General features: G+C 63.7%; 96 protein-coding genes, 3 tRNA genes and 1 pseudogene (2 of these 100 running past the window's edge). 23 read left to right on the top strand and 77 right to left on the bottom strand.

Annotated elements, in window-relative coordinates:
* Positions 1-1014 carry the 3' portion of a prolyl oligopeptidase family serine peptidase gene (locus AC07P1_RS01360; RefSeq protein WP_494694150.1) on the top strand. The gene continues 1137 nt to the left of window position 1, outside the view, so 1014 of the gene's 2151 nt are visible here — the last part of the coding sequence; its start codon lies off the left edge, out of view; the stop codon is at positions 1012-1014.
* Between the two features lie 154 nt (positions 1015-1168).
* Entirely contained in the window at positions 1169-2200 is a 1032-nt protein-coding gene (locus AC07P1_RS01365; protein WP_494694151.1) for a PEP-CTERM sorting domain-containing protein, read from the top strand.
* 7 nt (positions 2201-2207) lie between these two features.
* Here the strand turns inward: AC07P1_RS01365 and AC07P1_RS01370 are convergent, their stop codons facing one another.
* The 12 genes from AC07P1_RS01370 to AC07P1_RS01425 form a co-directional block, all read right to left on the bottom strand.
* Positions 2208-2951, bottom strand: coding sequence for a S4 domain-containing protein (locus tag AC07P1_RS01370; RefSeq protein WP_315214485.1), 744 nt, complete (start codon positions 2949-2951; stop codon positions 2208-2210).
* Positions 2948-3970: a low-specificity L-threonine aldolase gene (ltaE, locus tag AC07P1_RS01375; protein WP_494694152.1), complete on the bottom strand. Its 1023-nt coding sequence runs from the start codon at positions 3968-3970 to the stop codon at positions 2948-2950. The genes AC07P1_RS01370 and ltaE overlap by 4 nt, the downstream gene beginning before the upstream one ends.
* A 23-nt stretch (positions 3971-3993) precedes the next feature.
* Positions 3994-4905, bottom strand: coding sequence for a class I SAM-dependent methyltransferase (locus AC07P1_RS01380; protein ID WP_494694153.1), 912 nt, complete (start codon positions 4903-4905; stop codon positions 3994-3996).
* A complete protein-coding gene (gene iscX, locus AC07P1_RS01385; protein WP_008450499.1) occupies positions 4892-5086 on the bottom strand; it encodes a Fe-S cluster assembly protein IscX in 195 nt (64 codons plus the stop codon). Before iscX ends, AC07P1_RS01380 begins: the two co-directional genes overlap by 14 nt.
* Before the next feature lies 1 nt (position 5087).
* The gene (gene fdx / locus AC07P1_RS01390) at positions 5088-5429 is read right to left on the bottom strand and encodes an ISC system 2Fe-2S type ferredoxin (RefSeq protein ID WP_090314518.1); all 342 of its coding nucleotides are present in this window, start codon (positions 5427-5429) and stop codon (positions 5088-5090) included.
* A gap of 24 nt (positions 5430-5453) precedes the next feature.
* Positions 5454-7334: a Fe-S protein assembly chaperone HscA gene (gene hscA / locus AC07P1_RS01395; RefSeq protein ID WP_494694154.1), complete on the bottom strand. Its 1881-nt coding sequence runs from the start codon at positions 7332-7334 to the stop codon at positions 5454-5456.
* Between the two features lie 113 nt (positions 7335-7447).
* Positions 7448-7966: a Fe-S protein assembly co-chaperone HscB gene (gene hscB, locus AC07P1_RS01400; protein WP_494694155.1), complete on the bottom strand. Its 519-nt coding sequence runs from the start codon at positions 7964-7966 to the stop codon at positions 7448-7450.
* 6 nt (positions 7967-7972) lie between these two features.
* A complete protein-coding gene (gene iscA, locus AC07P1_RS01405) occupies positions 7973-8296 on the bottom strand; it encodes an iron-sulfur cluster assembly protein IscA (RefSeq protein WP_019920390.1) in 324 nt (107 codons plus the stop codon).
* A 54-nt stretch (positions 8297-8350) separates the two neighbouring features.
* Positions 8351-8740 (bottom strand): Fe-S cluster assembly scaffold IscU, encoded by a 390-nt coding sequence (gene iscU, locus AC07P1_RS01410; RefSeq protein ID WP_020702063.1) that lies wholly within the window; start codon positions 8738-8740, stop codon positions 8351-8353.
* A 24-nt stretch (positions 8741-8764) separates the two neighbouring features.
* A complete protein-coding gene (locus AC07P1_RS01415) occupies positions 8765-10021 on the bottom strand; it encodes an IscS subfamily cysteine desulfurase (RefSeq protein WP_494694156.1) in 1257 nt (418 codons plus the stop codon).
* A gap of 49 nt (positions 10022-10070) precedes the next feature.
* A complete protein-coding gene (gene iscR, locus AC07P1_RS01420) occupies positions 10071-10547 on the bottom strand; it encodes a Fe-S cluster assembly transcriptional regulator IscR (RefSeq protein WP_090314522.1) in 477 nt (158 codons plus the stop codon).
* A 141-nt stretch (positions 10548-10688) separates the two neighbouring features.
* On the bottom strand, positions 10689-11468 hold the full coding sequence (locus AC07P1_RS01425; RefSeq protein ID WP_494694157.1) for a uracil-DNA glycosylase family protein: 780 nt from the start codon (positions 11466-11468) through the stop codon (positions 10689-10691).
* A 125-nt stretch (positions 11469-11593) separates the two neighbouring features.
* Between AC07P1_RS01425 and AC07P1_RS01430 the strand changes: the two genes are divergently transcribed.
* Entirely contained in the window at positions 11594-12316 is a 723-nt protein-coding gene (locus AC07P1_RS01430) for a hypothetical protein (RefSeq protein WP_494694158.1), read from the top strand.
* A 1-nt stretch (position 12317) separates the two neighbouring features.
* Here AC07P1_RS01430 and AC07P1_RS01435 read toward each other — a convergent pair whose 3' ends face one another.
* The gene (locus tag AC07P1_RS01435; RefSeq protein ID WP_494694159.1) at positions 12318-13655 is read right to left on the bottom strand and encodes a glucoamylase family protein; all 1338 of its coding nucleotides are present in this window, start codon (positions 13653-13655) and stop codon (positions 12318-12320) included.
* 141 nt (positions 13656-13796) lie between these two features.
* Between AC07P1_RS01435 and AC07P1_RS01440 the strand changes: the two genes are divergently transcribed.
* Genes AC07P1_RS01440 through AC07P1_RS01455 form a run of 4 tightly spaced genes read left to right on the top strand, consistent with a single transcriptional unit; the run spans position 13797 to position 18123 of the window.
* Positions 13797-15071 carry an efflux RND transporter periplasmic adaptor subunit gene (locus tag AC07P1_RS01440; protein ID WP_494694160.1) on the top strand — a complete coding sequence of 425 codons (1275 nt, stop codon included), beginning with the start codon at positions 13797-13799 and terminating at the stop codon, positions 15069-15071.
* Positions 15068-15763, top strand: coding sequence for an ABC transporter ATP-binding protein (locus AC07P1_RS01445; RefSeq protein ID WP_494694161.1), 696 nt, complete (start codon positions 15068-15070; stop codon positions 15761-15763). Before AC07P1_RS01440 ends, AC07P1_RS01445 begins: the two co-directional genes overlap by 4 nt.
* Before the next feature lie 28 nt (positions 15764-15791).
* Complete coding sequence (locus tag AC07P1_RS01450) at positions 15792-16949, top strand: ABC transporter permease (RefSeq protein ID WP_494694162.1); 1158 nt, start codon at positions 15792-15794, stop codon at positions 16947-16949.
* A 7-nt stretch (positions 16950-16956) separates the two neighbouring features.
* Positions 16957-18123 (top strand): ABC transporter permease, encoded by a 1167-nt coding sequence (locus AC07P1_RS01455; RefSeq protein WP_494694163.1) that lies wholly within the window; start codon positions 16957-16959, stop codon positions 18121-18123.
* A gap of 265 nt (positions 18124-18388) precedes the next feature.
* Here the strand turns inward: AC07P1_RS01455 and maiA are convergent, their stop codons facing one another.
* The 3 genes from maiA to AC07P1_RS01470 are packed head-to-tail and all read right to left on the bottom strand — an operon-like array spanning position 18389 to position 20606.
* Complete coding sequence (gene maiA / locus AC07P1_RS01460) at positions 18389-19036, bottom strand: maleylacetoacetate isomerase (protein WP_494694164.1); 648 nt, start codon at positions 19034-19036, stop codon at positions 18389-18391.
* A complete protein-coding gene (locus tag AC07P1_RS01465; RefSeq protein WP_494694165.1) occupies positions 19033-20058 on the bottom strand; it encodes a fumarylacetoacetate hydrolase family protein in 1026 nt (341 codons plus the stop codon). Before AC07P1_RS01465 ends, maiA begins: the two co-directional genes overlap by 4 nt.
* The gene (locus AC07P1_RS01470) at positions 20055-20606 is read right to left on the bottom strand and encodes a VOC family protein (RefSeq protein ID WP_494694166.1); all 552 of its coding nucleotides are present in this window, start codon (positions 20604-20606) and stop codon (positions 20055-20057) included. The genes AC07P1_RS01465 and AC07P1_RS01470 overlap by 4 nt, the downstream gene beginning before the upstream one ends.
* Before the next feature lie 90 nt (positions 20607-20696).
* On the opposite strand from AC07P1_RS01470, the gene AC07P1_RS01475 reads away from it, so the two are divergent.
* The 3 genes from AC07P1_RS01475 to AC07P1_RS01485 are packed head-to-tail and all read left to right on the top strand — an operon-like array spanning position 20697 to position 22853.
* Positions 20697-21611, top strand: coding sequence for a LysR family transcriptional regulator (locus AC07P1_RS01475; RefSeq protein ID WP_494694167.1), 915 nt, complete (start codon positions 20697-20699; stop codon positions 21609-21611).
* A gap of 57 nt (positions 21612-21668) precedes the next feature.
* A complete protein-coding gene (locus AC07P1_RS01480) occupies positions 21669-22196 on the top strand; it encodes an NAD(P)H-dependent oxidoreductase (RefSeq protein WP_494694168.1) in 528 nt (175 codons plus the stop codon).
* Between the two features lie 45 nt (positions 22197-22241).
* Positions 22242-22853: a gamma-glutamylcyclotransferase gene (locus AC07P1_RS01485; protein WP_494694169.1), complete on the top strand. Its 612-nt coding sequence runs from the start codon at positions 22242-22244 to the stop codon at positions 22851-22853.
* Here the strand turns inward: AC07P1_RS01485 and AC07P1_RS01490 are convergent.
* Positions 22845-23999 carry a PA0069 family radical SAM protein gene (locus AC07P1_RS01490; RefSeq protein ID WP_494694170.1) on the bottom strand — a complete coding sequence of 385 codons (1155 nt, stop codon included), beginning with the start codon at positions 23997-23999 and terminating at the stop codon, positions 22845-22847. The two genes, AC07P1_RS01485 and AC07P1_RS01490, sit on opposite strands and share 9 nt — an antisense overlap.
* A 275-nt stretch (positions 24000-24274) precedes the next feature.
* On the opposite strand from AC07P1_RS01490, the gene AC07P1_RS01495 reads away from it, so the two are divergent.
* The 3 genes from AC07P1_RS01495 to AC07P1_RS01505 are packed head-to-tail and all read left to right on the top strand — an operon-like array spanning position 24275 to position 29627.
* Positions 24275-24871, top strand: coding sequence for a DUF2760 domain-containing protein (locus AC07P1_RS01495; RefSeq protein WP_363504425.1), 597 nt, complete (start codon positions 24275-24277; stop codon positions 24869-24871).
* On the top strand, positions 24868-26733 hold the full coding sequence (locus AC07P1_RS01500; RefSeq protein WP_494694171.1) for an Hsp70 family protein: 1866 nt from the start codon (positions 24868-24870) through the stop codon (positions 26731-26733). The genes AC07P1_RS01495 and AC07P1_RS01500 overlap by 4 nt, the downstream gene beginning before the upstream one ends.
* Positions 26734-26735: 2 nt before the next feature.
* Positions 26736-29627: an Hsp70 family protein gene (locus tag AC07P1_RS01505; protein WP_494694172.1), complete on the top strand. Its 2892-nt coding sequence runs from the start codon at positions 26736-26738 to the stop codon at positions 29625-29627.
* On the opposite strand, the gene AC07P1_RS01510 is transcribed toward AC07P1_RS01505, so the two are convergent.
* The 9 genes from AC07P1_RS01510 to AC07P1_RS01550 form a co-directional block, all read right to left on the bottom strand.
* The gene (locus AC07P1_RS01510; RefSeq protein ID WP_494694173.1) at positions 29628-30266 is read right to left on the bottom strand and encodes a tRNA-uridine aminocarboxypropyltransferase; all 639 of its coding nucleotides are present in this window, start codon (positions 30264-30266) and stop codon (positions 29628-29630) included. It lies immediately after the preceding gene.
* A gap of 31 nt (positions 30267-30297) precedes the next feature.
* Positions 30298-32031: a methyl-accepting chemotaxis protein gene (locus AC07P1_RS01515; RefSeq protein ID WP_494694174.1), complete on the bottom strand. Its 1734-nt coding sequence runs from the start codon at positions 32029-32031 to the stop codon at positions 30298-30300.
* 128 nt (positions 32032-32159) lie between these two features.
* Entirely contained in the window at positions 32160-33038 is an 879-nt protein-coding gene (tssA, locus tag AC07P1_RS01520; RefSeq protein ID WP_494694175.1) for a type VI secretion system protein TssA, read from the bottom strand.
* Positions 33039-33050: 12 nt separating this feature from the next.
* Positions 33051-35678 (bottom strand): type VI secretion system ATPase TssH, encoded by a 2628-nt coding sequence (gene tssH / locus AC07P1_RS01525; RefSeq protein WP_494694176.1) that lies wholly within the window; start codon positions 35676-35678, stop codon positions 33051-33053.
* A 2-nt stretch (positions 35679-35680) separates the two neighbouring features.
* Positions 35681-36154, bottom strand: coding sequence for a type VI secretion system baseplate subunit TssE (tssE, locus tag AC07P1_RS01530; RefSeq protein WP_494694177.1), 474 nt, complete (start codon positions 36152-36154; stop codon positions 35681-35683).
* A 92-nt stretch (positions 36155-36246) separates the two neighbouring features.
* Positions 36247-36738, bottom strand: a complete 492-nt coding sequence (locus AC07P1_RS01535; protein WP_494694178.1) for an Hcp family type VI secretion system effector — start codon at positions 36736-36738, stop codon at positions 36247-36249.
* 35 nt (positions 36739-36773) lie between these two features.
* On the bottom strand, positions 36774-38261 hold the full coding sequence (tssC, locus tag AC07P1_RS01540) for a type VI secretion system contractile sheath large subunit (RefSeq protein ID WP_494694179.1): 1488 nt from the start codon (positions 38259-38261) through the stop codon (positions 36774-36776).
* A 1-nt stretch (position 38262) separates the two neighbouring features.
* Positions 38263-38772, bottom strand: a complete 510-nt coding sequence (gene tssB / locus AC07P1_RS01545) for a type VI secretion system contractile sheath small subunit (protein ID WP_494694180.1) — start codon at positions 38770-38772, stop codon at positions 38263-38265.
* Between the two features lie 37 nt (positions 38773-38809).
* Positions 38810-39394, bottom strand: a complete 585-nt coding sequence (locus tag AC07P1_RS01550; protein WP_494694181.1) for a tetratricopeptide repeat protein — start codon at positions 39392-39394, stop codon at positions 38810-38812.
* 167 nt (positions 39395-39561) lie between these two features.
* On the opposite strand from AC07P1_RS01550, the gene tssJ reads away from it, so the two are divergent.
* Genes tssJ through AC07P1_RS01565 form a run of 3 tightly spaced genes read left to right on the top strand, consistent with a single transcriptional unit; the run spans position 39562 to position 42299 of the window.
* Positions 39562-40146 carry a type VI secretion system lipoprotein TssJ gene (gene tssJ / locus AC07P1_RS01555; RefSeq protein WP_494694182.1) on the top strand — a complete coding sequence of 195 codons (585 nt, stop codon included), beginning with the start codon at positions 39562-39564 and terminating at the stop codon, positions 40144-40146.
* Positions 40147-40161: 15 nt separating this feature from the next.
* The gene (tssK, locus tag AC07P1_RS01560; protein ID WP_494694183.1) at positions 40162-41520 is read left to right on the top strand and encodes a type VI secretion system baseplate subunit TssK; all 1359 of its coding nucleotides are present in this window, start codon (positions 40162-40164) and stop codon (positions 41518-41520) included.
* Complete coding sequence (locus AC07P1_RS01565; protein WP_494694184.1) at positions 41517-42299, top strand: DotU family type IV/VI secretion system protein; 783 nt, start codon at positions 41517-41519, stop codon at positions 42297-42299. Before tssK ends, AC07P1_RS01565 begins: the two co-directional genes overlap by 4 nt.
* A 14-nt stretch (positions 42300-42313) precedes the next feature.
* Here the strand turns inward: AC07P1_RS01565 and AC07P1_RS01570 are convergent, their stop codons facing one another.
* The 4 genes from AC07P1_RS01570 to AC07P1_RS01585 form a co-directional block, all read right to left on the bottom strand.
* Positions 42314-43102, bottom strand: a complete 789-nt coding sequence (locus AC07P1_RS01570; RefSeq protein WP_494694185.1) for an OmpA family protein — start codon at positions 43100-43102, stop codon at positions 42314-42316.
* A gap of 39 nt (positions 43103-43141) precedes the next feature.
* Positions 43142-44110, bottom strand: coding sequence for a type VI secretion system-associated protein TagF (tagF, locus tag AC07P1_RS01575; protein WP_494694186.1), 969 nt, complete (start codon positions 44108-44110; stop codon positions 43142-43144).
* Positions 44107-47874, bottom strand: coding sequence for a type VI secretion system membrane subunit TssM (tssM, locus tag AC07P1_RS01580; RefSeq protein WP_494694187.1), 3768 nt, complete (start codon positions 47872-47874; stop codon positions 44107-44109). The genes tagF and tssM overlap by 4 nt, the downstream gene beginning before the upstream one ends.
* A 111-nt stretch (positions 47875-47985) precedes the next feature.
* Complete coding sequence (locus AC07P1_RS01585) at positions 47986-48825, bottom strand: M15 family metallopeptidase (protein ID WP_494694188.1); 840 nt, start codon at positions 48823-48825, stop codon at positions 47986-47988.
* Between the two features lie 128 nt (positions 48826-48953).
* Between AC07P1_RS01585 and AC07P1_RS01590 the strand changes: the two genes are divergently transcribed.
* Complete coding sequence (locus AC07P1_RS01590; RefSeq protein ID WP_494694189.1) at positions 48954-49844, top strand: hypothetical protein; 891 nt, start codon at positions 48954-48956, stop codon at positions 49842-49844.
* A 56-nt stretch (positions 49845-49900) separates the two neighbouring features.
* On the opposite strand, the gene AC07P1_RS01595 is transcribed toward AC07P1_RS01590, so the two are convergent.
* On the bottom strand, positions 49901-51130 hold the full coding sequence (locus tag AC07P1_RS01595) for a hypothetical protein (RefSeq protein ID WP_494694190.1): 1230 nt from the start codon (positions 51128-51130) through the stop codon (positions 49901-49903).
* Positions 51131-51431: 301 nt separating this feature from the next.
* On the opposite strand from AC07P1_RS01595, the pseudogene AC07P1_RS01600 reads away from it, so the two are divergent.
* A pseudogene (locus AC07P1_RS01600) lies at positions 51432-51551 on the top strand (sterol desaturase family protein); the annotation flags it as partial.
* Positions 51552-51619: 68 nt separating this feature from the next.
* Here AC07P1_RS01600 and AC07P1_RS01605 read toward each other — a convergent pair.
* The 9 genes from AC07P1_RS01605 to AC07P1_RS01645 form a co-directional block, all read right to left on the bottom strand.
* A tRNA-Asn gene (locus AC07P1_RS01605) sits at positions 51620-51695 on the bottom strand.
* A gap of 143 nt (positions 51696-51838) precedes the next feature.
* On the bottom strand, positions 51839-54028 hold the full coding sequence (locus AC07P1_RS01610) for a TonB-dependent receptor (RefSeq protein ID WP_494694191.1): 2190 nt from the start codon (positions 54026-54028) through the stop codon (positions 51839-51841).
* A 461-nt stretch (positions 54029-54489) separates the two neighbouring features.
* The gene (locus tag AC07P1_RS01615) at positions 54490-55173 is read right to left on the bottom strand and encodes a DUF3334 family protein (protein WP_494694192.1); all 684 of its coding nucleotides are present in this window, start codon (positions 55171-55173) and stop codon (positions 54490-54492) included.
* 10 nt (positions 55174-55183) lie between these two features.
* Positions 55184-55453: a hypothetical protein gene (locus tag AC07P1_RS01620; RefSeq protein ID WP_494694193.1), complete on the bottom strand. Its 270-nt coding sequence runs from the start codon at positions 55451-55453 to the stop codon at positions 55184-55186.
* A 163-nt stretch (positions 55454-55616) separates the two neighbouring features.
* On the bottom strand, positions 55617-55820 hold the full coding sequence (locus AC07P1_RS01625) for a hypothetical protein (RefSeq protein ID WP_494694194.1): 204 nt from the start codon (positions 55818-55820) through the stop codon (positions 55617-55619).
* A 479-nt stretch (positions 55821-56299) separates the two neighbouring features.
* Positions 56300-56375: transfer RNA gene (locus AC07P1_RS01630), tRNA-Asn, on the bottom strand.
* Positions 56376-56439: 64 nt separating this feature from the next.
* The gene (locus AC07P1_RS01635) at positions 56440-57048 is read right to left on the bottom strand and encodes a choice-of-anchor C family protein (protein WP_494694195.1); all 609 of its coding nucleotides are present in this window, start codon (positions 57046-57048) and stop codon (positions 56440-56442) included.
* A 204-nt stretch (positions 57049-57252) separates the two neighbouring features.
* A tRNA-Asn gene (locus tag AC07P1_RS01640) sits at positions 57253-57328 on the bottom strand.
* A 125-nt stretch (positions 57329-57453) separates the two neighbouring features.
* Entirely contained in the window at positions 57454-58656 is a 1203-nt protein-coding gene (locus AC07P1_RS01645; protein ID WP_494694196.1) for an amino acid aminotransferase, read from the bottom strand.
* Positions 58657-58771: 115 nt separating this feature from the next.
* Between AC07P1_RS01645 and uvrB the strand changes: the two genes are divergently transcribed.
* Together uvrB and AC07P1_RS01655 are read left to right on the top strand one after the other, a co-directional pair.
* On the top strand, positions 58772-60853 hold the full coding sequence (uvrB, locus tag AC07P1_RS01650; protein ID WP_494694197.1) for an excinuclease ABC subunit UvrB: 2082 nt from the start codon (positions 58772-58774) through the stop codon (positions 60851-60853).
* 8 nt (positions 60854-60861) lie between these two features.
* Positions 60862-61887, top strand: a complete 1026-nt coding sequence (locus AC07P1_RS01655) for a pirin family protein (RefSeq protein ID WP_494694198.1) — start codon at positions 60862-60864, stop codon at positions 61885-61887.
* A gap of 6 nt (positions 61888-61893) precedes the next feature.
* On the opposite strand, the gene AC07P1_RS01660 is transcribed toward AC07P1_RS01655, so the two are convergent.
* The 14 genes from AC07P1_RS01660 to AC07P1_RS01725 form a co-directional block, all read right to left on the bottom strand.
* Complete coding sequence (locus AC07P1_RS01660; protein WP_494694199.1) at positions 61894-62841, bottom strand: alpha/beta hydrolase; 948 nt, start codon at positions 62839-62841, stop codon at positions 61894-61896.
* Positions 62842-62855: 14 nt separating this feature from the next.
* The gene (locus tag AC07P1_RS01665) at positions 62856-63512 is read right to left on the bottom strand and encodes an SdpI family protein (protein WP_494694200.1); all 657 of its coding nucleotides are present in this window, start codon (positions 63510-63512) and stop codon (positions 62856-62858) included.
* Entirely contained in the window at positions 63509-63820 is a 312-nt protein-coding gene (locus tag AC07P1_RS01670; protein WP_494694201.1) for an autorepressor SdpR family transcription factor, read from the bottom strand. The genes AC07P1_RS01665 and AC07P1_RS01670 overlap by 4 nt, the downstream gene beginning before the upstream one ends.
* 122 nt (positions 63821-63942) lie before the next feature.
* Complete coding sequence (locus AC07P1_RS01675; RefSeq protein ID WP_494694202.1) at positions 63943-65040, bottom strand: ABC transporter ATP-binding protein; 1098 nt, start codon at positions 65038-65040, stop codon at positions 63943-63945.
* A gap of 9 nt (positions 65041-65049) precedes the next feature.
* Positions 65050-68847, bottom strand: coding sequence for a GH36-type glycosyl hydrolase domain-containing protein (locus tag AC07P1_RS01680; protein WP_494694203.1), 3798 nt, complete (start codon positions 68845-68847; stop codon positions 65050-65052).
* A 5-nt stretch (positions 68848-68852) separates the two neighbouring features.
* Positions 68853-70214, bottom strand: coding sequence for a GH1 family beta-glucosidase (locus tag AC07P1_RS01685; protein ID WP_494694204.1), 1362 nt, complete (start codon positions 70212-70214; stop codon positions 68853-68855).
* 24 nt (positions 70215-70238) lie between these two features.
* Positions 70239-73403 carry a discoidin domain-containing protein gene (locus AC07P1_RS01690; RefSeq protein ID WP_494694205.1) on the bottom strand — a complete coding sequence of 1055 codons (3165 nt, stop codon included), beginning with the start codon at positions 73401-73403 and terminating at the stop codon, positions 70239-70241.
* Positions 73400-74230, bottom strand: a complete 831-nt coding sequence (locus AC07P1_RS01695) for a carbohydrate ABC transporter permease (protein ID WP_494694206.1) — start codon at positions 74228-74230, stop codon at positions 73400-73402. Before AC07P1_RS01695 ends, AC07P1_RS01690 begins: the two co-directional genes overlap by 4 nt.
* Positions 74227-75102: a carbohydrate ABC transporter permease gene (locus tag AC07P1_RS01700; RefSeq protein WP_494694207.1), complete on the bottom strand. Its 876-nt coding sequence runs from the start codon at positions 75100-75102 to the stop codon at positions 74227-74229. Before AC07P1_RS01700 ends, AC07P1_RS01695 begins: the two co-directional genes overlap by 4 nt.
* Positions 75099-76373, bottom strand: a complete 1275-nt coding sequence (locus AC07P1_RS01705) for a sugar ABC transporter substrate-binding protein (RefSeq protein ID WP_494694208.1) — start codon at positions 76371-76373, stop codon at positions 75099-75101. Before AC07P1_RS01705 ends, AC07P1_RS01700 begins: the two co-directional genes overlap by 4 nt.
* A gap of 8 nt (positions 76374-76381) precedes the next feature.
* On the bottom strand, positions 76382-77854 hold the full coding sequence (locus AC07P1_RS01710; RefSeq protein ID WP_494694209.1) for a glucoamylase family protein: 1473 nt from the start codon (positions 77852-77854) through the stop codon (positions 76382-76384).
* Between the two features lie 14 nt (positions 77855-77868).
* Complete coding sequence (locus AC07P1_RS01715; RefSeq protein ID WP_494694210.1) at positions 77869-80721, bottom strand: TonB-dependent receptor; 2853 nt, start codon at positions 80719-80721, stop codon at positions 77869-77871.
* A gap of 123 nt (positions 80722-80844) precedes the next feature.
* Entirely contained in the window at positions 80845-81843 is a 999-nt protein-coding gene (locus AC07P1_RS01720; protein ID WP_494694211.1) for a LacI family DNA-binding transcriptional regulator, read from the bottom strand.
* Positions 81844-82024: 181 nt separating this feature from the next.
* Positions 82025-82864: a DUF2306 domain-containing protein gene (locus tag AC07P1_RS01725; RefSeq protein ID WP_494694212.1), complete on the bottom strand. Its 840-nt coding sequence runs from the start codon at positions 82862-82864 to the stop codon at positions 82025-82027.
* A 175-nt stretch (positions 82865-83039) separates the two neighbouring features.
* Here AC07P1_RS01725 and AC07P1_RS01730 point away from each other — a divergent pair, with 175 nt between their 5' ends.
* Together AC07P1_RS01730 and AC07P1_RS01735 are read left to right on the top strand one after the other, a co-directional pair.
* Positions 83040-84068, top strand: coding sequence for a sensor histidine kinase (locus AC07P1_RS01730; RefSeq protein ID WP_494694213.1), 1029 nt, complete (start codon positions 83040-83042; stop codon positions 84066-84068).
* The gene (locus AC07P1_RS01735) at positions 84065-84835 is read left to right on the top strand and encodes a LytR/AlgR family response regulator transcription factor (RefSeq protein WP_494694214.1); all 771 of its coding nucleotides are present in this window, start codon (positions 84065-84067) and stop codon (positions 84833-84835) included. The genes AC07P1_RS01730 and AC07P1_RS01735 overlap by 4 nt, the downstream gene beginning before the upstream one ends.
* A gap of 305 nt (positions 84836-85140) precedes the next feature.
* On the opposite strand, the gene AC07P1_RS01740 is transcribed toward AC07P1_RS01735, so the two are convergent.
* From AC07P1_RS01740 to ndk, 17 genes are all read right to left on the bottom strand, one after another.
* The gene (locus AC07P1_RS01740) at positions 85141-85737 is read right to left on the bottom strand and encodes a MarC family protein (RefSeq protein ID WP_090314578.1); all 597 of its coding nucleotides are present in this window, start codon (positions 85735-85737) and stop codon (positions 85141-85143) included.
* Positions 85738-85790: 53 nt separating this feature from the next.
* The gene (locus AC07P1_RS01745; protein WP_494694215.1) at positions 85791-86336 is read right to left on the bottom strand and encodes a phosphoribosyltransferase; all 546 of its coding nucleotides are present in this window, start codon (positions 86334-86336) and stop codon (positions 85791-85793) included.
* A 12-nt stretch (positions 86337-86348) separates the two neighbouring features.
* On the bottom strand, positions 86349-87659 hold the full coding sequence (locus AC07P1_RS01750; RefSeq protein ID WP_315391650.1) for an adenylosuccinate synthase: 1311 nt from the start codon (positions 87657-87659) through the stop codon (positions 86349-86351).
* A 4-nt stretch (positions 87660-87663) separates the two neighbouring features.
* The gene (locus AC07P1_RS01755) at positions 87664-88824 is read right to left on the bottom strand and encodes an ATP phosphoribosyltransferase regulatory subunit (RefSeq protein ID WP_494694216.1); all 1161 of its coding nucleotides are present in this window, start codon (positions 88822-88824) and stop codon (positions 87664-87666) included.
* A gap of 194 nt (positions 88825-89018) precedes the next feature.
* Complete coding sequence (gene hflC, locus AC07P1_RS01760) at positions 89019-89936, bottom strand: protease modulator HflC (protein ID WP_315222105.1); 918 nt, start codon at positions 89934-89936, stop codon at positions 89019-89021.
* On the bottom strand, positions 89936-91231 hold the full coding sequence (hflK, locus tag AC07P1_RS01765) for an FtsH protease activity modulator HflK (protein ID WP_494694217.1): 1296 nt from the start codon (positions 91229-91231) through the stop codon (positions 89936-89938). The genes hflC and hflK overlap by 1 nt, the downstream gene beginning before the upstream one ends.
* 17 nt (positions 91232-91248) lie before the next feature.
* Complete coding sequence (hflX, locus tag AC07P1_RS01770) at positions 91249-92478, bottom strand: GTPase HflX (RefSeq protein WP_494694218.1); 1230 nt, start codon at positions 92476-92478, stop codon at positions 91249-91251.
* Between the two features lie 42 nt (positions 92479-92520).
* Positions 92521-92757: an RNA chaperone Hfq gene (gene hfq, locus AC07P1_RS01775; protein ID WP_008450615.1), complete on the bottom strand. Its 237-nt coding sequence runs from the start codon at positions 92755-92757 to the stop codon at positions 92521-92523.
* Positions 92758-92959: 202 nt separating this feature from the next.
* Positions 92960-94306, bottom strand: coding sequence for a ribosome biogenesis GTPase Der (der, locus tag AC07P1_RS01780; protein WP_315222098.1), 1347 nt, complete (start codon positions 94304-94306; stop codon positions 92960-92962).
* Positions 94307-94310: 4 nt separating this feature from the next.
* On the bottom strand, positions 94311-95447 hold the full coding sequence (gene bamB, locus AC07P1_RS01785) for an outer membrane protein assembly factor BamB (protein WP_494694219.1): 1137 nt from the start codon (positions 95445-95447) through the stop codon (positions 94311-94313).
* A gap of 61 nt (positions 95448-95508) precedes the next feature.
* Positions 95509-96174, bottom strand: coding sequence for a YfgM family protein (locus AC07P1_RS01790; RefSeq protein ID WP_494694220.1), 666 nt, complete (start codon positions 96172-96174; stop codon positions 95509-95511).
* A 61-nt stretch (positions 96175-96235) separates the two neighbouring features.
* Complete coding sequence (gene hisS / locus AC07P1_RS01795; RefSeq protein ID WP_363504617.1) at positions 96236-97588, bottom strand: histidine--tRNA ligase; 1353 nt, start codon at positions 97586-97588, stop codon at positions 96236-96238.
* Positions 97589-97600: 12 nt separating this feature from the next.
* Positions 97601-98872, bottom strand: a complete 1272-nt coding sequence (gene ispG / locus AC07P1_RS01800) for a flavodoxin-dependent (E)-4-hydroxy-3-methylbut-2-enyl-diphosphate synthase (RefSeq protein WP_494694221.1) — start codon at positions 98870-98872, stop codon at positions 97601-97603.
* A gap of 44 nt (positions 98873-98916) precedes the next feature.
* Entirely contained in the window at positions 98917-99918 is a 1002-nt protein-coding gene (locus AC07P1_RS01805) for a RodZ domain-containing protein (RefSeq protein WP_494694222.1), read from the bottom strand.
* 13 nt (positions 99919-99931) lie between these two features.
* Complete coding sequence (pilW, locus tag AC07P1_RS01810; RefSeq protein ID WP_494694223.1) at positions 99932-100759, bottom strand: type IV pilus biogenesis/stability protein PilW; 828 nt, start codon at positions 100757-100759, stop codon at positions 99932-99934.
* Entirely contained in the window at positions 100759-101931 is a 1173-nt protein-coding gene (rlmN, locus tag AC07P1_RS01815; protein ID WP_494694224.1) for a dual-specificity RNA methyltransferase RlmN, read from the bottom strand. Before rlmN ends, pilW begins: the two co-directional genes overlap by 1 nt.
* A 69-nt stretch (positions 101932-102000) precedes the next feature.
* Positions 102001-102408 carry a nucleoside-diphosphate kinase gene (gene ndk / locus AC07P1_RS01820; RefSeq protein WP_090314593.1) on the bottom strand — a complete coding sequence of 136 codons (408 nt, stop codon included), beginning with the start codon at positions 102406-102408 and terminating at the stop codon, positions 102001-102003.
* 280 nt (positions 102409-102688) lie between these two features.
* On the opposite strand from ndk, the gene AC07P1_RS01825 reads away from it, so the two are divergent.
* Complete coding sequence (locus AC07P1_RS01825; protein WP_315217568.1) at positions 102689-103372, top strand: Bax inhibitor-1 family protein; 684 nt, start codon at positions 102689-102691, stop codon at positions 103370-103372.
* A 179-nt stretch (positions 103373-103551) separates the two neighbouring features.
* Here AC07P1_RS01825 and pbpC read toward each other — a convergent pair whose 3' ends face one another.
* The 6 genes from pbpC to AC07P1_RS01855 form a co-directional block, all read right to left on the bottom strand.
* The gene (gene pbpC / locus AC07P1_RS01830) at positions 103552-105696 is read right to left on the bottom strand and encodes a penicillin-binding protein 1C (RefSeq protein WP_494694225.1); all 2145 of its coding nucleotides are present in this window, start codon (positions 105694-105696) and stop codon (positions 103552-103554) included.
* On the bottom strand, positions 105693-111452 hold the full coding sequence (locus AC07P1_RS01835) for an alpha-2-macroglobulin family protein (RefSeq protein WP_494694226.1): 5760 nt from the start codon (positions 111450-111452) through the stop codon (positions 105693-105695). Before AC07P1_RS01835 ends, pbpC begins: the two co-directional genes overlap by 4 nt.
* A 289-nt stretch (positions 111453-111741) precedes the next feature.
* A complete protein-coding gene (rlmD, locus tag AC07P1_RS01840) occupies positions 111742-113079 on the bottom strand; it encodes a 23S rRNA (uracil(1939)-C(5))-methyltransferase RlmD (RefSeq protein WP_494694227.1) in 1338 nt (445 codons plus the stop codon).
* A 95-nt stretch (positions 113080-113174) separates the two neighbouring features.
* Positions 113175-114197, bottom strand: coding sequence for an RNA polymerase sigma factor RpoS (gene rpoS / locus AC07P1_RS01845; protein WP_494694228.1), 1023 nt, complete (start codon positions 114195-114197; stop codon positions 113175-113177).
* A 7-nt stretch (positions 114198-114204) separates the two neighbouring features.
* The gene (locus tag AC07P1_RS01850; protein ID WP_494694229.1) at positions 114205-115167 is read right to left on the bottom strand and encodes a peptidoglycan DD-metalloendopeptidase family protein; all 963 of its coding nucleotides are present in this window, start codon (positions 115165-115167) and stop codon (positions 114205-114207) included.
* Positions 115168-115222: 55 nt separating this feature from the next.
* Positions 115223-115343, bottom strand: the 3' end of a protein-coding gene (locus AC07P1_RS01855) for a protein-L-isoaspartate(D-aspartate) O-methyltransferase (protein WP_494694230.1). It continues 755 nt past the right edge of the window; the window shows 121 of its 876 coding nt (coding positions 756-876); the start codon falls outside the window, past its right edge; it ends in the stop codon at positions 115223-115225.

Here is a 115343-nt window from a genome sequence, read left to right on the forward strand (position 1 = left end):
CAACGCTTGGGCGAAGACGGCAAGCTGGTCAACATCGCCCTGCCCTTCGACGGCACGTTGCGCTCGATCGAAGCCGATGCGGACGCGCCCGGTGCGCTGGCCTTGTTATCCGGCTGGCTCGAACCGGCCGCCATCTGGAGCGTTGACGCCGACGGCAAGGTGGCCGACACCGGCATCACGCCCAAGCCGGCCATCGACACCAGCGGCTACACGACCGAACGCCGCTTCGCCAAGGCCAAGGACGGCACGCAGATTCCGTACAGCCTGATCTACAAGAAGGGCCTGAAGATGGACGGCAAAAACCCGGCCTTCATCTCCGCCTACGGCAGCTACGGCGCGGCCGCCTACACGCCATCGTTCGTCAGCCGCGCGCTGGCGCTGGCCGACCAGGGCGCCGTCATCGGCTATGCCAACGTGCGCGGCGGCGGTGAATTCGGCCGCGAGTGGCATCGCGCCGGCAAGCTGGAAAACAAACCGAACACCTGGCGCGACCTGATCGCCGTCAGCGAGGACCTGGTGGCCAACAAGTACACGGCGCCGGCGCACCTGGCCATCGGCGGCCGCTCGGCCGGCGGCATCCCGATGGGACGGGCGATGGAGGAGCGTCCGGACCTGTTCGCGGCGGTGGTGTCGGGCGTGGGCTGGCACAACCCGCTGCGCTACGTGGCCGAGCAGAACGGGTACGCCGAGGAACCTGAATGGGGCGCGATCTCCGACCCGGCCGGCTTCAAGGCGATCAAGAGCATCGACAGCTACCAGCAGGTGGTCGACGGCATCAAGTATCCGGCGGTGCTGCTGACGACCGGCGTGACCGATCCGCGCGTGGCGCCGTTCCATCCGGCCAAGATGGCGGCGCGGCTGCAAACGGCGACGGCCAGCGGCAAGCCGGTGCTGCTGCGCGTGGACTTCGACGCCGGCCACGGCATGGGCTCGACCCGCGCGCAGCAGGATGCCGAGGCGGCCGATACCTACGCCTTCATCCTGTCACAAACCGGCGGCGGGGACGGCAAATAAAATAAGGTGGCTTTCAATCGAACAGGGCTGTGGTAGTTGCAATATTTGAATTAAGATATTATTAAGGTGACTAAAAATTCATCTCTTTTTAACTACCTCTGCGCGCCGTACCACGGCGTGCAGCTCCCCCACCCTCCTTTCGAAGGAAATTGTCTTGATCTCGACCAAAATGAAATGCATCGCTGCGCTGATCCTCAGCGTCGCGACCCTGCCCGCCCTGGCCGCCACGGCGCCGCAGTTCAGCATGACGTATCTCGGCGCCTTCAGCCCGAAGGCGATAAACAATCTCGGCCAGGTAGTGGGCAATGACGCCACGCAAGCGGTCCTGTACAACGGCAGCGGCTTGAACTATCTGGGCTCGCCATCGGGCAGAAGTTTCGCCTATGGCATTAACGACTCCGGCCAGATTGTCGGCGATTACGGCAGCAGGCAGGCGTTCAGCTATTCCAACGGCGTCTACACCGACATCGGCCCCGCGAACAGCACGGCGACCGGCATCAACAACGCCGGCCAAATCACCGGCTATGTGATAACGGACGACAGCTCCTATGGGTTTGTGTATTCGAATGGAACCGTCACCAACCTGACGCCGACCAACGCCACCTTTAGCGGAGCGAACGGGATCAACAACAATGGACAGATTGCCGGCAGCGCAGGCCAATTGCTCAACGAGGCCTTGATCTTCTCGAACAGTGGCACGACCAACCTGTCGGCCGCAATCCCGAACGACGGCAGCACCATCTCCTACGCCGCCGCCATTAGCGACAACGGCAATACCGTGATCAACTCGCGCGACTACTCGACGCAGGCCGACCATGCTTACCTTTACGCCAATGGCGTGGCGACCGCTCTGGACGGCTTCTCGATTGTCGCCAAGGACGTCAACAACGCCGGCATCGTGGTCGGCGCCGACGGCTTCGGCCAGGGCTTCCTGTGGCAAGGCGGCGTGATGTACGACATCAACTCGCTGGTGACCGGGTTGGACGGTTGGAATATCAAAGAGGCGATCGCCATCAACGAATTCAACCAGATCGCCGTCTCGGCCTGCCGTGGCATCGACTGCGGCACGCTGCTGCTGTCCAGCGTCTCGGCGGTGCCGGAACCGTCGACCTACGCCATGATGGCCGGCGGCCTTGGCCTGCTGGGCTTCATGGCGCGCCGTCGCCGCGCCGCGTCGAAGGCGTAACGTCCGTCTAGAAGCGCTCGTGGTCCTGCAGGTAGCGCCACTCGCCTAGCGGCAGGCTGCTCATCGCGATGCGGCCGACGCGGATGCGCTTCATCGACACCACACCCAGGCCGACCAGTTTGCACACATGCTCAATCTGGCCCGGCTTGGGATTCTTCACCGCGAAGCGCAGACGGTTCTCGTTCTGCCAACTGACCTTGTTCGGCGCCAGCGGCTTGCCATTGAACGGCAGCCCGTGATTGAGCAGCGCCAAGCCGTTTTCCATGATCTTGCCGGTGACTTCGACGATAATCTCCTGCTCGATCTTCGCCGCCTCGTCGACCAGTTTGCGGGCGACGCGGAAGTCCTGCGTGAACACCAGCAGGCCGCTGGCCTTCGTTTCCAGCGGTGTGGTCAAGGTCAGGTTGACCAGGTGGCGCTTGAGGAAGCGCTGGCCGGGCGCGGAGCGCGTCAGCGATTCGGCGTTCAGCAGATGCACCGCCGGCGAACCGTCCTTGCCCACGCCGCCATTGGCGCCGGCCGGCTTGTGCAGCAGGATCGTGACCGGGACGATTTCCAGCAAGGTGGCGTCGGGCGCCAGCTCGATTTTCTGCTCCAGCGTGACGCGCGCGCCGGCCTCCTCCACCAACACGCCGTCGACGCTGACGTAACCGCCCTCGATATAGAGTTCGGCCTCGCGGCGCGAGCATGGAAGTATCTCGGCGAGGCGCTTGGCCAGGCGAAGGCTGTTATCTGTGGTGCTGTCGGTCATCCGAAAAAATCCAAAAAAACGGTAATGGCGCGATCGATATCGTCGCGCGACGCATCCATGTGCGTGACGATGCGCAGACGCGGCGACATCGACACGCGGATGCGGGTCAGTTGCAATACGTCGTTCAGACCCCGGCAGGCATCGGCCGGGATATCGACGTAGAAGATGTTGGTCTGCGGCGCGCTGACCTGAATGCCTTTAAGCTTGGCCAGTTCGCCGGCGAAGTAGGCGGCGTTGTCGTGGTCCTCGGCCAGGCGGGCGATGTTGTGCTCCAGCGCGTACAGGCCGCCGGCGGCGATCATGCCGGCCTGGCGCATGCCGCCGCCGAGCATCTTGCGCCAGCGCGTGGCTTCCTTGATCAGCGGCTTGCTGCCGCACAGGATGGAGCCGACCGGCGCGCCCAGGCCCTTGGACAAACACACCGAGACGGAATCGAAGCCCGCCACCGCCGCGCGCGGGCTCACGCCCAGTTTGACCGCCGCGTTGCAGATGCGCGCGCCGTCCATGTGCGTGGCCAGGCCCCGTTCATGGGCCAGCGTGGTCGCCTGCTTGAGGTAATCGAGCGGCAGCACGCGGCCGCCGATGGTGTTTTCCAGCGCCAGCAGCTTGGTGCGGGCGAAGTGGATGTCGTCCGGCTTGATGTAGGCCGCGATGTCGGCCAGCGCCAGGCTGCCGTCGGCCTGGTTGATAATCGGCTGCGGTTGGATGCTGCCCAAGACCGCCGCGCCGCCGCCTTCGTACTTGTAGGTGTGCGCTTCCTGCCCGACCAGGTATTCGTCGCCGCGACCGCAATGGGCCAGCAGCGCCAGCAGATTGCTCTGCGTGCCGGAGGGCGCGAACAGCGCCGCCTCGTAGCCGAACAAATCGGCGGCGTATTCCTGCAGGCGGTTGACGGTGGGGTCGTCGCCGTAGACGTCGTCGCCGACGTCGGCCACGTTCATCGCCGCACGCATCGCCGCGCTGGGGCGGGTGACGGTGTCGCTGCGAAGATCCAACCAATTTTCTTTCAGATCACTCATCGTTCCGCCACCCTTTCGTTTGTTTATTGTGTTTCCAGCTGCCCGGTGAAGAAGCGGTTGCCCATTTCTTGCAGGCCGACCGTTTCAAGCACTTCGCGCAAACGCTCGGACGGGCGCTGGCGCGGCAGGTTCTTGTAGGTGGCGATGATCAGCTCATTTTTCATCGAGTGCTCCCAGCCCACCAACTCGGTCACGTTGACCTGGTAGCCGTGCGCCTCCAGTTGCAGGCACCGCAGCACGTTGGTGATCTGGCTGCCGAATTCGCGCGTGTGGATCGGGTGGCGCCAGATTTCAGTGAGCGCCGACTTGCCCAACGACTGGCCCTTGTTCTTCTTCAGCACCGACGCGACTTCCGCCTGGCAGCACGGCACCAGCACCATGTACTTGGCCTTCTTCTTCAACGCGAACTGGATGGCGTCGTCGGTGGCGGTGTTGCAGGCGTGGAGCGCGGTGACGATGTCGATTTGGTCCGGCAGCAGCTTGGACTCGGTCGATTCGGCCACCGACAGCGGCAGGAACGACATGCCCGGGAAGTTGAACTGCTTGGCCAGCTCCTGCGAGCGCGACACCAGCTCTTCGCGGGTTTCGATGCCGTAGATATGGGAGCCGTCGTTCAGCGCCTTGAAGAACAGGTCGTAAATGATGAAGCCGAGGTAGGACTTGCCGGCGCCGTGGTCGACCAGCGACACTTGGCCCTTCTCGGCCAGCACTTCCTTCAACAGCGGCTCGATGAACTGGTACAGGTGGTAGACCTGTTTGAGCTTGCGGCGGCTATCCTGGTTCATCTTGCCGTCGCGGGTCAGGATGTGCAGCTCCTGCAGCAACGCGACGGTCTGGCCTTCGCGGATCTCCGGCATGTTATCGGCGCCGGTGACAATGGCGCCGATTTTGGCCGGCGCGGCCTTGGCTGGCTTGGTCGGCTTACTTGGCTTCATCGATCCACGCCTGCTGTACCGCTTCGAGAACTTTTTCACCACCGCGCGTGTGGTCGTCGTCGAACTCCTCGAGATCGACGATCCAGTTGTGCAAATCGGTGAAGCGGATAGTCAGCGGATCGATGTCCGGATGCTTATCGTAGAGCGCTTCCGCGATCGCGGTGATGTCCGTCCACTTCATATCAGTGTCCGCCTTCGCTGGCGTGATTGATGGTGTATTTCGGGATTTCGACGACCAGGTCTTCCTCGGCTACGACGGCCTGGCACGACAGGCGCGACACGGCCTCCAGGCCCCAGGCCTTGTCCAGCAGGTCTTCCTCGGTTTCGCTGGCTTCGCTCAGCGAGTTGAAGCCTTCGCGCACCAGTACGTGGCAGGTGGTGCAGGCGCAGGACTTCTCGCACGCGTGCTCGATGTGGATATCATTTTCCAGCATGATGTCGCACAGGGTTTTACCGACTTCGGCTTCGACGACGGCGCCGTCCGGGCACAGTTTTGCGTGGGGCAGGAATACGATTTGTGGCACTTGATACCTCTGTCTTATGGGTTCTTAAACTACCTGGTCGAGCGTCTTGCCGGCCAGTGCGCTACGCACGCTGCGATCCATGCGGCGCGACGCGAATTCTTCGGTGCCGTGGGCCAGCGCCTCGACGGCGGCTTTGACGGCCACGTGGTCGGCGGCGCCGGTCTGCGATTGGGCGATCACGTCGCGCACCTTGTTCATCAGGAGGTCGACCGATGCGCGTTCCTCGTCCGACAGCAGGCCGGCGTCTTCGTCCAGCGCCGACTGCGTGGCCAGGATGATGCGCTCGGCCTCGACCTGCTCTTCGCGCAGCGCGCGGGCGACCATGTCGACATCGGCCGATTTGTACGAATCCTGCAGCATGCGCGCGACGTCGTCGTCGCCCAGGCCGTAGGCCGGCTTGACGGTGATCGACGCCTCGACGCCGGAGCGCAGCTCGCGCGCCGACACCGACAGCAGGCCGTCGGCGTCCACTTGATAGGTGATGCGGATGCGCGCCGCACCGGCGACCATCGGCGGGATGCCGCGCAGCTCGAAGCGCGCCAGCGAACGGCAGTCGGAGACCAGTTCGCGCTCGCCCTGCAGCACATGCACAGCAAGCGCCGTTTGGCCGTCTTTAAACGTGGTGAACTCCTGCGCGCGGGCGCAAGGAATCGTCGAATTGCGCGGAATGATCTTCTCGACCAGGCCGCCCATCGTCTCGATACCGAGCGACAGTGGGATCACGTCCAGCAGCAGCCAGTCGTCGCCCGGCGCGCGGTTGCCGGCCAACAGATTGGCCTGCACCGCCGCGCCCAGCGCCACGACTTTGTCCGGATCGATGTTCGCGTGCGGGATGGTGTGGAAGTACTCGCTGACGGCGCGCTGCACGTGCGGCATGCGCGTCGCGCCGCCGACCATGACCACGCCGTCGACATCATCGGCATCGACACTGGCGTCGCGCAGCGCCTTCTTGATGGCGCTCATGGTCTTGGCGATCAGGTGCTTGGTGATCTCCTGGAAGGTCTCGGCGGTGATCTTCAGATGCACCTCCTCGCCGGAGTTCAGGATGGCGTCGACGGTCACTTCGTTTTTGTTCGACAGCAGTTCCTTGGCTTCGCGCGACTTCACCATCAGGATGGCGGTATCCTCGTCGGACAGCGGCGCCAGTTTTTCCTGCTGGTGGATGTAGCAGAACAGGCGGTGGTCGAAGTCGTCACCGCCCAGCGCGGAGTCGCCGCCGGTGGACAACACCTCGAACACGCCTTTGCTCAGTTTGAGGATCGAGATATCGAAGGTGCCGCCGCCCAGATCGTAGACGGCGTAGATGCCTTCGGAGCCGTTATCGAGGCCGTAGGCGATGGCGGCGGCGGTAGGCTCGCTCAGCAAACGCAATACGTTGATGCCGGCCAGTTGTGCCGCGTCCTTGGTGGCCTGTCGCTGGGCGTCGTCGAAGTACGCGGGCACGGTGATGACCGCGCCGACCAGATCGTCGCCGAGCGAATCCTCGGCGCGCTGGCGCAGAGTGGCCAGGATCTGCGCGGAGATCTCGACCGGGCTCTTGATGCCGGCGATGGTCTTCAGCTGCACCATGCCGGGCGTATCCTGGAAATCGTAGGGCATGTTCTCCGCGTAGGCGATATCGGCCAAGCCGCGCCCCATGAAGCGCTTGACGGAAACGATGGTATTTTTCGGATCGGTGGTCTGTGCGGCCTGCGCCTTGTAGCCGATGTTGGCATGGCCGTTCGGCAGATAGCGCACCACTGACGGCAGCAGCGGGCGGCCATCCTCATCGTTCAGCACTTCTGGAATGCTGTTGCGCACGGTGGCGACCAGCGAATTGGTGGTTCCCAGATCGATGCCCACCGCCAGCCGATGCTGGTGCGGCGCGGTCGACATACCCGGTTCGGAAATTTGCAGAAGTGCCATGTGATTCAAGCCTTTAATCCGGGGTCAGGTCCACCATTTCTACACGGCCTCGGCGCTAACAACCCGTTACGGCAGCGTTCGTGTAGAAATGGTGGACCTGACCCCGGAGTTTGTTAGTTGTCTTCGATCGCGGTGAAGCTGTGTTCTATTTCGTCTTTGAATTTTTCGAGGAACATCAGCGCGCGCACGCCTTGCGCGGCTTGCGCGTAGTCGTCGGCGTCGATCTGTTGTTCGATCTCGGCCAGGCGCTCTTTGCGCGCGGCGCGCAGTTGCTTGTCGAGCGCTTCGAGCGCGTCGGCGTCCTTGCCGGCGCGGGCGTCGCCAAGTTCTTCGCGCCACTCCATCTGCTGCACCAGGAAGGCCATCGGCATCGCCGTGTTGGACTCGGTCTGCAAATCGACGCCGTGCAACTCGCACATGTATTGCGCGCGCTTCTGCGGATTTTTCAGGGTCTGGTAGGCTTCGTTGGCGCGCGTGGCCCATTGCATCGCGACGCGCTTTTCGGCGTCGGTCGCGTTGACGAACTTGTCGGGGTGGACCCGGCTTTGCACGTCGCGGTAGGCGCTGTCGAGCGCCCCCGTGTCGACGGCGAACTTCTGCGGCAGGTTGAACAGCTCAAAGTGATTTTGCATGTGTTATCAGATGCGGAAGCTCTCGCCGCAACCGCATGCGTCTTTTTCGTTCGGGTTGTGGAACTTGAAGCCTTCGTTCAGCCCCTCGCGCGCGAAATCGAGTTCAGTGCCGTCGATGTACGGCAGGCTTTTCGGATCGACGAACACTTTGACGCCGTGCGATTCGAAGACGCTGTCCTCGTCCGCCACTTCGTCGACATATTCAAGTTTGTAGGCCAGGCCCGAACAGCCGGTGGTGCGCACGCCAAAACGCAAGCCGACGCCCTTGCCGCGACGCTCGATGTAGCGGTTGATGTGCTTAGCTGCTTTTTCGGTCAGGGTGATTGCCATGTGATTCTCCGTAACGGCGGCGGACTTTCATCCGCACGCCGTTGTAAAACAGATTTACGCCGCTACCGGGTGCTTGGTCTGGTAGTCCAGAACAGCCGCCTTGATCGCGTCTTCCGCCAGGATCGAGCAGTGGATCTTCACCGGCGGCAGCGCCAGTTCTTCGGCGATCTGGGTGTTCTTGATGGCCAGCGCCTGATCCAAGGTTTTGCCCTTGACCCATTCGGTCACCAGCGAGCTCGATGCGATGGCCGAACCGCAGCCGTAGGTCTTGAATTTCGCGTCTTCGATCAGGCCGTCGGCACCGACCTTGATTTGCAGTTTCATGACGTCGCCGCAGGCCGGCGCGCCGACCATGCCGGTGCCGACGCTGTCATCGCCCTTTTCGAAGGCGCCGACGTTGCGTGGATTTTCGTAGTGGTCCAACACTTTTTCCGAGTAAGCCATTTTGATGCTCCTGTATCTTTAAGATTAGTGGGCTGCCCATTGGATCGAGCTAATGTCGATGCCTTCTTTGAACATGTCCCACAGCGGCGACAGTTCACGCAGTTTGTGTACCTTGGACTTCATCAAGTCGATGGCGAAGTCGATATCCTCTTCCGTCGTGAAACGGCCGATGGTGAAACGGATGGAGCTGTGCGCCAGCTCGTCGCTGCGGCCCAGCGCGCGCAGCACGTACGACGGTTCCAGCGAGGCCGACGTGCAGGCCGAACCCGACGACACGGCCAGGTCCTTGACGGCCATGATCAGCGATTCGCCCTCGACGTAGTTGAAGCTGACGTTGAGGTTGTGCGGCACGCGGTGCTCCATGTCGCCGTTGATATAGGTCTCTTCGATCTCTTGCAGGCCGTTGGCCAGGCGGTCGCGCAGCGACTTGATGCGGGCGATCTCTGTGTCCATCTCGACCTTGGCGAGGCGGAACGCTTCGCCCATGCCGACGATCTGGTGGGTCGGCAGGGTGCCCGAACGCAGGCCGCGCTCATGGCCGCCGCCGTGCATTTGCGCTTCGATGCGCACACGCGGCTTGCGGCAGACGTACAGCGCGCCGATGCCTTTAGGACCGTAGGTCTTGTGGGCGGTGAAGGTCATCAGGTCGACCTTGGTTTTTTGCAGGTCGATGACGACCTTGCCGGTCGCCTGGGCGGCGTCGCAGTGGAAGATGATGCCCTTCGAGCGGCACAGCGTGCCGATCTCGTCGATCGGCTGGATCACGCCGATTTCGTTGTTGACCAGCATGACCGACACCAGGATCGTGTCCGGGCGGATCGCGGCGGTCAGTTGCTCGATGGTGATCAGGCCGTTGTCCTGCGGTTCCAGGTAGGTCGCCTCGAAGCCGACGCGCTCCAGCTCGCGCACCGTGTCCAGCACCGCCTTGTGCTCGGTCTTGACGGTGATGATGTGCTTGCCTTTGGTCTTGTAGAACTGCGCCGCGCCCTTGATGGCGAGGTTGTTCGACTCGGTGGCGCCGGAGGTCCAGATGATTTCGCGCGGGTCGGCGTTGACCAGGGCGGCGACGTGGCCGCGCGCCTCTTCGACCGCCTTCTCAGCCGTCCAGCCGTACATGTGGCTGCGCGAGGCCGGATTGCCGAACTGCTCGCGCAGGTACGGAATCATGGCGTCGGCAACGCGCGGATCGATCGGCGTGGTAGCCGAGTAGTCCATGTAGATCGGGAAATGCGGGGCGGTCTGGAACTTCACGGCGGCGAGGTTTTTTTCTGGGGCGTTCATCTGGTAACTCCGGTTTTCTGTATGTATTTAAGCCAAAGCGCTAAAGCGCTCAACCCAGCGCGGCGTGGTTGCGGTGCATGACAACCACGTTTTGTTCAGCATTCTTTTGCTTCTGTTGATCGACCAGATCCTGCAGCGAAACGGAATCCAGATAATCAACCATCTTTTCGTTCAGCGTGGCCCACAGTTCGTGAGTCATGCAGCGCACGCCGCTGGCGGCGTCGGCGCCGTGGCAATTTTCCTTGCCGCCGCATTGGGTCGCGTCCAGCGGCTCGTCGACGGCGATGATGATGTCGGCCACCGTGACCTTGTCGGCCCGGCGCGCCAGGCTGTAGCCGCCGCCCGGGCCGCGGATCGATTCGACGATCTCGTGGCGGCGCAGCTTGCCGAACAGCTGTTCCAGATACGACAGCGAAATCGCCTGACGCTGGCTGATGCCTGAGAGCGTGACCGGGCCTTTGCCTTGGCGCAAAGCCAGATCGATCATCGCAGTCACAGCAAAACGGCCTTTGGTGGTCAGACGCATCACTACCTCGGTTCAGCTAGGTTAAAATATCGACCCCACTGCTCAACTTAAAGCCTGATTAGTTGATCGATTTAGTCAAGTATACCAAACTTTATGAAAGTTTGCCGGGAGGCCCCTCGACCACTCGGGGTTGATTGCCTTCTACTTGCCTTTTAGCAAGTGCATCGGCTGGAACAGCGCGTGCATGTCCGGATTGCCGATGAAACTCAGGTTGTACGGATGCTCGGCCGTAATCTGCGGAAACTCTTTCATTACCGGCAACTTTTTCAGCAATTCGGCGATTTTCCCCCATAGAATCATGGTCGGCTTTTGCCGCGCCTGGGCCGCCAGGCCGGCCATGACCGTCTCGAAGAACGGCAGCCAGGCTTTCGCGTCCTTGACCGGCGGCACGTGGCTGCGGAACACCAGCGAGGCGTTCAGCAGCAGGAAACCTTGCTGGGTCAGCTTTTGCTGCATCTCGGCCAGCGTTTGGATATGGGTGCCTCCGCCGCTGCGGGCAACGGTCGAAACCGCCGCCATCGCCGCGCCGCCGGTGTCGGCCAGGGTCAGCTGGCCATCGGCCACCAGCAGCATCTTCATGAAGTTGCGCAGCGATGTGGCCTTGTTGACAGGCTTGGACAAGCCGCCGCCCTCTTCGTTCGACCACAGGCTGCCGACGGCGCCGTCCATGAAGCAGACGCCGGTCGCACTGTCTTCGCGCGGGTAAGGCCCCTCCCCCACTAATACATAGCGCACTTGCTCGAGCGGCAGCGCGAAGGCGGCGAACAGCCGTTGTTCAGTCGGCAGATAGATGTCGTCGGCGAGCTGGGCGAGGTAGCCGGGCGAGGCGGCCTGCATCGCGTCGAGGCCGTCGATCAGCAACGGACGCCATGAGGCGTCGGCGCGCGACAGCGCATCAAGGATGGAAGCGGGGATCGTCATACGAAATAGCGGCGGGGGTAAAAGCGAGATTGTAGCGCAGACGGCCAACTACCCGAGATGTTGATTCTTCGCAATACTCGTAGTAGGCAATAGTCCACAATTAAAAATTTGACGGAGAAAATCCTATGCGCTGGCAATCACCTAATATCAACCGTGCCAAGAAAGCGGGCAAGCTCTTCGGAGACGACCCGTTGAAATGGGTCGCGCTCGTGGTGACTTTTATTGGCGTGGTCGCCTGGACAGGCGGCGCCGCTTACGCGGAGGGGTACTGGAGTGCGGTGGGATGGAGCAAACCAATCATCCCCAAGACACTTCAGGAGACGGCCTATGCAGGCTTCACTGGCCCGATTGTCAACTGGTTCCGCGCCAGCCTATTTATTTTATGTGTCGCGATATATGTCGCCCTCCTTGAATTTTTGAGCACGTTGCCGTTCCCAAAATTTACCAAGCAAAAAAACTTGGCCAAAGAACCGTCACGGATGGCCAAATGGTTTTCGCGGAGAAAAAAAATAGACCCGGGCATGGCGCGTTTCATCGCACTGATGCTAGTTTGTGGAGTCTGGCTTTCGCTAATTTTTGCGCTACCCTCAGTAATTTGGTGCTACGCAGCCTTCTCAGAAGGTAAGAACCATATTGAGAAGGCAATATGCGAAGCGCGAGTCGCAAAAAATTTCCATAGCACGGTAATGCTGACTGACGGTAAAACTATGTCAGGCGTTGTCATTGACCGTTCGGAGAAAGTCACGATATTGCTCGACCGATCAGCAATACATGTTATTGCGACGGGACAGAAGTCAGTCCTGCTCGACACGACCAATGTCGAGCATATCGTGTGCCCCACAAAATAAGTCACTTGGCGCCATCCAGCCAGCCCCCGGCGAATCCGGCGCGGCGTAGGCCGGTTTGCAAATAGATGTTGCCGCGCATGATGTTCCATGGGAAATCGTGCAGATAGTTTTCCACCATGATCACCGTCGGCCCCTCGTTGATGCCGAAGTGGTATGGCGACACCCAGTGCCGGCAGGCTACCCGTCCGTGCGAGAACACCGTCGAGAACGACGCTTTGAACCCGTAAGGATTCGCCTCGCACAGCTGCATGTCCTGATAGTGGATGATGCTGGGCATGACGATTTCCGGCGCAAACGGCAGCGACGCGGCAACCGCCCACGGCGCCAGGGTGCCGTCGTCCGGACCGTACGGCACGCCCCGCCCGACATAGTCCCAGAATTTGCGCTGCACGCCATCGATCCTGCGCGTAGCCGGCCCCGGCCCGTCGCTGGCCGTGATGCCCCAGCATAGAGCACCGTATTCCGGGAAACCCATGGGATTTTCGATCGCGTACTTTTGCTGCACATACGTGGCGCGCCGGCTATTTTCGAAATAGTCCGAGTCGTGCTCGCGCATAAAGTCATCCCGGATGCCGCGCAGATCCAGCCACACATGCGACATCTGATGGATGAACAGCGGCCCCGCGTACAGATAGTCGATGCCGTACACCGTCTTCCACTCATAGCTCCGGCACCAGGCGTCGTAGCTGTCCCGTTCCACCGGAAAAGTAGGCGAGCCCAGCGCCAGCACGTACAGGATCAACGCTTCGTCATAGCCTTCCCAGTGCCAGCGCAAAAAGCCGCTTTCCGGGGTCCAGCCGTGGCAGACCAGATTGTTGCGCCCGCGCATCCACTGCCAGTCGACACGGCGATACAGCCTGTCGGCCAGCACGCGGATTTCGTTTTCGTCAGGTGTATCCTGTGTGAAATATTGGGCTGCCGTCAGCATGCCGGCGATAAGCAGCGCGGTGTCGATGCTCGACAGTTCGCATTTCCACGCACGCTCGCCACTGTTCATGTCGATGAAGTGGTAATAGAAACCTTTGTAGCCGGTGGCGCGGGGTGATTCGCTCTGTTCACTGTTGGCGAAGAACCGCAAGGTGGTCAAGGTGCGGACCACGGCGTCGGCGCGCGCCATGAAACCCTGCTCGACGCCGATCGGGTAAGCGGTCAGCGCCATGCCGACGGCGGCGATGCTGGCCGGCCACACCTCGGCGGTCTTGTCGCGGATCAGGCCATTGGCGGGATTGACCTCGTTGACGAAGTAGTCGAACGAGTCCTTCTGCAACTCGTTCAGCAGGGCGAGCGTGGCCGCGTCGATGGTGGCAGGCGGGCGCTCGGCGCGCGGCATGGTGGTCATAAAAGTCCGAACAATTGAAAAAGGTCATGCTGTCACAGCAGTAGCTTGCAGTATGTACCTGAACACACAGATACGCCTGCCGCTTGCGATTCAAACGCGTTTGCCGCACTATTTGATGGCGAAGTTGGCAACGGCCGACTGATGAACCTGAGCGAATCCGAGCGAACCCGAGGCTACCAATTGGCGACTCCCGATATTTCCCGTCTCAAAATCGACCGCGAGGCCAAGGCGCCGGCGGCCGGATCGCGTCCCAGGCGCCGTCGTTGGGGCAGGATGGTGCTGCTGGTGCTGGCCCTGGCACTGGTGGGCGCCGTCGCCATGAGCGTGCTCACCGGCAAGCCCACCGTGGAGGTGGTCGCGGTCGCGCAGACCTATCCGGCGCAAAATTACACGCTCCTCAACGCCACCGGCTACGTGGTGGCGCAGCGTAAGGCCGCGCTGTCGTCCAAGGCCACCGGCCGGCTGGAGTGGCTGGGCGTGCTGGAAGGCTCGCACGTGAAGAAGGACGAGGTGATCGCGCGGCTGGAAAGCCGCGACGTCGCGGCGGCGCTGGGACAGGCGCAGGCCAACGTCAAGGTCGCGCAGGCCAATCTGGAACAGGGCCAGGCCGAGTTGCAGGACGCGCAATCGGCCTTCCAGCGCGCGGCCGAGCTGTTGAACCAGAAATTCATCGCCGCCTCGGCCTACGACACGGCGCAGGCGCGCCTGAACAAGGCCAAGGCCAGCATCTCCGGCTATCAGGCCGCCATCGCGGCGGCGCGCGCCAACGCGCAGGCGGCGCAGGTGGCGGTGGACCAGACGGTGATCCGCGCACCCTTCGACGGCGTGATCCTGACCAAGAGCGCCAATGTCGGCGACAACATCACGCCCTTCTCCTCCGCCGCCGACAGCAAGGGGGCGGTGGTCACCATCGCCGACATGGACACGCTGGAGGTGGAGGCGGATGTCTCCGAATCGAACCTGAGCAAGATCCGCGTCGGCCAGCCGGTGGAAGTCCTGCTCGACGCGTTCCCGGAGCTGCGCCTTGCCGGCACGGTATCGCGCATGGTGCCGACCATGGACCGCAGCAAGGCGACCTTGCTGGTCAAGGTGCGATTCGAAGAGCGCGATCCGCGCGTGCTCCCGGATATGAGCGCCAAAGTCGCCTTCCTGTCGCAGGCCGTGCCGCCCCAGGATAAGCAACCGGTAACCGCCGTGCAGCCAGCGGCGATCGTCACGCGCGGCGGCACGCCGCCGGCGCAGTTTGTATTCCTGCTCGACGCCGATGGCGCCAGGGTCAAACGGGTGCCGATTACCCAGGGCCGCAAGATCGGCGAGCTGGTCGAAGTAAAAGGCCTGAAGCCGGGCAACAAGGTCGTGCTGGCGCCGGACGACGCCTTGCAGGACGGCCAGGCCGTCAAATTGGCGAAGAAATGACCGAGCCGCTGGTATTGATCGAACATCTGGTCAAGTCCTATCGCCGTGGCGATCAGGTGCTGGAGGTGCTGCGCGATATCAGCCTGTCGATACCGGCCGGCGCCTTCACCGCGCTGATGGGCCCCTCCGGCTCCGGTAAAAGCACGCTACTCAATCTGATCGCCGGCATCGACAAGCCCGATAGCGGCGTGCTGCGGATCGCCGGCCTGGATATCGCCGGCATGGGCGAAACGGAGCTGGCCGGATGGCGTGCCGCCAACGTCGGTTTCATCTTCCAGTTCTATAACCTGATGCCGGTGCTGACCGCGTTCGAGAACGTCGAGCTGCCGCTGCTGCTCACGCCCTTGTCGCGGCGCGAGCGGCGCGAAAGGGTGGCGCTGACCCTGGAGATGGTCAACCTGGCCGACCGCATGGACCACACGCCGAACGAGCTGTCCGGCGGCCAGCAACAGCGCGTGGCGATCGCCCGCGCCATCGTCAGCGATCCGACATTGATCGTGGCCGACGAGCCGACCGGTGACCTCGACCGCCAATCGGCCGCCGAGATCCTGGCGCTGCTCCAGCAACTGAACCAGCAGTTGGGCAAAACCATCATCATGGTCACACACGACGCCCACGCGGCGGCGCAGGCGCGCAATGTGGTGCACCTTGAAAAAGGCGAACTGCTCACCGACGAGCCGCAGCGCGCGTGAAGCTGAAACTAAACGCCCGGACGCCGCCATGTACACTCTGCGACTAATCGTCAAAAACGCCTTGCGCCACAAGCTGCGCACGTCGTTGACGATACTCGGCCTGGTGGTGGCGATCTTCGCCTTCGGCCTGCTGCAGACGGTCATCGACGCCTGGTACGCCGGCGCGGAAGGCGCCTCCAACACCACGCTGGTCACCCGGAACAAGACATCGCTGGTGTTTCCGCTGCCGCTATCCTACGAGGCGCGCATCCGCGCGGTTCCCGGCGTGACCGGGGTGGGCTACGCCAACTGGTTCCAGGGGACCTATAAAGACCCGAAAAACTTCTTTGCGCAGTTTGCCATCTCCGGCGCCAGCTATCTGGACATCTACCCCGACTACCTGCTGCCGCCCGACCAGCGCGCTGCCTTCCTGCGCGACCGCAAGGGCGCCATTGTCGGCCGCAAGCTGGCGGACCAATTCGGGTTCAAGGTCGGCGACATCATCCCGCTCAAAGGCACCATCTACCCTGGCGACTGGGAACTGGTCGTGCGCGGCATTTTCGACGGCAGGCAAAGCACGACCAATACGGCCACCCTGTTCCTGCACTGGGATTACGTCAACGAGTCGTTCAAGAAGACCATGCCCCGCCGCGCGAACCAGATCGGCGTGTACGTGGTGCGCATCGACGAGCCGGAAAATGCCGCCACCATCTCGGCGGCGATCGACAGGGAATTCAGCAATTCGCTGGCCGAGACGCTGACCGAGACGGAGAAGGCGTTCCAGCTCGGTTTCGTTTCGATGTCGGAGGCGATCGTGATGGCGATCCGCGTGGTGTCGTTCGTCGTGATCGTGATCATCGCGGCGGTGATGGCCAACACGATGGCCATGAGCGCGCGCGAACGCCTGGGCGAATACGCGACGCTCAAGGCGCTGGGCTTCGGCCCCGGCTTCCTCACCGCAATGATCCTGGGCGAATCGCTGTTGCTGTCGCTGTTCGGCGCGGCGCTGGGTATCGTCATCCTGTTTCCATTCGCGGCTTTCCTCGGCACGGTGATGGGAACGATGTTTCCCGTCTTTGAAGTGACGCGGTTGACGGTGATCCAGCAGATACTGGCCGCGCTGGCCGTCGGCTTGGTCGCGGCCATCGCGCCAACCTTACGGGCGACCCGCGTCAACATCGTCGAGGGATTGCGGAGCATAGGATGACAATGCGATGAAGATCCCGCTCTTCTACGTCGCCCGCAATTTATGGGCGCGGCGCCTGACCACGGCGCTGACCGCCGCCGGACTGGCACTGGTGGTGTTCGTATTCGCGACGGTGCTGATGCTCGATGAGGGCTTGCGCAACACGCTGGTGACCACCGGCGAGTACGACAACGTGGTGCTGATACGGCGCAGCGCCGACACCGAGGTGCAGAGCAGTGTGGAACGGACGCAAGCCAGTATCGTCTCCAGTCACCCTTCCATCGCGCTGGGCGCCGACGGCCAGCCCTTGCTGTCCAAGGAGACAGTGGTGCTCATCTCGCTCAACAAGCGCGGTTCGGCAAAACCGTCGAACGTCATTATCCGGGGCATAGGCCCGCGTGGGCTGATGCTGCGGCCACAAGTGCGGTTGACGGCCGGGCGCATGTTCCGGCCGGGCGCGTCGGAGATCATCGCCGGCGCCAGCATCGCGCGCCGCTTCTCCGGCGCCGGCATTGGCGAGACGCTGCGCTTCGGCCAGCGCGAATGGACGGTCGTGGGGTTGTTCGACGCGGGGAACAGCGGCTTCGATTCGGAAGTGTGGGGCGACGCCGATCAGTTGATGCCGGCCTTCCGGCGGGTCGCCTACTCGGCGGTCGTGCTGCGGCTGGCCGGTACGTCACTGTTCGACGGCTTCAAGAAGGATATCGAGGGCGATCAGCGCTTGACCCTCGACGCCAAGCGGGAGCAGACTTTTTATGCGGACCAGTCGAAGGCGCTGTCGACCTTCATCAGCGTGCTGGGGTTGATCTTGTCGGTGATTTTTTCGATCGGGGCCATGATCGGGGCGACGATCACCATGTATGCGTCGGTCGCCAACCGGGTTGGCGAGATCGGCACGTTGCGGGCGCTGGGGTTTCAGCGGCGGAGTATCCTGGCGGCGTTTTTGGCGGAGTCGATGCTGCTGGCGATGGTGGGCGGCGTGCTGGGGCTGGGATGCGCGTCGCTGATGCGGTTCATCTCGTTCTCGACCACGAATTTTCAGTCGTTCTCGGAGTTGGCGTTCGGGTTCAGGCTGACGGTGGATATTGTCGTCAAGACGCTGGTGTTTTCGCTGGCGATGGGATTTATCGGCGGGGTGCTGCCGGCGCTGCGGGCGGCGCGCATGAAGATTGTGGATGCATTGCGGGCGGTTTGAGGTGGTTGTCTTGCATGGGCCGTCGACGACTCACACATGGCCGAATACGGCGTTCCGCCTAATCCGCCCTACGTGTCTCCGGATTTGATCGACATTCCCGGGCCGCATTCCGCCGAGCGAACACGTGGCCGTCGGCGGTTCCTCCGGATTTCATAGACGTTACCGGGGCGGATGTCCGCCGCGGAAACACGTAGGGCGGATTAGCGAAGCGTAATCGGCCATGTATGTGCCGCCGACAACGCATATTGTCCCGACGCGCGGCTTACTACTCGGCGTCGGGCTGCTGCGACGGGTGCGCCTGCTGGAACGCCGGCAGCGCGGCGCAGGCGGCGTTGATCCGCATGACCGTGGGGTAAGGTGCCGTATCGACCTCGAACCGCTGCGCGTTGAACACCTGCGGCACGAGGCAGCAGTCGGCCAACGTCGGCGTGTCGCCATGCGAATAGGCACCCGTGCGCCCATCCCCGGCCAACAGCGCCTCCAGGGTTTCCAGTCCGCTGCGCAGCCAGTGCCGATGCCACTCCAGCTTGACCTCCTCGCTCAACCCCATCTCGCCCTTGATGTACTTCAGCACCCGCAGATTCCCCAGCGGATGCGTATCGGCCACCACCGTCAACGCCAGCGCACGCACGCGGGCCCGGCCCGCCGGATCGGCCGGCAGCAACGGGGTTTGCGGCCGTGTCTCCTCCAGATATTCCAGTATCGCCAGCGACTGGCCGATGACGGCGCCGTCGTCGTCCACCAGCGTGGGCAGCAGCGTGGACGGATTGACCGCCCGATAAGCGTCCGCCAGATGCTGGCCGCCATCGCGCAGCAGATGCACCGGCTGCGCCTCGTAATCCAGCCCCTTGAGATTGAGCGCGATCCGCACCCGGTAAGCGGCGGAACTGCGGAAGTAGGTGTAAAGCTTCATCGACGGCGCTCCCCATAATGCGCGACGGTCTGCTCGATCACGCCGAAGATGCTGGCGCCCTGCGCGTTCCGCATCTCGATCCGCACGCTGTCGCCGAATTTCAGGTAGTCCGTCTGCGGTTTGCCGGTTTCGATGGCTTCGTACATGCGCACCTCGGCCAGGCAGCAATATCCCACGCCGCCGTTGGCGATGCTCGACCCATTGAGCCCGCCCTGCTTGTTGGAGACGGTGCCGGAGCCGATGATGGTGCCGGCCGCCAGCTCCCGCGTGGCGGCGGCGTGCGCGACGAGCTGCGCGAAGTTGAAGGTCATGTCTTCGCCCGCATTCGGTTTGCCGAATGGCTTGTCGTTGATATCGACCAGCAGCGGCAGATGCAGTTTGCTGTCGGTCCAGTCATGACCCAATTCGTCCGGCGTGACCGCCACCGGCGAAAACGCGCTGGCCGCCTTGGACTGGAAGAAGCCGAAGCCCTTGGCCAGTTCGTTCGGAATCAGGTTGCGCAGCGAGACATCGTTGACCAGCATGACCAGCCGGATCGCCTTGCCGGCATCGGCCACGCTCACGCCCATCGGCACGTCGCCGGTGACGACGGCCACCTCGGCCTCCAGATCGATGCCCCACTCCTCAGACAGCGCGTAGATCGGATCGCGCGGGCCGATGAAACTGTCCGAGCCGCCCTGGTACATCAGCGGGTCGGTGTAGAACGACGCCGGCACTTCGGCGTTGCGTGCCTTGCGCACCAGTTCAACGTGATTGATGTAGGCCGAGCCGTCCGCCCATTGATAGGCGCGCGGCAGCGGCGAATGGCAGGCTTGCTGGTCGAACGGCTTGGCGTCGACCGAGTCGCCGGCGTTGAGCAGGGTGTACACCGCTTCCAGCCGGTCGTTGACCAGTTCCCAATGGTCCAGCGCATGCTGCAGCGTGGCCGAGATTTTCGGCACCAGCTGATATTGGGACAGGTCGCGGCTGACCACGACCAGACGGCCATCGCGGCTGTCGTCCTTCAATGTGGCGAGTTTCATGCCTGATCTCCCGCAGTGACGGCCGCCGGCGCGTGCATCCACGCTGCGTGCTTGGGCGCCTTGCGCGTTTTGGACCACTCCTCGAGCATCTCCCATTTGACGGCGTCGAGCTTTTGCATCATGTCGGGGGTGCCGGTGTTGACCGCCAATTCGAGGCGGTGGCCGTTGGGGTCGAAAAAGTAGATCGATTTGAAGATGGTGTGGTTGACCGGGCCGATGACGTCGATGCCGCCGGCGATCAGCCGCTCCCTGGCGGCCAGCAGGTCGTCCATGCTGTCGACCTCCATCGCCAGGTGCTGCACCCAGGCCGGCGTGTTGTGGTCGCGGTCCATCGGCGCCTGCGTCGGCAGCTCGAAGAAGGCCAGCACGTTGCCGTGGCCGGCGTCAAGGAAGACGTGCATATACGGGTCCGGCGCTTTGGTCGACGGTACTTCATCCTCGGCGATGGCCAGCACGAAGTCCATGTTCAGGTGCTTGACGTACCACTCGACGGTTTCCTTGGCGTCCCGGCAGCGGTACGCGACGTGGTGAATTTGTTTGATTTTCATAGTTGCCTCCAATTCTATTCTTTCGACATTAGATGCGAATCTCAGATATCATACAAACAGTATTTTTCCGGCCATTTATCAGGTTTTCCCATGAATCCAAGTTTGCGGCAAATGCGGGCACTGGTCGCGCTGGCCAAGACCGGCAGCTTCACCTTGGCGGCGGATCACCTCAACCTGACGCAATCGGCGCTCAGCGGCCAGATCAAGGAGCTCGAACAGATGCTCGGCGTGCGTGTTGTCGAGCGTACCACGCGCAAGACGCAGTTGTCGGAGCTGGGACGCGAACTGACGCCGTTGTTCGAGAAGATGCTGCAGGATCTGGACCGCGCAATGGCCGACATCGCCAGCCGCAAGGCGCTCAAGCAGGGCATCGTGCGCATCGCCGCGCCGCAGATGCTCTCATGTACCTTGCTGCCAGAGGCTATCGCCGCCTATTCCGCCCGCTATCCGGACGTGCAGGTGCGGCTGGCCGACAGCCCGGTCGAACAGGTGTCGGCGCGCGTGTTCAGCGGCGAGGTGGACTTCGGCATCGGGCCGGAGCGCGACGCCAACGTCGAGATCGAGGCGCAGCAATTGTTCGAGATGCCGTTCGTGGTCGTGTTTCCTGCCGGGCATGCGCTGGAGTCGCGCGAACGCATCACCTGGGCCGACATCAACGACTTCCCGTTCATTTCCTTACAGGGGCAGTTCACCGAGCGGCTGCTGCGCGATATGCATGTGTCGTTCCGCGAGCTGTCGCTCAGCCCGTATAACGAGGTGACCTTCATGACCACCGCGCTGGCGATGGTGCATGCGCGGCTGGGCATCACGGTCTGCCTGCCATACGCGGAAAAAATGGTGGCGCTGTATGGATTGCGGATGCGGCAATTGGTCGATCCCGAGCTCACGCGTCGTTTTTTTGTCTACACGCGCAACGCCCGCGCGCTGTCGCCGGCGGCCGAGAGTTTCGTCGCGTTCCTGCGGGATTACGTCGCGGCGCACCAGTGGAACGTTCCGCTCGGTTAACATATCTTACATTTTTCCCACTACCGCGGCCCATGCGGCGTGTGTATGCTTCGGTATATGAATATTCTGCATATCGACTCCTGCGCGCTGGGCGACAGTTCGCAATCGCGCCAACATACCGCCGCCGCCGTGGCGCGGCTGGCGTCCGCGCACGAGGGGGCCAGCGTGAACTATCGCGACCTTGCCGCCGCGCCCTTATCGCACGTCAGCGCGCCACTGCTGCAGGTGATGCGCAAGCAATGGAACAGCGCCATTCCCATGCACGCGGAGCTGCGGGCGGAGTCGCTGCTGAGCGCGTCGCTGTTGCAGGAATTCGTCGACGCCAACATCGTCGTGGTCGGCGCGCCGATGCACAACTACTTCACGCCATCGACCCTGAAAGCCTGGCTGGACCGCTTGCTGCACCTGCACGGTGACATGGAGAACCAGTGCGACTCGCAGCGTGTGATGCTGGTGACGTCCGGCTGGGGAGCGGACGACCCGCAACAGGCCGAGCTGATGCACAATTACGAAGGTCAGTTGACCGCGGCGTTCAAGTCCATTGGCGTCAAGCATCTGGACATCGCCCGCGCGGGCATGAACTGAACTTTACGCCCCCCTCCCCGGCGCACGCTCAAAACACAAACGACTATGACAGCAGACACCATCGCCATCAACCAAATGATGGACCAGTTCGACGGCCACCATAGCGTTTGGCTGTTCGGCTACGGCTCGCTGATTTACAAGGCAGACTTCCCCTACCTGCAACGCCGTCCGGCCAGCATCGCCGACTGGACGCGCCGCTTTTGGCAAGGTTCGCACGACCATCGCGGCACGCCGGAGGCGCCGGGCCGCGTGGTCACCATCATCGAGGAAGCCGGCGCCATTTGCCATGGCATGGCCTACCTGGTCACGCCGGAAGTCTTTTCCCACCTGGACCACCGCGAGAAGAACGGCTATCTGCGGCTGGCGACGACGATCACGTTCGATGACGGCGACGGCCATGGCGACAGCGGCGACAGCGTCGTCGGCCTGGTCTATATCGCCACGCCGGACAACACCGCCTTCCTCGGGGAGGCGTCGGAGCAGGAAATCGCGCGCCACATCGCCCGCTCCATCGGCCCAAGCGGCCCGAACAGCGACTACCTCAATCATTTGGCGCGCGCCCTGCGCGAACTGGGCCGCCACGACCAGCACGTCTTCGAGATCGAACGGCATCTGGCCGCGTTGAACACCCCTCCCTCAACGGTTCCGTCAGAATAAATCCAGCTGCCCTGCGTCGGCCGGCCGCGCGCGCGCGCCCAGCGGCGGCACCACCAGCGGACGGGTAAACTGCGACGCGTCCATGCTATGGAAGCGGCTGCCCTTGCCCGATAGTCCGAGACGCTCGGTGGCGATCTTGAAGCGTTGCCGTATCAATTCCGCCCACACGCCCTCGCCTTTCATGCGGGAGCCGAACGTGCTGTCGTAGTCCTTGCCGCCGCGCATTTCACGCACGCGGTTCATCACGCGCTGCGCCCGCTCCGGGAAGTGCGCCTGCAGCCATTGCTGGAACAGCGGCGCCACCTCCCAAGGTAACCGCAACACCGTGTAGTGGGCGGTGACGGCGCCGGCTTCCTTGACCGCCTCCAGCAAGCGCTCGATATCCGGCTCGGTGACGAACGGAATGATGGGCGCGACGCTGACGGCCACCGGAATGCCGGCGTCGGTGAGGGCGCGGATCGTGCGCAGGCGCCTCGCCGGGGCCGCCGCGCGCGGTTCCAGCGTGCGCGAGATGGCCGGGTCCAAGGTCGTGAGCGTGATGGCGACGCCGGCTTGCCGCTTGGCGGCCATCGCCGAGAGGATGTCGATATCCCGCTCGATCAACGACGATTTGGTGATCAGGCCGACCGGGTGCTGGCATTCCTGCAGCACTTCCAGCACGCGGCGCGTGAGTTTGCGCTCGCGCTCGCAGGGCTGGTAGGCGTCCGTGTTGACGCCGAGCGCGATCGACTCGGGCTCGTAGCCGGTCTTGGCCAGCTCGCGCCGCAGCATTTCCGGCGCGTTGACCTTGGCGAAAATCTTGCTCTCGAAGTCCATGCCCGGCGACAGGCCGAGATAGCTGTGCGTGGGACGGGCGAAGCAATAGATACAGCCATGCTCGCAGCCGCGATACGGGTTCAACGAAACACTGAACGGCAGGTCCGGCGAGGCGTTGCGGCTCAGGATCGATTTACAGTACTCGTCGGTGACCTGGGTTTTCCACGGCGACGCCTCCTCTTCCTCGCGCTCCCAGCCGTCGTCGTAGGCCTCCCGCGCGTTGACCTCGAAGCGCCCTTGCAGGTTCGATACCGCGCCACGGCCTTTTTGCGCCTTCAGCGAAGGCGGCGGCAGCATCACGTGCTCTTGGTTGTTTTCGTCGTGGTTCATGATACGTGGGCTCGATACCTGGGCTCGGGCACCGGCGGGGATCGCCGGCGCTGCGCCAATACTGTATATATATCCAGTATTCTAAGCGCTCCAAATGGCCATATCAAGCGAAAAATCAAAGGTGCGGCCTGCGCGCCTTTGGCGCCCGCGTCCGAACTGGTATCATGCGGGGCTTCCGGGGGAAAGACTTTCCCCGCGCCCCGCGCGCCCCCACCCCACATTCCGCCAGGCTGCCGCCCCAGGCAGCGGCCCGGCTCACTCTACGCGAGCTAAACATGAACAATTCGACTCAACCGTTGCCGTCTTTTTTTAGCCGGATATCGATCGCCATCGGCGCCTTCTTCCGCGCGCTGTCCGATGCCGAATACGCCGCGCGCCTGGCGCGCATCGCCGCCGGCGAACCGCAGCCTTCCGCCGCGCCGGTTGCCGCTCCGGCGCCAGCCCCCGCACCGGCGCCCGTTCCGGCTCCGGCCCCGGTCACGCTGCGCGTCGCCACGCCGGATGCCGCGCTCCAGCTGCTTGGCCTGTTCCAGCGCGAGGCGCGCCTGATCGACTTCACCCAGGAAAACCTGAGCGCCTATTCGGACGCCGACATCGGCGCCGCCGCGCGCGTGGTGCACGAAGGCTGCGGCAAGGTGCTGCGCGAGCACTTCACCATCGAGGCCATTCGCAGCGAGGCCGAAGGCAGCCGCGTGGTGCTGGAGGAAGGCTTCGACGCCAGCGCCGTGCGCCTGACCGGCAACGTCGTCGGCAAGGCGCCGTTCCGCGGCGCGTTGAGCCATCGCGGCTGGCGCGCATCGAACGTGCGCCTGCCGAAACTGGCCGAAGCGCACGACGCGGCGATCCTGGCCCCGGCGGAGGTGGAATTATGAGCGACCCACGCTACGCCATCGGCATCGACCTTGGCACCACCCATAGCGCCCTTTCCTATGTCGACCTGGCCACCAGCGACGGCGAAAAAACCCGGCACGGCGTGCTGGCGATTCCGCAGCTGACGGCGCCGGGCACGGTGGAAGACCTGGCGCTGCTGCCATCCTTCCTGTATCTGCCGCACGCCGACGAATTGGCGCCGGGCGATTTGAGCCTGCCGTGGCAGCAGTCGGCGGCCGAACAAACCGGCGTGGCCGGCGAAATGGCGCGCAGCCGTGGCGCCACCACGCCGATACGCCTGGTCTCCAGCGCCAAGAGCTGGTTGAGCCACCCGGGCGTGGACCGCCGCAGCGCCCTGCTGCCGAACGACGCGCCGGAGGAAGTCACGCGCGTCTCGCCGCTGGAGGCGTCGACCCGCTACCTGTCGCATCTGCGCCAGGCATGGGAGCAGGCGCACCCTGAGGCGCCGTTCGGCGAACAGGCGGTGACGGTGACGATCCCCGCCTCCTTCGATCCCGGCGCGCGCGAACTGACCGCCGACGCGGCGCGCGCCGCCGGCTACACCAATCTGACCCTGCTGGAGGAACCGCAGGCCGCCTTGTACAGCTGGATCCAGGGCAGCGAAGGCCGCTGGCGCAAAGAAGTCAAACCGGGCGACATCATTCTGGTGGTGGACGTCGGCGGCGGCACCAGCGACTTCTCGCTGATCGCCGTGCTGGAACGCGACGGCGTCCTGGAGCCGCACCGCATCGCGGTCGGCGATCACATTCTGCTCGGCGGCGACAACATGGACCTGGCGCTGGCGCATCTGGTGGCACGCAAGCTGGCCGCCAACGGCACGCAGCTCGATCCTTGGCAGATGCGCGCGCTCACCTACGGCTGCCGCACGGCCAAGGAAAAGCTGCTGGCCGATGCCACCGTCGAAACCTGGCCTATCGTGGTGCCGAGCCGGGGGTCGAAACTGATCGGCGGTTCGATCCGCACCGAGCTGACGCGCGACGAAGTGACGACCTTCATTCTCGACGGCTTCTTCCCGGCGGTGGACGCGGCGGCGCGTCCGGCAGTGCGCACGCGCGCGGGCCTGACGCAGCTTGGCCTGCCGTATGCGCAGGACGCGGGCATCACACGCCACCTGGCCGCGTTCCTGGCTCGCCAGGTCGGCGCCACCGGCGAACTGGAAGGCTACGCCGGCAAGCACAGTGCCGACGCCAGCTTCCTGCATCCGACGGCGGTGCTGTTCAACGGCGGCGTGTTCAAGTCCGAGCTGCTGGGGCAACGCGTCATGGCCACCCTCAATGACTGGCTGTATATGGAAGGCGCGGAGCCGGCCCGCATGCTGGGCGGCGCCGATCTGGATCTGGCGGTCGCGCGCGGCGCGGCTTATTACAGCTACGTGCGTCGCGGTAGCGGTGTGCGGATTCGCGGCGGTACGGCGCGCGCCTACTACGTGGCGATCGAATCGTCGATGCCGGCCATCCCCGGCATGGAACCGCCGATCCAGGCGCTGTGCGTGGCGCCGTTCGGCATGGAGGAAGGCAGCGAGATCGAACTGCCGAACCAGGAGTTCGGCCTGGTCGTCGGCGAGCCGGTGCAGTTCCGCTTCTTCGGGTCCTCGGTGCGCCGCCAGGACCAGATCGGCGACCTGCTGGACTTCTGGGGTCCGGAGGAACTGATCGAGTTGAACGAGATCCAGGCCACGCTGTCGCCGGAAGGCCGTCAGGCCGGCGACGTGGTGCAGGTGCGCTTGCATGCGATGGCGACCGAATCGGGAACGCTTGAATTGCTCGCCGTTGCCAACGACGGCCAGCGCTGGAAAGTGGAGTTCGACGTTCGTTCCGGCTCCACGGAAGGCGCCGCCGCCTGAGCATGAGTCAATACATCGTCAGCATCGACCTTGGCACCACCAATACGGTGCTGGCCTATTCGGCGCCCGGCAAAGCCGACATCCAGCTGTTCGACATCGAGCAGTTGGTGGCGCCGGGCGAGGTTGGCGCTGGCGCGCTGCTGCCGTCGGTGCGCTACCACCCCGCCGAGGGCGAGCTGGCCGACGGCGAATTGCAACTGCCATGGCGGCAGGACGACGTGGCCGGTTTGCGGCAGGTGGTCATCGGACGACTGGCGCGCAACATGGGCGCGCAGGTGCCCGGGCGTCTGGTCTCCAGCGCCAAGAGCTGGCTGTCGCATCCCAACGTGGACCGCACGGCGGCGATCCTGCCATGGGGCTCCGAAGCCGAGGTAGCCAAGGTGTCGCCGGTGGCCGCCAGCGCTTCCTATCTTGCGCATCTGCGCTCCGCGTGGAATACGCGCTTTCCTTCCCATCCGCTGGAACGCCAGCAGATCGTCCTGACGATTCCCGCCTCCTTCGACGAGGGCGCGCGGGCGCTGACACTTGAAGCGGCGCGCATGGCCGGTCTGCCCGGCCTGCGCCTGCTGGAGGAGCCGCAGGCGGCCTTCTACGATTGGCTGTACCGCCAGCGCGCGACGCTCGCCGCCGATCTGGCCGAAACGCGCCTGCTGCTGGTGTGCGACGTCGGCGGCGGCACCACCGACTTCAGTCTGATCAAGGTCGCTATGGTCGACGGCCAGCCGGAGATCAGCCGCATCGGCGTCGGCAATCACCTGATCCTCGGCGGCGACAATATGGATCTGGCGCTGGCGCATCTGGTCGAGACGCGCATGGCGGCCGCCCAGGGTGGCGAGGCGCCTCCTCCTCGCCTGTCGTCAAGCCGGCTGGCGCAACTGGCGGAGCGCTGCCGCGCGGCGAAGGAGCTGCTGCTGGCGGCGGACGCGCCGGAGCGCGCCACCGTCACCTTGCTCGGTTCCGGCTCGCGCCTGATCGGCGGTTCCCGCTCCGCCGAGCTAACGCGCGACGAAGTGGCGGCGCTGGTGGTGGATGGTTTCTTTCCGTTGAACCCGTCGCGCGAACCCGCCACGCGCGGGCGCGGCGCGATCATCGAGTTCGGACTGCCCTATGCCAGCGACGCCGCCATCACGCGTCATCTCGCGGGCTTCCTGCGCCAGCACGCGGCGGCCGCGCGCGAGGCGTTGGACCTGCCGGTCGACGACCATGCGACGATACCGGTTCCCGATACGTTGCTGCTGAACGGCGGCGTTTTCCGCGCCGACGCCCTGGCCCGCCGTTTGGAGGCGGTGCTCTCGAGTTGGCGCGGCACACCGCTGCGCGTTCTGAACAACGACGATCCCGATGTCGCCGTCGCGCGCGGCGGCGTGGCCTACGCGCTGGGTCAGAGCGGCCGGGCGCCGGTCATCGGCGGCGGCTCGCCGCGCAGTTACTTCCTGCTGCTCGACGAGCAACAGCGCGCCGACAAGCCGTGCCGCGCCGTCTGCATCCTGCCACGCGGCAGCGCGGAGAACCGCGAAATCCTGCTGGCCGAGCGCACCTTCACGCTGCGGCTTGGCCGGCCGGTGCGCTTCCACCTGGCTTCTTCGACGTCGGACGCCACCCCGCCGCAGGCGGGGGAACTGGTCGAGCTTCAGCCGGACGATTACGTCCAACTGCCACCGATAGCCACGGTGCTGCGCGACAGCGGCGCCGCCGACGCCCGCAAGGAAATCCCGGTGCAACTGGCCACCACGCTGAGCGAAGTCGGTACGCTGGAAGTGCATTGCGTGGCGATCGAAGACGCGCAGCGCTGGCTGCTGGAATTCCAGCTGCGCGGCGACACCGGCATCGCGGAGACCGACGACGTGGGCACGAACGTCCCCCGGGACGCGCCGATGCCGGCGGGCCTGAACGCGGCTATCGACAAGGTAGACCGTATCTTCGGCAGCCGCGCGCAGCAGGTCGACGTCAAGGAAGTCAAACAACTGCGCGCGCAACTCGAACACCTGTTGGGCAGCCGCGAAAGCTGGACCACGCCGCTGCTGCGACGCCTGTTCGACGCGCTGATCGAACGCGCCAAGGGCCGCCGCCGGTCGTCGGAACACGAGCGCGCGTGGCTCAATCTGAGCGGCTACTGCCTGCGTCCCGGATTCGGCCACCCGCTCGACGAGTGGCGCATCGAAAAATTGTGGGCGATGTTCGACGCCGGCGCCCAGCACCACAAGGACAGCCAGGTCTGCGCCGAGTGGTGGACCTTGTGGCGGCGCGCGGCCGGCGGCTTGAGCGTGGAAGCGCAGTTGCGGGTGCTCGACGATTTCGCCTTCAACGTCCAGGCGGACGCGCAGGAGCGCGGCCGGCGCCCGCAAACGCTGGTCAACGGCAGCGAGGAGGACATGCTGCGCCTGGGCGCGTCGCTAGAACGCATACCCGGCAACTACAAGGCGGAAATCGGCGCATGGATGCTGTCGCGGCTTGATGCGGCAACCCGCGCGGCAGTAAAGGCCGGGGCCAACAAGACCCGTGCCGGCGCGGCGGATGCCGGCAAGGCGGAAGCGGCGCAGGCGCGCTTTCTGTGGGGCTTGAGCCGCGTCGGCGCTCGCCAGCCCTTCCACGGCAGCGCGCATGATGTCGTCGACAGCGCGGTCGTCGAGCAGTGGCTCTCAAAAATACTGGCGCTGGACTGGAAGAAGGTGGAGCCGGCCGGCTTCGCGGCGTCCCATCTGGCACGCATGACGGGCGACCGTTCGCGCGACATCGACGAGACCTTGCGCTCCGAAATACTGCGGCGCCTCGCCGCGATCGGCGCTCCCGCGAATTGGAGCGCGATGGTGCGCGAAGTGGTGCAACTCGATCAGGCCGACGAAAAACGCATGCTGGGCGAGTCGCTGCCGCCCGGCCTGAAGCTGATCGCCTGATCAGGGGCGTACGTAGCTGGCCTGTTGGGCGACGAAACCGTCGAAGGCGTCGATCAGCGGATTGAATTTGTGCGGGTCGTTTTCCAGTTGCGCCAATGCGTACGCCGTGGCCTCCAGCGTCGATAGCTGGTCCGGCAGATGCGCCTTGCGTATCAGGTAGTGCGACGGCGGCGTGTCGCGCAGCGGTAGCCGGGGCAACGCTTGCAGCGGCGGATTCAGATACAACATCTTGCGGCTCTTGCGCCAGGTCCCATCGAGCACCACCAGCCGCAATCGCTGCGGCTCGCCGAGCCAATCCTGACCGAACACCGGCGGCGTGGCGAGGCCCAGCGATTTGTCCTCCATCGTCTCCGGATACAGCAGCACGTTGCGGCGATCCCCGGAAAGCAGTTCGCCCAGCCGATCCGGCTCGAACGCTTCGCCGCATTCCAGCCGGCTGCTGGACAAACTCAGATGCAGCAGGCGCGCGCTGCCCTTGGCGTTGGCGACCTCCATCGGATGCTGCAGGATCAGCACTTCCACCTGGTTCAACACGGATACCACCCAGCGGCAGATGCAAGTTTGCAGCGGCCGCAGACACGCAGCGCATTGCGCCCGGGTGCTGCGCGGCTTGGATGGTGCGGCGTCGGTACTGGTCATAGACCATCATTGTACCGAAGCGCCGTCTCGCTTAGAACTCTTCCCAGCCGTCCGCGTCGTTGGTGGTGACGGCCTTGCGCGTGTTATCGGGCACCGGCTTGCGGGCGGGCGCGGAAACGGCGGCGACAGCGGCGGGGGCGGCACGGCGCGGCGGCAGCGCCGGACGTGTCGGCGCGCGCGGAGCACTCCGGGTGCTGGACGCGGCCGCCGGCGCGGGCAACTGCAAGCCATCGAGCTTGAACACGCTCACCACGTCGGCCAGCTTGGCCGACTGCTCCTGCATCGATTCCGCCGCCGCCGCGGCCTGTTCGACCAGCGCCGCGTTCTGCTGCGTCACTTGGTCCATCTGGGTGATGGCGTCGTTGACCTGGGCGATACCGATGCTCTGCTCTTCGCTGGCGTGGCTGATCTGCGTCATGATCTGGGTCACGCGGTTGATGCTGGTGACGATCTCGCTCATGGTTTCGCCGGCTTTGTTGACCAGGTCCGAGCCCTGCGAGACCTTTTCGACCGAGTCGTGGATCAAGCTCTTGATGTCCTTGGCGGCCGATGCCGAGCGCTGCGCCAGATTGCGCACCTCCGAGGCGACCACCGCGAAGCCGCGTCCCTGCTCGCCGGCGCGCGCGGCTTCCACCGCCGCGTTCAGGGCGAGAATATTGGTCTGGAAGGCGATACCGTCGATGACCGAGATGATTTCCACGATTTTGCGTGAAGAGTCGTTGATGGAACCCATGGTGTTGACCACCTCGCCCACCACGGCGCCGCCACGGCTGGCGATTTGCGCGGCGCTGATCGCCAGCGCGTTGGCCTCCCGCGCGTTCTCCGCGTTGAACTTCACCGTCGACGTCAACTCCTCCATCGACGATGCCGTCTCCTCCAGCGAACTGGCTTGCTCCTCCGTGCGCGACGACAGGTCCTGATTGCCGGCGGCGATCTCGGTGGACGCGGTGGCCATCAGATCGGTGCCATTGCGTACCTGGCCGACGATGCTGACCAGGTTCGAGTTCATGATTTTCAGGGCGCTCATCAACTGCCCGGTTTCGTCCTTGCTGTGAACCTGGATATCGCTGGTCAAATCGCCGGACGATACGGTCTCCGCGACCTTCACCGCCTCGTTGATCGGCTTCGTGATCGTATGCGTGATCCACCAGGCGGCAAAGACGCCCATGACGATGGCGGCAAGGCCCAGCATCACGAGCAAGGTGCGCCCGCTGGTGTACTGGTCGTGGATCTCGACGGCGGCGGCGTCGAGCAAGTCGGCCTGCCGCTCCGAGAAGGTGTGCAGCGCCGCTAGATAACTGGTGCGGGTTTGCGCCAGATCGCCTTCATAGAGTTTTTTACCCAGTTCAAGGTCGCCCTTGGCCTTGGCGGCAAAGACAGCCTTGCGCACGTCGGTGTAGGCTTTGCGCGTGTCCAGCACCTGCTTGAACAGCGGTTTGAGCGCCTCGTCCTCGATGGTGGCGCCGATCTGGTCCTGGATCTTGGTCGCGCGCCCGGATGATGCCGCCATCAGCGTTTCCAGACTTTTCTGATCGGCCGCATCGGCGACCATCCAGGCGCCCGTGGTGCGCGCGGCGTTGACCTCGATGATCTTGCCCCACTCGGCGATCAGTCGCTGGTCGCGGATTTTCACGTCGATCATATGGTCCGTCATCGCGCTGGCGCTACTGAGACGCATGATGCCGATGATGGTCATCGTGGTCAGTAATAACAGGATGAGCGAAAAGCCGAAGCCGAGCCGTGTGCCGATTTTCAGGTTGTTCATGGCGAACCCCTAGCGAAAGGATCAGAGATGTCTGGCCCATGCTAGCACTGTTCCATAGAATCTGTAGCACTGAGAGAAAGATTAGGTGTTGCGTTACAACAACTACTTGGTGAAAATGCGCGCCGCGCTCACTCGCCTCCCGACTGCGAACCCAACAACTCTTCAAGGCCGGCGATGGATCCCGGGTCTTTGATGACGGCGCGCAGCCAGACGTGCAGCGGCATGTCGCCCCAGCTGGCGGCTTTGTCGGCGAGATAGGCAACCGGGCTATGGGGCTCGGTGCGGCGGAAGAAATCGGCCACATGGCGCAATTGCGACAGGGCCTGGACACGGTTTTGTACCGCGCCACCCGGCGCGGCCGCCGCCACCTGGCCGACAACGCCCGATACTGCGCCACCGGCCATCGCCATCGCGGCCGGGCTGCCGACAGGCGCGATGGCGGTGATCACGGCCTGCAAAGCGTCTTTGGCGGCGCTGAAACCCGGACCTTCTGCGCCCAGGCGCCGGTCCACCACGCGCTCCAGCTCACAGAGCATGGCCAGGCAGTATTCGGCATCCGGCAGCAGCGCCGCGCCACCGTCCAGCGACATCTCCCTGACCAGCACCAGGGTACGCGTAAGTAGCCAATACAGGTTGCCTATGCGTTGGTCGTAGTCGCCGTCATCGGCCAGCGGATGCAAGCCTTCCCAGTAATGCTCGCACAGGCCCGACAGCAGGGCGTAGCCATCGCCCAGGCCGCGCAGGCCCCGTGTTTTGGCGTGGGCTTCGGCCAGCCAGACGGCCAGCCGCAGGTCCTTGGTCTTCGTTTCGATCATGATGGCGCAGCGGCTGCCGACGAACTGCCAGTCGGCCTCCTTCAGCTCCGCCACCCATTCGCCCTGATCGAGTGTGGGGTCGTCGTAGGTGCGGGCGTGGGCGATGGCGTCCACCTCGCTGCTGAAGGACAGGTCCCCGCCGCAGATCCGGTCCGCGCTGATGGGTAATAGCAGTTGTGCGATGCTGAACATGGTGGCTCCTTGCTATTTGATGGTGTATTTGAACTGGCCCTGCTTGCTGGCGCCGACCTTGATCCTGGCGATCGCCGCGCCCTGCGCCATCTTTTCCAGCACCGCCTCGGCGATCTCCGGCAGCAGGCTGCCGTTCAGGATATGGTCGACATTGCGGGCGCCGGAATCGACCTCCGTGCAACGCGCCAGCACCGCTTCGACCAGTGCCTCGTCGTAGCTGAACTCCGCGTGGTGCTGGTCGCGGATGCGCTGGCCGATGCGGTCCAGCTTCAGCCCGATGATGCGCGCCAGTACCTGGTCCGGGATCGGGTAGTACGGCACCACCTTGAGCCGGCCGAGGAAGGCCGGTTTGAAGTGTTTGACGAGTTGTGGCCGCAGCATCTGCTCCAGTTCATCCACCGTTGGCGGGGTTTCCTTGTTCAGGCATGCCTGCATGACGGCCGCCGAGCCGGCGTTGGAGGTGGCGATGATGATGGTGTTGCGGAAGTCGATCTCGCGCCCTTCCGCATCATCCATTACGCCCTTGTCGAAGACCTGGAAGAACAGCTCCGTGACGTCCGGGTGGGCTTTTTCGATTTCGTCGAGCAGCACCACGCTATAAGGATTGCGGCGCACCGCCTCGGTCAGCACCCCGCCCTGGCCGTAGCCGACGTAGCCGGGTGGCGAGCCTTTGAGGCCGGAGACGCTGTGCGCCTCCTGGTATTCGCTCATGTTGATCGTCAGGAGCTTGCGCTCGCCGCCGTACAACAGATCGGCCAGAGCCAAGGCGGTTTCCGTCTTGCCGACACCAGAGGGGCCGACGAACATGAACACGCCTTTGGGTTTGTTCGGATCGTCCAGGTTGGCGCGCGCGGTGCGCACCCGCTGTGCCACGGCGGCGATGGCCGCAGGCTGGCCGAGGATGCGGGCTTCCAGCGCGTCCTGCAATTTAAGCACGGTGCGGATTTCGTCCTTGACCATTTTCCCCAGCGGGATGCCGGTCCAGCCGGAGACGATGGCGGCGACCGTCGCGGCATCGACTTCCACCGGCACCATCGGCGTCTCGCCCTGCAGCGCGGCCAACTCCTCCTTCAGCGCGCGGATTTCATCGGCGCCATCGCTGCCAGCGCGCAGACGGGAGATGGCGGCGACGATCGACTGCTCGCGCTGCCAGCGATCGCCGTTCTTCGCATGCTCCTCGGCCAGCGCCGCGCGGGTGTCGGTCAACTTTTGCAGGCGCTGGCGACGCGCCGCCTCGGCACTCTTTTCGCCGCCCTCTTCGCGCTGCAAAGCGTTGATCTCCGCGTCGATGCGCTCCATGCCCTTCGCCGCCGATTCCAGCAACGCGGGCGTGCCGCTCTGTCCCAGCGCGACGCGGGCGCAGGCCGTATCGAGCACGCTGACGGCCTTGTCGGGCAACTGGCGGCCGCTGATATAGCGATGCGACAGGCGGACCGCCTCGGTCACCGCTTCATCGCGGATACGGATGCCGAAGTGCTTTTCCATCAATGGCGTCATCGCGCGCAGCATGGCGCTGGCGATTTCCTCGCTCGGCTCCTCGACCTTGACGACCTGGAAGCGCCGCGCCAGCGCGGCATCCTTCTCGAAGTACTTTTTGTACTCGCTCCAGGTGGTGGCGGCGATGGTGCGCAATTCGCCACGCGCCAACGCCGGCTTGAGCAGGTTGGCGGCGTCGTTCTGCCCGGCCGCGCCGCCGGCGCCGATCATCGTGTGCGCCTCGTCGATGAACAGGATGACACCGTGCGGGCTTTGTTTGACTTCATCGATGACGTTCTTCAGGCGGTTTTCAAACTCACCCTTGACGCTGGCGCCGGCCTGCAGCAGGCCCATGTCCAGCGTGCGGATCTCCACGCCGCGCAACACGGCCGGCACGTCTCCGGCGGCGATGCGCAAGGCCAGGCCCTCCACCACCGCCGTTTTGCCCACGCCCGCCTCGCCGGTGAGGATGGGATTGTTTTGACGGCGGCGCAGCAGGATGTCGATCATCTGGCGCACCTCGGTCTCCCGGCCTATCACGGGATCCAGCTTGCCTTCACTGGCGACGCGCGTCAGGCTGGTGGTGTACTGGTCAAGCGCCGGCGTCCGGGGGCCGCTCTGGCGCGCCGCATCGACAAGCGGCGCCACCGGCGGTTCGCCGTCGGCCGTGGAGGCGGCGGTGGTTTCCTCCTGCGAGCCACTGGTATACTTGTCCAGCCGGTGTTTGACTTCGTCGATCGGAATCCGCGCAAACGTGGACGAAGCGCGGTGCGCGATCTGCGACAGTTCCGGGTCTGTCAACAGCGCGACCAGCAGATGCGCGCTGCGAATGCCATTCGGCTGCGGTGTCGCCAGCGACGCGATCAGCCACGCGTTCTCCAGCAGCAGCGGCAGATGGTGCGAAAACACCGGCGTGCGCGTGCTGCCCGTCTTGAACTGGCTGACCTCATGATGCAGGTCGGCCTCCAGCGTGTCGATACTGACGCCGCACTGGCGCGCGATCAGCACCACGTCGCATCGCTCCTGCTCGATCAACGCCAGGAACAGGTGCTCGACCTCCACCTCATACTGGCCAAGCGCCACGCAGATGCTGGCGGCCCGTGTGGCGGCCAGGCGCGTGGTGTCATTCAATTTGCCGATCAGTGTTTTCAGATTCAGATTCATGTTTAGGCTCCGCGGGCGCTGCGGTTGATTGAGTAATGCAGGGATGAGGGTTGCAGCACCGCGTCGAAGTTGACCGACTCTGTCATTGGCAGGCCGGCCAGCGTGGCGCTGATGGCGAAGCTGACGTGGTTGATGGAGCCACTTTCGCGCTCCAGCCATGCCTGCACATTGCGCAGGCGCGGCTCGTGACGTTCGATCGCCGTTTTCAGCGCGGCGCAAATTCGGGCGCGATCCTCGCTGCTGCTCAGGCACATGCCGGCGAAGTCGAGCAAACCGTAGTTGACGATGGAGCCGGCGCACTCGGGGTAGGTTTCCAACAGCTCGTCGGACAGCGCGCAGCGCGTGTTGAGCAGGTCTTCCAGGTCGCGCGCGACGGAATCCTTCAATTGTTCCAGCGTCAGGCCGTGCCCCGGGCGGGAGGCGGCGCTTTGCTCGCCCAGCAGACGGTCCAGCAGGCCAGGTGTAAAGCCGTTCATTGGAAGCCCTTATAAAAAAAGGCCAGGCCAGGCCGGCCTGGCCCAAAAAAGCGCGCCGTCGCAACGCGAAACGACGGGCGCCGGGGGGATCGTCAGACGATACGGTTGCTGGCCAAATCCCAGCCGCCGGAGGTGTTGCCGCCGGCGCCGCCGGTGATTTTTTGCTGCGTGTAGCGCCACTTGATCTTGGAGAATTTCAGTGCGACTTCCTCGGTAAGGATGTCGCCCTCGTGCACCGACGGCGACACTGCGCCGATCAGCACATTTTCGATCTCGATCTCGAAGTATTTAACGCGCTCGCCCTGGGCGTCCGCCCGCAAGAATTCCAGCCGGGCCTTGGGAATGGTGCGGCCGGCCGAGCAGGTCTGCAACAGGATCGGCGAGGACAAGTCGGCGAGCTTTGAGAAGACGATATCGCGGTGTTCGCAACGCTCGGCCGTGTGGCCGCCGCCGGTGGACGCGGTGGCCGATTTCGGCTGGTCGACGCCGAAAGTGACCGATTTACATTCGATCCAATCCTTATGGCGGTCGTCGGTCGACTCGCCTTTGATGCCATCAATATGAAGATAGACGTCGATTGCCATTGCATGCTCCAGTCTCAGGTGGTGGTGAAAAAAAATCAGCTATTGGTCGACTGCGGAAGCTCCGCGACCAGTCGGAGGGAAACGGACAGCTCGTCGAGCTGGAAGTGCGGCCGCAGGAAAGACACGGCGCGGTACACGCCGGGACGCCCTTGCACCTCGTGCACCTGGACGGACGCCTCGCGCAGCGGGAACTGCGCCTTTTGCTCCTGGCTGGCGTTGTCGTCCAATAAAACATATTTCATCAGCCAGCGATTGAGGAAGTCCTCGACGTTGGAGGCCGAGGCGAAGCTGCCGACCTTGTCGCGCATCATGGCCTTCATGTAGTGGGCGATGCGCGAGACGGCGAAGATGTACTGGAGCTGCGAGGACAGCACCGCGTTGGCGTTGGCCGCCTCGGAGCTGTATTTCTTCGCTTTCTGCGCCGACTGGGCGCCGAAGAAGGCCGCGTAGGAGGTGTTCTTGCAGTGCACCAGCGAGATGAATCCCAGATCGCTCAGTTCCTTCTCGCGGCGGTCGGTGATGGCCACCTCGGTCGGACACTTGAGCGCCACCTCGCCGTCGTCGGTTTTGAAGGTATGCGTGGGCAGGTCGTCCACCAAGCCTCCGCCCTCGACGCCGCGTATCGCCGCGCACCAGCCGAAATCGTCGAAGGCCTTGGTCAGCTTGGCGCCGAAGGCATAGGCGGCGTTACACCACAGGTACTTCTGATGATCGGTGCCATCGACTTCCTCGACGAAGTTAAAGCCTTCGACCGTGGTGTCGTCGACCGGATTGAATGGCAGGCGCCCCAGGAAGCGCGGCAACGCCAGGCCGACATAGCGCGAGTCCTCCGATTCGCGGAAGGCCTTCCACTTGGCGTATTCCACGGTATCGAACACCTTGGACAGGTCGCGCGGCTTGCCCAGATCGCCGTAGGTCTCCAGCCCGAACAACTCGGGCGCGGCGGAGGCGATGAACGGCGCGTGCGACGCCGCCGCGACGTGCGACATCTGCTCGACGAAGTACATGTCTTCCGGCTGGCGCGATATCTCGAAGTCTCCCAGCAGCGCGGCGTAAGGCGCGCCGCCGAAGGTGCCGAACTCCTCTTCGTAGACTTTCTTGAACATTGAGCTCTGGTCGAATTCCAGCGCGGACTGGAAGTCCTTGACCAGTTCCCGCTTGGTGGCGTTGAGCATGCGGATTTTCAGTCCCTGGCCGGTGGCGGAATTCTTGACCAGGTAGTGCAGGCCGGTCCAGCTCTGCTCCAGCTTCTGGAACTCCGGCGCGTGCATGATTGCGCTCAACTGGCTGGAGATCAGCCGGTCCAGCTCCGCGACGCGCGCGTCGAGGGTCGCCGACAGGTTGTTCGACATGACCACCGTTCCGTCGAGGACCTGGCTGACCAGTTCCGAGATGATGTCCTTGGCGCGTTCGTGTTCCACCGTCGATTTGGCGACTTTGCTTTGCTCGACGATCTGGTCCAGCAGGTTGACGTCTTCGGTGGTGACGGCGGCTTCCTGCAGCTGGTTGATTTGTGCCGACATGTCAGTCTCCCTTTACCGGCTTGGCCGTTTTCAGCTTGGCCAACTTGTCGGTGCTGCTCAGGACCTCGCTCAAGATGTCCTCCAGCTTGTCGTTGCCGGCCAGTTTGTTGCGCAGGTCCGCCAGCTTGCCGCGCGCCTCTAACAGGCGGCTGAGCGGTTCGACCTGGCGCACCACGGCTTCCGGCCGGAAGTCGGACATCGCCTTGAAGCGCAGTTCGACATTGAAGCTGGTGTCGTCGCCCGCCAGCTGGTTCGGCACCTTGAAGCGAGCGACCGGCTCGACGCCGCCCAGCACCTCATCGAAATTGTCGCTGTCGATGCCGACGAACTTACGGTCCTTCAGGCGCTTCTTCTCCACTTCCGAATTGCCACCGAAATCACCGACCACGCCGACCACGAAAGGCAGCTCCTTGTTTTCCATCGCGTCGCCTATCTCCACGTCGTACGTCATCTGCACACGCGGTGGACGCACTTTGGTCAGGCGCTTTTGGACACTGTCACCATTTGCCATACAAACTCCATCAAAAAGGGGAAACAAGTAAAGCGGCTTACTTCAAACCGCCGAAAGGATCGCTGCTGTTGGTCTGGCTGTTGTTCTTGACGGGCGCAGTGGCGGTGTTTTTCTTGGCGGGAGCGGGTTTGCGCGTGGCCGTCGACGACGGCACCAGCACCTCCTCGCCCAAGCTACCGCGCAGGAGTTTGGCCAGCTCCTGCGCCTCCGAACGCAGCGAACCATTCAAATTGTTCTGCCGACTCAGGTCCGCCAGCGCCTTGGTCGACAAACGCAGTCCGCTGACCGCGACGATGCTGTTGCCAAGCTTGTCGTTCGGGTCGCGCTGCAGCGCCTCGAGCGCGTTGGTGATCGCCTCGCCGTAGCTGGCGCGGTCGAATTTGATTTGCGCCATATGCAGCCAGGGCGCCTTGTCGGCGGGATAGTTGGTGGCGGCGGCCTTCAGGAGGCCCTGCGCCTTGTCGCCTTCGCCGGCGGCCAGCGCGGTGCCGGCCTCTGTCAGCGCCTGCTCCAGCGTGGAAGCCTGCGGCTTTTTGGTGCGGACCATGTCGCCGTCGGTCGCACAGCCGGACAACAGGATCAGACTCGCCACGCAGGGCAACCATGTTCTTGCGATGTTCATCACTCTCTCCTTGTTTGCGGAACCAGAAACGAGAGATTCATTATTCATGAACGCCGGCAGCACTAGTTGCGTCTAATCAATTATTTACCCTCTTCCAAATTGCTTGCGCCGCCGCAAATTCGAACAAGGCCGCTTTCGCTCTAATGCATGGATCGCCTGGAGAAAACATGAACGGAACAACCATGATCGTGATAGCGGGACTGCTTGCCCTACAAGGCTGCGCGGCCGGTTCCATCGCCGGCGCGGCGCTGCAAATCGCCGGCGTCCAAAAGCCGCCGGAACTGCCCGACGCCCAAAAGCCGCCACGCAATGTGGCGATTCGGCTGCACGCGGCGCGGAACCTCAACGCCGGCAAGGCGGTGCAGCCGATGGCGCTGGCGACGCGGATTTACAAGCTGCGCCAGACCGCCGCCTTCCACCAAATGAACTTCAACGCCTTCCTCAACGCGCAGGCCGAACGCGAACAACTCGGCAACGACCTGCTGGAAGTCAAAGAGGTGATGCTGATTCCCGGCCAGCGCTACGAGGTGGCCGAGAAGGTCACGCGCGAAGCGTATTTCATCGGGGTTGTCGCGTTGTTCCAGGCGCCGGCCGAGCAGCGCTGGCGCCTGGCATTTGCCGCCGCCGACGCGGAAAAATCCGGCATCACCGTTGGATTGCATGCCTGCGCGATGAGCGTCGGCGCGGGCGCCGTCGCAACAACGGCAGTCAATGAAACAGGCATGCCTCTGGCGGCGGTGCGCTGCCAATAACCTGAAGGAGTCAACATGAGTATCCCATCCAAGGTCTTGTGGGGCGAAGGCGTGTTCCTTCGTCCACAGCACTTCCAGCAGCAGGACCAGTATCATGAGGCGCGCCTGCACCAGACCGCGCAGGCGCTGCATCCCTATCTGTGGGGCGTGCGGCGCATCGAGTGGGATCACGACGCGCTGAAGGCCGATCGCCTGCGCCTGCAAGCGCTGTCCATCATCTTCCAGGATGGCGAAATCGTCGACGCGCCGTCGAGCGAACCGCTGCCGGTGGCGATTGACCTGTCCACCCTGCCGCCAAGCCTGCAGGAAGTGACCTGGTACGCCGCCCTGCCCGCGCTGGCACCCGGCGGTGGCAACGCGGCGCCGAACGGTCCGCGACAAGACGAACAGCAGGCCGGCGCCCGTTATCGCCAAACGACCAGTGAAACGCCGGACTTGTACACGCGCGCCGTCAGCGCGGAAGTCAGCTATCTGAAGAAATCGGTGCGGTTGGTATCCGACCAGGAACCGCTTGGCGCTTACGACTGCGTGCCGGTGATACGCCTGCGCCGCCTGGTCACCGGCGGTTTCGAAGCCGATCCTTCGTTTATCCCGCCAGGCCTGTCGATCGCCAGCGCCCCGACGCTGAAAGCGATGCTGGACCGCCTGATGGACGCCCTGCAGGCCAAGGTGCAGTCCTTGCAAGGCCACATGCGCGAGCCCAGCCGCAACGTCATCGAATTCCGCTCCGGCGACGTGTCGTCATTCTGGCTGCTGCACACGGTCAGCACATCGGCCGCGTCGTTGATGCACTACGTGCGCAATCCCGAGCTGCATCCGGAGCGGCTGTTCGAATCGCTGCTTGGGCTGGCCGGCGCCCTGATGACTTACTCGAAACAGTACTCGCTGGTCCACCTGCCCTGCTACCGGCACGACGACATGGCGGCATGCTTCTCCGGCCTCGACGACATCATCCGCGATCTACTGGACACCGTGATCTCGACCAAATACTTCTCGATCGCGCTGTCGGAAGAAAAGCCGAGCTACCATCTGGGCAAGCTCGACTCCGGCAAGATCGATCAGCGCACCACGCTCTATCTCGCTGTCAGCGCCTCGCTGTCCGCACTGGAGCTGGTGGAAATCGTGCCGCTGCGTGTCAAGGCCGGCGCGCCGGACGACGTGGAAAAGTGCGTGCTGACGGCCATGCCGGGCGTAAAAATCACCCACGCGCCCCAGGTGCCGGCGGCGATTCCGGTTCAACCGGATACCTACTACTTTGCGCTGGAAAGCAAAGGCATGTTGTATGAGCAGATGCTCAAGGCGCAGTCGATCTCGATCTATGTACCGAGCGGCATACGCGACCTGCGCATCAACCTGATCGCGGTGACAGCATGACGCCCCAAATCGAACGCCGCGCGATCCCGACGCTGATGGGCGGCCAGCGCCGGCAGATCCAGCCTGGCTACGGCCATGTGCAAACCCTGCTCGACCTGCTGCAGGAAGGCTTCTATCTGCTGTTCATGCTGAAGAACGGCAGCGCCCCGCCGGGCGAGGCGGCCTTCCTGGACACCATCACCGCCTACCTGGCGGAATTCGACAGCGAGGCCCGCAAGCTGCGCGCGCAAGGTGAGGATATCGACGACGCCAAGTACGCTTTCTGCGCCGCGCTCGACGAGATCATCCTGGGGTCGCAGTTCCCGATGCGCTTCGCGTGGGAGCGCCGTCCGCTGCAACTGGTGATCTTTGGGGACCAACTGGCCGGCGAACACTTCTTCGACCGTCTGGAAGCGCTGCGCAGCACCGGCGGCGCCAGGCTGCCGGCGCTACAGGTCTTCCATATGTGTTTGCTGATCGGCTTTCGCGGCAAATACGCGCTCGACACCGCCGACAAGCTGGCCTACATGACCGCACGCCTCGGCGACGAGATCGCGCACATTCAAGGCAAGAGCAAGGGCTTCGCGCCGCAGGCCGAAAGGCCCGACCAGATCGTGAACAAATTGCGCAGCAACACGCCGTTGTGGGCATTGTGCGCGCTGTTCGCGGTGATCGGCCTGGCGGCCTACATCGGGTTGGAGTCCTCGCTGTCGCACGACACGCAGAATACACTGGCGGGCTACTCGGATCTGGTCAAGCTTGCGCCAAGGCCGGCCTATGTGACGATCACGCTGCCCTGACCGGGCAGCGTTTTTTACTGGGCGATGCGGAACTCGATACGACGGTTGCGCGCGCGGCCGTCGGCGCTGCTGTTCTCGGCCACCGGGCGGTCCGGCCCCTGCCCCGAAACCATCACCATCTCCTGGCTGATCCCCCTGTCGGCCAGGTAGCTGCGCACCGCCTGCGCGCGCGCGTGGCTCAAGGCCAGGTTGCTGTCGCGCAGACCGACATTGTCGGTGTGCCCGATCACCTCCACCTTCTTGCCTTTCACCTTCTGCATCGCCGCCGCCATTTCGTCCAGGATGCCCTTGCCGGAGTCGGTCAGCGTCGCTTTGCCGCTCTCGAACTCGATGATGCGCTTGGCCAGCGTCTCGTCGAGCAGGTTTTGTTCGGCCGCGCTCACGCGCAGGCCGTTGTTGACCGTGTAGCTGGGATTGAGGCTGGTGGCAAAGTCGCTGGCAATCTGCTGGCGCTGCGCCTCGTTTGCGACCTCGCCGCGCAGGGTGACGTTGGTGCCGTCGATCTTGATTTCGCCCTTGCTGATCAACTTCAGATTGGGACCAATCAGCTTTTGCACGTAGCCGTTCCAGTTGGGCGGCAGCGACACCGGCGCGATCGACACCTGATCGACCACCCGCTCGGCGCCATACAACTCCCGCACGCGGGCGAGCATGGCCGCCTTGCTCGCCTCGTCCGGCACCGAGCCGCTGACCAGTACCTGGCCGGGACGGGGTGTTGCCGGCGCCGGGGCCTGTGCCGCACAATAGATTGATGTCGATAACAATGCCGGCATCACCGCCGGCCAGATGGTCCGCTGGCGCATCGAAAAGCTCCTCTTTGGATGGAATCGAAGTGTGGTAAATCAGACGAAAGTCTCGTGGAACAGCGCCTGGACGGAACGCAGCGACAACTGGCCCTGCTCCAGATAGGCCGACAGCTTTTGAACCCGCGCGTCGCTGGCGATCAGTTCATCGACCCAGCCGGAATAATCGAAGTTGATCTGCTGGTCGGCGGCGCACGCCGGATCGATGATGGCCTGAAGCGTTTCGGGAGCGGCACCGCCGAAGCCGATCACCAGCGACGGCTGCTCGCGGATATCGGCCACGAATACACACAGTTCGAAATCCGCCTGGTGCAGGAACGGCGCGATCAGATCCATCCAGAACGCGGCGACCAGATAGCGCTGGCGGGCCGACTGCGGCAACGGCAGCGCAAGGCTTTTCTCCAGCCGCGCCTCGGCGCTGCGCCGCACCGGCTGCAGCAGCAGCCCGATGGCCAGTATCATGCGGCGCGCCGAGTCGCGGCCCAGCATCGCCTCCAGGCTGGCGATGTTGTGACGGTCGAGGAAATCGACGAACGCGATTTCGTGCTCGGCGGCCCCGGGTTCGATATCGAAGGTGGTCGCCGCCAAGACCTGTAGCGCGGGGTCGGGGTCGGCCGCGTCCAACACATCGGAGGCCAGTTGTTCCAGCTCGTTCCACAGCGGCGCAAGAACCACCGGGCTCAAGGCGAGGAAGGTGCGCGGCGACTCGACCTCGATGGCGGTCATGCTCAGGAACGGATAGCGCCGTTGCGAGGCGTCGCTGCTGGCCGCCAGATGGCCGGCGATCGCGCGTCTACTGCGCGTGCCGACGAAGGCGAACTGCAACGGGCGCATCGCGTCGTAATTGATCTTCCAGCGCGGATCGGTGCTCAACAGATTCATCACCTCCGCCAGCCAGCCGTCAAGCAAGTTGGCCAGCGCCAGGTTGTTGGTCGCCTTGATAAAGTCGCCCCGCGATGGGAGCTTGCCGAAGTAGCCGATGCGTACATTCTGTGGAAGGCGTTTCATTGTGGCGCTCCGGTGGCCGCGATAGCGGGGGCGGCGGGGACGGCTGGGGCGCCGACGATGGTTTCCGGCAGCCGCATGCCACGGAAGCCCTGCTCCTGTGGCGCGCTGGCGTTGCCGCTGCTTTCAGGGCTGCTGATGATCTTCAGGCCCATGGCCACAGTGATGGCGTCGTTGGTCCAGCGCAGCTCGAACACGCCACCTTCGCGCCTTTGCTTGGCCGCCGCGTCGATCATGCGTTTGAGGCCGAACTGCCCTGGCTCGTTGAACACTTCAACGCTGCGGCCGTCGAACGACACCGCCGTGATGCGCGCCCCCGAGGCTCCCTGTGTGCCCGGGTGGACCATATTGGCCCACTGCGCCGGCGTGTTGCGGTAACGGATCTGCTGTCCGTCGATATCGACCGTATATTCCAGGGTGCCAGGGGCGGGCATCGGCTGGAGCTGGAACACGGTTTGCGCGGCGGCCGACGACGCGGCCACGCCGCCGGCGCCGATCGGCGCTATCCAGCCGGGGAAGCGTGCCACCGCCTGCGGGGCCAGCTTGATACCCATGTCGGCCCAGGTGCGCGGCGCCAGCACATCGCCACGGCGCAGCACCAAAGGGCCCATCGCGGTGGTGGCGAATTTGGCGATCAACCCGTCGGGACCGAAGAACTGCGCGATCTCCGTGCTGGCCGCTTCGATACGGGCATTGGGCGAGAATGGATATTTGTTGGCCAGCGATTGCTGGAACGGTTCGTAAACTTGCGCCAACCAAGTCTTGTTGATCTCCGACTCGGCCGGTCCGATCAACACCGCGAAGGTCTGCATCAACGGCCGCACCAGGATGGGACGGATCGCCTGTTTCTGCGAGTCGCTCATCCCGGTCAGCATTTGCTCGTCGACGTAGCGCAACGCGTCGGCCAGTTCCGAACCTGTGCCTTCCAGCGTCTGCTGCATGAACTGGCGCGCGCCGGGACCTGGATCGCCCTGGTTCTTCAACTGATTCAAACGGCTGCGCAACTTGGACAAGGTGTCCATGTAGGCGCGCATCAGCGACGCATCCTTGTCCTTGGCGGCGACCAGCTTGCCGACGCCGGCGAACTCGCGGCCGATGGGCCCCATCGGTCTGTCGACGCGGTTCTGGTCCAACTGCACATTGACGTTGATCTGCGACGATCCGCGCCGCAGCAAGGTGTTCTTGAGCCAGTTGACGAGACCCGACTGCGCCTCTTTCAACTCGGTGCTCATCACCGCCGGGTTGTCCCACGACGTCTGCTGATAAATTGTGGTCAGCAGCTTCGATATCGGCGACGATTGCGGATCGCCCAGGCGGTTCATGGCGACAACGGCGGCATCGAAACCATTCAGATTGGCAATGGTGACGCCCTGCACGAATTTCTGCCATTCGCGCGCGTAGTCGGCCTTGTACAAATCGGTCAGGCCCTTCTCGATTTGTTCCGGGCTGCCCTCCAGCGTCAGGTCGTCGCGCGCGGCGGTCTTCAAGACCCAGTCCGCGCTTTGCAGTTCGCGCGTGGCCGCCTCGCGGAAGGCCCCCTGAACATACTTCTCCCACGCTTCACGCGCGTAGGCGCCGGCGATCGCGTGACTGCCGGTGACCAGCGCCTGATCTTGTTCGCCGACCATGCGCGCCACCGTCATCGCCGGGAAGCGGGTATTGGCACGGGCACGGATGTCGGCGTAGACGCGTTCGCGCGCCGGCATGCCGCGCACCACGCGCTTCAGATTCTCACGCGCCTGGTCGATCAGCGCCAGCTTCGGTTCCACGCGCGGCCACGACGGATCGGCGATCTGCGCCAGGTAGAAGGTCATCAGCCGTTCGGCGCTGTGGATCATCCGCTCGCGCGGCATCGCGCCCCGGTGGTTCTCGAGCCACACGCGCCAGTGGCGAGTCAATTGGTCGTTCAAATGGCTGGGCTCCGCGTGCGATTTATCGACTAGCATCAAGTAGCTTTTCAGCGCGTTGTAGGCGTCTTCCACGTTGCCGGCGGAGGCTTGCTGGAACTGGCGGTTGACCGGGGCCGGGGGAGCCACGGCGGTGGTTTCGCCCGCAGGCTGCGCGGGGGCGGCGCCCGGCGCCTGCAATTCGTCGGCGCGGGAATTCATCTCGGACAGCAGCGTCTCCAGGTTGGCGACGACCGGCTTGATCATCACCTCCCGCACGCCGGAGAAATACTCCGCGCGCAGCTTCTGCTCCAGCAGCCCGCCCTGATACAGGCCCATACGCAGCGACCATGGCCGCTCGTCGCGGTACTTGTCCAGTTGTTCGATGCGGTCCTGGAGGATCTCCAGCGCCTCGAGCCGCGACTGCAAATCGAGCCGTTTGTCCTGCAGCTTGATCACCTTATCCAGATCCGCCTGCACGTTGCCGACCAACTGGCGATTGCCCAGGTACGACCAGCTCCATCCGCCCAGCGACGCGCCAAGCAGCAGCACCGCGCCGAAGAACGCGGCATATGTCAGCCGCACCTTATGCTTGCTGGCGTACTGCGATACCAGGTCCTTGTCGGCGAAGATCACCTTGCGGAATAAATTCTGCAGGAAGAAACCTGACTGCCCCGCTCCGGCGACGGCCTGCGCATCCGGCACCGACAGCGCGAAGCGCTTGGCCACCCTGTGCGATTGCTCGCTGACCGGCATACCCTCCTGCAGCGCGCTGGTGAAGTAGAAACCGCGAAACACGGGTTTGAACTGGAACGGATTTTCCTCGAACAGCGTCGCCAGGAACGCCCGCAGCGGCGCCCTGATCGTCGCGAACTCCAGCGGGAAGGTGAACACGCCGGGCTCCATGCGCTCGCGGCGCTGCTGGCTCATATTGGCCAGGCTAAGCTCCTTCAAGCCGTCGCACAGCTCCGCGAAGCTCTGGTCGAAGAACGCCAGCAGCTGCTGGCTGGTCGCCTTGCGCTTATAGGGCATGGTCGCGCCCCACACGCGCTCGCGCTCCGAGCGCTCGGCCTTGGCGAAGAACTCGCCGAAGCCCGCGATCAGATCGGCCTTGGTGAACACCAGGTACACCGGCGCGAAAACCTCCAGCCGCTCGATCAAATCCTGTACCCGTTTGCGCAAACTGAGCGCGAGCTTGATGCCGGCCTCCGGGTCGTCGCCGCGCAGCTCCGCGATGCTGACGGCGATCAGGATGCCGTTGATCGGCGCGCGGCGGCGGTACTTCTTCAGCAAATCGAGAAAGCCGAACCACTCGGCGCGGTGTTCTTCCATGACCGAATAGCGGCCGGCCGTGTCGAGCAGGATGCCGTCCGGCGTGAAGAACCAGTCGCAGTTGCGGGTGCCGCCGACGCCCTGCACCACCTTGCCGTCGGCGAAAGGAAACTGCAACCCGGAGTTGGTGATCGCCGTGCTTTTGCCGGCGGCCGGATTCCCGATGATCATGTACCAAGGCAGCTCATACAAGGCGCGCGTGCCGGAGACGATGCCCAACTTGGAACCCTTGATCGTCTCGATGGCCTTCAACAGGCTCTCGCGGATGGCCTTGACCTCGGCGCCCGCCTGGTCCTTCGGCGCCTCCTCGGCTGCGGTCCTGGTGCCGATGGCGTCGGCCAGCTTCTCGGACTCCCGCTTGGCGCGGGACCGTCGCCATAGCCACACCAGCCCCGCCAGCGCCAGCATCACGGCGGTCGCGCCCAGCGCCCAGATCAGCGCCAGCTCCAACACTTGCGCGCCTAAATAGAATATCGCCGCCATCGCGGCCAAACCAAAAATCGTCAGGTGACGGGTATCGGTCAGGAAGTGCCAAATTTTTCGCATCATGGTTCGGTCGGGGCTTGGACGACAGCGCTTGAAAGGAAGGCGGACCGATCAATGTTGCCACCAATCATGTTTCGAATTCTTGAGCGCGCACAATGATGGCCGTGCCCCGTCCTATTTGCGCACAGTGCCGGGGACACGCAGTTCCGTGTGGCCGAAGTCCATCATCGTCCAGCGCCCGCCCCAGGTCAGCCCGACCGACTCGGCCACCTCGCCATACAGGCGGTAGCCGCGCATCGCCCACGGATCTTTTTCCGAGATCACCAGCTTGCCGTCGCGCAGAAACGCGCAGTCGGCCGCCAGCCCGAACTGGTGATAGCTCTGGAAAGCCTTGGCGTTGGTGACGTTGGCACCGGCCGCCGCCAGCGAGTTCTGCCGCTCCGGGCTGCGGTAGCCTTCCAGGATCGCCATGTCGTAACCGTGGCGCTCCTTCATGATCCGAAACACCAGCAGCATGCGGCGGGAAAAGTCCGGATCGAGCAATTGCCAGTTGCGGTTGGCGCTGTCGAGCATCGGCCGCACCAATGTCACCTCGGCCGTCGTGAACGTCACCGGCGGCAACGGCGCCGGCGTTACCAGTTGCTCGCCCTTGAGCAGATCGGCCACCTGGTCGTTGGTGACATGGCCGGCGCCGTCATATCCGCCCAGCATGTCGCGACCACTGAGCATCAGCGCCAGCAGCGGCGGCACCGTCATCAGCACGGACGCGGCCAGTATCAGCGGATAACGCCGTTGCACGAATCGCAATGCGCTACCGGCACCGCCGCGCGCGCCGCGTCCCAGCGCCGACGCCTGTTGCGCGCCTTGTTGATAATCGCGCCGCAAGCGCTCCTCAAGACGGCGCCCGATCGCGCTGGCCGAATGCGTTATCAGGTCGCGTCCCGCCGGAAACAGCAGCAGCCAGGCACCAACACCCGCGAACACGAAAAACATCAACACAGAAAAAAGAAACATGGTGCGCTCCGTCAAAGCAAAGTCTGGCCGCCGGATGGACACTGGCAAGCGACCGGGTCAATAACGTTTCATCGTAGGCCCGATCGGCGATCGGCGTGAAAGACCAGATCAAATTCGAAGGGAATATTGTGGACACATCGAAACGGAAGCCGGACTTGATGGGAACGTCGGGCGCGCAGACGGACGGCGCCAAGCGCATTCTCGCGCATCTGGAACACGGCGCGCGGCTGCCCGCGTCCAAGCCGGCGCGCGCGACCAGCTGGGCTATCGACGGATGGACCGTGGGTCTGGGTTTGCTGCTGCTGGCGATGTGCGGCATCGCTTGGCTGATGCATGAAAGAAGCGCCCCATCGGGCGGTTTCAAGACAAGCTACAGCAGCGTGCGCACGTCGCCAAGGTATGAACGACCGAACGAGAATATACCGGCGAGCACGCGGTCGGAAAGCGCCCACGTGGACCCGGGGGAAGTGATCGTGGAGCCGGCTGAACTGCCGGCGGCGATCGTGAACGATCCGGTGCCGCTACAGGCAATGACGGCGACAACGACTGCGCCGCTCGCGGTCGAGCCGACAGCCTACACGCCGCCAAATGCCGGGGCAGGCACGCCAACACCGGGACCGGCGACCTTGCCCGCCCAAACACCGCGCGTCGCCCCGGTCGGCGCCACATATCCGAAGCCGGCCGACACCAGCGCCATCAATAAGTACAACAGCACCGCCAGCGCCGCGACTCCGCGCACCACTGCGGCCACGGCTGCGGCATCACGCGGCAAGACGGCGGCGCCCGCCAACGACACCGACGTCGCCTTGCTCACCGCGCTCGTGGCACACTCGGGCAAGCCCGCCGCCGTCGCGCCGGAACGCAGCCGCGACATCGTCGAGCGTCGCGAAGGCGACAGCACGGCGGACCTGCTGGCGCGCTGCAAGCAGTTGGGCCTGATCGAGGGCATGCTGTGCCGCTCGCGGATCTGTTCCGGACGCTGGGAATCGGACGCCACCTGCCGCGCGCCGGCGCTTTGACTACTGGATCGTCAACGCTTGCCGCCGCTTCCCACCTTCTTCGGCAAGGTCGGGCACTAGACACGCTGGCGGACGCTGCGGCCGTCATGTCCGCCATCCGGATCCGGATCGCGCGCCCTGCCGCCGGACGACGGCGCCGCGTCCTCCGCCGCGTCGGGCGGACTGGATGGAAACAACGCCAACAAGGTCTGCCGCACTGACTGCTCGACCGTGGCGGCGTGCTCCCGCCGCGCGGCCGCCACGGCGCGGGGCGGATTCTGCGGAGTGCGATTCAGCGCGCCGGCGAGCGCCGACACTTCGCGCGCGGCCGCCGTCGCGTCCCTGACGGACGCCCCGCTATTCCTCAGCAAGCTCGTCGCCAGCAGATCGTTGCGCAAATCCGTGTTCACCGCCGCCGGCAGATTCAAATGAAACAGCGTCATGCCGTCCACTTTTTCCATTTTCTCACTCACGCGCTTGGCGAAACCGCCATCGATGATCGGCGTCGGCCCGAAGGTTTTCCGCTGTTTGAATTTCATCGCGGCCATGCCGGTGCGCACCACAGCGATCCTTGCGCCCAGCTCGTTGGCGTGCTCGGCAACAAACGCCGCCTTGGCCTCCAGCACCGGCGGCGCCGTGTGCGCGTTGTACGAGTAGTCGGTCTCCCGCAGCCCTTCCGCTTCCGCGGTGAACAAGCCATCCTCCGCGTGGATCGCCGGGCCCTCGCCCCAGGCATCGACAACGATGGTGGGCCGCTGGTCGGGCGCCGGGGACGGCGTGCGCAGCTCGGCCCAGCCGTGATCGGTGTCGCGGTTGACCACGCAGTGCACCTCCTGGCCTTCGGACATCCGGGCCGCCAGCTTATGCGCCGCGACGGCGGCATGCTCGCCGCAATTGCCCGCCCCCGCGATCTCGGCGATGGCGGCGCGGTGCAGGGGCAAGGCATTGAGTTTGCGGCTGTTGCGCACCACCCTGGCCGCCGAGTAGGTACGATAGCTGTGGCCGTTGGTGGCCTCGATATCGGTGGTGACGTTGCCGCGCCCGATGGGCAGCGCCTCGCGCGTTTGCTGCAGCACGTCGTTGGCCTGGCGCAGGCGCTCCAGCTCGTCGCCCTCGATCGCCCGCCCATCGACCACGCGCGCCATCACATAGCTGGCCAGTTGCCTGTCATGGGCGGGAATACCACCACCACGCGCCGGCGGCCGGCGCGCGAGCCCCTCGGGTATCGGCGAAGGGGAACGCGGACGCGCGGCAGAGGTACCGGCCGCCGAGGACCCGGCCTCGTCGTTTCGACTGCCCAGAGTCAAATCCGTACTGGGCGGAGAGGATGGTGTTCTCGGAATGGAGCGCATGATGAGGTGCGAGTAACGGACGGGTGGAGGATGTGCATCATTTTGCTGCGTGGCCACGGACAACATGTCGCGTTTGCGAAGCGATAGCGCGCTAGCCGAACGTTTACGCCAGTCAAGGGCTTAGCTAGGGCTGGCCAGCGGCGTGCTGGCGTTGACGCTGGCGATATTGTCGATGCTCGGCGTGGCGCGTTCCACTATCCAATACTTGACCACGCCCGAACTACGGCGTGCCTACTCGCCGGATGTGATACGCCGCCTGTTCGGCACTGCGATCAAGGGCCAAAAGGGTTTTCCCGAAAAATATGGCGTGCAGGGCGACTACATGCCGGATGGTTTTATAAAGCAGCAAAAGTTCCCGTTCAGCTCGCAAAAATAGTCCACCTCGGCTCCAGAAAGCAAAAAGCCCAACCTGTAAAGGCTGGGCTTTTTAATCTTACTAAATTCTGGCTCCCCGACCTGGACTCGAACCAGGGACCTGCGGATTAACAGTCCGTCGCTCTACCAACTGAGCTATCAGGGAAAAGAGGCCGCATTATATACGGCCAATTTCTAGCTGTCTAGGCTAGAGAAAAAAATCGTGCATCTCACCCATCAGATGCCGCTGGCGGCTCGTGGCGGATTACGCCGTGCCGGCTAATCCGCCCTACGAGTTACCACCAACGATCAGAAACCGCCCTTGAACTGCACACCGAACTGACGTGGCTCGTTCACCATGCCGGTCAGGTTGTTGAAGTCGATGGCGCCGATGATGCGCTGGGTGTCGGTGATGTTGCGCGCGAAAGCGGCCACTTCGTACTTGCCGCCATCCCAGTTGTAGCCGACGCGCAGGCCGCCTTCAACCATGGACTTGCCGGTGAATTCCTTGGCTTCGTACAGGAAGAAGTTGATCTTGCTGCGATACGACCAGTCGGTCAGCACGAACAGGTTGCCGTTCTCCAGCGCCCAGTTGTAGCGCGCGGTCGCGTTCAGGATGTACTTCGGCGCCTGCGGCAGCGGGTTGCCGTTGATGTCGACGCGGCCGGCCGCGTTGAGCGGATCGGTCACAGTGCACGAACCGCACTTGGCCACGGACAGGCTCGGGTCCTTGATCTTGGTGAAGTTGTACGAACCGCCAGCCGAGACCTTGAACGCCGGCGTGATGAACGCCTCGAAGTCCGCTTCGACGCCGCGACCGTCGGTCTTGGCGGCGTTGATCAGGCGGGTGACGTTGGAGTTACCACCGACCACGGTCAGCTGCTGGTTCTTCACTTCGTAGTTGTAGACGCTGAACGAAGCGCGCGCGCGGCGGTTGAACAGGTCGGCCTTGACGCCGGCTTCATACGAGGTGATGGTTTCGGCGTCGGCCACGGTGATCGGCACCGACGCCGAGGCGGCGGCGATACTCGGCGCGCGGAAGCCAGTCGCCACGCGGGCGTACGTGCTCACGTCCGGGTTGATCTTGTAAGTCAGGCTCATGTCCCAGCTGGCTTTGCTCTTGCTCTCGTCGACCGACTGCGGGCCGGCCAGCACCACGTTCTGGGCTTCCACGGTGCGGAATTCCTTCTCGTCGTGCGTGTAGCGCAGGCCGCCGCGCAGGATCAGGTCCTTGGACAGATCGTAGGTCACCGAACCGAACACGGCAGCAGCCTTGTTGGTCTGATGGCTGGCCAGGTGCGAGGTTTGCGCGCCGGTGGTGCTGTTGTAGTTGTTGCTGAAGCCGTCGGCGCTTTCCTTGAAGTAGTAGACGCCGGTCTGCCAGTTCAGCGGACCCGCGTTCTTCGATTCGACGCGGAATTCCTGGCTGTACTGGTGCAGGCCGCTCAGCCCGCCACCGGTTTCGACCTGGAACGGAATGAAGCCAGGGCCGGCCGGCGTGCCGCCGTCGATGTCGCCACGGCTGTAGTAGTTGTCGACGCCTTCGTAGCCGGTGATCGAGAACAGCTTGACCGAACCGAGGTCCCAGGTCAGGCGGGCGTTGGCGCCGTTGGTGGTCAGTTCCTGGCCGTTCTGGCCGTTGGTGCTGATCTGGTTGAAGTTGTAGCCATCGGCGAAGTCGTTGGTGCCCTTCTTGATGATGTTGGCGCGGAACAAGCGCGCGCTGCCGCTGGTCGAACGCGCGTGCACGTTGAACAGGGCGTTGAAGGTGGTGCTCGGGCTGTACAGGAACTGCACGCGCTCGGCGTGTTCGTTGTAGCCTTCCAGCGAATCCTTGGCGCCGGTGAAGGTGTTGTCGACGAAGTCGTCGCGGTGCTGGCGCAGGGTCGACACGCGCATCGCCCACTCGCTCGACAGCGGCACGTTGGCGGCCGCCTCGAGGTTGACGGTGTTGTGCGAGGCCCACGACAGGCTGTAGTAGCCTTCGACCTGTTTCAGGTTCGGCTTGGCCGATTCGAACTTGACCACGCCGGCCGGGGTATTACGGCCGAACAGTGTGCCCTGCGGGCCGCGCAGCACTTCCACGCCGGCCATGTCGAACATCGGGAAACCTTTGAGGATGCCGTTTTCCTGCACCACGTCGTCATACACCAACGAGACCGGCTGCGAGGCGAAGGTGCTGAAGTCGGTGTTGCCGTAGCCGCGGATGTAGAAGCGCGGGAAGGTACGGCCGTTCGACGATTCGACGTTCAGCGATGCCACTTTGCCTGCCAGCAGGCGAATGTCCTGGCCGCCGGACAGCAGCACGTCGAGCTTCTCGTCCTTGAGCAAGGTGACCGACACCGGCACGTCCTTGATGTTCTCGGCGCGGCGCTGGGCCGTCACGACAACGGTTTCCAGTTGCGCATCGGTCGCGGCGGCTTGCGCGAAGGCGGAACCGATAGGCATAACGGCGCTCAACGCCAGCAGGCGCTTGTGCATCTTAGACAATTTGATCATTCAATTTCCCGATTTAAATGTAATGCAAAGAGTAAAAAACAGCGTCTCCTGTTCCCTCTTTCGGTGACACCGCACGGTCATCTGACGTGACCATTGCAGCGCAAGCGGGCCGCTCGCGCGCCGCTTTCGGCAAAACTGGACCGCCCCGCTACTCCACCGTTTGGCGTGAACAGGATCGAATCCGCATCTTGATTGATGTCTAGAATGCACCGACTGGCAGAAAGGCGGTATTTTCAGCCATTGATAGCATGTATTGCAAGGCGAATATATCGATAGTCGAATTAACTGTTAGAAATTCGGCGGCTACTATGATGAAACTGAATAATAGAAGGCCGCCTTGCGGCGGCCCTGCAACAACGGTGTCGAAAAAACACCGGCCATTTACATTTTCTACACGCTGCAACTGTGTTGAAAATCCCACAAGCGGGCCATTGTCGGGCGCCCGCCCGGGTCGGCGAGAGCTACATGCCCAGCGATTTGAGCAGGTCCGAGTTGTCGTCGGGGTCGTCCACCGGCGACGGTGTCGACGCGTTGTCCGTGTTGTAGGCGTCGTCGATCAGCGATTGCGGATCGTGCTCGGCCGAATCGAAATCGTACAGTTTGATGAACTCGGTACGGTCGATCGCCAGCTCCAGGTAGAAGATGTTGTTCTTCTCGGTGTAGAAGGTGACGCGGCGCATTTCCGGACGGTCCAGCGGCGTGTCGACGCTCAGCATCACCTGCTTGGTCAGCACCAGCATCTTCGGCTGGTTCTGCGTGATGTTGGTCTGCAGCTCGCGCCGCACCTTGCCGGTGAAGTCGCCGACGATCTGGTTCATCAGCTCGCCCATGATGTTCGACACCTCGTCGGAGGTGTGCGAACTGGCCAGCTCGGACTTCGGCATGCCCATGTGCAGCATGTAGCGCTCGTAGATTTCCATCGCCGTGTCGGCGGCGAAGTTCAGCACCACCAGGCCGGTGAAGCCGCCGTCGAACATCACGAAGCAACCGATGTCGGGCTTCAGGCCGGTCTTGGTGATCCTTTGCACCATGCCGGAATAATTCACTTTGCTTTGCGTGGCGACATTCAGCACGCGGGCCACCGAGTTACACAAACTCATCAACAAATCTTCTGTACCGTACACGACATCCTTTTCTTCGCTCATGGGGCAACCTCTATTTACTTTTTATCGATGACGGCGCTGTTTCATGGTTCAGCGCCAAACGAAACATGGCCACCTCGCTCAGCAAGCGGGCGACCTCATCTTTCCATTCCTGATTCTGTGCCGTCGAGGGCGGCATGGCGGCCAAGGTGGCGCGCAAGACCGCGACCTCGCGCTCGAGTTCAAGCACCCGCCGCATGCTCTCGACCGTCTGACCGGTAGTGACCATAACGTCCTTTGTGGCCGAAATAAAATCAATAATATTGAGAATACCGAGGTGCAAGATTCCCGTCCACCTGATTCACACATTTGCGTCTGTTTTCGGTGCCGAAATGCAAAACTCTGTGCTGGACCGGGCGGCCAGGGGTTGGAATGGGGCCGGGAAGTAAAAAGCCACGTCGCATCGACGTGGCTTGGTTAGAGAATCGCGGCGGGGCCGGGTGGCGCTACTTGCCGGCGCCGCGTTTCTTCCGCTTTGGCGCCTTGGCCAGCGGGAAGAGCGCCTCGGTCCAGACCTTGCTCATCTGGGTCATGTTCTTCGCGGTTTCGCGTTTGACAGCGGCCGTCGCCTGCGCCCTGGCGGACCCGGCCACTTGATTGGCAACACGGTTGGCTTGACTGAGGAACATGCTCATGAAAGGATTTTTCATATCGGCACCTGTTCGTAGGGAGTGAGTGCCAACATTACAACATTGGCACGAAGGTCGCTGTTCGTTACCCCACCGAACCGATGCATTGCGTAGCGCGGACGTCGGCGCGAAAGCGTCTCGGCATGCGTCTGAAACAATTAGTTCTTGGCCGTTGAATCCGGTCTCTGTCGCGAATCGTATAGATCTCAATTCCGATAGCGTCGCCGCCACCCGCTCCATCCTGGCATCGGCATGACGTGACCGCTCGTCGACGCGCGCGGAGAAGGCGGCCAGCGCGGCCTCAATGCGCTCGACACGTCCATCCATGCGGCCCTCTACCGCCTCAAACATTTTTCAGAAGAACTGTACCGTTAATTGAAATCTCCCGTCGTCACCATGTCCACACGAGCTCCGGCGGCCAAAGTGTCGTGAATAAACAAGGCCTGAACGCAAAAAAGCCCAACCTGACAAGGCTGGGCTTTTTGCTTACTACTATATTCTGGCTCCCCGACCTGGACTCGAACCAGGGACCTGCGGATTAACAGTCCGTCGCTCTACCAACTGAGCTATCAGGGAATTGAGGCCAGAATTATAGCCGCTCAACCTGGATTTGCCCAGCCCAAAAAGCAACTATAAGCAACTATTTTCGCCGACGCGCCAGACGGCCCACCATCGCCAGCCCGACCAGCATCATGCCGTAGGTGGCGGGCTCCGGCACCGCCGCCACGACCGAGATGTCGTCCAGCGCGGCGCCGTAGTAGCTATGATAAGGATCGCCCACAAAGCTCAACGTGCTGGTATCCGAGGTGGCGACAAAACTGAAGCTCCTCCTGACCCAGCCCATGTTGGCGGTGGTCTTGCCGTCGATGTCGAACGTATAGGTGATCGGCGTGTTCACGCTGGCGTAGAAGAACTTGTCGCCGCCGCCGACCGGGTTGCCGGCCAGGCTGAAGCTGACGTTGTACGTCTGCCCCACCACCGTCGCGAACGACTGCGAGATCGATCCGGCGCCGCCGCCATTCAAGTCCAGGCTGTAGCTGCCGGAGGCCGGCGTCCAATAGGTGTTGATCAAGTCGACCGTGCCGCCGATGGTCCAGCCATCAAGGCCGGAGCCGATGGTTTCAAAACCACCGCTGAAGCCGCCGGCGGACTCGAAGCCGCCGTTGTGGATCAACTCGACCGACGCATACGCTGCGGGGCTGAGAACGGTGAAGGCTGCGACGACGGCTAAAGCTTTCATTTTGGACATTTCACACCCCGTTATAGTTATCCCGATTAAACGAGAATTTCCTAGTATTAACTCGATAACTATACGCCATAACAAGAGAACATCAAGAATTACATTTTAGAAACAATGTGGAATGTGAACACATGCGGGCGCGCAATGGAAAAAGCCCCATGTGACTTTACAACGATTTTCAGCGTTGTAAGTACACATGAGGCTTTAAAATTCTGGCTCCCCGACCTGGACTCGAACCAGGGACCTGCGGATTAACAGTCCGTCGCTCTACCAACTGAGCTATCAGGGATTAGAGGCAACATTTTATACTGTTTCGTTCACGCCATCAAGAAAGCTTTCTATCAGCGCAACTTATTTCGGTATTCCCTGTTGCCATTCGGACCAAGCAACTGCTCAACCCGAAGAAGCAAGAGTTTAGAGCACTTTAGCGATGGCGTCAATAACGATGTCGATATTGCGCGAATTCAACGCCGCCACGCAGATGCGGCCGGTGTCGACCGCGTAGATCGACTGCTCGCGCAGTTGATCGACCTGCGCCTTGGTCAGGCCCGAGTACGAGAACATGCCGACCTGGTCGCGCACGAACGCGAAGTCGTGGGCTGGCGCCTTGGCCTTCAGCTTCTCGACGAAGGCCTCGCGCATTTCCTTGATGCGCACGCGCATGCCTGCCAGCTCGTCTTCCCACATCTGACGCAGTTCCGGCGTGGTCAGCACGGTGGCGACGACCTTGCCGCCGTGCACAGGCGGGTTGGAGTAGTTGGTGCGCACGACGCGCTTCAACTGCGACATCAGACGGCTCGCTTCTTCGCCGCTGGCGGCGACCACGCTCAACGCGCCGACGCGCTCGCCGTACAGCGAGAACGACTTCGAGAACGAGTTCGACACCAGCAGCGGACCACCGGCGTCGGCGAAGCGGCGCACCACGGCGCCGTCTTCGGCGATACCGGCACCGAAGCCCTGGTACGCCATGTCGAGGAACGGCACCAGGCCGCCGCCGGTGACTGCCGCGATAACCTCATCCCACTGGGCCGACGTCAGATCGGCGCCGGTCGGGTTGTGGCAGCACGCGTGCAGCAGCACGATGGAGCCGCGCGGCATGGCCTTCAACGCGGCCAGCATGCCGGCGAAATCGACGCCGTGGGTGGCGGGATCGTAGTAAGTGTAGTTGTTGACGGTGAAGCCGGCGCTTTCGAACAGCGCGCGGTGGTTTTCCCAGCTTGGATCGCTGATGTAGACTTGCGAATCGGGCGCGAAGCGCTTGAGGAAGTCGGCGCCGATCTTCAGCGCGCCGGTGCCGCCGATGGCTTGCACGGTGACCGCACGTTTCTCTTGAATTACCGCGCTGTCGGCGCCAAATACCAGCTCTTGCACCGCCTTGTCATAGGCAGCCAGGCCTTCGATCGGCAGGTAGGTGCGCGGGGCCGGGGTCGCGATCAGGATTTCTTCCGCTTTCTGTACGCAAGACAGCAGAGGCACTTTGCCGTTGTCGTCATAATAAACGCCGACGCCCAGATTGATTTTGGCCGGGTTTTGGTCGGCGTTGAAGGCTTCGGTGATACCCAGGATCGGGTCGCGTGGTGCCATGTCGATGGCGCTGAACAAGCTAGGATTCGTCATGATAAGATTGGATTCGATTGGAAGCGTTTCGCAGCGGATGAACGTAGACAGCGCCCCACAAAAAAACTACTTCAGGCCGCTGGCAGGCCATTATTCTAACAAAGGTCGGACCACGATGGCTGAATTACCAGTAGTAGATACCCCAACGGCAACGGTTGTTACCTTCCCGGATTCGCCGTTCAAATTGCACCAGCCCTTCCCGCCCGCCGGCGACCAGCCGGTGGCGATCGACAAGCTGTGCGAAGGCATCGACGACGGCCTGTTCTTCCAGACCTTGCTCGGTGTGACCGGCTCCGGCAAGACCTACACGATGGCCAACGTGATCGCCCGCAAGGGCCGTCCGGCGATCGTGTTCGCGCCGAATAAAACGCTGGCCGCGCAGCTGTACTCCGAGTTCCGCGAATTCTTCCCCGAGAACGCGGTCGAGTACTTCGTCTCGTACTACGATTACTATCAGCCGGAAGCCTACGTGCCGCAGCGCGACCTGTTCATCGAAAAGGATTCGTCCATCAATGAGCACATCGAGCAAATGCGCCTGTCGTGCACCAAGTCGCTGATGGAGCGGCGCGACGTCATCATCGTCGCCACCGTGTCGGCCATCTACGGTATCGGTAATCCCAACGAATACCACCAGATGATTTTGACCCTGCGCCAGAAGGACCGCGTCTCGCAGCGCGACATCATCGCGCGCCTGATCCAGATGCAGTACACCCGCAACGAGGTCGATTTCGGCCGCGGCACCTTCCGCGTGCGCGGCGACACGCTCGACATCTTCCCGGCCGAGAATGCGGAGCTGGCAGTGCGCCTCGAACTGTTCGGCGACGAGCTGGAATCGATCCAGCTGTTCGATCCGCTGACGGGCCGCGTCAAGCAGAAGATCCCGCGCTTTACCGTTTATCCCGGCTCGCACTACGTCACGCCGCGTTCGACCGTGCTGCGCGCGGTCGAGACGATTAAACTCGAACTGCGCGACCGCCTGGAGTTCTTCCGCAAGGAGAACAAGCTCATTGAAGAGCAGCGCCTCGAGCAGCGCACACGCTTCGATCTGGAGATGATGGCCGAAATCGGCTTCACCAAGGGTATCGAGAACTACTCGCGCCACCTGAGCGGCGCCATGCCGGGTGAACCGCCGCCGACCCTGGTCGACTACCTGCCGAAGGACGCGCTGATGTTCCTCGACGAGTCGCACGTGTTGATCGGGCAGCTGAGCGCCATGTACAACGGCGACCGCTCGCGCAAGACCAACTTGGTGGACTACGGTTTCCGGCTGCCGTCGGCGCTGGACAACCGGCCTTTGAAATTCGAGGAATTCGAGCAGAAGATGCGGCAGACGATATTCGTCTCCGCCACGCCGGCCGACTACGAAAACTCGCACGCCGACCAGGTGGTCGAGCAGGTGGTGCGGCCGACCGGCCTGGTCGATCCGCTGATCATCGTGCGCCCCGCCCGTTCGCAGGTGGAGGACCTGATGTCCGAGATCACCGACCGCGTCGCCAAGAACGAGCGCGTGCTGGTGACCACGCTGACCAAGCGCATGTCCGAGCAGCTGACCGAATACCTGAGCGACCATGGCATCAAGGTGCGCTATCTGCACAGCGATATCGAAACGGTGGAACGGGTCGAACTGCTGCGCGACCTGCGCATCGGCACCTTCGACGTGCTGGTCGGGATCAACCTGCTGCGCGAGGGCCTCGACTTGCCGGAGGTGTCGCTGGTGGCGATCCTGGACGCCGACAAGGAAGGCTTCCTGCGCTCCGAGCGCTCGCTAATCCAGACCATCGGCCGCGCCGCGCGTAACCTCAACGGCGTGGCGCTGCTGTACGCGGACCGCATGACCGATTCGATGGAGCGTGCCATCGGCGAGACGGAGCGCCGGCGCGCCAAGCAGATCGCCTTCAACGCCGCCAACGGCATCGTGCCGCGCGGCGTGAGCAAGACCATCAAGGACATGATCGACGGCGTCTACAGCCCGCAGGACGCGCGCGAGAACCTGCAGGTGGCGCAGGAGGCGGCCAAGTACGAGTCGATGAGCGAGAAGCAGATCAGCAAGGAGATCAAGCGCCTGGAGAAGGCGATGCTCGATCACGCCAAGAACCTGGAGTTCGAAAAAGCCGCGCAGGTGCGCGACCAGCTGCATGGCCTCAAGCAGCAGCTGTTCGGCGCCCCGGGCGCGGACACGCCACTCACTCCGAACTGACCGGCGATATGACGAATCCGATTTTAAGCAGCGGCCCGCTGGGCTTCCCGTGGGCCACCATGGACCCGTTCCTGTTTTGCGTTCACCACGTCGACAAGTACCCTAAGGGCGATGGCAAGTTCGGTCCGGCCGCGTCGCTGGCGGGGCGTAGCCTGGGGCAGGATTTCATGAGCATCGACGGCTGGAATATGTACCACGGCGAGCAGGTGCCGGGTTTTCCCGGCCACCCGCATCGCGGCTTCGAGACGGTGACCATCGTGCGTCATGGCCTGATCGATCACGCCGATTCGCTGGGCGCGGCCGCGCGCTTCGGCGCCGGCGATGTGCAGTGGCTGACGGCCGGACGTGGCATCGTCCACTCGGAGATGTTCCCGCTGCTAAAGACGCAGGACGACAATCCGCTCGAACTGTTCCAGATCTGGCTCAACCTGCCGGCCCGCAGCAAGTTCGCCCAGCCCCACTTCACCATGCTGTGGTCGGAGGACGTTCCCAGGGAAACTGCGGTCGACGCAAACGGCGCGCGCACCGAGGTGGTCTGCGTCGCCGGACGCGTGGGCGGCGCCGAAGCCCTGCCTCCGCCTCCGGACTCCTGGGCCGCCGACGAGGACAGCGACGTCGCGATCTGGGTGGTGACGATGGAGCCCGGCGCGCAATGGACGGTGCCGGCCGCGCGCGGCGCCGACACCAAACGGGCCTTGTACTACTTCGACGGCGAGGGCGCCAGCCTTGGCGGCCACCCGCTGACATCGCGCAGCGTCAACGATGTACGCACCGACACGCCTTTACAGCTGGTGAACAGCGCGACCGGCAAGGCGCAGTTTCTGATCCTGCAAGGGCGGCCGATCGGCGAACCGGTGGTGCAATCGGGTCCGTTCGTGATGAACAGCGAGCAGGAGATCCGCCAGGCCCACGCGGACTACCGGCAGACCGGCTTCGGTGGCTGGCCCTGGCCGGATGGCGCCCCGGTGCATGGTGAAGATCCCACGCGCTTCGCGCGCCACACCGACGGCAAGGTCGAACGGCGCGAGAGTTAATTCCCCTCAGCGCTGTTTGACAAAGACCGCCACGGCCTCGCTCAGTTGCGGGGCCAGCGGCAGGTTTGGATCGCTATACGATGCCCTTTGCGCAGCGGGATCGGCAGGCACCATTTTCAATACATGATTCATCCCTTCGATGACCACCAGCTTGGCCGACGGCGCGGCGGCCGACAGTGCCTGCGCCTCTTTTACCGCGACCTGGATGTCGGTCGTCCCCTGCGCGATCAGCACCGGCATTTTCAGCGCGGCGATCGCCTTGCGCGGGTCGGTCTTAAAGGACGATATCAAATAAGGCTGCACCGACGGCCGGTACAACATCATCAGCTCCGGTGGCACATCTTCCACCGGTTTGCCCTGCTCCAGCGCGACCAGTATGCGTTCGTTCGCGCCTGACAGCGCGGGTGGAAGCTTAGGTTTGAGCTGATCGCGCAGGATGTCGGCCAAAGGATGGCCAGGGCCGGAGATCGACACGCAGGCATCCGCCTTGGCGCGCTGGCACGCCACCAGCGCGATCAGCGCCCCTTCGCTGTGCCCCGCCATCACCACGCGCGAGAAGCGCTTGTCCGTGCGCAGTTGGCGCATCCACACCACGGCGTCATCGACATAACTATCGAGGCGCAGATCGGATTCCTCCTTGACCAAACCGGCGCTGGAAGCGACACCGCGCTTATCGTATCGCACTGTCGCGATGCCTTGCTGCGCCAGCGATTCGGCCAGCATGCGCAGCGAATTGTTGAGCAAGGACGCGGGCGCGCTGTTGCCGTCGCGGTCTGTCGGCCCGGAGCCGGAGTGCAGCAGCACCACCGGCACCTTGGCGCCTCCCTCGGGTATCAACTCGGTGCCATACAAGGTTCCGCCCGCGACGGCCTGGGTAACCAAACGTTCGGTATAGCTGCCCGCGTGGGCGGCGCTGGACAACACCAGCATAGCGAATAAGAATTTACAGCGCATGGGCAAACCTCCGGTTAGTGCGATTCGAGTTGATGATTATTCTGCAGCTTCTTATAGTGCAGCAGCGAGTAGAGGACCACGAGCGGCGTCCATGCCAGCCCCAGTAGCAAGATGCCCCACCCCGGCGCATGCATCCACAGCGCCAGTAAGCCGAGCAAACCGCTGGCGACCATCAGCCGCGCCGCCATGCGGTGCGTGGCGTACCACACGCGCTCACTGGCCAACGTCCAGGGCGTGCGGATGCCGACGTAGAAATTGCGGCGGACCTTGCCCAAAGGGTTCCCCATGAGGATAAGCAGCAGGAACAGCCCCGCCGGCAATGCGCGCTGCATCGACACCTCGCCGCCAGTGCCAGCGATCAGCACCAGCGCGAACACATAGCCCAGCATACACACCACCAAGCCGGCGATGTAATAATAGGTCGGCAGGAACTCCGTCATGCCGAAGCGCTTTGGCGACAGCGCCGGTAACGCCAATCCCACCAGCGTGAACAGCGCCATGCCGCCGGGACCGAGCGCCCACATCACGGCGCGCCCGGCATAGCCGTCCACCTGGCCTTCGATGTTCCAGTGCACAGGCACCTGCTCGGGCAGCAGCGGCCAGCAGTACACGAGCGCCGCGCAGGCAGCAGCGATCAACAACAGACAGACGACGAGATAACGCGTTCTCACTTCTTTCTCCCTTTTTGCTCTGTTTTCTGTACGGGTCTGGCTTCTGTGTCGGTCAGATCCATCACCCACGCCAACACATCCTGCAGCACCGTGGTATTGAGCCCGTACCAGATGGTCTGGCCATCGCGCCGCCTGGTGATCAGGTCAGCCTCGCCGAGCACCGCGAAATGGTGGGACATCGAAGGCTTGCTCATATCGAAATGCCCCGCCAGATCGCCGGCCGTCATCTCGCCTTGCCGCAGCAGCCGCAGGATTTCGCGCCGCGCCGGGTCGGCGATGGCTTTAAAGGCGTTGTTGGAGGCATTCATTAGTCATTCATCTAATTAGACATTCATCTAACTATAGGCCGATAGAATCTCGCGGTCAAGCGATCTTTAGACGGGAGACTACCTGCGCGCCGGTTGGCGCGCATAGGCGAATTCAATAGAATTTAATAGACGGCCTGTCCGGAATCATCGAAGACGTGCCAACGCGCCTGCTCGACGCGGATCACCGCTGTTTGCCCGACCTGCCACCGCGCGTCGGCATCCACCCTTGCAATCAGCTGGGTCGCGCCGCCGTCGGGCGTCAGGTAAATGTAGCTGGCGTCGCCCAGCAACTCCGCCGCCTGCACCGTGACCGGAATGCCGGCGGCACCGTCACCCGCCGAATCAGGCGGCACCAGCGCCATGTGCTCGGCCCGCACGCCGAGCGACACCGGCGACCCGGGCGCCAGTCCATCGCGCGCGCCGATCGGCACCAGCGCGCCGCCGGCCAGCCGCACCGCCATCGCCTGCCCGGCCAGCAGCTCCACCACACCGGTCAGGAAATTCATCGCCGGCGAGCCCAGGAAACCGGCGACGAACATATTGGCCGGCCGCTGATACAGCTCCAGCGGCGCCCCCACCTGTTCCACCTGTCCGCCGCGCAGCACCACGATGCGGTCGGCCAGGGTCATCGCCTCAACCTGGTCGTGGGTCACATAGATCATCGTGCTGCCCAGGGTGCGGTGCAGGTTTTTCAGCTCGATGCGCATCTGCACCCGCAGCGAGGCGTCGAGATTGGACAGCGGCTCGTCGAACAGGAACACCTGCGGCTGACGCACGATCGCGCGCCCGATCGCCACCCGCTGCCGCTGCCCGCCCGACAGCTCCTTGGGCTTACGCTGTAACAGCGGCTCGATACGCAGCGTGGCCGCCGCCTGCTCCACCTTGGTCCTTATCTCGTCGCGCGACAGTCCCGCCATCTTCAGCGCGAAGCCCATGTTGTCGAATACCGTCATGTGCGGATACAGCGCATAGCTCTGGAACACCATCGCGATGCCCCGCGCGGCGGGCGTCACGTGCGTCATGTCGCGACCGCCGATACTCACCGTGCCTTCGTCGGCGGTTTCCAACCCGCAGATCGTGCGCAGCAAGGTCGATTTGCCGCAACCCGACGGCCCGACGAACACCACGAACTCGCCGTCGGCGATGCTCAGGTCTATACCGCGCAGGATAGGCTGTTGGCCGAACCCCTTGCGTATGCCGCGAATGTCTACTCCTGCCATGGCTTCCCCTCAACCCAACACCAGTTCGACGCGATGGACCGCGCCATCGCGCAGCAGCGGAATGCGCGCCACGCCGTCGTCGGCCGCGAGCGCCGTGCCGTCAAGGGTAACCGATACGACGTCCTTGGCGCTACGCCCGGGATTGAGTACCTTGATTTCGTAGCTGCCGCCGCCATCGGGCAACCGGTGGCGGATGCTGAACTCCGGCCAGTCGTCCGGGATGCGCGGCGCCATCACGATGGTGTCGCCGTCCTCGATCCTGAAGCCCAGCACCGACTCCAGCCCCACCCGGTACATCCAGCCGGACGATCCCGTGTACCAGGTCCAGCCGCCGCGCCCCACATGCGGCGCCTCGCCGTAAACATCGGCCGCGATGACATACGGCTCCACCTGATAAACGGCCACCGCCGCCATGTCGCGCGCATGGGTCACCGGACTAAGCATCTCCAGCAGCGGTGCGGCGCGGTCGCGGCGTCCCGCTTCGGCCATCGCCCGCACCACCCAGCATGCCGCATGGGTGTACTGGCCGCCGTTCTCCCGCACGCCCGCCACGTAGCCCTTGATGTAACCAGGATCGTTGGGCGTGTTGACGAAAGCAGGTGTCAGCAGCCGTATCAGGCCATCCTGTTCGGACACCAGCCGTTGCTCCAGCGCGTCGAGCGCCTGTGCCGCCCGTTCCGGCGGCGCCGCCTCGGAGATCACGGCCCACGCCTGCGCCAGCGCATCGATCTGGCATTCGTCGCTGTCCTTGGAGCCGATGACGGCGCCGTTGTCGTAATAGGCGCGGCGATACCATTCGCCATCCCAGCCGCCATCGTTCAGCGCATGGTCCAGATGATCGTGATATGCGCTGTAGATCGCGACGCGCGCGGTATCGCCGCGCCGCTCGCAGATCGGCAGGAAATCCTTGATGATGCGCGACAGGAAAAAGCCCATCCATACGCTTTCGCCGCGTCCTTCGCGGCCGACGCGGTTCATGCCGTCGTTCCAGTCGCCGGTGCCCATCAGCGGCAGGCCGTGCGCGCCCTGGGTCAGCGAGCGGTCCAGCGCGCGGCAGCAATGCTCGTAGACGACGGCGCTTTCGCCCGACAACGACGGTTTCAGATAAACCTCGTCCTCGCCCTCCTCCAGCAACGGCGCCGTCAGGAACGGTTCGACTTCATCGAGCACGCTCCAGTCGCCGGTGGTCTTGACATAGAAGGCGGTGACGTACGGTAGCCAAAGCAGGTCATCGGAGAAACGCGTGCGTAGTCCGCGTTCAAGCGGCGCGGTATGCCACCAGTGCAGCACATCGCCTTCGACAAACTGGTGCGCCGCGTGGATGCGGATCTGCTGACGCGTCAAGTCCGGACGCGCGTAAATCATCGCGCTCGAATCCTGCAACTGGTCGCGATAGCCCAATGCGCCGCCGGATTGGTAGAACGCCGAGCGTCCCCAAATGCGGCAGCTGAGGTTCTGGTAGGCCAGCCAGCCGTTCTGCATCAAATCGATGGCGGGCACCGGCGTGCGCACCTGCACGGCGCCGACGATGTCGCGCCAGAAGGCGGTGATTTCTTCGAGCGCCTGCTGAACCGCTCCTGGAGCTGCATAGCGCCGCACCAGTTCCAGCGCCGTCGCGCGCTCCTGCGTTTCGCCCAGCAGCACAATCCATTCCAGCGTGGCGCCCGGCGCCAGGTCATGCGTCGTCTGGAACGCCGCGCAGGGATCGAGGCCGGCGCCTGTCGCGCCGTTCAATTGTGCGCCAGCCAGCGCGGCAGGCTTGGCAAGGTCGCCGTGTTGGCCGATGAAGGCTTCGCGATCGGCGCTGTGATGCACCGCCGCTCCATCACCCGGCAAAGCGGCGGCAAACGTGACGCCGTCCGCGAACTGGCCCGCGAGTGGATTGGTCGCCAGCAGCGTTCCCGAGGCATCCCGCTCGGTGATGACGAACCGGCTGCTCTCGGCCGGCGTACCTCCCAACACCAGTCGCTGGTAAGAGAACAGCGACAGGCGGCGCGCAACCGCGTCGTGGTTGGTCACCCGCACACGCACGATCTTGACCGGATCATGGCGCGGCACGAACATCACGGTCTCCTGCTCCAGCCCATGGCTAAAATGATTGAAGCGTGTGTAGCCGAATCCATGGGCAGCCTCGTATCCCGCGCGCGCCGGGGCCGGACCGGGCACCGGTGACCAGTACTGGCCAGTGTCCTCGTCGCGCAGATACAGCGCCTCGCCGTGCGGATCGCGTATCGGATCGTTGGACCATGGCGTCAACCGGTGTACGCGGCTGTTGCGGCTCCAGGTGTAGCCCGCGCCACTTTCGCTGACCAAAAAGCCGAATCCCTCGTTCGATATCGCGTTGGTCCAGGCCAGCGGCGGGCGGCGCAGTCCATCGGCCGCGTTCCAGTCCATGCGGATCACATACTCGTCGCCGGCATCGGTAAACCCGCCATAGCCATTGAAGTGATGCAGCACGGCGCGGCCGGGCACCGTCGCAGGTCCATCCGCTTGCGCAGTGCGCATGGCAGGCGGCTGGGCGGCGGCGCCGACGTCGACATCCAGCACCGGCATTCGGCCGCGAACAACCAACAGCGCGGTCATTTCGATCAAGGCGAGATCCTGCTTTTTGAACTTTTCCGGTTTGCGCACATGGACGCCTTCCACATCCTTGTAAGAGCCGTCACCATCCAGCAGTAAGAGGTCGACCTTGAAGCCGTGCGCGGCCCAATAAGCGCGGGCACGCAGCATCAAACGGGCGTTGGCATCGTCGGCGCCATCGACCCACAGGACGGCCAACGGCCCGGCCGGAAGAGCGTAGGAAGAAACAACGGAAGCGATATCGGCGGAAGCTTCGACCTCACGCGCTGTATGGCGCGGTGCGCGCACCGCCGACTCGCCATACAGCATCGCCCCCGCCAAGCGCTGCAAATAAGTCGCCTCGTCCGAACTCAAACCCAGTCGCTGCTCCAGCGCCTGCTGGGCGGCGCGGGCGGCATTGATCGGCGCACGATCCGCCGGGTCCAGGCCGCCGGCTAACGCGAGCGCGTGCTCGCGACTGTCCGCCGCGCCCAGGATAAATGCCACGCTGGTGTGCGCGCCAGGCGCCAGCGTCACCGCCCGGCGCAAGCTGAATGCCGGATCGAGCACATTTCCGGCCGTGCCGGAAAGTTCTCCGTCCATTCCGGCCGGCGAGCGCAGCGCGCGTCCGCGTCCTATAAAGCGCGTGCGATCGGTCTCGAAGCCGGCGGCGTCGCCACCGGCGGCGGCGTGCACCATCCACAGCGCCGCATCGCCCTCGCCTCGCGGTCTGCGCCGTGCCAGCAAGGCGCCTGTGGCGGCGTCATGCTCGGTCTGCACAAACAATTTGGAGAAAGCCGGATGAGAAGCTTCATCCGCTTGTCGATTCAACACCACCTCCAGATAGCTGGTCACCTCGATATGGCGTTCGGTAGAGCCGGTGTTCTTGAGCACCACGCTGCGCAGTTCGAGGCCCCGCGCGGGATCGACGGCGATCTCCATATGCGCCGCGATGCCGTGCGCCGAGACGCCAATCCAGAAGCTGCCAGCCTCGCCGCCGGAGGTTCTGACCGCGTCCCCCGGCCCGCCAGGCTGCAAGCCCAGCGACCAGACCTCGCCGCTGACGGTGTCGCGCAGATAGACAAAATAGCCCTCGCCGTCCTCGACGCGGTCGCCGCTCCAGCGCGACAGGGCCATGTCGCCGACCTGGCTGAAACCCATGCCGGCGCCGGTGATCAACGTGGTGAAGCTGCCGTTGGAGAGCAGCCGCGTTTCACGCGCAAAGGTGTTTTCTAAACGATTATTCATGATGCTTATCCGGCTATTTGATTGAGGCACGCGCCATTGCTGGCGACGATATCGGCGTACAGCATGGCGCTGTCTTTCAGTGTGCGCTGCTGCGTTTCAAAGTTAACGTGGATGATGCCGAAGCGTTTGGAAAAGCCCAGCGACCACTCCAGATTGTCCAGTAGCGACCATACCATGTAGCCCCGCAGGTCGACGCCCGCTTCCAGCGCCGCGCTGATGGCGCCCATATTCTTGCGCAGGCAATCGACGCGCAGCGGATCGTGCACCCGCCCTCCCTCGGCCTGCGGCGGATCGTAAAACGCCGAACCGTTTTCCATCACATACAGCGGCGTGTCGCCGTACAGGCGTTTGAAGTTGACCAGCGTATCCGTCAGCCCCTGCGGGAACACCTCCCATCCCGTCTCCGTGTAGGTCGCCTGGGTCTGGCGGACCGGCGCCACTTTCAGCGGCCAGTTGGAGGGTTCATCGCGCACCACGCTGCGGGTGTAGTAGTTGATGCCGACGAAATCCAGCTTCTGGCCGATCAACTCGAAGTCGGCGGCGGGCCAGTCCGGCCAGGCGTCGCCGAACATCTGCTTGAGTTCCTGGGGGTAGGCGCCCAGGAAGATCGGATCGAGGTACTGGCGGTTCATGTAGGCGTCGGCGCGCCGGGTGGCATCGAGATCGGCCTGCGACTGGCTGGCGGGATATTTAGGTTCGATATTGACCACGATGCCTATTTGATGCCTTCCCATCTCCCGATAGGCCTTGACGGCGCTGCCGTGCGCGCGCATCAGGTTATGGCTGGCCAGCGCCGCCTCGTGCACGCTGCGATGCCCCGGCGCCAGGGTGCCATGCATGTAGCCGCCGTCGGTGACCACCCACGGCTCGTTGAGCGTGGCCCACGACTTGATCCTGCCGTCAAAGGCTTTGAACAAAATCCGCGCATAGTCGGTGAACCAGTCGGCGATGTCCGGATTGAGCCAGCCGCCCCTGTCGTCCAGCGCGGCGGGCAAATCCCAGTGGTACAGCGTGAGCATAGGCTCGATACCGTTGGCGAGCAGCTCGTCGATCAGGCGGCTGTAAAAATCCAGGCCCGCCTGATTCACGGCGCCGCGCCCTTGCGGCAGGACGCGGCTCCACGACACGCTGAAACGATAGGCTTTCAGCCCCAGCTTCACCATCAGGGCGACATCCTCCTTGTAGCGGTTGTAATGGTCGCAGGCGACGTCGCCGTTGTCGCCGTCGCGCACATTGCCCGGCACCGCGCAGAATCGCTGCCAGATGCTCGGACCAGCGCCGTCGGCCAGCGGCGAACCTTCGATCTGATACGCCGACGTCGCGCTACCCCACAGGAAGTCGCTGGGAAACTGGATGGATTTACTCATTTGATGATCCTTGTGATCTCGAAGTTATAGCGGTGCGCCATTAATTTTCAGTACCGCCGGCAGGCTATCGATCCTGATCTGCCGGTTTTGCCATGTCACCGGCTTGCCGTTCAGCGTGGCCGCCCCGGGCGCCGTGTCCCACGGCCAGGTGAAGACCACGCCTCCGGGCGGAGTGCGCCGCATCGCCTCCACGTGCAGCGACAGCGAACCATCGACGGCAGCCAGCTTGTAGCTGAGCGGACCATACGGCGTACGCAAGCCGTGAAGGCCGATGCCTTCTCCGCGCAGCCAATCCAACGGCACGCCTTCCGCCAGCAGCAATGCCTGATCCGCCTCCCTTTCGTAAGCGAACGAATCGAGCGCCGCGCGGATATAGTCGGACGATATCCACCCATGCGGCATGTCGCCCACGAATCGAGGCTGGCGCATATCGCGGCCGACGACTTCGGCCCACTGGTTCCATTTGGCGGGACGCTGGTCGGCGTAGAAGTAGTCCAGCAATTGGGCCGCGCGTTCCCGCCAGCCCAGGCGCACGAAGGCGCTCACATTGCGCAGTTCATACGGCGTGTAGTCTTCCCAAGCCTTGCGGCCGTCGCGGCGGGCCAGGAAGAAATCCCAATACTTGTCGTAGGTAGCCTTCAGCATCGCCGGTGGCAGGAACTGCTGCTCGCCGCCGGGCGTCAGCGCAATCGTCGACGAGGTGGGATCAAAGTCGCCCAGTTCCGCCGCGCCAGGAATGTAGTCAATGCCGTGGACCGCTGTTGCGGCATCCAACGATGCGTAGAGGTCGTGCCGGAACTCGTCACGCGCCCCCGCCAGGCGCCGCTCGTCATCGGTCTTCCCGAGCGCCGCCGCGATATGGACCGCGTCCTTGTAGCCGCGCATGGCCCAGAAGTCATCCCAATACGAATGCATGGGCTTTTCCGAATATCCCTCGTGGCTGATCGAGGCCGGCATCAGGCCATAGAAAGCGCGGCGCTCCGGCATGCGGTTTGCCTCGACACGCTCGGACTGGCGCAAGGTCTCCATATACCGCGCGGCGGCGTCGATGCGCGGCCAGGCGTCGGCAAGCGCGGTCTTGTCCTGCGTGTAGCGATATAGTTCCGCCGCCAGGAAGATCAACTGGCCGTGGCTATCGTTCTCCGGCACCGGATCGGCGCCACGGCGATCGACGCAGCACGGCACTTTGCCGTTATCGAACTGGTACGGCGCGTACCATCGCAGGTAATCGGCGGCGATATCGGCCTGGCCGAGTCGCAACAGCGCCTCCGACATCATCGCGCCATCGCGTATCCAGGAGCGCCGGTAGGACCGCGTGCCGGGTTGCAGCGATGCGCCCTCGCGCGTCATGAGCATGTGCGCCAGCGACGAGCGCAATGTGTCGGCCATATGCTGCCCCGCCCCGGGCACCTTCAGCGTGACCCGATTCAGCTTGTCGCGCCACTCCGCCGATACGGCATCCTGCCGGCCCGATAGCCACGCGGCGGCGTCCTGGCCGGAGGAAGGAATATCGCTCATCGCCGATCCGCCCGCCATCGGCAGCACGGCGCCGATGGCAACGCTGCCATACGGCGGCAGCATCACGTCGTAAGTCATTGCCGCCGAAGCCATGCCTGTTTCGTCATGCAGGCTATGCGTGCTGGATTGTCCACGATGGGCGCCGGGCAGCATGCCACCGTCGAACGACGACAGCGCCACGCCGGAGGGAGCCTGCACAGGATAGATCTTGCCATCCCCATTGACCGTGATCGCCTTGCCGTCCCACCGCAGGTCTTGAATGGCGCTGAAACCACCCGGCGTATTGAGGAACTGGCGCGGCGCGTTGACCTGGAACGGTCGCACCGCCAGAACCAACTGCATGCGCCGCGCGGTCGCGCCAAGATTTTTCAGCTCATACTTCGCCAGCAATCGCGATGAAGCCGGCGTGCCGTCTGCGGCTGCGGTGACGGACATCGTCCAATCGGGATGGCGCCACGATACCGCTGGTACCGGCAAATACCCGTCCCGCAAACTCTGGCTGACTTTCACATCGGCCCAAGTAACCAGCCGGCCTCCGTCGCGCACAAAGGGTTCGACCGAAAAGCCGCCTTGCTTCGACTCCAACGCGCCATCCTCGGAAATGAGCGCGCTGTGATCGCCGCCGCCATCGACGCCAACCAGCGTCCAATAAGACTGTTGACCCGAGAAGCCCCGTGGATACAATCCACGTTGGGCGCCGCGCGCCACGCCTTCGATGAACTGGTTCGCTGTCGCGCCCCAGGCTAGATCCTTCAGATCGACTTCCGCCAGCGCGTAGGCCGACGACGGCCCATCGCGTAGCACCAGCCGGATATAGCGCGCTTCGGACTCCGCCAGGCGTAGCGGATCGTCGCCGCCATTGCCCGCGACGACACGCCGTGCCATCCGCCATTGTCTGCCGTCGGACGACAGTTCGATATCGTAGTTGCTGGCGTAGCGACGGTCCTGCCAGTGCAGCAGAAGGCCGCCGAACTCCCGCTCCGCGCCAAGATCGATGGTCAGCCGCTGGGTTTTACCCTTACTGTTCTTGCCAACCCATGCCGTACCCGCATCGCCATCGACCGCCAGCGCGGCCGCTCCACCAGGCAGGTGGGACGACGCCTGCGCGACCGGCTTCGGCCAGACATCCGGTACCGGTGGCAGCGCACGAATCGTCAGTTGTTTGAGGTAGATGGAACCTTTGCCGCCGCCGCTGCCGGCGCTGACGACGAACTCGATGCGGTCCGCATGTTTGAGTACGCGGTCCTTCGTCGGTCCCCACGCGAACAACACCTGGCGCTTCTTGATACGCACCAGTTGCCACGCTTTCGGGAACGTGTAGTTCTGCTGCGGGAACCACCAGACATTGTCGCCACTGGCGTCGGTCAGCTTGAACTCGAAATGATTCACCGGAGCGTCGGCGCGCACGTAGAACGAAATCTCATAGTTCTCAGGCAGGTCCAGCGGCATTGCGCGACGCACAAACGCGTAACCACCTTTGCCGGCGAAATCGAAATCCAGCCGCAAGCCTCCATCGGCGGCGGTGGCGGCGGATTGCACGCCATCCGAGGCCTGCGCCTGCCACGTGTCGACGGACGAAAAATCATCGAGCACGCGGGTCGGCTCCGCAGCGATAGCCGCCGCCATCAGCGCGGCGACCAGGCCCGCAGCGAGCATGTGTATGAGCCTCATCCTTTTACGCTCCCCACCAGCAGGCCCTGGATGTAGTACCGCTGCAAGCCAAGGAACAGCAGCAGCACCGGCAGAATGGTCAGCACCGAGCCGGCCATCATCAACTCGTTATCCTGAACGTGTTCGCGCGACAGCGACGCCAATGCCACCGGCAAGGTGTAAAGGTCTTTATCGGTCAGCACGATCAACGGCCACATAAAGTCGTTCCAAGTGCCGAGGAAGGTGAAGATACCCAGCGTGACCAGGATCGGCGTAAGCAGCGGCAGCACGATGACGCGGAAGATGCGAAATTCGCTGGCGCCGTCCATGCGCGCCGCCTCCAGCAGCGCATCCGGTATCGTCAGCGCGTATTGCCGCACAAGGAAGATGCCGAAAATTCCTGCCATCGCCGGCACCAGCACCGCGCCATAGGTATTGACCAGGCCCAGATACTTCAGCAACAGGAACAGCGGCAACATCGCCACCTGGCTCGGTATCACCAGCGCGCCGAGCATGACCTTGAAGATCCGGTCGCGTCCCCGGAACCGCAGCTTGGCGAAAGCGTATCCGGCGCTGACGTTAAACAGCAGCGACAACACCGTCGCGGCACACGACAGCAGCAAACTATTGAGCAGATACCGGCCGATGCCGGCATGACTGAACAGCTCCCGATAGTTGTGCAGCGTCGCGGCACGCGGCACCAGCGGCAGCGGGAACGCGCTCGATTCGCCGGGCTCCATCAGCGACACCGACAGCATCCATAGCAGCGGAAATAATGTCAGCGCGCCGGCGATCAGCATCACAGCGTTGAGCGCCAGCGCGCGCGGTTTCCAGGAGAAGGCGGTCATGCGTCCGCTCCTTTGGCAAAGCGCAGTTGCAGCAAAGTGACGCCGAACATGATCGCGAACAAAATGAAGGCCACCGCCGACGCCGCGCCCAGGTTCCACCATTTGAAGCCCTGCTCGTACATGAAATACAGCACACTGACGGTGCTCTGCACCGGTCCGCCCTGCGTCATCACATACGGTTCGGCGAACAGCTGGAAGTAGCCGGACATGCTCAGGATACTCACCATCAGCATCGTCGGCCCGAGCATCGGCCAGGTGATGAAGCGGAACTGACCCCATACGCCGGCGCCGTCCAGTCCCGCCGCCTCATACAGATCGTCCGGGATGCTTTGCAGGCCGGCGAGGAAGATGATCATGTTGTAGCCGAAGTTCTTCCAGACCGCGAACAGGATAATCGCGGGCATCGCCCAATCGGGATCGTTCAGCCAATCCACCGGGGATATGCCTAGTTGATCGAGGCCGTGATTGATCATGCCGTAGCGTGTGTGCAGCAGGTAGCGCCAGATCACCGCCACCGCCACCAGCGACGTCACCACCGGCGCGAAGAAGGCCGTGCGGAACAGCCCCTTGAACCAGGTTAGCCGGGAATTCAGCAGCAACGCCGCGCCAAGCGAGGCGGCGATCGACAGCGGCACGCCAACGACGACGAAGTACAGCGTATTGCCCAGCGCCTGCCAGAACAGCGGCGTTTGCAGCAGCTCGGCGTAGTTGCGCAGTCCGACGAAGCGCAGGTTGTCCAGATTCGCCAGCGCGTAGATATCGAAGTCGGTAAGGCTCATCGCCAGCGCGGCCAGCACCGGCAGAAAGAAGAACACGCCGATGACCAACAGCGCGGGGCCGGCAAAGCACCAAGCGGCGCGGCGCGAGCTCATCGCCCCTCCTTCCGCGCCAGCATCCAGCGGCGCTTTTCCAGGATATGGTCGGCCTTCGCGTCCAGCGCCACCACCGCCTGGTCCACCGTCAGCTCGCCGTGTGTCACGCGTTCGGCGACCAGCCGCATTTCGGTGGCGATGCGTTCCCACTCGGGCACCTTGGGCGCCGGCTTCACACGCTCGAATTGCTGACGAAACGCCTGGGCATAGACATCGTTGGCAAGGCGGGGCGCGCTCCAGTTGCTGCGGCGCGGCGGCAGATCGCCTGTCAGTTCATGGAAGCGTGCGGCCGTATCGGTGCGGGACAGGTACTCGATCAACTGCCACGCCTCGCGCGGATGTTTGGAGGACGCCGACAGCACCAGACTGGAACCGCCGGCGATCGAGGCAGCCGGACCGGAAGGTCCGGGCAAGATCGCCGTCATCCAGTGCTCCTGCTGATCGGCCGGCAGACGGCGTTTGAACTCGCCCATGTTCCAGGGACCGGATATGTAGAAAGACACGTAGCCCATGCCGAATTCGTGATAGACGTTGGTGATGCGGTTCATCGGCGCCAGCTTCTGCGCGTACATGTCGGCGTATAGCTGCAAGCTGCGGCGGAAACCGGCGCTGCGGAAATTGCCATAGCGGCCGCCGTCACGCAGCAAAGGCTCGTCGTTCTGCAGGGCCAATGCCAGCAGGGGCTCGAACTCGTCGCTCGGCAGCAGGATCGCGTAGTTGTCCGGGCCCACGCGGCGCTTGATGGCGTTCATCGCCTTCATCCACTCGCCCCAAGTTTGTGGCGGCTTGGCGTAACCGGCGCGCGCCAGCATGTCGCGCCGATAAAACAGCACGCGGGTGTCGATATACCACGGCGCCCCCCACAGCTTGCCGTCGACGATGTTGGTATCCCAGATGCCGGGAAAGTAGTCGGCCGGCGTCACCAGCTTCGAGGCGGCGACTTGCGCATCGAGCGGCAGCAACGCGCCGAGCACCGCGAACTCCGGCACCCACGTATTCCCGAGCTGGAAAATGTCGGGCATGACGTCGCCGGCGAACGCGGTCAACAGCTTCTCGTGCGCGGCGGTCCACGGCAGTTGCTGGACTTCGACCCGCACGCCGGGGTGGGTGCGTTCGAACTCCGGCATCAGCGCGGTAACCACCTCGCCCTCGCGCCCCATGGCCCAGAACTTCAGCACCACGCCCTGCTCCTTGCGCGGCGCGCACGATGTCAGCAGGCCGCAGGCCAGCAACAGCAACATCGCGCGCGAAAAGCGCCTGCGCAGTGACAACCCTCGTATCATTGGGCGGGCGCCATCTCTGCCGCCGGTTTGACCTTCTCCGGTTGCCGCAACCAGCCACCTGTGAAGCCCGCGCGTTCCAGACCCCGCCGGATCACCGGGTGGCCGCGCATCACGCGCCAGACGAAATCGTTGCGATAGTTTTCCGTCATGGCGAGAATCGGCCCCTGGTCGATGCCGAGATAGTCATTGTCGACCCAACCCTTGCCCTTGATCGTGCGCCCCTGCGAGACGGGGATATCGTAGTCGAAGCTTGGATTGAAGGCATCCAGGAAGCCGTAGCGGCCATAGATCCAGTCGCCGTAGCGCTTCTTCATTTCCAGCACGGCCGGCACAACGATCTCCGGCGCGAACGGCAGCGAGGATGCTGCTGCCGTCGGCGCCAGCGTGCAATCGTCGTAGTGTTTCAGGCCACCGATGCCGCGCGCCGTGTAGGTGCGGAATGGCAGCTTGATGCCGCCATAATCGAGTGTCTTATCCACCGGGCCGTCGCTGGCGGTGATGCCCCAGACATTGGCGCCATAGCCTTTGCAGCGCAGCGGATTGTCGATCGCGTAAGCCTGTTGCGCATAGGTGGCGCGGCGGCTGTTCTCGAAATAGTCGTATCCTCGCTTGCCCATGTACTCGTCGCGGATGCCACGGAAGTCGATCCATACGTGGCTGTACTGGTGGATGAACAGCGATGGATAGGCGAGGTACTCTTTGTCGCCCTTGCCTTCCAGACTGTTCGCGTAGGTGCTGGTCCAGGCTTTCCAGGCATCCGGTTGCACCGGATGGGTGGGCGATCCGAGCGCCAGCACGTAGACCAGCATCGCCTCGTTGTAGCCTTTCCAATCGTAGGGGATGAAGCCGGATTCAGGATGCCAGCCCAGCGCGATCGAAGGCTTGCGCGCCTGCGCCCAGGTCCAGTCGACCCGCTCGTAGATCTCGGCGGCCAGTTTGCGGATCTCCTTCTCGGCCGGGTCGTCACCGTCGAAATACGACTGGCAGAACAGCGCGCCGGCCAGGAACAGCGCCGTATCGACGGTCGACAATTCGACCTTGTCGTGCCGCAGGCCCGTCTTCATATCGAGGAAATGATAGAAGAAACCTTTGTAGCCGCTGGTGGACGTGCCTTTGGCGTCGCCCTGGGGCGCGTTGCGGAAGAAGCGCAAGGTGGCCAGCACGCGGTCGCGCGCCTGCTGGCGCGTGACGTAGCCGCGCTCGACGCCGATCGGATAGGCGGTTAGCCCGAAGCCGACCGCCGCCACGCTGGAGAACGACGGCGTCGGATACCGGTCCGGTACCAGGCCGTTGGCCGGATTGGCGGTTTCCCAGAAAAAGTCGAAGGTGCGGCGCTGCAGATCGTCGAACATCGGCGGCAGCGCGGCATCGCGCGCCTGCGCGCCGCCGGCGCCTGCGAACAGAGCGGAAACGGCGATCGCAAGGCTGGCGGCGGCGTGCAGGACTCGGGGCTTGGAAAATGCGGTCATGAACACGAGCCCCCTCAGAACGCGTAGCGCGCGCTGAACTTCAAGGTGCGCATTTGGCCGCCCATCGAATTCGGCTTGCCGAGGTTACTGTTGTCGCCACCAAGACGGTTCTGCGGATTGCCCGGACCGCCGACCCAGCCATCGTAGCCGCCGTAGTTGATGCTGTTGAACAGATTGAGCACGTCGGCACGCAGCGACACGCGGCCGAAGCGGAACCCGACCTCCTTAGACAGGCCGACATCCACCTGGTGGAAGGCGTCGCCATCGCCTTTGGCGGAAACACATTGATTGAAGCCGTTCGAGCAATCGGTCATGCGGTAAGGCAGGCCCGAACCCACGGTCACCTTCCCGGACAACATCAAGCCCCACGGCAGCCAGCCATCGGATACGCCGGCCACCACCAGGCGGTGACGTTCAACGTCGGTCGATGGATTCCAGGCGTTGGCATAGCGTCCATGGGTCCAGTTGAAGATATCGTTGGTCCACTCCTTGTTGGTGGTCTCGCCCCGGCTGTAGGTGTAGGTCGCGCCCAGGCTCCATGTCGATGACTTGCTATAGGGTTTATCCATCTTCAGGTACGCCGACTCGGTCTTGGCCTGTGAAATAAAGTCGCCCAATATCAGCGTGCTGTAACCAGATACCGATCCCCAAAACGGATCGATCGGGCTGGCGTTGCCCCAGCCTCCTTGTGGATCGCGATTGCCGCCAAACCAGTTGAACTGGTTGCGGCTGCGCGAGTTGGTGTAACCCGCCTCCCCGTTCCAAATACCGAGCGCCTGACGCAACCCAAAGCTCCACTGGTCGGTGTACGCCATCTCGTGATCGTTCTTGATCATCCAGATTTCACCTTTGGATTGCGCGTTTTTTTGCGCTTCATCCAGGGCGTGGTTGGCGATGGTACGGTCATACGCCCTGCCCCAGCCGGCAAACAACACCGAGGCGCGATCGCCTTTGACGTCGTATGAAAGTCCAAGGCGCGGCGCGAACGCCTTCTTGAATGCCTTGCGGCTATTGCCGGTGCTGATGTAGTCGGCGATATTGATACCGCCCTTGGCCAAAGACTGCGCGTAGGTCTGACCTGCGGGAGCGCCATCCCTCGGGTCCTGCTGGCCGAACAGCGCCACGCGGTCGGCGGGCGTCGCATAGCTGTCGTTCAGCATATTGTCTTCATAGTCATAACGCATGCCGAGATTAAGCAAGAGCTTTTCGCTGGCCTGCCAGTCGTCCTGCAAGTAGACACCGTACTGGTTGTTGGAGAAATTCACACCACTGGCGGGTATCGCCGGATCGACGCGGATAAGGCTTGCCAGACCGGTGACAGTGTCGATGCGTTCATAGCGTTGATCGACAACGCGCGCAGTACCAGACAAATCGTAGGTGATGTGCTTGACCTTGAAGCCGGCCTTCATCGTATGCCCGCTCTTGCCGGTGTAGGTCAGGTCGTCCTGGAACAGCAGGCCGCTCTGCTCGCGGAATTGGTTGTTCGGTGAGCCGCCGACGATGATCACGTCGACGACGTTGTTGTCCGTATTACTGGGCGAGACCTGGTATTTGATGTAGGGCGTGGTAGCGTTCGAATGCGGGTTCCAGGTGTACTTCTCGTAGCCGATGCGGGCCTCGTTGAGGAAGTTATCATTGCTCCATTCGTGCTTGAAGTCCAACCGATCCTCGTCGTTGCTGCGGTTGACGGAGTTTTCCGGCACACTCAGTTTCAAGTCCTCCGGAATCATGTCGGTCTCGCGCCGGATGCGCGCGGTCGCCTCCACGCGCTGGTTCTTCGCGATCTGCGCGTCCACCTTCAGCAGGAACAGGTCTTCCTTGAATTTCGATACGGCGGCGCCCTGCTGCCCCAGCAGCGATGGAACGATGCCGGCGTTGGGCAGCAGATCGGTGCGCTGGGCGATCACTTGGCGCGGGCTGTCGATCTTCTTGCCCTCGTACGCCAGGAAGAAGTGCGCGACGTCCTGCTTGATCGGGCCACCCAAGGTCATGCCGTATTGATCCTGCGACGACTTCGGACGACCGACACCCCGTTCTTCCGACTCCTTCTGGAACGGATCCTTGGCCGTGAGATTGGTGCCGGTGTGGTCCCAGAACGCGTCACCATGCAGCTCGTTGCCGCCGGACTTGGTGATGGCGGTGATCGCGGCGCTCGACACCTGGTCGAATTCCGCCTTGTAGTTTTGCGCGATCACCTTGTACTCGGCGATCGCAGATTGCGGGAACGGATTGCCGCGGCTCGTATCGAGGCCGGAAATGCCGCCGCGCAGGATGTTGTTCTTCTGGCTGACGCCGTCGATGAAAACGTTGACGTTGTCCTGGTTCTGCGACCCGGACTGCAGCTTGACGTTGCCGCTGTTGTCGACACTGAAGCGCACACCGGGCGCCAGATCGGCGAAGGACAGGAAGTTGCGGGTGACCTGCGGCAGCTTCTCGATCTGTTCGCGCGAGACGGAGGTGCCGACCTCGGAGCCAGCGACGTCGCGCCGCGACGCCGAGCCGGTGATCACAACTTGCTGCACGCCGCCTTGCAACGCCAGGTTGACCTGGCTGGTCTGGCCGACGCTGACGGTCACCAGTTCGGACTTCTGATCGCCGACCTTGATCTGGTAGGTGCCCGGGGCGACGCCGGTCAGCACATAGCTGCCGTCGGCGCGCGTGACGGTGTTGTAGGCGTAGCCGTTCAACTGGTTGGTGGCGGTGACGGCGCTGCCGGCCGACGGCGCGGTGCCGCTGGTGACCTGGCCCTGGATGGTGGCGCTGCTCAGTTGCGCGTGCGCCGGAATGGCTGTCAGCAGTGCTGCGGCCAATGCTGCGGTCATTGCGGACAGGCGTAGGGACGGCGTGTGCCGTAGGGTGTTGTTCATGGTTGTCTCCTGTTTTTTTGTGTACTTTTTTGTTGTACTACTAGGCAAACGGGTGCTGCTGGTGCCGCTGGTGTTTGGCGGATTACGCTTCGCTAATCCACCCTACGTGGTTCAGTGGATGATTCAGATACCTCCGGTCGACGCGCGTATCACCAACTCGGCGGGCAGTGTCTGCGCGATTGCGGGCTTGCTCCCGGGCTGCCCGATTTGGGCATGCAGGCGCTCCAACGCCCGCACACCCAGATCGACGATCGGGACTCGAACGGTCGTCAATGCCGGACTGACGTACCGCGCAATACGAATATCATCGAAGCCGGCCAGCGCGATATCGCGCGGCAGCTCCAGGCCGTGCTGGCGCAGCTCCAGCAGCGCGCCGATGGCCATCATGTCGTTGGCCGCGAACAGCGCGTCCGGGCGGTCGGCCGCAAGCGCCAGCGCCTGGCCGACGCACTGCCCCGACTCCTCGGAGAAGTCGCCTTCGAACACTTGCGGGGCCGCCTGCGGGGCCAGCGCGGCCAATGCCGCGTGATAGCCGCGCAGCCGTTCCTGCGCCTCGAAGTTACCTGCCGGGCCGGCGAGGAAGGCGATGCGCCTGTAGCCCTGCCCTACCAGATGCGCCACCATCGCATAGGAGCCGCTGTAGTTGTCGAACGAGATGGAGGCGTACTGCGCGCCGCCGGCGGCGGTGCTCATCAAAACGATCGGCAGATCCTCGGGCAGGTTATCTGACAGCAGCGCCGCGTCCACGTGCGGCGACATCACCAGCAGGCCGTCGACGCGGCCGCGCATGGCGCGGATCGACAGCGCCACTTCGTCGGCGTCGCCGTGCAGGCTCGATACCATCAGATGCAGGCCACGGGCGCGCGCGGCGACGTCGATGCCGCGAATGATCTCGGAGAAGAACTCGCCGTACAGGTCCGGCAGCAGCACGCCGATGGTGTTGGTGAAGCTGGTGGTCAGGCTGCGGGCGCCGACGTGCGGCATGTAACGCATCCGCTTGACCACCGCCAGGATGTGCTTGCGGGTGTCGTCGGTGATGCTGGCGTGGCCGTTGAGCGCGCGCGACACCGACGCCACCGACACGCCGGCTTCTTGCGCCACGTCCTTGATCGTTATCGCCATTCTTGCTGCTTTCAGGAAATGTAACCGGTTACATTGGCATTAAAAAATATAACCGATTACTTTGATGCGAATGTAACCGGTTACATTGGTGTTTTGAAAAGTCTACTCGCGTTCGCCGCGCACTGTAAAGACTTTTCCACAACTTTTCTATTCCGGCATACAAGAAAAGAATGAAGGTTCGTCACATTCGTGGCAGCCACATCCCCACGGTCGCCACCGCGATGCCGACCGCCATCGCCACCGTCAACGCCACCAGCAGCAGCGCTGTGGCGCCCCGCGCGACCGCCCCGCCGCCGGCGCCACAGCGCAGATAAAGTTCGAGCACCGCCAGCGGCAACAGATATTGGGCGAACGCCAGGAAGCTCAGGAAAGGCCCGGTGAAGGTGTGGATATCGAAGCCCGGCGGACCGCCGTTCACGGCGAGCCAAAACATCAACCCGACGCGAAAGAACCACACGCCGCTCACGCACAGGAACAGGCGCAGCGCCCAGCGCCGGTGTGCCGCGAAGTCGCGCGACAGCGCCCGCCGCACCGCCATGCCGGCGCAGGCGACGACCAGCACCGCGTTCAGACTGATGGCGAGGTGCTGCACCATGTCGCCAACGGCGCCCCGGAACCACACCATGTACAAGCCGCTCAGCGCCGCCACGACGGCGCCGACAAGGTAGACCCGCCCGTTCCAGCGGTGGAAGGACGGTGCGCGTGCACGCAATTGAGGTATGAGCTGCAGCGTTCCGCCGACCATGATCACCGCCGCCAGCAACAGGTGCACGGCGGTGACGATATTTCCCGCCAGGTCGGCGCGCACGAAGCCGTGCGTCATGACCTTGTTCCAGCCATTCAAATTGCCGTCGACGGCGGCGCCGCCGTAAAGCGACACGATGTACGCGGCGAATACCAGTTGCCCCGCCAGCGTGGCGACGAACCAGAATCGCGCGGCGGCGGACAGCGCGAGCGCCGCCCGGGCGTCGGTCGTGCGCACGCGCGATGGCGTGGAATCGATGGAAAGTGCGGATGTCATGATTTGCTCCCCGGCTGTTATGTAGCCGTCAAGATAGCCAGCCTTCGACCTCCCGCCAACGCGCAGGCGGGAACGATGCGACCGGCGGCGGTTTTTAGGGCTTGAACGACGGCCGGCCAGCGGTTATCGTTAGGCGATGACACCGAACGCCCCCCTTCCCCGCCCAGCCAGGTTCTTGCCCACCGCCCGGCAGGCGCTCGTGGTCACCGTCTTCACATTGCTGCTGTCGCTGCTCTTGCACAAGCTAAGCCGCACGCCTTACGCGACCGTGTTCGGCCATATCGGTTTCATCGGCGCGGTACTGTTGTTCGCCTACTCGGCGGCGGACCGGTTGCGTCCGCGCTGGCTCTCGACCGGCAAGGCGCGGCTGATGGCGGTGGTGCTGGCCGCGCCGCTGGCGGCGCTGATGACCGCGATCGGCAAGGAAGGCCGTCACTTCGTCTCCTACCTGAGCGATATTAAAACGCTGTCCGGCTACATCATGATGGTGGTGCTGGGGGTGCTCTTCGGGGTGACCTTCTCGCTGGTGGCGATGCGCGCCGAACGCAGGCAGCGCGAGCGGGCCGACCGCCTGCAGGTCGAACTGGAAAAGAACACGCTCGAACGCGAACTGGTCGACGCCCGCCTGCGGCTGCTGCAGGCGCAGATCGAGCCGCACTTCCTGTTCAACACCCTGGCCAATGTCGAAGCGCTGGTGGCCGCCGGCTCGCCCAACGCGGGGCCGGTGCTGCGCCACCTGATCGCCTACCTGCGCGCGGCCATGCCGCGACTAGGCGACGCCGACGCCACCCTGGGCGCCGAGCTGCAACTGGTGCGCGCGTATCTGGAGCTGATGCACATGCGGATGCCGGACCGGCTGCGGTTTTCGGTCGCCACGTTGCCGGCGCTGGAGTCGATGCGCTTTCCCGCGATGGCCTTATTGACCTTGGTCGAAAACGCCGTCCGGCATGGCATCGATCCCTCTCCTTCCGGCGGCCATATCGACGTCGGTGGGCGTTACGACAACGCCGCCGGCCAGGTGGTGCTGTGGGTAGCCGACAGCGGCGTCGGCATGTCGGAGACGGCGCAACCGGGCACCGGCCTGTCCAACCTGCGCAGCCGCCTGCATGGCTTTTATGGCGTCGATGCGCGCCTCGATCTGCATGAGGAAACGCCGCATGGCATGCGGGTCGAACTGCACTTTCAGCCTGGAGAAAAACCGTGAATCAACCGACCGCCCTGATCGCCGATGACGAGCCGCTGCTGCGTGAACGCCTGCGCAGCCACCTTGCCACGCTGTGGCCCGAGTTGCGCGTGCTGGACGACGCCCGCAACGGCACCGAGGCGGTCGAACTGTTCGAACTGCACCAGCCGCAGGTGGTATTTTTGGACATTCATATGCCGGGCATGAACGGCATCGAGGCGGCGCGCGCGCTGGGCCGGCGCGCGCATCTGGTGTTTGTCACGGCGTATGAGCAGTACGCGCTGCAAGCCTTCGAGCATGGCGCGGTCGACTATCTGGTCAAGCCGATCGATCCGGCGCGGCTGGCGGACACCGTGCAGCGCCTGCGCCGGCAGTTGGATGGGCCGCTGCCTGGCGCCGCCGCGCTCGATGCCATGTTGGACCGGTTGGCCGGGCGGCTCGGGCAGCGCGTCGAAGCGCGTCGCTGGCTGCAATGGATCAAGGCGTCGGTGGGGACGAGCGTCAGGCTGATTCCGGTCGAGCAGGTGTGCTATCTGAAGGCCGAGGAAAAGTACACGCTGGTGGTGTGGGAGGAAGGCGAGGCGCTGATCCGCAAGAGCATCCGCGAACTGGCCGAGCAGCTCGATCCGGAACGCTTCGTGCAGACGCACCGCTCGGTGATCGTCAGCCTCGCGCATGTGGGGGAAGTGGTCCGGGGTGTCAACGAGACGGCGGAATTACGGCTGCGTGGACGCGGCGAGGTGCTGCCGGTCAGTCGCAGCTACCTGCACCACTTTCGGCAGATGTAATTTGGTGGTCATCTAATGCGCTATCGGCGGCTCTTGGCGGATTACGGCGTGCCGCCTAATCCGCCCTACGTGTCTCCACGCGATTGTTTCAGCCGCCGTGCAATCGAGGAATCACGGATTGTTCGGTGAACGCGGGAGCGCGGAAACACACGATTGTTTCGACCGCCGCCCATCGGAGAATCACGCAATCGTTTCGGTCAACCCAAATCGGCGAATCACGCGATGGTGTCGGCCGCCGCGCAATCGTGGAGACACGTCGGGCGGATTAGCGCAGCGTAATCCGCCATGTGTGAGCCGCCAACACATCACAACGTCTTGACGAACTCCCGAATACCACTCAACAGCATCTCGACCGACATCGCCGTCAGGATCAGGCCCATGAGGCGTTCGAACGCCGTCATCACCTGCGGGCCGAGCACCTTCTGCAAGCGCTCGGCGCTGAGGAACACCAGCAGCCACACCACCGCCACCGCCGCCAGCGCGGCCACGTGCACCATCACCTCGCCGGTGCTCTCGCTGGAGAACAGCAGCACCGTGGCCAGGGCCGACGGGCCGGCCAGCGCGGGAATGGCCAGCGGCACGATGAACGGTTCCCCGCCATCGGTGCGCCCCAACACGCCGTCCGGATGCGGGAAGATCATGCGGATCGAAATCAGCAGCAGGATCACGGCGCCGCCGATACGCAGCGCCACTTCCGACAAATGCAACGCCGCCAGGAAATGACGGCCGAAGAACATAAAGATCAACAGCAGCACGAAAGCGATCGCGCATTCGCGGATCACGATGCGCGAACGGCGCGCCGGCGGCACCGGATTGAGCACGCTGGCGAACAGCGGCACGTTGCCGAAAGGGTCGGTCACGAGAACCAGCAAAATGAAGGTCTGGAAGAAGTCTTGGGTCATGTGTTTTTTTTATTGAATAAAAAAGGGAGCCGAAGCTCCCTTGGTCGAACAGCTTATTGAGCCGCTTCGCCTTTTTTGATCCATGCCGCCAGTTGATGCGGACGCAGACCGTCGTAGTCCTCGAACGGCTGGTGGATCCACGGATTGTGCGGCAGTTCCTCCATCTGGTAGTCCGGCTTGAAGGCCGAGCTGCCCTTGGTCCAGATCACGGCCGATTTCACGTCGGTGACGCCTTCGAAGTTGTCCTTCAAATGCTTCATCACCTTGATCAGGGTCACGCCGGAATCGGCCAGGTCGTCCACCAGCAGGATCCTGCCGCTCAACGGGCCCTTGGTCATCGTCATGTACTTGGCGATGTCCAGGTCACCGCGCACGGTGCCCGCCTCTTCGCGGTAGCTGCTGGTCGACAGGATCGCCAGCGGCACGTCGAAGATGCGCGAGAAGACGTCGCCCGGACGCACGCCGCCGCGCGCCAGGCACAGGACCATGTCGAACTTCCAGCCCGATTCATGGACCTTCAGCGCCAGGCGCTCGATCAGGCGGTGGTACTCGTCCCAGGATACCCACAGGTGTTTTTCGTTCGATTGCGGATCGCTCATATTAATTCCTTATTATTCGAACGGATGACGCAGAACGATCGTCTCTTCACGATCAGGACCGGTCGATACCATGTCGACCGGCACGCCGACCAACTCTTCGATACGTTTGATGTAGGCGCGGGCGGTGGCCGGCAACGCGGCCAGCGATTTGGCGCCGACGGTGCTTTCGGTCCAACCCGGCATCTCTTCGTAGACCGGAACGCAGCGCGCGGCTTCCTCGGCGCCCGACGGGAAGATGTCGACGGCCACGCCGTCGATGGTGTAGCCGGTGCACAGCTTGAGCGTTTCCAGGCCGTCCAATACATCCAGCTTGGTCAGGCACATGCCGGTGACGCCGTTGATCTGGACCGAGCGGCGCAGCAGCGCGGCGTCGAACCAGCCGCAGCGGCGTGCGCGGCCCGTGACGGTGCCGAACTCGTGGCCCACTTGCGCCAGGTGGTGGCCAACGCCGGCATCGGTCGGCAGCTCCGAAGGGAACGGGCCGGAACCGACGCGGGTGGTGTAGGCCTTGGTGATGCCCATGATGTAGTGCAGCATGTTCGGACCGACGCCGGCGCCGGCGGCGGCGTTACCGGCCACGCAGTTCGACGAGGTGACGAACGGATAGGTGCCGTGGTCGACGTCCAGCAGCGAGCCTTGCGCGCCTTCGAACAGCAGGTTGGCGCCGGCCTTGTGCGCGGCGTACAGCGCGCTCGAAACGTCGGTCACCATCGGGCGCAGGCGCGGCACGTAGGCCAGCGCGTCGTCCAGGGTTTTCTGGTATTCGATGCGCGGGGCCTTGAGGTAGTGCTCCAGCACGAAGTTGTGGTAGTCGAGGTTCTCGGCCAGCTTTTCGGCGAAGCGCTTTTCGTTCAGCAGGTCGGCGACGCGGATGGCGCGGCGCGCCACCTTGTCTTCGTAGGCCGGGCCGATGCCCTTGCCGGTGGTGCCGATCTTGGCTTCGCCACGGGCGGCTTCACGGGCCAGGTCCAGCGCGGCATGGTAAGGCAGGATCACGGGAGCGGCGTCCGACACTTTCAGACGCGACGCGACTTCGACGCCGACTTTTTCCAGCTTGTCGATTTCGCGCAGCACGTCCGGCACCGACACCACCACACCGTTACCGATGTAGCAGGCCACGCCCGGACGCATGATGCCCGACGGGATCAGCTGCAGCGCGGTCTTGACGCCGCCGATGACCAGCGTATGGCCGGCGTTGTGGCCGCCCTGGAAGCGGACCACACCTTGTGCATGATCGGTCAACCAGTCGACGATCTTGCCCTTGCCCTCATCGCCCCACTGGGTACCGATGACGACGACGTTCTTTGCGTTTTTCTTTGACATCACACTAACCTAAGTTTTTAAGAATCCAGTTGCTACCACTATCGTCGAGTACCAGCGCGCGGTCGCACTCGAACTCGTCCAGCTCGTTGCTGTGACCCGGCATACTTTGGATCACGACTTCGCCGGACTTGCGCAGCTCGGCGATTTTTTCCTTCAATTCCGGCGCGTTGCCCCATGGAGCGCGGATCGACTGCTTGCGCTCCGCCGTGGGCAACAGGCGCGCCAGCTCGCGCAGGTCGAGCGAGAAGCCGGTGGCGGGACGGGCCCGGCCAAAGGCTTCGCCTACGTGATCGTAACGGCCGCCGCGCGCCACCGCGTTCGGCAAGCCTGGCACATACAGCGCGAACATCGCGCCGCTTTCGTACTGGTAGCCGCGCAGGTCGGCCAGGTCGATCGCCACCTCGGCGCGGCCCAGCGCGGACGCGGCCAGCGCGGCCAGTTCGGCCAGCGCCTTGGCGATGCCCGGCAGGTCGGGCAGCGTTTCGCGCGCCTTCTTCAACACTTCGATGTCGCCATACAGGTTCGGCAACGCCAGCAAGGCCTCGCGCACCAGCGGCGCGTACTTGGCGGTGATCTCCTGCAGGCCCGGCACGTCCTTGGAGCGCAGCAGCAGGTACAGCGCCGCTTCGTCCTTGGCGGCGGCGGCGTCGCCTTCGATGATCGCGCGCAGCACGCCGACGTGGGTCAGGTCCAGCCGCACCTCGTTGAAACCGGCCAGCGCCAGGGAAGCCAGCGACAGCTCAAGGATCTCGGCGTCCGCTTCCAGGCCGGCGTGGCCGTACATCTCGGCGCCGATCTGCAGCGGCTCGCGGGTGGTGTGCAGGCCCGAAGGACGGGTATGCAGCACGCTGCCGGCGTAGCACAGGCGCGTCACCGAGTCGCGATTCAGCAGGTGGGCGTCGATGCGCGCCACTTGCGTCGTCATGTCGGCGCGGATGCCCAGCATGCGGCCGGAGATCTGGTCGACCAGCTTGAAGGTGCGCAGGTCGGTGTCCTCGCCGGCGCCGGTCAGCAGCGACTCCAGGTACTCGAGCAGCGGCGGCATGACCAGTTCATAACCGTACAGACGGAAATTATCCAGCATCAGACGACGCAACTCTTCAATCTTGCGGGCTTCCGACGGCAAAACGTCGGCGATATTCTCGGGCAAAAGCCAATTCGGCATGGGAAACTGATACGGAAAAATTAAAAAACGAATAATGCGGCGAACGTGGCGCTGCCATAAAAGCGGCGGACCGAACCTGATATTTTACGCGAAAATGATTGCCGGGAGGGGAAAAGATGCGAACCGGGGAGCCAAAAGGCTCCCCGGTTGCCGGTGAAACAGGCGTATTACTTTACCAACAGCGCACTACCAGCTTACTTCTTCGGCGCGGCCGGCGCCGACGGCGCGCCGCCGGTGCCCGAACTCTTGAAGTACTTGAAGAAGTCCGAGCTCGAATCCATCACCATCACGTCGCCGTGGTTTTTGAACGTGGCGCGGTAGGCTTCCAGGCTGCGATAGAACTTGTAGAACTCCGGATTGCGGCCGAACGCCTCGGCGTAGATGGCCGACGCCTTGGCGTCGCCCTCGCCGCGCATCGTTTCCGCTTCGCGATAGGCCTCGGCCAGGATCACGGCGCGCTGACGGTCGGCGTCGGCGCGGATCTTCTCCGATTCGGCCGAACCGGTCGAACGCAGCTCGTTGGCCACGCGCAGGCGCTCGGCCTTCATGCGGTCGTACACCGAGTTGTTGATCTGCTCGACGTATTCGACACGCTTCAGGCGCACGTCGATGATCTCGACGCCGATCTGCGCGGCTTCCTGGACCACTTTGGTGCGGATCGCCTCCATCACCTTGCCGCGTTTGCCCGAAATGACTTCGCTCACGGTGTGCTTGGTGATTTCCTCGTTCAGCGCCGCCTTGACGATGACCGACATGCGGTCGCGCGCGCGGGTCTCGTCGCCGCCGAAGGTGACGTAGTACAGCTTGGCCTGGCCTTCGTTGCGGCCGATGCGCCACTTGACGAAGCTGTCGACCAGGATGTTCATCTTTTCGGCGGTGATGAAGCGTTCCGCGTCGGCCGATTCGATGGTCAGGATGCGGTTATCCAGATACAGCACGTTCTGGAACGGCGGCGGCAGTTTGAAATGCAGCCCCGGCTCGCGAATGACTTCCTTGATCTGACCCAGCGCGAAGACGATCGCGTACTTGCGCTGGTCGACCACGAACACCATCGACGACAGCAACAGCAGCACGACGAAAACAGCAATGAGGGAACTAGCTATGCGATTCATTAACGACCCTCCCGGTCACGTCCGGAATCTCGCGAGCGCGAATCGCGCTGGCGGGTTACTTCAACCGATGGCATGACTTCCGACGGCAAGGTTGCCACCGGCGGTGGCGAAGCCTGCGCCGCGCGGGCCTGGGCCGCCGACGCGTCGGTGGCCGCCGCCTGGGCGATCAGCTTGTCCAACGGCAGATACAGCAGGTTGCTGCCACTCTTGGCGTCGACCATCACCTTGCTGGCGCTCGAATAAATCTGCTGCATCGTTTCCAGATACATGCGGTCGCGCGTGACGCCAGGGGCCTTCTGGTACTCGGTCAGCACCTGCTTGAAGCGGGCCGCGTTACCTGTGGCGTTTTCGGTGACCATCGAGCGATAGGCTTCGGCCTCCTGCAGCAGGCGCGAAGCGTAGCCGCGCGCCTTAGGAATGACGTCGTTGGCGTAAGCCTGGCCTTCGTTCTTCTGGCGTTCCAGATCCTGGCCGGCCTTGACGGCGTCGTCGAAGGCAACTTGCACCTGCTCAGGCGGTTGCACCGCCTGCAGCGTCACGTTCGAAATCAGCACGCCCGAGGCGTAGCGGTCGAGGATCAGCTGCATCAGCTGCTGCGTCTCGTAGGCCACCTTGTCGCGGCCCTCGTACAGCACGAAGTCCATCTTGTTCTTGCCGACGATTTCGCGGATCGAGGTCTCGGCCACCTGGCGTACGGTGTCCTCCTCGTCGCGGTTGTTCATCAGCCAGGCCACGGGATCCTTCAGCTTGAACTGCACGGCGAACTGCATGTCGATGATGTTTTCATCGTCGGTCAGCATCAGCGACTCGCGCGCCTGTTTGTTCTTGACGTTGCCGCGGTAGCCGATTTCGACCATCCGCATCTGCGATACCTTGACCGTTTCGTCGCTCTGGAACGGATACGGCCAGCGCCAGTTGAAACCGGAACCGGTGGTGTGGCTCACCTTACCGAAGGTGTAGACGATACCGGTCTGGCCCTCCTGCACGATGAAGGAACCGCTGGCGAGCCAGATCAACGCCGCGACCACGCCGACGGCGCCGGCCGTGGCGCGCATGCCGGCCATGTCGGGACGCGGCCCGCTCGGACCGGCGGGGCCGCCGTTGTTGGGGCCCTCGGGACCCTTCTTCTGGCCGAAGAAGCTGTTGAGGCGCTGATTGAAATCGCGCCACAGCTGCTCCATGTCGGGAGGTCCTTCGCCAGGCTTTTTGCCTTCGTTCGCTCGCGGCTCGCCGTCCTTCTTGTCCGAGCCCCAGCGGGGATCGTTCAGCGAGGGCTTGAGGCCAAGACGTTTCATAATTGAGGAGACACGCATCAGTGTGATCCAACGTGATTAGGGGTGGGACTGCTATCTGCTTCCAAGTCGGAGACCGGGTCGGCGTCGCCATCGGCTGCCTCCCCGTCGTCCGCTTGATCCGCTTCTTCGAATTCTTCCATGTCGCCCGTCGGGTAGGCTTGGTTCAGCCTGGCGCCGGGCGCCGCCTTGGCCCATTCGACCACCGCCTCGCGCAGCAGATCGACGCCCTGGCCGGTACGCGCGCTGAGGAAAACGCGGGAAATTTTAGCATATTCATCCCTTTCCACAGACGGCTCCAGGCCGGCCGCGTCGATCTTGTTCCACACCAGAATCTGCGGAATGTGATCGGCGCCGATCTCCTTGAGCACCAGGTTGACCTGCTCGATCTGCTCCATGCGCACCGGCGACGAGGCGTCGACGACGTGCAGCAGCAAATCGGCGTGGATGGTCTCTTCCAGCGTGGCGCGGAACGCCGCCACCAGCTGGTGCGGCAGCTCGCGCACGAAACCGACCGTGTCCGAGAACACCACGTTGCCCACTTCCTGCCCCATGTAGACGCGGCGCGAGGTCGTGTCCAGGGTGGCGAACAACTGGTCGGCGACGTAGACGCCGGCCTTGGTGACCGCGTTGAACAAGGTCGATTTGCCGGCGTTGGTATAGCCGACCAGCGACACGGAGAACGTCTGGCTGCGTCCGCGCGAGCGGCGCTGCGTCTCGTGCTGCTTGCGCAGCTTGCCGAGACGCGCGCGCAGCGCTTTGACCCGCTCGCCGATCAAACGGCGGTCGGTTTCAAGCTGCGTCTCACCCGGACCGCGCAAGCCGATACCGCCCTTTTGCCGTTCAAGGTGGGTCCAACCGCGAATCAGGCGCGTGGCCAGATGCTGCAACTGCGCCAGTTCCACCTGCAGCTTGCCCTCGTGGGAGGCGGCGCGCTGGGCGAAAATATCGAGTATCAGGCTGGTACGGTCAAGGACCCGGATCTGCAGGCGCTTTTCCAGATTGCGTTGCTGGGCCGGCGACAGCGCGTGGTTGAAGATGACGATTTCGATGGCGTGATCGAGCACGGCGAGACCGATTTCGTCGGCCTTGCCGCTGCCAACGAAATACGCCGCGTCGGGGGATGAACGCTTTGCCGTGATCGTCGTGACAGGTTCCGCGCCTGCTGAACGGGCCAGCAGTTGCAGTTCCTCGACGCTGGCGGCAAAGTCGCCCTGACCGAAATCGATACCGACTAGAGCTGCGCGCATAAGACGGTCAGGCAAGTTGGAAAGAAGCCGAGATGCAAGCGCTTATTCCGCTTCGGATTCAATGTTGAGATTGACGGCGCGTGCCGGCACTACCGTGGAGATGGCGTGTTTGTAGACCATCTGGGTCACGGTGTTGCGCAGCAGTACGACGTACTGATCGAACGATTCAATATGGCCCTGCAGCTTGATGCCGTTGACCAGATAGATCGAGACAGGAACATGCTCTTTGCGCAAGGCATTGAGGAATGGGTCTTGTAACAGTTGCCCTTTGTTGCTCATAACAGCTCCATTTTATGTTGTTGTGTTGGAATTGGAGGCGAAACGCTTAATTTCAAGTACGTGGCCCAGCGAAAGTCAAATGATTTCCGCTGAAACACCGCTCGCCACGCCGGGAATGGTGCTTCTAAGCCACTGTAACCTGTTTTGACAATTTTTGCAGGGGAGTCCCGTACAAAAAAGCCAAAATTCTCTTATTTTTTTCTTATTTAGCCGGCGTCTTGGAGAACGGGTTTTTACCGGTGCGCAGCTCGATGCGCAACGGCGTGCCGACCAGCTGGAACGTGTCGCGGAAATGTTTTTCCAGATACCGCTTGTAGGGCTCGCCGACGGCGTCCAACGCGTTGCCGTGGATAACGATCACCGGTGGATTCATACCGCCCTGGTGCGCGTAGCGCAGCTTCGGACGGATCGAACCCTTGCGGCGCGGCTCCTGCTTTTCCACCGCCTCGATCAGGGCGCGGGTCAGCTTCGGCGTCGACAGGTTGGCCGTGGCGGCGGCGTAGGCCGCGTCGACCGACTTCATCAGCGGGCCGATGCCCTGCGATTTCAAGGCCGAGATGAAGTGCATCTTGGCGAACGACAGGAAGTCGAGCTTGCGGTCGATATCGATCTTGATCTCATCGCGCTCGTCGGTTCGCAGGCCGTCCCACTTGTTGACGGCGATCACCAGCGCGCGGCCCGTCTCCAGCACGAAGCCGGCGATGTGGGCGTCCTGCTCGGAGATGTCCTGCTGGGCATCGAGCATCAGCACCACCACGTTGGCCTCGGAGATCGACTGCAGCGTTTTGACGACCGAGAACTTCTCGATCGCCTCGAACACCTTGCCGCGGCGGCGGATGCCGGCCGTGTCGATCAGCGTGTACTGCTTGCCTTCGCGCTCGAACGGAATCTCGATCGAGTCGCGGGTGGTGCCTGGCATGTCGAAAGCGATCACGCGCTCTTCGCCGACCAGGGTGTTGATCAGGGTCGACTTGCCCACGTTCGGGCGGCCCACCAGCGCGATCTTGATGCCGTGGTCGGCCTTGTCGAGCTCCTCCGGGTCTTCCGGACGCTGGGCGAAGGCGAGGTTCAGCGCCTCCTCCACCAGGTCGGCGACGCCGTCGCCGTGGGCGGACGAGATCGAGTACGGCTCGCCCAGTCCCAGCTCGTAGAAGTCGGCGACGACGGCGGTGTAGCGCATGCCCTCGGACTTGTTCACGACCAGCATGACCGGACGGCCGCTTTTACGCAGGAAGTCGGTGATGGTCTTGTCGTGCGGCGTCAGGCCCTGGCGGCCGTCGACCAGGAAGACGACGATGTCGGCTTCGGCCACGGCCTGCTTGGTCTGCTTGGCCATCTGATGCATGATGCCTTCCTTGGCGACCGGCTCGAAGCCGCCCGTGTCGATGACGAGGAAGGGACGTTCGCCGACACGGCCCTCGCCATAGTGACGATCCCGCGTCAACCCAGGCAAGTCCGCCACCAGCGCATCGCGCGAGCGGGTCAGACGATTAAACAAGGTCGATTTCCCTACATTGGGTCGACCCACTAGTGCGATTACCGGCTTCATTGTATTACTCGACCGCGAGAGCGGTCACTGTCCCTGATTGGGTTTGAAAAATCAAATTCGAGCCGGCGATGACGGGGTCCGATTGGATCGGGCTTCCGTCGGTCGCGGCACGACCTATGTACGAACCATCTTCCCGCGACAGGAAGTGGACGTAACCCTGGTAGTCGCCGACGGCCACAGCGCGGCCGAACGACACGGGGGTCGACAGGCGGCGATACGACATCTTGTCGTTCTTCCAGGCGTTGCCGCCGCTTTCGCGGCTATAGGCTGCAACTTCGCCTTTGTCGTCGGAGACGAATACAAAACGCTGGTCCACCGCCACGCCCACGTCGGACGAAGCCGGCTTGCTCCAGTGCGGCGCGCCGTTGGTGGCGTCGAAGCAGGCCACGCGGCCCTGGTACGACACGGCGCATACATCTTTTTCGAAGATCACCGGGGTGCCGGCGATATCGGTCACGCGTTCCAGTTCGGTCGCGCCGCGCGGCTCGCCCACCACCAGTTCGAAGCGCTGCAGGCCGCCGGCCAACGCCAGCACCAGCAGCTTGCCACCCGGCTGGGCGACGTACACGTTCGGACCGCTGATCACCATGCCCGGCGCGTTGCGCAGGGTCAGGGCCGGCGTGGTGCGCGCCACGCTCCATTTTTTTACGCCGGTCTTGGCGTCGTACGCGGTGATCAGATTATCCACGCTGCGCACCACCACCACGCCGCCGCCCACCACCGGGGACGACAGCACTTCGCTGCTGGCCTGGCCCTTCCACAGCTCCTTGCCGTTGGCGTCGTAGGCCAGGATCACGCCTTTTTTGCCGCCGACGACGACCGTTTCACCGTCGCTGCCCACGCCGGCGGTGAGGTCGACGCCGGTCTTGACGCGCCAGGCTTCCTTGCCGGTGGCCGCGTTCAGGCGCGCCAGCACGCCGTCGCCGTCGGCCACATAGACGCTCTCGCCGACGACTGCCGGCGTGAAGACGGCGGTGCCGGCCTTGTTCATCGAGTACTTCCAAACGGTCTTGGGCACCATGCCGCCCTTGAGCTCCACCAGCGGCGCCGGCTGATTCTTGGTGTCTTTCGAGCCAAACAAGGAACAACCGGCCAACATCGCGAACACACTTGCAGCAATAACTTTTTCGGTAATACGCATTTTTTAACCTTGATCTGGAGAGCTAAGCGGGCGCCGTGGCGCCCTTGCGGCATGACGTTGTTTAGGCGGGGCTTTTGGCGTCTTTGGTTTCGGCCGGCACGGTGCCGCCGATGGCTTCGAACTTCAGCTGGATCAGCTGGCGGCCTGGATTCTTCTTGTCGGTCGCGTCCAGCGCTGCCTGGTAGGCGGCGCGGGCTTCGGCGATCTTGTTCTGCGCGGCCAGGATGTCGCCCTTGCGGTCGGCGACGGCACCGGCGAATTGCGCGGGCACGTCGCCCGACAGCGCCTTCAGCGCCTCGTCATAGGCTTTTTCGTCCAGCAGGATGCCGGCCAGGCGAACCTTGGCCAGGGCCTTGAACTCGGCGCCGCCATGGTCGATCGCCCACTGCAGCTGCGCCTTGGCCGACTTGACGTCGTTGGCGTCGAAGCTGCTCTTGGCGGCTACCAGCGCGGCCATCGGCGCGTAGGTGGTGCTGCCGAATTTCGATTCCATGTCGCCGGCGGCGCGCAGCACCTTGACGTTGTCCTTGGCTTGCACGGCCGTTTGCAGCTCCTCGTACAAGGCCGAGGCCTGGGTCGATTGGTTGCGCTGGTAGTAGTTCCAACCCGCCCAGCCGGAATAGGCGGCCAGGCCGGCGATCAGCACCCACGAGGTCAGGTTGCCGTATTTTTCCCACCAGGCTTTAAGGGTAGCGAGTTGTTCTTGTTCTTCGAGATCGTATGCCATGTCAGTTCGTCTGCTAGAGGGTTGAATAAATTCGTTTAAATAAAACGCTTAGTGCGGCCGCTTAGTGATTGCAATGCTCGTCGTGCACGTGGTGGTGGTGGTCGCCGCTGCCGGTGATCTGGTCGACCAGGAAGTCGACGACGTCGTCGAACGGCACCGTCGATTGCTGCATGTCGCCCTCCTCCGCGCGCATCGCCTTGACGGTGGCGGTGTGGTTGGCCACTTCGTCCTCGCCGATGATGACGGCGAACGAGGCGCCGCTGCCATCGGCCTTCTTCATCTGCGTCTTGAAACTGCCGGGACCATTGGCGGTCGAGGCGTGCATGACGACATCCAGGCCGGCGTCGCGGATACGCTCGCCCAGCACGAAGGCTTGCAGCTGCGCGGCCTCGCCCTGGTGCACCAGATAGACGTCGCACTGATTCGGTTGTTCCGGCTCGCCGGCTTCCTTCATCAGTTCCAGCAGGCGTTCGATGCCCATGGCGAAACCGACGGCGGGCGTCGGCTTGCCGCCGAACGACGCGATCAGCGGATCGTAACGGCCGCCGGCGCACACGGTGCCCTGCGAGCCCAGTGCGTCGGTGACCCATTCGAACACGGTGCGGTTGTAGTAATCGAGGCCGCGCACCAGGCGGTTGTTGATCACGTACGGGATGTTGTTGTGGTCGAGGATCTTGCGCACGCCGTTGAAGTGGGCCAGCGATTCCTCGCCCAGGTATTCCATCAGCTTGGGCGCGCCGTTGACCATCTCCTGCATCGCCGGATTCTTGGTGTCCAGGATGCGCAGCGGGTTGCTGTGCAGGCGGCGCTTGGCTTCGGCGTCGAGGATGTCCTCGTGCTTTTCCAGGTACGCGATCAGGTCGACGCGGTGGCGCGCGCGCTCTTCGGCGTCGCCGATCGAGTTCAGTTCGAGGCGGATGTTCTCCAGGCCCAGGTCATCCCACAGGCGGCGGCACATCATGATCAGTTCCGCGTCCACGTCCGGGCCGTTGAAGCCGACGGCCTCGCAGCCGAACTGGTAGAACTGGCGATAGCGGCCGCGCTGCGGACGCTCGTGGCGGAACATCGGACCGGTGTACCACAGGCGCTTGGGGCCTTCGTAGACCAGATTGTGCTCGATCACCGCGCGCACCGCGCCGGCGGTGCCTTCGGGGCGCAGGGTCAGCTCGTCGCCGTTCATCGAATCGGTGAACGAGTACATTTCCTTTTCGACGATATCGGTCACGGCGCCGATGGCGCGTTTGAACAGCGCGGTGTCCTCGACGATCGGCGTGCGGATCTGCTGGAAGCCGTAGCTTTGCACGACCGATTGCGCGGTGTTCTCAAACAGCTGCCACAGATGCGAATCGGTCGGCAGGATATCGTTCATGCCTTTGACGGCGGTGATCTTTTCAGCTTTTTTGTTTTCGGACATTTCGATTTCTTCTTATGCTTCAGCGGCTTGTTTGCCGTAGTTGTTCTTCACGTAGTTCAGTACGATTTCCTGGAATTCCTCGACGATGCGCTCACCGCGCAGGGTCGCGAACTTGGCGCCGTCGACGAACACCGGCGCCGCCGGCGATTCGCCGGTGCCCGGCAAACTGATGCCGATGTTGGCGTGCTTCGATTCGCCCGGACCGTTGACGATGCAGCCCATGACGGCCACGTTCATCGCCTCCACGCCCGGATAGGTCTTTTTCCACTCCGGCATCTGCTCGCGCAGATAGGTCTGGATATTGTCGGCCAGTTCCTGGAAGGTGGTCGACGTGGTGCGGCCGCAACCCGGGCACGCGATCACCATCGGGGTGAATTTGCGCAGGCCCATGGTCTGCAAAATCTCCTGGCCGACCACCACTTCCTTGGTGCGGTCGCCGCCCGGCTCCGGCGTCAGCGAAATGCGGATGGTGTCGCCGATGCCCTCTTGCAGCAGCACCGACAGCGCCGCCGTCGAGGCGACGATACCCTTGCTGCCCATGCCGGCCTCGGTCAGGCCCAAGTGCAGCGGATAGTCGCAGCGCTTGGCCAGCTCGCGGTAGACGGCGATCAGGTCCTGGACGCCCGAGACTTTACACGACAGGATGATCTTGTCGCGGCCCAGGCCCAGCTCCTCGGCGCGCACGGCGTTCTCGATGGCGGAGGTGATCAGCGCCTCGTACATCACCGCCTGCGCGCTCCACGGCTCCGCGCGGCCGGCGTTTTCGTCCATGATGCGCGCCAGCAGCGCCTGATCCAGGCTGCCCCAGTTGACGCCGATGCGCACCGGCTTGTCGTAGCGCGCGGCCACTTCGATCATCTGCGCGAACTGCGTATCGCGCTTGGCGCCCTTGCCGACGTTGCCCGGGTTGATGCGGTACTTCGACAGCGCCTTGGCGCACTCCGGATAATCGTTCAGCAAAGTGTGGCCGTTGTAGTGGAAATCGCCCACCAGCGGCACGTCCACTTCCATCTTGTCCAGCTGTTCGCGGATGTACGGCACCGCTTCGGCGGCCTCCGGACGGTCCACCGTCAGGCGCACCAGCTCCGAACCGGCGCGCGCCAGGTCGCGGATCTGGATCGCCGTCTCGATCGCGTTGGCGGTGTCGGTATTGGTCATCGACTGCACCACCACGGGCGCGTCGCCGCCGACCCAGATCTTGCGCTGGCCGTGCGCGACCAGCACGCTGCGGCTGGCGCGGCGATTCGACGGTCCCGAAGGAATAGCTGTTTGCGTAGAAGACATGGCTGTTTGCTCGTGCTGGCTGGTTAATTACTTAATTTACTTGATTACTTAATGTTGACGCGGGAGATCGTCCCGCCGGCGACCGGTGGCAGCGCCAGCGGCGCGCCGCCCAGGGTCGCTTTCACGCCATCCGGTTTACCGACGATCAGCAGCGCCGGATCCTTGATATCGAAGGTCTCGGTGCTGCCCGCCTTGACCAGGCGCGAAATCAGCGGCTTGGTGCCGGGACGGCGAATCTCCACCCACGAATCGGTCGTCACTTCCAGCACCAGCTGGGTGCCGGTCGCCGCTGCCGGAGCGGCCGCAGGCGGCAACACCTGCGCGGCCGGCGCGCCGGTCGCTGGCGCGGTGGTCGCCGGCGCCGTCGTGCCCGCGGCCGCGGGCGCGCTCGCGGCGTCGGCCGGGTTGTTGCTCGTGCCTGGCGGCGGCACCGAAATCAGCGGCACGTTCGGCGACTGCAGCGGCGCCGTTTCCTGGCCCGGCTTGACCAAGGTGGTCTCCAGCGGCATGGTCGAATCGATCGGCTTGGGCAGCTCGGTCACGGCGCTGGCGGCGGGGTCGCCGCCGGCGCGCTCGAACAGCGAGGTCGAAATCAAACCGCTCTGGTAGGCGTACACGCCGCCGCCGATCAACGCGGCCGCCACCACGATGGCGCCCACCATCCAGCCGCCACGACCGGACGAACGGTCGGTCATCAGCGGGAAGCGCGATTCCGAAAACTCGGCCGCCCGTTGCGTGCGCGGCGGCGCGGCCTCGGGGCTGGTCGGCGAGATCACTGCGATCATCGCCACCAGCGGCGTCGGGTCCAGCTTGACGACCTTGGCGTAGGCGCGGACGAAACCGCGCACCACCGCCATATTCGGCAAGGAGGCGTAATCGCCCGCTTCCAGCGCGACGACCTGGCGCGGCGCCAGCTTGAGCTGGTCGGCGATCTGTTCCACCGACATGCCCATCGCTTCGCGCTGGGCGGCCAGTTGTGCTCCGGGCGTGGCCAGGCTGGTGCTGCCCTGGTCTTTTTTCGGCGGTTCTGCCCACTCTGAATTCATTGGTATCCCTGTCTCACTCATCAAACGCCCCACGTTGATAAGCAGCATATTCGGTCGAGCCGGGGTGGTGGCGGCGCAATTGCGTCGCCCAACCAGCTTCAGCCCCCTTGTCGCCCACCTTATGCTGCACCTTAATCCCGAGCCACAGCACATCGGCCGTCAGGCTCTCCATCTTTGCCACCTTGTTCAGACGGGTTATGAAGAAATTGGCGCGCACATAATCGCGCTTTTCAAAATATACCCGCGCCAGATTGGCGTTGGTGGCCGGCAGGTCGGGCGTCAACTGCAAGGCTTGCAGCAGATAACGCTCCGCGCTGGCGTAATCCTTGGTCTTCAACGCACAGGACCCGGCATTGTTCGCGGCCGACGCCGGCGAACGATAGCTGCGGATGCCCAGCGCGGCGTCGAACAGCGGCATCGCCTCCGCCACCCGGCCGTTCTGGCACAGGAAAGAACCATAATTGTTGGCCAGATCGGGATTGCCCGGCGCGAGTTTGCGCGCACGGACAAAATTATCCTCGGCCAGGCCGTTCTCCCCCATGGCCTGATAAATCAGGCCGCGCATGCCGTAGGCGTCGGCGTACTGCGGATCGGCCACAAGCGCCATCTTGACCTCGTCGAGCGCGAACGTGTACTGGCCCTGCTCGTAATAACCGACCGCCAACTGCATGCGGATCTCGACCTTGCGCTGGGCGCCGGTCTGGTCCGACGCCGTGGTCAGCTCGGCCTGGCCGCTGTTGCCGCGTTCCGGCGCCGAGGCGCAACCGGCCAACGTCCCCGCCAGCGCCGGGATCAACCCGAGCGCGACGAGCCGCCGGCTACGCTGCGCCAGGAGCGTCATCAGGAAGTGATCTCCACGATCTTGCCGAAATTGGCGCCGAACTTTTGCTGGTACTCGGCCATCTTTTCCATCCGCTGCGCCACCTTGGTGCGGTCCTGGACTTCGCCGGCCAACTGGCCGCAGGCGGCGTCGATATCGTCGCCGCGCGTCTTGCGGATGGTGGTGACGATGCCGGCGTCGACCAGGATCTGGGCGAAGGCCTTGATGCGCGGATTCTTCGAGCGCAGCAGGCCGGATTCCGGGAACGGATTGAACGGAATCAGGTTGAATTTGCAGTTGACGCCGAACTGGCGGTCCTGCACCAACGCGATCAGTTCACGGGCGTTCTCGTCGGAGTCGTTGACGCCGTCGAGCATGCAGTACTCGAAGGTGATGAAGTCGCGTGGGGCGAACTCCAGATAGCGCTTGCAGGCGGCCATCAGCTCCTTCAACGGGTACTTTTTGTTCAGCGGAATCAGGCTGCTGCGCAGCTCGTCGTTGGACGCGTGCAGCGACACGGCCAGCGCCACCGGCACTTCCTGCGACAGCTTGTCCATCATCGGCACCACGCCGGACGTCGACAAGGTCACGCGGCGGCGCGACAGGCCATAGGCGTTATCGTCGAGCATCAGCTTGAGGGCGGTGGCGGTCGGCTCGAAGTTCAGCAGCGGCTCGCCCATGCCCATCATGACAACGTTGGTGATCTGGCGCTCGCCCTTCGGGCCGGGCTCGATGCCCTTGGTGCGGCGCAGTTCAAACTCGGCCATCCACAACTGGCCGATGATCTCGCCGACGCTCAGGTTGCGGGAAAAGCCCTGCTTGCCGGTCGAGCAGAAACGGCAGTTGACGGCGCAGCCGGCCTGGGTGGAAATGCACAGGGTGCCACGGTTTTCTTCCGGGATGAACACGGTTTCGACCGCGTTGCCGTTGCCGACGTCGACCAGCCATTTGCGCGTGCCGTCGGTGGACGTGTGGTCGCTGATGATGGCCGGCGCCGTGACGTGGGCGCGGGTTTTCAGTTTGTCGCGCAGCGACTTGGCCAGATCGGTCATGGCGTCGAAGTCCGACGCGCCGAATTGATGGATCCAGCGTTGCAGTTGCTTGGCGCGGAACGGCTTCTCCCCCAACTCGGCGCAATAAGCGATGAGCTGCGCGGGATCGAAGTCCAGCAAGTTGGTGTGAGGTGCGTTCATAGTCAATTTCAAAACAGTTCTAAAAAAACTCCGTTTCCGCGCGAAGGCGGAAACGGGGATTACAACGAATTACTTGCCGAAGAAGTAGGCAATTTCAACTGCAGCGGCTTCGACAGCGTCGGAACCGTGAACGGCGTTGGCGTCGATCGAGTCGGCGAAGTCGGCACGGATGGTGCCTTTTTCAGCCTTCTTAGGATCGGTGGCGCCCATCAGTTCGCGGTTTTTCAGGACGGCGTTTTCGCCTTCCAGTGCCTGGATCATGACTGGGCCCGAGACCATGAAATCGACCAGGTCTTTGAAGAAGCCGCGCTCTTTATGCGCGGCGTAGAAACCTTCAGCCTCTTCACGCGACAGCTGCTTCATTTGAGCAGCAACGATCTTCAGGCCAGCGCCTTCGAAACGGCTGTAGATTTGGCCGATAACGTTTTTTGCAACTGCGTCTGGTTTGATGATCGACAGGGTGCGTTCGATTGCCATTTGAAAAACTCCAATAAAAAGAAAGGTTTAAAACAAAATTGATAGCTCAATCAACCTTTGATTTTACCATAGAACACCCCATATTCCGAGCAAGGGCACCAGATAAGGATGTAAGCTGGCAAGCAAACGCCCCATTCCGGGGCGAAAAATCCCGGTTTCGACGCGAACATGGCCGTTTAAGTCCGGATTAAGTGCTTTTGGTACATGTTTTTGGGTATTTTGGCTAGTACGTGCTATGCTTTTAACAAGCGGTAAACCGAATCACTTTGAGGGAGGCACTATGATTAATATGGAAAAAACTTACGATCTGTCGGCTGGCAGTCGCCGTGCCGTACAGCACAACGTGCTGCGCAATACGTACTGGCTGCTCGCGTTGTCGATGATACCGACCGTGTTTGGCGCGGCGCTGGGCGTTTCCCTGCACCTGCCGCTGGGCGGCGGTCTGATGGCACTGGTGTTCCTGGCCGGCGCCTTCGGTTTCATCTGGGCGATTGAAAAGAACAAGGATTCCGGCGTGGGCGTGGCCCTGCTGCTGGGCTTCACGTTCTTCATGGGTCTGATGTTGACGCCCCTGCTGTCGCGCATCCTGGGCTTCGCCAACGGCGGCTTCCTGATCATGGCGGCCTTCGGTGGTACGGCGTCGGTGTTCGCGGTGCTGGCATCGATCGCCACGGTCTCCAAGCGTGATTTCTCGGGCATGGCCACGTGGCTGTTCGCCGGTGTCATCGTGTTGATCTTGGCTTCGCTTGCCAACATCTTCCTGAACATTCCGGCGCTGGGCATCGTCATCTCGGTGGTGGCGATCGCGATCTTCTCCGCGTACATCCTGTATGACGTGCAGCAGATCGTCAACGGCGGCGAGACCAACTACATCAGCGCCACGCTGCGTTTGTACCTCGACGTGTACAACATCTTCACCAGCCTGTTGTCGCTGCTGGGTATCGCCGGCGGCAGCCGCGAGTAAGATCGCAAGTCAGTAGCATCCAAAAAGCCGGCCTAGCGCCGGCTTTTTTTATCGCACGCACGCTCCCGGCGGCCACAAATGCAAAATGGCCACGGATCCACGTAGGGCGGATTAGGCGGAACGCCGTAATCCGCCATTTATGAGCCGCCGACGGAACATGTATGGCGGATTACGCTTCGCTAATCCGCCCTACGTGGAACCGTGGGAATTTGTTCGTTCCCGGCGTTGCCACGCACCTGGAAGCGGCTGCTGGCGACGACTTTGTCCTCATCGTCCACCAGCGCCAGCTCGTGCTGACCGGCCACCGGGTGCCACGCGTAATCCGCATCCGCACCGCCCAACGCCGCGCCGTCCAGCCGCCATCGCAGCCCGCGCCCGCCCTGCGCATGAAAAAACACCCGCTCGATACTTTTCGGGATATCCGGATCGAGCGCGATAATCCCCGTATCGCCCGGGTAGAGTATCTTGGGCGCCCTCCCCGCGTCGCCCACCAGCGCGACGACCGGGCTTTCCGTCCCGGCCAGGAACCACTCGCCACGCGCCGTCTCCAGCGCGGGCTGATAAACGATCTGCTGGCGCGCCACGCCGGGTGGCGCTTTGGGCGCGCCGCTTGGCCGGCCGCGATGCAAATAGTCGACGACATCGCGCCACACCGGCGCCGCCCCCGTCACCCCGGACACGTCCCACATCGGCTGGCCGTCGAAGTTGCCGACCCAGACGCCGACCGTGTAGCGGTCCGTGTAACCGACGCACCAGTTGTCGCGCATGTCCTTGCTGGTGCCGGTCTTGACCGCGCTCCAGAAGGTCGTCGCCAGTTCGTTCTTCAGGCCGAAGGTCAGGCTGCGCGCGCCCCGATCGGCCAAGATATCGCCGACGATGAAGCTGGCGCGCTGATCGAGCACGCGGCGCGGCGCCTCCCCCGGCGCCCCGGCCAACGCCAGCCTTACCGGCCCCGCCATGCCGCCATTGGCCAGCACGCGATAGGCGTTGCTCAGCTCCAGCAGCGACACCTCGGCGGAACCCAGCGCCAGCGAGTAGCCGTAGTAATCGGCCGGCTGCGTCAAACTGCTCAGGCCCACGTCGCGCAGCCGCTCGTGGAAGCGCTCCAATCCCGTCATCACCAAGGTGCGCACCGCCGGCACGTTCAAAGAACTGGCAAGGCTGGTGCGCACGCTGACATAGCCCTTGAAATCCTTGTCGTAATTCTGCGGAACGTACAGGCCGGAGGGCGTGGAGATATCGATCGCCGTATCGTCCATCAGCGAGGCGGCCGTGATCAGTTTGCGCTCGATTGCCAACTCGTACAGAAACGGCTTGAGCGTCGACCCGGCCTGCCGCAGCGCCGCCACGCCATCGACCTCGCCGTCGCCGGCATTGCCGACGTAGGCGAGGATGTCGCCGCTGGCGTTGTCGAGCACCACCACCGCGCCATCGTGGACGTTACGTCCTTGCAGCGACATCAACTGCTGGCGCAGGACGGTCTGCGCATACCGCTGCAGTTCCCCGTCCAGGGTGCTGCGGACCGACTGGCCGCCACCGGTCAGCAACTGCTGCGCGACCTGCGGCGCCGGAGGCGTATCGACCGCCAACTGCGGGCGCCCCAACGCGACAAGGATACGCAATTCGATATCGCTGCAGGTCGCTGGCATTCTCAGTTCGCGCCCCAACGCGCAGGCGCGCTGCGAGACGATCTTGGGCGATGCAGACGGCCCGCGCAGCAGGCTGGCGAGTATCACCGACTCGGACTGGTTCAGGCCCGACGGGGCCTTGCCGAACAGGATGCGCGACGCCGCACCGACGCCTTGCAGCTCGCCGCGGTAGGACACCAGGTTCAAGTACGCCTCGATGATCTGCTGCTTGCTCCAGGTGGCGTCGAGCTGGCGCGCGGCCTTGATCTGATCCCACTTCTGGCCCCAGCTGCGGCCCTTTGCGCTCGGCCGCAGATCGGGATGCAGCAGCGCGGCCAACTGCATGGTGATGGTGGACGCGCCGCGCGGCCGGCTACGGAACAGGTTATCCCATGCCGCCTTGGCGGCGGCGCTCCAATCGACGCCATCATGTTGATAGAAGCGCTGGTCCTCCGCCTGCAAAATGGCGCCCGGCAGCGCGGGGGAGATGTCCTTCAACTCCACCCAGGGCAGCCGTCGCACCGCCATGTCGACGCGCAGCGACTGTACCGGCTCGCCGTGGCGGTCCAGCAGCGCCGCCTCGGACGAGCGGTAGCCGGTGCGCACCTGTTCCGGTGTCGGCACCTCCTGCGCCTGCGGACCGGCGGCGTGGGCGGCGCCGGCCAGCGCCAGCACGACAAACAAGATCGATCTCATTTCACCCTCAACGGCGCGTTCGGCGACTCGCCGAACATCTCCGGGCTGTACATCGCTTCGACACGCGTCGGCGGCAGGTTGAACTGGCCCGCGTTATTCAGCCGCACCGTGTACTCCACGCTCCACTTCCCCTTCGGTACGAACTGATAGAACGAATGGAAGCCCTCGAACGTGCGCTCCTCGAACGCCGGCTCGACCCAGCCGGTGCGGCGGTTGCCCGCGTCCAGCAGCGCCGAATCGCGGCCCAATCCCGAGCCCAGCACCGTGGCGCTGGCCGGGATCGGATCGTCCACAACCACCCAGGTCATGTCCGATTGCGCCTCCAGATCGAGCCGCACACGATAGACGTCGCCGCGCGACCACGCCCCCTTGACCGCCTGCTCGACCGGCGTGATGGTCTTGGCGATCTTGTAGCCGCTCGACAGCGGCGACTTGAGCGGCACCGCCGCCACGGTCTGCAAGTTCACCCACGGCTTGCCGGCGCCGGCGTGATCCAGTTCCAGATTGCCGCTGCCGCCGCGCGGCCATGGCAGCATCGCCTTGCCGCCGCTGGCGTCGCCGCCGAAGGCGATGCTCTTGCTGGCCTGTCCCAGGGTAGCGCTGGCGGTACCGGTCACCTTTTGGCTCTCGAACTTTTGCGCGAAGCGGTCCAGCGCCAGCACGCCCCAGGCGTTGGCCACGGTCGTGTCCCAGCGTCCGGCGCGTTGCCGCCCCAGCGCACCGCGCGCCAGCCGGCCCATGTCATCGCGCCAGGCGGGGTTGTCGGCCATCGCCAGCAACAGCCGGTTGGCGTTGCTGTCGGCGGACGCCATCAGCCACCACCAGTCGTCGGTGCGTTCGGTCGAGAAGCCCATCGTCGTGCCCTGGAGGTTCAGGCGCGAACGCAAGATCTGCTCCGCGCCGGCCAGTCGCTGGGCGCGCTGGGGCAGCTTGTCGGAGCGGCGCAGGATCAAGTACCAGTCGATGACGGCCGACGTCGGCCACAGATTCGGCGCGACCGTGAACGATTCGAGTTCGCTGGCGTTGATGCCGTTGGAACGCGACAGCGCCTCCAGCGCGGCGATCTTGCGCACCGCCAGATCGGCCGTCGGCAGGGCCGAATGCAGCACCACTTTGCCCTGCACGAAGGCCAGCAAGCCGGATTCCATGCGCGCCTTCAGCTCCGGCGGGATGTCGTAGCCGGCTTCGTCGGAAGCCGACAATACATAGGCGGTCAAGCTGTCGCTGCCCGACTGCATGCTCGCGAAATACTTGACGAGGCCATTCGCATCCAAGTGCGCGGGCAAGGTCTCCAGCGCCGACTGCCACATGGAAGGATCGTGCAGCGCGATCGCGCGCGACGCCACCTGCTCGAAGCAGCGGTAAGGATAGGCGGTCATGTAGTCGCGCACACCCGGCATATCGCCGCCCAAGGTGGTGGCGAATTGCGTCTGCACGCCGCCACGGCCCGGCAAGGCGTCCTCGGGCAGCTTGACCGGGATGCTCTGCTTGCGCTCCAGCTGGAGCAGGGTTGCCTGCGTGGTACGCAGCGGCACCGCCGCCACAACTTTCTGCTTGACCTTCAAGCGGTCGCGCGAGGCCGGAGCATCATCTACGCCAGCAATGCTTGCGCTGACGTCCCACGCCAGCGACGACACGCCCAGCGGCGCCTGGTAATCCCACCCCACTTCCCGCGCCTCCCCGGCCTCCAGCGCCACCTGCTGCCGCGCCAGCGCCTTGCCGGCGGCGCTTGCGCCCAGCGTGACCTTGACGGCGGCGTCGGTCGTATTGCGCAAGGTGAAACCGGCGCGGAAGCGGTCGCCCTCGCGCACCACCGCCGGCAGACCCGATAACAGGATCAGATCCTGCGAGCTGCGCACCTCCGTGCGGCCGGTACCGAACAAATCGGCCTGCGCGTTGGCGATGGCGACGATGCGGAAAGCCGTCAGCGAATCGTTGATCGGCACTTCCACCGAGGCCTCGCCGTTGGCGTCGAGCGTCACGTGCGCCTTCCAGAACAGCAGCGTGTCGAACAGCTCCCGGCCGCCGCCCTTGCCGCCGCCACCACCGTGCGGCACGGCCTTGCGGCCGAAGTGGCGCTTGCCGACCACCTGCATCTGCGCGGTCGAGGTCTGCACCTGCAGGCTGCGCTGCTGCATCATCGTCTCCAGCAGGTCCCAGCTGGCGTTGGGCATCAGCTCCAGCAGGCCGACATCGACCGCCGCCAGCGCCACCTCGGCGCCGGCCGGCGGCGCCGAGCCATCGGCGCGCGTCACCTTCACTTTGACGCCGGCCTTGTCGCGCACCTTGTAGACCTGCTTATCGGACGTGACCTGCACCTTCAGCTCATTGGCGGACCAGCCCACGCGCAGCGGCGCGATCCCCAGCTTGTAGGCGGGCTTGCCCAGATCGACCAGCGCGGTCGGCTGCACGCTCGCCACGCGGCCGCGCACCACCAGCGCCGACACGTAGACGTTGGGCGCGTAAGCCTTCTTGACCGGGATCGTGAACACCGGCTCGCTCGCGGTCAGCGGCCGCACATAGGTGTCGATCACGCCTTCGCGCTCCACCGTCACCAGCGCGGTCGCCTCGCGGAACGGCATGCGCACCTGGAAGCTGGCGGTGTCTCCCGGTTCGTAGCGCTTCCTCTCCGGCAGCAAGTCGATGCGGTCGTTGTCGGTGGCGCTGAACCACCAGTCGTCGCCGTCGGCCACCCACATTTCGCGGTTGGTCATGGCCACGTGCTGTCCGCCGTCGCGGGTTTGCGCGCGCAGGATCAGATTACCCGAGGCAGGCGCCTTGACCTGGCAAATCAGCAGTCCCCTGGTGTCGGTCCGACCTTCGCAGGCGGCGCCCATGGCTTTGACTTCGCTGCTGTTCTCGTAGGCGTAGAAGCCGCCGATCAAACGCCGCCGGTGCGCGTACGACTGCCGCTGGAAGAAGTCCACCGACACCGGCGCGTCGGCCACCGGCTTGCCCTGCAGGTCCAGCACCACCACCTGGAACTTGAGCGCGTCCTTGCTCATCACCCAGCCGTCGGGCTGGATGCCGATCACATAGTTCGACGGCCACAGGGGGATGCGCGTGGCCGCCGACAGCGTCTCGCCGTTGGCGTCCTGATAGGACATCTCCGCCATCAACTCGTGCGGGACGGTGACGGCGGGTAGCTGGTCGAGCGTGACGCGGGTGCCGCCGGCCTTGTCCAGGGTCAGGTTGCGCGTCTTGAAGCCGGTGGCGGCGCCTTCGGCGGCGTCTTCACCGCCATCGACGAACACGCCCTCGTCCTCGTCGAAGGCGCCCGACTCGCGCTCCACGCCGAGTTTGACGTCGCCGCTGCTGAAGGTGAAGTTCTCGTAATCCTCGAAGGCGACGTGCTTGTCCTGCACCGCCGTGCGCAGTTGCACCTGCGCCCCGCCGGCGCCACCGCCGGACAGGTAGCTTAGTTGAACGTCCAGGTCGACCGACGTGGCCTGCACCGCCGGGCTTTTAGGCCCTTGCAGCAGGGCCTTCATGGTCGGCACGCGGAACTGCTCGACGCGGAAGCGTCCGGCCACGCGGCCGCCCAGCATCACCTGATACCAGCCCTGCTTGGCGTCGGCCGGAATCGCCCAGTCGTTGGCGGCGGTGGCGTTGGCGCTCCACGCGATCGGCAACTCGTAGCGTTGTTCGCTGCCCTCGTGGACCAGGAAAATACTCGACGGCTGCGCCTTGCGCTCCTCGGCCGTCAGCTGGTTGGTGTCGTAAGCGGGCCGCTGCTTGCGCGGCGCGTCATTCGCGCCGACCAGTGCGATTCCCTGTTCCACGTGGCGGCGCAGGAAGTGCTTCATGTGCACCGTCTCGCCGGCGCGCAGCAAGGTGCGGTCGAATACCGTGGCGGCGATGACGTTGTCGGCCCCTTCGCCTTCGGTCGGCAGGTTGAAGCGCCAGTTCTCGATGCCGCGATCCCAATCGGACAAGGTAAACGTCATGTCGCCGCCGCTGCGCGCGCTGACAAAGAAGCCGCCGCGCGGCTCGCACGCGCTCTCCGCCAGCTCCTGCGCAATGCGTGCGACGCCATCGCCGTTGGTGACGCCCTGCCACACCTGCTTGCCGGCGCAGTCGCGCACGGACACCTGCGCCTGCGCCACCGGCTTGCCCTTGTCGAGCGACGTCACCCACACCAGCGACGACTGAGCGCCGCGCTTGAAGTGCGCCACCAGATTGGTCACCAGCGCGGCCGAACTGACGTAGGCCGTTTCGCGCTTGCCGGACAAGGCCGCGCCCAGTCTGGGGCTGGCCAGTTCGACCACGTAGAAGCCCGGCTTGCGCAGCGGGATGCCGACCACCTCGAAGGCCTGCCGGCCGCCCGGCTTGGGCATGGTGAAGCGCTGGGTAGCAGCGGTCCCACCACTGGCCAGCAACGGCTTGTACAGCGCCTCCCCACCCAGTTCATTTGGCTGCCAGCTGCCGCGATAACTCATGCGCTTGAGCCAGTCGATGATTTGCTGGTCCTGCTGCTCCTGCGTGCCGGCGTCGTTAACCCGCAGGGACGCGCCTTCGATCGCGGTTTTCAGGCCGGCCACATTGGCCTCGATATTACGCACGGTGACCGGCAACAGGCGGTCTCCTTTGGATTCGATGATGCCGAAGCGCGCCGGGAACTTGACCAGCGGCGGCTGCGCGGCGGTCTGCACTGCCATCGGGAAGCGCCGCTGATTGATCAAAGGCCGGCCGGCGTCGTCCTTCAAGGCGGCGGGCAGCGACAGCTGCAATTTGGCGTTTTCGGGGAACGGCCCCGGGATGCTCAAGTAGCTGACATCCTCCGCCTTGGCATCTTCCTTTTCCAGTTTCGGCTTGAAGACTTTGCCACTGGGCGCCGTCACTTTAACGGCCATCGCATCGGCCATGCGCACCGGCGCGGAGAACTGCAATCGCAACGGCAGGAACGGAATGCAGCCGCCCTTGACGGCCAGCCTTTCGCAACTCAGTTTGGCGGTGAAGTCGGGCCGCGTTTTGAATGCCAGCGTTTGCGCCTGTCCGGTGACAATACCGCTGTCGGCCGCGATGCCGGCACCCCACACCAGCGCCACGTTGGCCTCGGCCGGCAACGGCCGCTGGCATTGCAGCACCACGATGGGCAGCTTCTCGATCCGGTCGCTGCGCACCGCCGTCGTGGCGCGCCACACCACGCCGCGCGCCTTGAAGTACAGCGACAGATAGCGGTTGGCGAAGTCCTTGCGCAGATCGAGGATCTTCTGGCGCTCGGCGCCGGCGAGAATGCGCACGCCGATTTTTTCGTGCACGCCGTCGGCGCGGCACCAGGCGTTGGCGGCGATGGTGGCGTCGCTGGCAGGGGCGTCCAGACCGAGCACGAAGATCTGCTGCTCGTCGATGCGGTTGCTGCCTTCATACGGCAGCGATTCGACGATGGCGGGGCCGCCGGTGTCGAAGCCGAAGGCGCGCTCGCCGGACAGCGGCTTGCCGCTTAAGTCCTTGACGTCGCTCTTGGCGGTGAAGCGGCAGGCCACGCCGGCCGGAAGGTCCCTGTCGAAATCGTAGCTCCAGTTTTGGCCGTCGATCCAGCGCCCCTTGCCCTGCTCCGGGCAATCGACGGTAAAGGGATCGGACAGGCGCATGTCGCCCAGCGGGACCATCGGTGCGCTGAAGCGCGCCACCACCTGGCGCACGCCTTTGACGGTGCCGGTGGGCGAGAACGAGGTGATGGTGGTTTGGGCGAGAACGGCGAGCGGCAGGCTGCAGAAAGCGGCGATGCCGATAAGACGGGAAAGAAGGCGCATGCCAACTCCGGATACTGTGTGGGTCAGTCCAGTGTTGCAAAAGCTTAAGGTAAAGTCAACAGAAAGCGGTGTTGCGTGGTCTGGCGTGGGCCGCTGGCGGAGCTTGGCGGATTACGCTGCGCTAATCCGCCCTACGTGTTTCCACAGTCACGCAATCGCCGGGTTCCATCGACGGCGTTCCATCGGCGGCATTCAATCGACGGCCGGTCACACATGGATCACCGTGGAGACACGTAGGGCGGATTAGCGCACAGCGCGTAATCCGCCACAAAGCCGCCAACCCGCGTGCTTACACCAGGTTAAACACCGCCATCGATTCCACGTGCGACGTGTGCGGGAACATGTTGACCACACCGGCCTTGTCGAGCACATAGCCGGCGTTGACCAGGATGCCGGCGTCGCGCGCCAGGGTCGACGGGCTGCACGACACATACACGATCCGCTTGGGCAGCAGATCGGCGCGCGTTGCGCTCAACGCCACCAGCGCTTCGCTCAACGCCATGGCGCCGTCGCGCGGCGGATCTATCAGCATGCGGTCGAATTTTCCAAGCGCGATCAAATCGTCGGCCGTCACTTCGAACAGATTACGGGTATAGAACGTGGTCTTGTCCGACAGCCCGTTGGCCTTGGCATTGTCCAGCGCCCGCTCCGACAAGGTGGTGCTGCCCTCGATGCCGACCACCTCGCGCGCCTGCGTCGCCAGCGGCAAGGTGAAGTTGCCCAGGCCGCAGAACAGATCGGCGACGCGGTCTTGCGGCTGCACCTCCAGCAGGCGCAGCGCCTTGCCCACCAGCACGCGGTTGATGTAGTGGTTGACCTGCGTGAAGTCGACCGGCTTGAACGGCATCTTGATGCCGAATTCCGGCAGCAGGTAATGCAGGTCGTGGTCCAGCGGGTAGAACGGCGCGGCGGTCTCCGGGCCCTTGGTCTGCAACCAGAATTGAATGTTGTGCAGATCGGCGAAGGCCTTCAGCTTGGTCTCGTCGTCCTTGGTCAGCGGCGCCATGATGCGCAGCACCAGCGCGGTGACGCCCTCGCCGATCGCCACTTCGATCTGCGGCACCTGGTCGTACAAGGACAGCGAGCCGATCAGCCCGCGCAGCGGCAGCAGCAGGTCCGACACGTGGCGCGGCAGGATCTCGCAACTGTCGATATCGGCCACGAACACCGATTTCTTCTCGTGGAAGCCGACCAGCACCGTGCCCTTCTTGACCACGTGGCGCACCGACAGCCGCGCGCGGTAGCGGTAGCCCCAGGTCGGGCCGTACATCGGCCGCATCACCGTCAGCGGCTTGACCTTGCCGATATGGCGCAGGTTGTCCTCCAGCACGCGCTGCTTGATGGCCACCTGCGCGGTCGGCTCCAGATGCTGCATCGAGCAGCCGCCGCAGTAATCGAAATGCTTGCACTTGGGCGTGACCCGCATCGGCGATTCGCGATGCAGTTCGGTCATGCGCGCCATTTCCCAGTTCTTCTTCTTTTTGAAGGTGTAGAAACTGACCTTCTCACCCGGCAACGCGCCCTCGACAAACACCACCTTGCCCTGCGAGCCGTCTTCATTGTGCAAGTGGCCGACGCCACGGGCGTCCATGTCGAGCGATTTGATGTCGAGGATAGTATCTTGCATAAAATTTAATTTTAAAGAAAGAATGGCGGGCGACCGGCGGCCGGCACGTGCCGGGGCCAGTATGATAGCAGAAGGCGTAGGGGGGAAGAAAACGACTACAGCAGCGAATCGCGCACCACGCCGCGCGCGGCCATGGCCCGTTTGAGTTTGACCAGCGCTTCCTGCTGGATCTGGCGCACGCGCTCGCGGGTGACGCCCATTTCCTCGGCCAGGGTTTCCAAGGTGGCGGGATCGTCGTTGTCCAGGCCGAAGCGGCGCATGATGACGATGCGCTGCTTGTCGGGCAGCTTGGTCAGCCAGTCGCGCATCAGCACCGTCATCTCGTGGTGCTCGGCGCGGGCGTCGGGACTGTCCTCGCTGTCGCCGGGCAGCATGTCCATCAGCGACGATTGGGGATCGTTGTCGAGCGGGGCGTCGAGCGAGGTGGCGTGCTCGGACAGCGCCAGGATGTCCTGCACCTCCTCCACCGGGCGGCCGACCAGCTCGGCGATATCCTCGGCGGTGGCGTCCTTGCCGTTATGGTGCTGGGCTTCCAGATGGTATTTGCCGCGCAGGATTTGATTCAGTTCGCGCACCATGTGCACCGGCAGGCGCACCGTGCGGGCCTGGTTCATGATGGCGCGCTCGATGCTCTGGCGTATCCACCAGGTGGCGTAGGTCGAGAAGCGGAAACCGCGCTCGGGCTCGAACTTGTCGATGGCGCGCATCAGGCCGATGTTGCCCTCCTCGATCATGTCGAGCAGCACCACGCCGCGATTGATGTAGTGCTTGGCGATGGAGACGACCAGCCGCAGGTTGTGCTCGATCATGGTCTGGCGCGCGCGGAAGTCGCCGGCCTTGGCCAAGGTGGCGTAATGCACCTCCTGCGGCGCCGTCAACAGCGGCCGGGTGCCGATCTGGTTCAGGTAGTGCTGGGTGGTGTCGGTCGACAGCTCGGCCGCCAGCACCTTTTTCAATTCGTCGACCTCCAGCACCGCCGGCGCCTCGGGCAGGCGCCCGCCGTCCTCCGCGCCGTCCGCACCGTCCATGGCGTCGATGACTACATCATCGTTGGACTCGTCCTGGAAATCTTCCGGGGCCGAGTCGTCATCCATTGGGTCGTGCGGCGTATGTTTCATGGCTCAGCTAGCGGTTAGGCAGGAATTTGGACGGGTCCACCGGTTTGCCTTGCTGCCTGATTTCAAAGTGCAGCTTGACGGAATCGGCGTCCGAATCGCCCATCTCGGCAATCATTTGTCCCTTGGTCACGCTCTGGCCTTCCTTGACCACGATGCTGCGGTTATGGGCATAGGCCGACAACAAGCTATTACTGTGCTTCACAATAACGAGATTACCATAACCACGGATGCCGCTACCGGCATACATGACTTTTCCGGCCCCGGCCGCCACGACATGCTGGCCGGCCTTGCCGGCGATGTCGACGCCCTTGTTCTTGCCCTCGTCGAAGGTGGCGATGACTTTGCCCTCGGACGGCCACATCCAGCTCAATTTCTCATCGTCGGCGGCGGCCGCGCCGGCAGCCGGCGCCGCGGGCGCGGCCGGCGGACGGACCACGGGCGCGGCCGGCGCCGCCGGCGTGGCCGGGGCGGCCGCGCCATTGGCGGCCACATCCTTGCCATTGTCGGCGCGCTGCAACTCGGCCAGCGTGGCGTCGGTGTACGGACGCTTCTCGCCTTTCGGACCGGTCTTCTTGACCACCGGCGCCGGCGGCGGCGTCTTGTCGGTCGGCGGCATGACGACGGCGGCCGTTTCGACGCCACTGCCGTTGCCGGCCGCGTCCGGCGGCAGCACGCGCAGCACCTGGTCGACCTTGATGTCGTTCGGGTTGGCCAGGTTGTTCCAGGCCACCAGATCGCGGTAGTTCTGGCCGTATTCGAGCGCGATGCGGATCAAGGTATCGCCCTTCTTGACCGTGTACAGGCCGCGCTCGTCGCGCGACGCTTGCGCCGATTCGCTCGGCGTGGCGGATTTCACTGGCGGGGTCGACACCGGACGATCGATCACCGGGGCCTGGTTCGGGGTGGTGCTGCAAGCGCTCAGGAAAGCGAGCACCAAGCTCAATACGAGCACATTACTTTTAGTTGTCATTCTCATCTTAAATTTCAGTTTGATGCGTACGAGCGCAATACGGACAGGTGAACGATCACACCGTGCCCGGACGCAACGGGACGAAATGGCAATCTTCCAGCGTTTCGCTGGTCCATTCCTTCTTGCCGATGCGTGTAATCAGTTCCAGACGCTGCGCGCGGGCGCCGACCGGCGCC

The sequence above is a fragment of the Duganella sp. GW821-FHT07F09 genome (assembly GCF_059418705.1).

What these genes read in the sequence shown, in the direction of transcription:
- AC07P1_RS01490 (WP_494694170.1), bottom strand. Translation starts at nt 23,999, where the DNA reads ATGAACCACGACGAAAACAACCAAGAGCACGTGATGCTGCCGCCGCCT.
- pilW (WP_494694223.1), bottom strand. Translation starts at nt 100,759, where the DNA reads ATGACGCTCCTGGCGCAGCGTAGCCGGCGGCTCGTCGCGCTCGGGTTG.
- AC07P1_RS01455 (WP_494694163.1), top strand. Translation starts at nt 16,957, where the DNA reads ATGAAGATCCCGCTCTTCTACGTCGCCCGCAATTTATGGGCGCGGCGC.
- AC07P1_RS01510 (WP_494694173.1), bottom strand. Translation starts at nt 30,266, where the DNA reads ATGACCAGTACCGACGCCGCACCATCCAAGCCGCGCAGCACCCGGGCG.
- AC07P1_RS01720 (WP_494694211.1), bottom strand. Translation starts at nt 81,843, where the DNA reads ATGGCGATAACGATCAAGGACGTGGCGCAAGAAGCCGGCGTGTCGGTG.
- iscX (WP_008450499.1), bottom strand. Translation starts at nt 5,086, where the DNA reads ATGAAGTGGACGGACATCACCGCGATCGCGGAAGCGCTCTACGATAAG.
- hisS (WP_363504617.1), bottom strand. Translation starts at nt 97,588, where the DNA reads ATGTCCGAAAACAAAAAAGCTGAAAAGATCACCGCCGTCAAAGGCATG.
- AC07P1_RS01850 (WP_494694229.1), bottom strand. Translation starts at nt 115,167, where the DNA reads ATGACAACTAAAAGTAATGTGCTCGTATTGAGCTTGGTGCTCGCTTTC.
- tssK (WP_494694183.1), top strand. Translation starts at nt 40,162, where the DNA reads ATGAGTATCCCATCCAAGGTCTTGTGGGGCGAAGGCGTGTTCCTTCGT.
- AC07P1_RS01550 (WP_494694181.1), bottom strand. Translation starts at nt 39,394, where the DNA reads ATGAACATCGCAAGAACATGGTTGCCCTGCGTGGCGAGTCTGATCCTG.
- tssH (WP_494694176.1), bottom strand. Translation starts at nt 35,678, where the DNA reads ATGAATCTGAATCTGAAAACACTGATCGGCAAATTGAATGACACCACG.
- AC07P1_RS01535 (WP_494694178.1), bottom strand. Translation starts at nt 36,738, where the DNA reads ATGGCAATCGACGTCTATCTTCATATTGATGGCATCAAAGGCGAGTCG.
- rlmN (WP_494694224.1), bottom strand. Translation starts at nt 101,931, where the DNA reads ATGAACGCACCTCACACCAACTTGCTGGACTTCGATCCCGCGCAGCTC.
- AC07P1_RS01610 (WP_494694191.1), bottom strand. Translation starts at nt 54,028, where the DNA reads ATGATCAAATTGTCTAAGATGCACAAGCGCCTGCTGGCGTTGAGCGCC.
- AC07P1_RS01685 (WP_494694204.1), bottom strand. Translation starts at nt 70,214, where the DNA reads ATGAGTAAATCCATCCAGTTTCCCAGCGACTTCCTGTGGGGTAGCGCG.
- AC07P1_RS01585 (WP_494694188.1), bottom strand. Translation starts at nt 48,825, where the DNA reads ATGTTTCTTTTTTCTGTGTTGATGTTTTTCGTGTTCGCGGGTGTTGGT.
- AC07P1_RS01475 (WP_494694167.1), top strand. Translation starts at nt 20,697, where the DNA reads ATGAATCCAAGTTTGCGGCAAATGCGGGCACTGGTCGCGCTGGCCAAG.
- AC07P1_RS01750 (WP_315391650.1), bottom strand. Translation starts at nt 87,659, where the DNA reads ATGTCAAAGAAAAACGCAAAGAACGTCGTCGTCATCGGTACCCAGTGG.
- AC07P1_RS01680 (WP_494694203.1), bottom strand. Translation starts at nt 68,847, where the DNA reads ATGAATAATCGTTTAGAAAACACCTTTGCGCGTGAAACGCGGCTGCTC.
- maiA (WP_494694164.1), bottom strand. Translation starts at nt 19,036, where the DNA reads ATGAAGCTTTACACCTACTTCCGCAGTTCCGCCGCTTACCGGGTGCGG.
- AC07P1_RS01425 (WP_494694157.1), bottom strand. Translation starts at nt 11,468, where the DNA reads ATGACGATCCCCGCTTCCATCCTTGATGCGCTGTCGCGCGCCGACGCC.
- AC07P1_RS01710 (WP_494694209.1), bottom strand. Translation starts at nt 77,854, where the DNA reads ATGACCGCATTTTCCAAGCCCCGAGTCCTGCACGCCGCCGCCAGCCTT.
- pbpC (WP_494694225.1), bottom strand. Translation starts at nt 105,696, where the DNA reads ATGAGATCGATCTTGTTTGTCGTGCTGGCGCTGGCCGGCGCCGCCCAC.
- AC07P1_RS01370 (WP_315214485.1), bottom strand. Translation starts at nt 2,951, where the DNA reads ATGACCGACAGCACCACAGATAACAGCCTTCGCCTGGCCAAGCGCCTC.
- hflK (WP_494694217.1), bottom strand. Translation starts at nt 91,231, where the DNA reads ATGAAACGTCTTGGCCTCAAGCCCTCGCTGAACGATCCCCGCTGGGGC.
- tssA (WP_494694175.1), bottom strand. Translation starts at nt 33,038, where the DNA reads ATGTTCAGCATCGCACAACTGCTATTACCCATCAGCGCGGACCGGATC.
- AC07P1_RS01430 (WP_494694158.1), top strand. Translation starts at nt 11,594, where the DNA reads ATGCGCTGGCAATCACCTAATATCAACCGTGCCAAGAAAGCGGGCAAG.
- AC07P1_RS01675 (WP_494694202.1), bottom strand. Translation starts at nt 65,040, where the DNA reads ATGGCAGGAGTAGACATTCGCGGCATACGCAAGGGGTTCGGCCAACAG.
- AC07P1_RS01505 (WP_494694172.1), top strand. Translation starts at nt 26,736, where the DNA reads ATGAGTCAATACATCGTCAGCATCGACCTTGGCACCACCAATACGGTG.
- iscR (WP_090314522.1), bottom strand. Translation starts at nt 10,547, where the DNA reads ATGCGTCTGACCACCAAAGGCCGTTTTGCTGTGACTGCGATGATCGAT.
- iscA (WP_019920390.1), bottom strand. Translation starts at nt 8,296, where the DNA reads ATGGCAATCACCCTGACCGAAAAAGCAGCTAAGCACATCAACCGCTAC.
- AC07P1_RS01700 (WP_494694207.1), bottom strand. Translation starts at nt 75,102, where the DNA reads ATGAGCTCGCGCCGCGCCGCTTGGTGCTTTGCCGGCCCCGCGCTGTTG.
- AC07P1_RS01615 (WP_494694192.1), bottom strand. Translation starts at nt 55,173, where the DNA reads ATGAGCGAAGAAAAGGATGTCGTGTACGGTACAGAAGATTTGTTGATG.
- AC07P1_RS01835 (WP_494694226.1), bottom strand. Translation starts at nt 111,452, where the DNA reads ATGCGCCTTCTTTCCCGTCTTATCGGCATCGCCGCTTTCTGCAGCCTG.
- AC07P1_RS01790 (WP_494694220.1), bottom strand. Translation starts at nt 96,174, where the DNA reads ATGGCATACGATCTCGAAGAACAAGAACAACTCGCTACCCTTAAAGCC.
- der (WP_315222098.1), bottom strand. Translation starts at nt 94,306, where the DNA reads ATGAAGCCGGTAATCGCACTAGTGGGTCGACCCAATGTAGGGAAATCG.
- AC07P1_RS01715 (WP_494694210.1), bottom strand. Translation starts at nt 80,721, where the DNA reads ATGAACAACACCCTACGGCACACGCCGTCCCTACGCCTGTCCGCAATG.
- AC07P1_RS01745 (WP_494694215.1), bottom strand. Translation starts at nt 86,336, where the DNA reads ATGAGCGATCCGCAATCGAACGAAAAACACCTGTGGGTATCCTGGGAC.
- AC07P1_RS01755 (WP_494694216.1), bottom strand. Translation starts at nt 88,824, where the DNA reads ATGCCGAATTGGCTTTTGCCCGAGAATATCGCCGACGTTTTGCCGTCG.
- AC07P1_RS01670 (WP_494694201.1), bottom strand. Translation starts at nt 63,820, where the DNA reads ATGAATGCCTCCAACAACGCCTTTAAAGCCATCGCCGACCCGGCGCGG.
- AC07P1_RS01570 (WP_494694185.1), bottom strand. Translation starts at nt 43,102, where the DNA reads ATGCGCCAGCGGACCATCTGGCCGGCGGTGATGCCGGCATTGTTATCG.
- AC07P1_RS01645 (WP_494694196.1), bottom strand. Translation starts at nt 58,656, where the DNA reads ATGACGAATCCTAGCTTGTTCAGCGCCATCGACATGGCACCACGCGAC.
- tssB (WP_494694180.1), bottom strand. Translation starts at nt 38,772, where the DNA reads ATGGCAAATGGTGACAGTGTCCAAAAGCGCCTGACCAAAGTGCGTCCA.
- AC07P1_RS01625 (WP_494694194.1), bottom strand. Translation starts at nt 55,820, where the DNA reads ATGAAAAATCCTTTCATGAGCATGTTCCTCAGTCAAGCCAACCGTGTT.
- AC07P1_RS01515 (WP_494694174.1), bottom strand. Translation starts at nt 32,031, where the DNA reads ATGAACAACCTGAAAATCGGCACACGGCTCGGCTTCGGCTTTTCGCTC.
- tssE (WP_494694177.1), bottom strand. Translation starts at nt 36,154, where the DNA reads ATGAACGGCTTTACACCTGGCCTGCTGGACCGTCTGCTGGGCGAGCAA.
- AC07P1_RS01435 (WP_494694159.1), bottom strand. Translation starts at nt 13,655, where the DNA reads ATGACCACCATGCCGCGCGCCGAGCGCCCGCCTGCCACCATCGACGCG.
- AC07P1_RS01450 (WP_494694162.1), top strand. Translation starts at nt 15,792, where the DNA reads ATGTACACTCTGCGACTAATCGTCAAAAACGCCTTGCGCCACAAGCTG.
- AC07P1_RS01495 (WP_363504425.1), top strand. Translation starts at nt 24,275, where the DNA reads ATGAACAATTCGACTCAACCGTTGCCGTCTTTTTTTAGCCGGATATCG.
- AC07P1_RS01695 (WP_494694206.1), bottom strand. Translation starts at nt 74,230, where the DNA reads ATGACCGCCTTCTCCTGGAAACCGCGCGCGCTGGCGCTCAACGCTGTG.
- bamB (WP_494694219.1), bottom strand. Translation starts at nt 95,447, where the DNA reads ATGCGTATTACCGAAAAAGTTATTGCTGCAAGTGTGTTCGCGATGTTG.
- ndk (WP_090314593.1), bottom strand. Translation starts at nt 102,408, where the DNA reads ATGGCAATCGAACGCACCCTGTCGATCATCAAACCAGACGCAGTTGCA.
- hflX (WP_494694218.1), bottom strand. Translation starts at nt 92,478, where the DNA reads ATGCGCGCAGCTCTAGTCGGTATCGATTTCGGTCAGGGCGACTTTGCC.
- AC07P1_RS01465 (WP_494694165.1), bottom strand. Translation starts at nt 20,058, where the DNA reads ATGAAACTCGCCACATTGAAGGACGACAGCCGCGATGGCCGTCTGGTC.
- rpoS (WP_494694228.1), bottom strand. Translation starts at nt 114,197, where the DNA reads ATGAAACATACGCCGCACGACCCAATGGATGACGACTCGGCCCCGGAA.
- AC07P1_RS01440 (WP_494694160.1), top strand. Translation starts at nt 13,797, where the DNA reads ATGAACCTGAGCGAATCCGAGCGAACCCGAGGCTACCAATTGGCGACT.
- AC07P1_RS01740 (WP_090314578.1), bottom strand. Translation starts at nt 85,737, where the DNA reads ATGACCCAAGACTTCTTCCAGACCTTCATTTTGCTGGTTCTCGTGACC.
- ispG (WP_494694221.1), bottom strand. Translation starts at nt 98,872, where the DNA reads ATGTCTTCTACGCAAACAGCTATTCCTTCGGGACCGTCGAATCGCCGC.
- AC07P1_RS01445 (WP_494694161.1), top strand. Translation starts at nt 15,068, where the DNA reads ATGACCGAGCCGCTGGTATTGATCGAACATCTGGTCAAGTCCTATCGC.
- AC07P1_RS01565 (WP_494694184.1), top strand. Translation starts at nt 41,517, where the DNA reads ATGACGCCCCAAATCGAACGCCGCGCGATCCCGACGCTGATGGGCGGC.
- AC07P1_RS01660 (WP_494694199.1), bottom strand. Translation starts at nt 62,841, where the DNA reads ATGCGCTGTAAATTCTTATTCGCTATGCTGGTGTTGTCCAGCGCCGCC.
- AC07P1_RS01690 (WP_494694205.1), bottom strand. Translation starts at nt 73,403, where the DNA reads ATGAGGCTCATACACATGCTCGCTGCGGGCCTGGTCGCCGCGCTGATG.
- AC07P1_RS01485 (WP_494694169.1), top strand. Translation starts at nt 22,242, where the DNA reads ATGACAGCAGACACCATCGCCATCAACCAAATGATGGACCAGTTCGAC.
- AC07P1_RS01825 (WP_315217568.1), top strand. Translation starts at nt 102,689, where the DNA reads ATGATTAATATGGAAAAAACTTACGATCTGTCGGCTGGCAGTCGCCGT.
- AC07P1_RS01500 (WP_494694171.1), top strand. Translation starts at nt 24,868, where the DNA reads ATGAGCGACCCACGCTACGCCATCGGCATCGACCTTGGCACCACCCAT.
- AC07P1_RS01480 (WP_494694168.1), top strand. Translation starts at nt 21,669, where the DNA reads ATGAATATTCTGCATATCGACTCCTGCGCGCTGGGCGACAGTTCGCAA.
- AC07P1_RS01380 (WP_494694153.1), bottom strand. Translation starts at nt 4,905, where the DNA reads ATGAAGCCAAGTAAGCCGACCAAGCCAGCCAAGGCCGCGCCGGCCAAA.
- AC07P1_RS01415 (WP_494694156.1), bottom strand. Translation starts at nt 10,021, where the DNA reads ATGAACGCCCCAGAAAAAAACCTCGCCGCCGTGAAGTTCCAGACCGCC.
- AC07P1_RS01805 (WP_494694222.1), bottom strand. Translation starts at nt 99,918, where the DNA reads ATGAATTCAGAGTGGGCAGAACCGCCGAAAAAAGACCAGGGCAGCACC.
- uvrB (WP_494694197.1), top strand. Translation starts at nt 58,772, where the DNA reads ATGGCTGAATTACCAGTAGTAGATACCCCAACGGCAACGGTTGTTACC.
- hscB (WP_494694155.1), bottom strand. Translation starts at nt 7,966, where the DNA reads ATGCAAAATCACTTTGAGCTGTTCAACCTGCCGCAGAAGTTCGCCGTC.
- ltaE (WP_494694152.1), bottom strand. Translation starts at nt 3,970, where the DNA reads ATGAGTGATCTGAAAGAAAATTGGTTGGATCTTCGCAGCGACACCGTC.
- AC07P1_RS01470 (WP_494694166.1), bottom strand. Translation starts at nt 20,606, where the DNA reads ATGAAAATCAAACAAATTCACCACGTCGCGTACCGCTGCCGGGACGCC.
- AC07P1_RS01655 (WP_494694198.1), top strand. Translation starts at nt 60,862, where the DNA reads ATGACGAATCCGATTTTAAGCAGCGGCCCGCTGGGCTTCCCGTGGGCC.
- tagF (WP_494694186.1), bottom strand. Translation starts at nt 44,110, where the DNA reads ATGAAACGCCTTCCACAGAATGTACGCATCGGCTACTTCGGCAAGCTC.
- tssJ (WP_494694182.1), top strand. Translation starts at nt 39,562, where the DNA reads ATGAACGGAACAACCATGATCGTGATAGCGGGACTGCTTGCCCTACAA.
- rlmD (WP_494694227.1), bottom strand. Translation starts at nt 113,079, where the DNA reads ATGCAAGATACTATCCTCGACATCAAATCGCTCGACATGGACGCCCGT.
- hflC (WP_315222105.1), bottom strand. Translation starts at nt 89,936, where the DNA reads ATGAATCGCATAGCTAGTTCCCTCATTGCTGTTTTCGTCGTGCTGCTG.
- hfq (WP_008450615.1), bottom strand. Translation starts at nt 92,757, where the DNA reads ATGAGCAACAAAGGGCAACTGTTACAAGACCCATTCCTCAATGCCTTG.
- hscA (WP_494694154.1), bottom strand. Translation starts at nt 7,334, where the DNA reads ATGGCACTTCTGCAAATTTCCGAACCGGGTATGTCGACCGCGCCGCAC.
- AC07P1_RS01635 (WP_494694195.1), bottom strand. Translation starts at nt 57,048, where the DNA reads ATGTCCAAAATGAAAGCTTTAGCCGTCGTCGCAGCCTTCACCGTTCTC.
- iscU (WP_020702063.1), bottom strand. Translation starts at nt 8,740, where the DNA reads ATGGCTTACTCGGAAAAAGTGTTGGACCACTACGAAAATCCACGCAAC.
- tssC (WP_494694179.1), bottom strand. Translation starts at nt 38,261, where the DNA reads ATGTCGGCACAAATCAACCAGCTGCAGGAAGCCGCCGTCACCACCGAA.
- tssM (WP_494694187.1), bottom strand. Translation starts at nt 47,874, where the DNA reads ATGATGCGAAAAATTTGGCACTTCCTGACCGATACCCGTCACCTGACG.
- AC07P1_RS01725 (WP_494694212.1), bottom strand. Translation starts at nt 82,864, where the DNA reads ATGACATCCGCACTTTCCATCGATTCCACGCCATCGCGCGTGCGCACG.